Source organism: Domibacillus indicus (genome assembly GCF_000970685.1).
In the GTDB taxonomy this organism is placed as follows: domain Bacteria; phylum Bacillota; class Bacilli; order Bacillales; family Domibacillaceae; genus Domibacillus; species Domibacillus indicus.
The window spans coordinates 1-113,720 of record NZ_LAJB01000011.1 but is presented as its reverse complement, the minus strand read 5'-3'; the positions used below and the strand labels follow the sequence as shown (position 1 = coordinate 113,720).

Below are 113,720 nucleotides of genomic sequence, written 5' to 3'. Positions count from 1 at the left end.
GAAAAGCCATTTGGATCATTCAGCAGGCCTGTTTCAGGCTGAATATGATAGGTTTGCCGCCATGGGCAGGCCTTTACTTGATTTGTCAGTTTCTTTAAGTCTTCCTTTGTTGCATCTTCAATTCGTGTGTATCGTTCCGCTGTTGTCCACTGCAACAAAATCACTCCTCTATTAAAATAAAATGGAGGATTTCTCCTCCATTTTTAACGTTTTAAGCCGCTTCTTGAACAGCCTGTTTTTTTTCCGTTCGTTTCCCAAGCACAATCGTAACAGCAAAAGCAACGACAATGGCAATGACCATACCGATAACATATTGGGCGAGCCCTTCATGCTGAACGGAAATAATGCCCGGAAGCCCCGCAGCACCCAGTGCGATTGCTTTCACTTTGAAGAATGTTACAAAAGCAGTTGCTACGGCGGAACCGATAATGGCGCCGATAAATGGATAACGAAGCTTCAGGTTAACACCAAACAGGGCAGGCTCCGTAATGCCGAGCAGGGCAGAAACACCGGCAGCAGAAGCTGTCCCTTTCAGCTTTTTGTTTTTTGTCATCATAAAGACGGCAAGTGTGGCAGCCCCCTGAGCTACATTGGACATCGTAGCGACAACAAAGATAAACGATCCCCCTGTTTTTGCGATATCTGCAAGCAGCTGTGTTTCTACCGCAATAAAGCTGTGATGCATGCCGGTAATAACAATTGGGGCATACAGAAGGCCAAACAAAGCGCCTCCGATAAAACCAGTTGTATCATACATCCAAATTAAACCATCTGACAAAAGGTTGCCGGCTGAACGAGTAATAGGGCCGACTAACGTAAACGTTAAAATGCCGGTAATAAAAATAGTTAAAAGCGGTGTCAGTAAATTATCAAAAATAGATGGAATCACTTTCCGAAGAAATGTTTCTACTTTAGCCAGAATAAATGACGCGGCCAGTACAGGCAGAACAGTTCCCTGGTAACCAACTTTTTCGATTTCAAAACCGAAAATGGACCAGACAGGAATGTCGCCGCTGATAACGGCATCTCCAAGGTTATAAGCATTAAGAAGGTCCGGGTGAACCATCAGCATACCGAGTGTTGCCCCCAAATAGGGATTGCCTCCAAATCGCTGGGTAGCAGAAAAGCCGATTAAAATAGGCAGGAAAACAAAGGCGGCATTGGCAAAGGTATTAATAAGAGCGGCAAGATCCGCCATGTTTGGATAGGCTTCAATCAAAGATTTTCCATCAATAAACAATCCCTGGGCTGTCAGCAGATTATTGAGGCCCATCAGCAAACCGCCGGCAACAATCGCTGGAATAATTGGAACGAAAATATCAGACAGCATTTTGACAAGCTGCTGGAGCGGATTCATCTTTTTGGCACCTGCACTTTTTACGTCTGCTGTCGACATTCCCTCTGTACCGGTCATTTTTGAAAATTCCTGATACACTTTATTGACAGTGCCGGAGCCAAAAATAATTTGGAACTGGCCGCCGGTTGAGAATGTGCCTTTGACGCTCTCCATTGAATCAAGCTTTTCCTGGTTAACAAGAGACTCATCATGCAGAGCGAGGCGCAGGCGGGTAGCACAATGTGCAGCGGCAGCGATATTTTCCTTGCCGCCGATGGCTTCAAGCGTATCCCGGGCGATTTCATTGTAATTCACACTATTTCCTCCTTTGTGGGCGAAGCGTATTAGTCCCTAAAAAATAATTAACAAATAGATAGGAACCGGTTCCAAAAAAACCGAAAAATATAACCGATTTTAGGAACCGGTTCCAATTTGATTTTTAAAAAATGAAAACGGTTTTGGGAACCGATTTCAAATAGATTATAAATTATGCATTGTACGAATGTCAACACTTTCTCGCAAAATAAGATCAAAACGGGAATAAGCCAGCTTTGGTACTTCTTCTCCCTTTACAAGTTTAGCTATGTGATCAGCCGCCGTTTGTCCTGCTTCTTTAAAATGTATATGGACCGTCGTCAAAGAAGGGTTTGTCATTGCAGTAACCTCATAGCCGCCAAAGCCAGTAATGGAAAGGTCTCTTGGTACTTGAAGCTGCTTTTGGTAGGCTGCTTTCATAGCGCCGAGTGCAATATTGTCTGTGGCGCATACAATAGCCGATGGAGAAAAATCATCTAAAATCCGGCATGCCTGCTCAGCAGCATCACTCATGCTGAAGGTTGTTTCAAAAAAGCGGGCTTCCACATCTGCGGCGTGTTCACCAACTGCCTGGGCAAATCCTTTTTTGCGGTTTACACCTACAGCCACATCATATTCACCAACACCAAGAAAAGCGATTTTTTTGTGTCCCCGCTGTGCAATATATTTGCCTATCGCATAACCGGCCGTTTCATCATCATGCACAAGGCTGTAAACACTTTCGTGCTGCTGGCCGACAAGCAGTACCGGAACATCAATTTCCTCAAATGCTTTTAAATGAGCATTGGTTACTTCCGTGGCAAGCAAAATAATGCCGGCCACTTTTTGTTTGGCGAGGGTATAAATATTTTCAATTTCACGTTTTAAATCCTGACCGGTATTTGATACAAGCATATGATAATTTAATTCTCGCAGACGCTCATCAATTCCCATAAGCGTACGGGATGTGGCATAAGAATCCAGACGGGGAATAATGGTGCCGATAATATTTGTTTTTTTTGCTTTTAAGCTCTGTGCAAAGGCATTTGGGGCATACCCGGTCTCTTGGACTACCAATTCAATTTTTTTCTTTGTTTCTTCGCTTACTGAACCGCCATTTAAATAGCGTGATACCGTGCTTTTTGCCACGCCCGCGATCTTTGCAATATCTGCAATAGTTTTCACGGTTGTTCACTCCATTTCTTTTATATTTCTACTATACAACAAGATAATATCCACTGTTTATTTTGATGAAAAACCAGGCCGCCAGAAACAATATTAACAATCTATTTTTTTATATGAGTTGAAAGATGCTTTTTGCACTGGCCGTTGATGTGTGTAACATCATTTGTTCAGCCTATATAGGCAAACACCCGCTGTTTTGAAAATTGAAGAGATATAAATGAGTATACAATGTTTACTCGTAATATAGTAGAGGGGATAGGTTGATGCAGAGTGGCGTGCATGGCAAGAGAGAATTTCCAAGATCAAGGAGGCAGCTGTAAATGAAGAAAGCGATTGAGAAAGCACAGAAAGCAGTTTTTGAAGCGGCCGGACAGGCGGCAGAAAGCCATTATCGGCCTGGCTATCACATTATGGCGCCAGCCCGCTGGATCAATGATCCAAACGGGCTGATTCAGTGGAAGGGGGAGTATCACGTATTTTATCAGCATCATCCATACGATGTAAAACCAGGAGCGATTCATTGGGGCCACATAAAAAGCAAAGACCTGGTCCACTGGGAGCATTTGCCGATTGCTCTTGCACCCGGTGCAGCATATGACAAAGACGGCTGCTTTTCTGGCAGTGCAGTCGATGATAACGGGGTATTGACGCTTGTTTACACAGGCCATGCAGAGAGCGGAGATGAAATAAAAGAAGTGCAGTGTATTGCGGTAAGCACAGACGGTGTCCATTTTGAAAAGCATCCGCAAAATCCTGTTATTAGTGAACCGCCGGAAGGAGCCGGTGCCGATTTTCGAGATCCAAAAGTGTGGAATCATAATGGCGGGTGGTACATGGTTGTCGGCAGTCAGAAAAATAAGCAGGGGAATGTTCACTTGTATGAATCTGATAATTTATTATCGTGGAAGGATCGTGGAGCGATTGTAAAAAGTGAAGGCAAGCTCGGTTTTATGCTGGAATGCCCGGATTTTTTTGAATTGGAGGGCCGTCATATACTTGTTTTCTCTCCTCAAGGAATGGAGCCGTCGGGTGATGACTTTCAAAATCTGTACCAGACGGGGGTGCTTATTGGTGAATTCGATTATGAGACGGCTTCATTTAAATACGGGGATTTTCAAGAACTTGATAAAGGCTTTGACTTTTATGCAGCCCAGACATTCAAAGATTACCAGGGCCGGCGAATTTTATTCGGCTGGATGAATATGTGGGAAGCAAAGATGCCGGAACAGGCGCATGGCTGGGCAGGAGCCCTTACTCTTCCGCGTGAGCTTGCTTTCAGTGAATCCGGAAAATTGATTATGCGGCCGGTTAAAGAATTGGAAAAGCTCCGCGGTCAAAAAACAATCGCCGGCCCGATGAGTATTTCGGGGATTCAGAAATTGCATTTAGCGGGTGATAAACTTGAGATTGTTGCGGAATTTGAAGCGCGCAATGCCTCGTCATTTGGCTTACATGTCCGCTGTTCAGAAGACGGAAGAGAAAAAACAGTTATCCGTTATGAAGCTGCCAGCCGAAGGGTAGTTTTCGACCGCAGCCAGTCAGGAGAAGGAGAAGGGGGCGTTCGTAAAGCAAAAGTTAACGAATCAGCTGTCATCAGACTGCATCTTTTTATTGACCGCTCGTCCATTGAATTATTTGTCAACAATGGTGAAGTGGTGATGACCGGCCGTATTTATCCGAAAGAGCAAAGCAGGCGTATTGAATTGTTTGCCGATGACGGTGAAGTGAGGCTTATTTCATTTACTGCCTGGAAGTTAAAGGACATTTGGAAAGCTGAATAGCAGCCAGCCTTAAACAAGCTTGAGGCTGAATGAAGCTGTATAAATAATTGGGAAATAGAAAACTAAATAAAATATTTTCATTCCCGTCTTTTTTAAGGACGGTTTTTTTAATTGACTTTTTACAAACAATTAAATAAAATGTTTGTTAATAATTAGATTAAAAAAGGTTGTGTTTAGTAAATGAGTTTATCGGAAGATTTTTGGAATGCTTCGATTGCTGAATTGAAAAAAGGATACATTGAAGAAGAGCGTTCTTTTAATTGCCTGCTATGCGGGATAGAGCTTGAAAAAGGAGTTATTTATCCCTTTAAAGAGACGCTGTATGAAGCGGAGCGCTACATGAAAATTCATATTGAAGAAAAGCATGGCTCGGTATTTAAAGCTGTTATGGAAATGGACAAAAAACTGACAGGGCTGACAGACCATCAAAATAAGCTGCTGCGCCTTTTTTATGAAGGGAAAAGCGATAAAGAGGTTCAGGAAGAAATGGGGGTTGGCAGTTCTTCAACAATTCGGAACCATCGTTTTGTGTTAAAAGAAAAAGAACGGCAGGCGAAAATGTTTTTAACCATAATGGAATTATTAAAAGAAAAAGATAAGCATGCTCCCGCGCTGGTTCCGCCGCATAAGCAGGCGAAAATGATCGACAGCCGCTACAATATCACCAAAGAAGAACAAGAGAAAATAATAAAAAAGTTTATGCCTGAAGGCGTCCTGCTGGCATTCCCGCCCAGAGAAAAGCAAAGATTGATTATTATGCGGGAAGTCGCGAAAAAATTTAATCCAGGACAAATTTATAACGAAAAACAAGCAAATGAGCTCCTGTTAACGGTCTTTGATGATTACGCAAAAGTCAGAAGGTATTTAATTGAGTACGGATTTTTAAACCGCACGCCTGATGGAAGCGAATACTGTATCAGTGAATAAGGGAGGAATAAAAATGGACCGAAAAAAAGAGCTGAAGCGGCAATTCAAAGAAACAAAGTCGGAAGCAGGAATTTATCAAATTAAAAACACAGTAAACGGAAAAGTGTTTATAGGCAGCACACGTAATATAAAAACGTTAAAAGGGCGTAAATTTGAACTTCAAGCAGGAACAAGCACCTATAAAGCTCTTCAGGATGAATGGAATGAATTTGGAAAGGAAGCGTTTCAGTTTGAGATTCTTGAAATCCTGAAAAAGCCGGAAACAGGCTTTTTTGATGAAAAAAGGGCTCTTGAGAAGCTCGAAGAAAAATGGTTGGAAAAAGCACAGCCATACGGGGAAAAAGGCTATCATCGGAAAAAATAAATGATAAAACAGCCGGCTCCTCGCAGGAGCCGGCTGATTTCAATTTGTAGACAAAGTTATTTACTTCATAATTGAACAAATGATTTTTACATATTGTTTCTTAAAAAGCACATGAGAACAGTACTTAGCCAGGGTGAGTGAAACGGCATTCGCAGACCTTCGCGTTCCACGGGCACACGCTGAGTTCTTTTCCGCCTGCCGTCTCCACCGATCTCAGCTGTCCTGCTAGTCCCATTGGAGTCTGTGCCCCGCGCCTGCCGTCTTTGTGGGGAGGAAAACAGCAAAATTTGTTTTTCTTCCTTCTTCATAAGGAACAAAGCGCCATTAATCGTTCATCGTCTCTTCTTTCCTGAAAAAGAACGGGCGAAGCCGCCAGCCCGCAGCCTACTATGCTGCTTTTAGTGACGGGTGTTTGTCCGGGGCACACATTTTCAGCTTCCTGCATATATTTTGAAGAAGAGGTGGTGAAAATGAAGGGTCCGAAAAATCCCATTGAAATGGAAAAGCAGGAATGGCGTAAGCAGCAGGGACAGAAGCGGTTTAAAACATGGCTCACTGTTTGTTCCCCTATCTTTCTTTTGCTGGTGTGGCAGTTCTTATCACAAAGCGGGCTGATTGATGCGCGGTTTTTTCCGCCTCCTACAGCCATTATCTCTACATTTATTGATTTAATCACGAGCGGTGAATTGTTCTACCACATAAATATTTCCTTATTTCGAATCTTCGCAGGATTCTTACTCGGTGTTATTCCCGGAGTTATCCTCGGTCTATGTATGGGTCTATATGCGCCGATCAGACATTTCCTTTCTCCTCTTATTATGGCGCTCATGCCCATTCCCACACTTGCATTGCTGCCGATTATTTTAATTATTTTTGGAATTGGGGAAGTATCAAAAGTCGTAACTATTGCGGGAAGCGTCTTTTTCCCAGTCGTTATCAATACAGTCGCCGGTGTTATTTCAATTGAGTCTATTTATCTGGACGTGGCGAAAAACTATGAGGCGGGAAAAAAAGACTTCTTTTTAAAAATTGCGCTGCCCGGTGCACTTCCCTTTATGCTGGAAGGAATTCAGATGGGCCAGGCCATTGCCCTTCTTACAATTGTCGCTGCTGAAATGATGGGAGCAAAATCAGGAATCGGCTACTTGATTTGGACATCCTACGGCGCATTTTTATTAAAAGAAATGTTTGTCGGGCTGATTCTTATTTCATTTTTCGGGTACATTTTTTCCCTGCTGCTGAGAGGCCTGCAGCGAAAATTACTTCCATGGAGGTGACAGCATGAACTCACATTCGAAAATATTGATCCGGAATTTAACAAAAGTGTTTTATAAAAAACGCAATAGTGTAACAGCGCTTGAAAAGATCTCACTCGATATTGCAGAGGGAGAGTTTGTTTGCCTCGTTGGCCCGAGCGGGTGTGGGAAAACGACACTTCTTCGCATACTAGCTGGACTTGAAAAGCAGAGCTCGGGCCATTTTGAAATAAAAAAAAGCGACCAAAACCGTCCGAGCCAGTCAATGGTTTTCCAGGAACGTGGCGTCCTGCCATGGCTGACAGTGGAAGAAAATGTAGCGTTCGGCCTTACTATGCGCCATTTGCCAAAAGCATACGTGAATGAACGAACTGCCTACTTTCTAAATAAAGTGGGGCTTTCTAAATTCGCCAAAATGTATCCGAAAGAGCTGTCCGGCGGGATGAAGCAGCGGGTCAGCATTGCGCGGGCCTTTGCAAATGACCCGGAAATTCTGCTTATGGATGAGCCGTTTGGCGCTTTAGATGAACAGAACCGGTATATTTTGCAGGAAGAGCTGTTAGCCATTTGGTCTGAAACGAAGAAAACCGTTTTGTTTATTACCCATAGTATAGATGAAGCACTGTATTTAAGTGACCGGATACTGCTGATGAGTGCACAGCCCGGCAAAATAGTGCAGGAGATAAATGTTGATCTGCCGCGCCCGAGAAAATTGGAAGATGTCCGCTCCAGCCCTGAAATGGCCGACAGGTTTTTGAAGATATGGGGGCATTTGCAGGAAGAGGTGCAGGGATCAAGAAAGTAAAGGAGGAAGCCCGATGAAAAAGTGGCTGGGAATGTTAGGAATGCTGGTTTTGCTGGCAGGCTGCGCAGAGGAGGAAAAGGTAGAGGTCAACAACGATGTAAGCAAAGAAAACCCGTCCGGTGACCTGGCTCCTTTAAGCAAAGAGACGAAAGTGATTATCGCAGAAGACGGTTCTGCGTCAGGCGCCGGCTTTTACATTGCCAATGAAAAAGGATATTTTGATGACTACAATATTGAAGTAGAGTTTGCGACATTTGCAAACAGTGATGATATGCTGCCGGCTCTTGCGTCCGGTGAAGTGGATATTGCGGGAGGTATTTCCTCTGCATCCTTTTTTAATGCGATTGCCCAGGGGATTGATGTGAAAATTATTGCAGATAAAGGGCACAACGTGAAAGGAAAATCGTATTTTACTTTTGTAATCGGGGCAGATAAACAAAATGAAATTAAGGAGTACAGTGACTTAAAAGGCAGAAAAATTGCGGTTTCCACGGAGCACGCAGTAGATGATTATATTTTTCAGCTGATGCTGAAAGAAGCGGGTTTAAAGGAAAGTGACGTTGAGTTTGTATTGATGCCGGATTTTGGCAATATGCTGGCCGCGATTCAAAACGGCTCAATTGATGCGGCTCTGCAAATTGAACCGCTTATCACTCAGGGAGTGTCAGAAGGCATTCATGTCCGTTTTGGCGATGCAACGGATTTTGCACCCGAAGCACAAATTGCCATGGTGCTTGGCTCACCGCAATTTATCGATGAAGAACAGGACGTATCCCTGCGGTTTATGGCAGCTTATTTAAAAGGAGTCCGCGATTACAACGATGCCTTTAAAAAGGGCGAGGATAAAGCGGAAATCATTGAAATTATGACAGAGTACACCGCTTTAAAAGAAGCGGATGTATGGAAAGAAGTATTTGTTACAGGACTTGACCCGAACGGAAAAATGTTTACAGAGGACATTCGCAGCCAATATGAAATGTATAAAAGAAATGGGGCAATCCGGGGAGAACTGGATTTCGATAAAGCTATTAACACGGAAGTAACAGAAAAAGCTGTTGAAATAATTGGAGAGTATAAGTAATGAAGTATTGGTATTCTAAAAGAACTGGTTAATAGGTATGTAAAATAAGAAAGAAGCGGATGGTTTAACAAATTATTTGTTAAACCATCCGCTTTTTTAGGAAAAAAGTATTGAATTTAAAGGAAAACAGGAATATAATAACTTTCATAACAAAATCATGTAATGTTTACTTACATTATTAGGCGGTGATGAAAATGAGCATGTTCGGATGGCTGGATATAAAAGAAGGGCTTCCGCTCTGGTGGTCATACCGGTTAAACCGGAGTACAAAAGAATCCGTAGAAGAAGTGTTTGAAGGTATCGCCCGTACAAGAATGATGCTGTTAACCGAATGGGCAGAAGAACAATGGTATTTTCTTGGAAAGATGGCACAGGAATGGCCCCATATTTCACCGCGGGAGTGCGATGCTTATTTACTGAAAAAGCTGCAAAAAAACCGCTACGCAACGGAGCTGTTTATTTTAAATGAAGCCGGTTCTGTTGATTGTTCGACTTTTTCCGGGCGCAGAGGGCAGCAGTCGGATTCAGGCATTTGTAAAGCAGCGAATGAAGCGTTTCGCGGACAAAAACCGTTTCTTCTGGGCCCTTATATAGATCCGGATACAGGAAAAATCGGATCGAAATCCTCTCATTTTCATGATGAAGTCACATTGTTTTTTTTACAGCCGGTTACAGAGAAAGGGCAAGTAAAGCAATTAATCGCGGCCCGCATTCCAAACGATGTACTGGGTGATTTGATTCAGCGTGAAGCGGGCCACATTTATCCCGATTCCGGCGATAATTATTTATTTATGGCCAAATCTAACTTTAATTCCTCTATTATCCCCGGCACGGCTTTGTCACGCAGCCGCTTTGAAGACCGGACATTTACGCACGGAGAAAATTTAAAAGATGGCATACATACAAAGCAATGGGGAACTGTTCGTATTCAAAATCATACCGAATTTGAAATTCGGTTTACAGACCCTGCCACAAATGAACTTCATCCGGGTGTAGCCAATACCATACGGAATGGGAGTAATTTATTTGTTGAATTTCCCGGTTACTCCGATTACCGGCATATTCCTGTTATTGGTAAAGGGGTGACATTTCAAATGCCCGGCTCCCCGGACGTCTGGGGAATGATGTGTGAAGGGGATTTAGAAGAAGTTTACCGTACACGGTCGATTGGCTGGCGTCTCATCAAGCAATTTATGTTATTTTTATTTGCCGGCATTCTTCTTCAGCAGTCATTAAGAATGACACCTTTTATACCGGTGTGGGCAGACGTCTTAATCGGACTTGCATACGGGGCCGGAGTTTCGGCTGTTTTCTATAAAAGAAGCCTGCAGCCCATCATTGAAAGACTTCGAAAAATGACCGATATTACGCGGGCTATCGCAGAAGGCGGCGGAGATTTAACAAGCCGGCTTGATTCAAAGCTGTTGTTTCATGATGAAACAGGTGCACTTGGCCGCTGGGTAAACAATTTGATCGACAGCCAGGACGAGCTGATGAGGAAAGTAAAAGCAGCAGCGCTCGATGTGGAGGAAACCAATCAATCTCTTCGTGAAAAAGCGGGATTTGCTGAAGAGGACTCTCTTCTTGTTATTGAACAAATGGGTGAAATGCTTGAAGCCATTCAGCAGCAGGTTCGGGAAGTAAAGCAGGCAATGGGGCAGGTTGACCAGGTGAGCATTACGCTGTCACAGCTTGAGCAGCAGTCCCAGGACCAGCTTGCACATGCACAGCACGAAGTAGCTGGAATTAATAATAAGATGGATGTGATTGTCGGCAAAGTCAATGAAGCAATGTTCATCACTAATCAGTTTAAAAAGTTATCAGGCAGCATCGGCAGTATTGTCGGCACAATTAATGAAATTGCTTACCAGACAAACCTGCTGGCGCTGAATGCTGCAATTGAAGCGGCACGTGCGGGCAAATATGGAAAAGGATTTGGAGTGGTTGCTCTTGAAATCCGTAAACTTGCTGACCAAACAACCAGCGCAACCAAAGAAATAAGTAACACACTTGACCAAATTGAACAAAGCTCCGCGCAGGTTCGTTCAGCGATTGGTGACAGCAGTGAAGAAGTAGCGAGCGGAGTTGATGTGGTCCACAATGTTCAAAATGTGCTTCTTTCTATGGTGCAGAGCTCGGACTCACAGCCGGATGTCACGGACCAGATGAAAGATATCATCGGGAACATCGCGGTAATCAACGAGCAAAATGCCCGGACGGTGGAGCAGGTGGATGAATCAACCGGGAAAATGGCCGAGCTCATTAAAGAGGTACGTTTTGACTCGGAACAAAGCTCTCTGGTAGTGGAAGTCCTCAGAAGAACAATTGATAAATTTACATTGTCAAAAGGATAATAAAAAAGGGCGCCTCATTATTCGGAGGCGCCCTTCAGTTTTCAAAAGCGCGGGGATAATTAGATTATGTTAAAATGAAAAAACAGAATTTAGATTTGATGAAAAGCAGGCAGGATGCCTCCATATATATAAGCTTTAAAAAGGAAGAGGTGGGGAAATGGAAAACCGGTTTGAAAAGCAGCAAAATTTCTATCCGATTGGTATAGAGGGCCAAAGAAAGCTTGCGAATTCCACTGCAGCCATTATTGGCTGCGGCGCGCTCGGCTCTGCAGCAGCAGACACATTGGCGCGCGCGGGCATAGGGAAGCTTTTGCTTGTTGACCGTGACTATGTAGAATTATCGAATTTGCACCGGCAGCCTCTTTATACAGAAGAAGACGCCAGGGAGATGGTCCCCAAGGTTGAAGCGGCGAAAAAGCGGCTGAAGTCGGTTAACAGCCGTCTGGAGATTGAAACGTGGATGGATCATGCGGATGCCGCGTTAATTGAGCAGCTTGCCCAAAAAAGCGATCTCCTTCTTGATGGCACGGATAATTTTGAAACGCGGCTCGTCATAAATGATGCCAGCATGAAGCATCAAACTCCCTGGATCTATGGAGCCTGTGTCGGCTCAACGAGTATGGTAATGCCGTTTTTGCCAGAAGAAGGCCCCTGCTTCCGCTGTCTTCTTCCCGTTATCCCCTCATCTGCTGAAACGTGTGACACGGCAGGAGTGATTGCGCCGGCTGTGCATCTAACCGCGGCTTTCCAGTGTGCGGAAGCAATGAAATGGCTGACAGGCAATGAGAAGGCGGTGCGGACGGAAATGCTTCGGGTCGATTCATGGACAAATGAGCAGCATTCTTTCGGCATCCGAAAGATGAAGCGTCCGGATTGCCCGGCTTGCGGTGCAAAGCGGACCTATCCTGCCTTGAATCAATCAGAAGAGACAAAGGCGGCGCTTCTGTGCGGCCGTGATACGATTCAGCTGACTCCCGGTTCAGGCCGGAAATTGACGCTTGACGATGGGGAAAAAATTGCCCGTAAATTGGAGCTGCCGCAAAAGCGGACGCCTTATTTTCTGCAAATCCTGACAGAGGAAAGCCGGATTGTTCTTTTTAAAAATGGCCGTTTGTTTTTTCATGGCCTTCAGGATGTGAAACAGGCAATGAAACTATATAATCAGCTGTTTGGCTGATAGGAGGGAAAGCATGTCAGTTGATTTTTCAAATGAAACCCGGTTTTCCGCGGCTGTACTGACCGTGAGTGATACACGGACTCCCGAGACAGACAAAAGCGGCCTGCACATTCAGGCGCTGCTTCAAGAAAGCGGACATCGCATTTCTGGATATAAGATTGTACCGGATGAAAAGAAGGCAATTCGTGAAGCCATTCAAAATTGGCTGCAGAAAGAAACAATGGACATAATCATCGCAACCGGGGGCACGGGAATTGCGCCGCGTGATGTGACCGTTGAAGCGGTAAAACCATTTTTGCAAAAAGAAATACCGGGATTTGGAGAGTTTTTCCGCTATTTAAGCTTAACGGAAGACATCGGCACCCGGGCTATGCTGTCGAGAGCTGTGGCTGGAACAGCGGGCAGCGGAAAACTGCTTTTCGCGCTGCCTGGATCAAAAGGCGCTGTTCATCTCGCTATGCGAAAATTAATTTTACCGGAGGCCGCGCACTTGCTTCATGAAGCCAGAAAATGAAAAACATAAGGCTGATAGGATGCTCATAGGATTAACATCACTTTAATGCCGTAGCCCGGTGTATTTTCGGGTAATGAAAAGCAGAAAGCCTCACTTAAGACTGGCCGCGTTCATAATCGCCGTTTTTTCCGCCCGATTTTTTCTGTAAATAAGTCGGCCCGATCACCATTTCTTTGCCGGAGGCTTTACACATATCGTAAATGGTCAATGCGGCGGCTGAAGCGGCGGTTAATGCCTCCATTTCTACGCCCGTTACACCTTTGGTTTTTGCTTCCGCTTTGATCAAAATAACATAGCGGTCTGCCTTCTCGTCCACATCCCATTCAAAAAGAATGTTAACACCGGTGAGCGGGATCGGATGGCACATGGGGATAATTGAAGACGTTTGTTTGGCGGCCATGATGCCGGCTACCTGGGCAACAGCGAAAACATCCCCTTTTTTATTGGTTCCATTTGAGATCTGAGTATAGATCGATTGATTAACCTGGATAGAAGAGCGGGCAGCAGCCAGGCGGACGGTTTCCGCTTTTTCAGAAACATCAACCATTTTAGCGCGTCCCTGCTCGTTAAAATGCGTAAGTTCAGACATATTGGTCATCCTTTCAATTCATAGATGACTTCAGTATAGCATGGGAAAAAGAAAGGAAGGGAATCAGGATGGTTGAAAAAAGAAAGCCAGTGCCGGTAAAAGAAGCAATAGAGAGAGTGATGAAACGGGTGACACAGCTGGAAAAGGAAACTGTGCCGCTTCATGAAGCGTACGGGCGGATTTTAGCAGAGCCTGTGCGCGCGAGCCACCATGTTCCCCCGTTTGATCGTTCTCCTTACGACGGCTTTGCTGTCCGTTCAGCAGATACACAGGGTGCTTCTGGAGAAACACGCGTGGCTTTTCGTGTTATTGATCATATTGGAGCCGGTGCTGTATCGAAATGCACAGTTGGCGAGCAGGAAGCGGTCCGGATTATGACCGGCGCGCCGCTGCCGGCTGGAGCCGATGCTGTGGTAATGCTGGAGCAGGCTGTTATTGATGAAGATGCCTTTACAATCCGTAAGCCCTTTGGACCGCTTGAAAATGTTTCGTTAAAGGGAGAAGATGCGCGGGAAGGGGAAATCATTGCAGAAGCGGGAACGTTTATAAATCCGGGAGTTGTAGCGGTGCTCGCCACTTTTGGATATGCAAAAGTAACTGTGTCAAAAAAACCGGTCGTAGGCCTGCTTGCGACCGGAACTGAACTCGTTGAAGCCGGTGAGCCGCTTCAGCCCGGGAAAATACGCAATTCAAATGGTCCGATGATTGCAGCACAGCTGGCACGAATGGGAATTGGCTGCCGCCTGCTTGGCTCGCTGCCGGATGATGAAGACGCCTGCTTTGAGCTTGTCAAAAAAGCGGCGGCTGAATGTGATGTCGTGATAACAACCGGCGGTGTCTCGGTTGGAGACTTTGATTTTCTGCCCGCTGTGTATAAACGGCTCGAAGCGGATGTTTTGTTTAACAAAGTCCAGATGCGCCCTGGCAGCGTAACAACAGTGGCACATACAGACAACACTTTTTTGTTCGGGCTATCCGGAAATCCATCTGCCTGCTTTGTTGGTTTTGAACTATTTACACGTCCGGCTATTCTGGCAATGATGGGCAATAGGAAGCCGTTTCTGCCATATGAAAAAGCGGTGCTTGATGATGATTATACAAAGCCGAATCCATTTAACCGGTTTATTAGAGCGGTGTATGAGTCAACGCCGGCGGGAGCGCGTGTCCGTCCGGCTGGTTTTAATAAATCGAATTCGGTTACTTCAATAGCGAGAGGAAATGCATTTATTGTGCTGCCGGGCGGCACACGCGGCTTTCAAAAAGGCGACGAGGTTGATGTGCTGATTATCGGTTCTGAGGAAGGAGTGTCATCATGGGAGCTGAATTAAAACCATTTCATGTAACAGAGGAGCCGCTTGAGTCGGCTGTATATATGGACTATGTCACACATCCGGGAGCGGGAGCAGTCACTCTGTTTGCGGGGACAGTCCGTGAATGGACAAATAGGAAACGGACCATGTATTTAAAGTATGAAGCATATGTGCCGATGGCTGAAAAAAAGTTGGCGCAGCTTGGAGAAGAAATAACAAAAAAATGGCCGGGCTCGCGTGTCGCGATTGTCCATCGAATTGGTGAACTGTCTATCTCGGATATTGCGGTCGTGATTGCGGTATCATCTCCGCATAGAAAAGCGGCTTATGAAGCAAATGAATATGCGATTGAGCAAATAAAAAAAGTCGTGCCGATTTGGAAAAAGGAAATATGGGAAGATGGAGAAGAGTGGATTGGCGGCCAATCGTACAAACCAGAGCAAGGGAGTGGACAGGAATGATTCACCTTTATTATTTTGCCGGGTTAAAAGAAACGGCGGGGAAAGCCGAAGAAAGCCTGCCGTGGGAGGCTGGTACAGCGGCTGACGTACTGCAATGGGCGAAAAACACATATCCTGCGTTTGACTTTTCTGCCGTACAGATGGCGGTTAATGAAGAATATGTGCTTGAGACAGAACCGATAAAACCGGGTGACCATATTGCTTTTATTCCCCCGGTCAGCGGAGGATGACTAAAACTATTTGAAAAGGACTGAGCGCTTTGAACATAACCGATACTCTTCAGCGTCCATTGCGTGATCTGCGAATTTCCGTAACAGACAGATGCAACTTTCGCTGTACGTACTGTATGCCGAAAGAAATTTTTGGGGATGACTACGCGTTTATGCCAAAAAGCGAGCTGCTTTCATTCGAAGAAATAACTCGTCTTGCAAAGCTGTTTGTGGCATTTGGGGTAAAAAAAATTCGTTTGACCGGTGGAGAACCGCTTCTTCGGCGAGATCTGCCTGATCTGATTCGGATGCTGACGGCAATTGATGGTTTGGAGGATATTGGACTTACAACAAACGGGCTGCTTTTAAAGCAGTATGGAAATGCATTATATGAAGCGGGGCTGCGCCGGCTGAATGTGAGCCTGGATTCATTATCCAAAGAAACGTTTGGGAAAATGAACGGCCGCGGGCTTGGCCCGGAACGGATACTTGAAAATATTGACTATGCGAAGTCGATCGGCTTTCAAGTAAAAGTAAACATGGTGGTTCAAAAGGGAGTCAATGACCATGAAGTAGTCCCGATGGCCGCTTATTTTAAAGAACGGGGTATTACACTCCGATTTATTGAATTTATGGATGTCGGTACGGACAACGGCTGGAGCTTTAAACAGGTTGTCACGAAAAAGGAAATACTGGGTCTTCTTCAGGAAACTGAAGAACTTGAGCCGGCTGAAGCCCGGTATTTTGGAGAAGTGGCTGGCCGCTACCGCTATAAAAATGCTGATGCGGAAATTGGTTTTATCACTTCCGTTTCAGAATCCTTCTGTTCCTCCTGCACGCGGGCCAGAGTTTCATCAGAAGGGAAATTTTACACGTGCCTGTTTGCGACAGAAGGGTTTGATTTAAGAAGCATTCTCCGCTCCGGCGCGTCGGACGGAGAGCTGGCCCGGGCTGTCAGAGAAGTATGGGAAAGACGAAGCGATCGTTATTCAGACGAACGAACAGAGCAAACCGCGAAAAGCCGCAAAAAAATCGGTATGTCGTATATTGGCGGCTAATCTTGTATCAGGTCTCTATCTGAGGCCTGATACTTTTGTTTTCTTAGTTTATCGATTATACTTTCTTTGTGAATGCGTTTTCTTTAAGAGGAGGAATAAAATGAATTATCGTGAACTTGGCAATACGGGACTGAAAATTAGTGAGATCAGCTTTGGTACATGGGCTATTGGCGGCTCCTGGGGAGAAACAGCCGATGAAGAATCATTAAAAGCACTGGATTATGCAATTGGCCAGGGTGTGAATTTTTTTGACACAGCCGATGTTTACGGAGATGGGCACAGTGAGCAGCTGCTGGCAAAAGCAACAAAAGGAAAAGAAGATGAAGTTTACATAGCTACCAAGTTTTGCCGGCAGGGTGATATTGAGGCGCCGGAAACATATTCGTATGAACAAGTAAACAATTACTGCGAAGCCAGCTTAAAGCGGCTGGAGCGTGAACGAATTGATTTGTATCAAATTCACTGTCCGGCCACGCAGATTTTAAAAGACGGCGAAGTGTTTCACGTGCTTGACCGCCTGCAAAATGAAGGGAAAATTCGCCATTACGGGGTCAGTGTGGAAAGCGTGGAAGAAGGGCTGATCTGCCTGGAGCATTCCAATGTAAAAAGCCTGCAGGTGATTTTCAATATATTCCGCCAGAAGCCGGCGGAGGAGCTTTTTCGAAGAGCGAAGGAGCAGGGGGTTGGAATTATTGTCCGGCTTCCGCTTGCAAGCGGCCTGCTGACCGGCAAATTCAAGAAAACGGACACCTTTGCAGAAGATGACCACCGCAACTTTAATAATGACGGCAATGCTTTTAATGTTGGTGAGACTTTTGCCGGCCTGGGCTTTCAAAAAGGAGTCGAGCTTGCGGATGAGTTAAAATGGGTTGCCGAGGGGCGCGGCTCCATGGCGGAAGCGTCGCTGCGCTGGATTTTAGATCATCCGGAAGTAACCTGTATCATTCCTGGCTTTAAGAATACAAAACAGGTTGAACAAAACTTAAATGCACTTAATACACCTTCTTTTACAGAAGATGAACAAAAGCGCATTCAATCATTTTACGAAAAGAACGTTAAGCAGCATATCCGCGGTGTTTATTAAAGGGAGCCGGCCCTCTGGTGCATTGAAGCGCTGGGGAGCCGGCCCTTTTTTTGATATGATGGTGTTATACATATAATGATGGGAGAGATTCGATGCACAACGAATACTTAACGTTTGCGATTGAGCTTGGCAGGGAAGCAGGTGCTTTTTTGCTGCCGTATGCTGGAAAAGCAGGAAACCAGACAATGAAGGCAGCGAAGGATTTTGTCACAGAGATGGATGTGAAGGTAGAAGCGCTCATTATTGAACGTATTCAGGTCAAGTATCCAAAGCATCGTATTTTCAGCGAAGAAGCGGGCACAATTGAAGCAGACAGTGACTATGAATGGGTTATTGATCCGATTGACGGCACGATTAATTACAGCATCGGCGTGCCGCAATACGGCGTTTCCATCGCGCTTACATACAAAGGAGAGCCGGTTGTGGGAGTTATTGATCTGCCTGGATTAAATGAAACATACTGGGCGTCAAAGGAAGGCGGCTCCTTCAGGAATGGCGAGCCGGTTCATGTCCGGGATGTTCCTTTATCCGAATCCTTTATTTCGCACAGCGATTTTGCCAAAGATGGCAATAAAGAAGCGAATGCACAGCGGCTGGAGCTGCTGGCGAAAATCGTTAATGATGTATACCGGGTCCGGATTATTGGAACAGCGGCTGTTACGCTGGCTTATATTGCAGCCGGAAAATGGGATGCGGCGCTTTACATGAACCCGGCCTTTTACGATATCGCTGCAGGGCAGCTTCTCGTTACTGAAGCAGGCGGGGTAATGGCCGAGGCGGGACCGTATATGATGTTTGGGCAAAAGCAGGCAGCGGATGGGCTTTCGGCTCTGCTCGATGAAACGCTATGAAACTGATTGCCATCGATATGGACGGAACGCTTCTAAACAGCAAGAACAAAATTTCCCCTGAGAATATACAGGTATCAAATCGGGTTCACAAGTCGTCTTGTTTGATTCAAGAAATCATTTTTGAAATAATGAGCAGGAAATGATTTGGAAAGAGGTGCTCATTTACAATGAAGGTTTTAGTAGTCGGAGCGAACGGACAAATCGGACAAAAACTTATTGAGCTTTTGCAGGAGAGCGACAAACATGAAGCGCGTGCTATGGTGCGGAAGCAAGAGCAGGCAGAGGCATTTAAAGAGAGAGGCGTTGAAACGGTAATTGCCAATCTTGAGGGGAGTGTTGATGAACTGGCAGGTGCGGTGCGCGGCTGTGATGCCGTTGTTTTTACTGCCGGCTCCGGAGGCCACACCGGTCTGGACAAAACGCTTCTCATTGACCTGGATGGAGCCGTGAAAACGGTAGAAGCTGCAGAAAAAGTCGGCGTAAAACGGTTTATCATGGTCAGCGCACTGCAGGCGAACAACCGTGAAAACTGGAGCGATCAAATTCGCCCTTATTATGCGGCAAAGCATTATGCGGACCGGGCTGTTGAACAAAGCTCTTTAATCTATACCATTGTCCGGCCGGGCGGATTAGTAAATGAGCCGGGAACCGGAAAAGTAAAAGCGGGTGAGCAGCTTGAACGCGGATCAATCCCACGCGAGGATGTTGCTTCGGTTATTTTCCGCGTGCTGGGAGAAGCCCATACCTTTAACCGTTCATTTGATCTGGTGTCCGGGGAACAATCTATTGGCGAAGCGTTGAAAAGTATTTAATATGAAAACATCCTTTCCATTGGCGGAAAGGATGTTTTGTATGCTTAATGAATGTTCTTTAAATCAATTCGTTCAATAAATTCAACAAATGCTTTGACGATGTTTAGCTGAAGCGACTCTTCGTGAAAAAACATCCAGCTTTTCCGGATAATTGGCTTGCCGGTTTTATCTGTTAATTCAATTTTATGAAGCCCCTCCAAGTCCTCTAAAATCATGCTTGGCAGGATCGCATACCCAAGTCCGTTCGCCACCATGTTTTTACAGGTTCCGGCTTTATCGACATCGATACTGATGAGCGGGGGTTTTGCATAATTTTCGGCCCACCAGTGATCCACCACCATTTTTAAGTTCTGATCAGTGCGGTAATCAATCCGCGGCATGTCAGGCAAATGAGTCAAGTCAATCTCCTGCTTTGAGGCGATGCAGATCGTTTCCTCGAAAAGAAGCCTTTTCTGGTCTTTCCAGCCGTAATCTCCTTTTACAAATCCGACATGAACATCCTGGTTATAAATTAAATGTGTAATGTGGCTGCTCCATTCGGTTGTTACTTTAAATTCAACGTTCGGATATTCTTCCTTAAAAAGCTTTAAAATACCGGGAAGCTTATAATCGGTAAAAAAAGTAGAAACGCCGAGCCGGAGTGTTCCAGTCATGGTATTTTCCATATTTAAAACGTTTTCCTTAATTCGCTGCATTCGGTGAATCATATCATCAGCACATCTGGCCAGGTATTCTCCCTGAGGGGTAAACTGGATGCCCCGTCTGCCCCGTGTAACAATTTGAACCCCGAACTCTTCTTCCATTTGCTTTAACCGGTTTGTTAAAGCTGGCTGTGAAATATACAAAACCTGAGCGGCATGAGTAATATTTTTGTGTTCGTAAAGCGTTTGCAAAACAAGCCAGTTTTTTTTGTCCAAGTGCTAACCTTCCCTTCAGGTATAATGAAAATTTATCGTTAATCATATTAAAACAATATTTTATTTATCTCTTATTATATATTATAGTAAGTTGTACAGGAAACAGAAAGAAGGAATACAAATGAAAGAAACAAAATGGCTGTTTATTGCAATAAGTGCAATCGGCGGCTTGCTGCTTTCCTTAACAGGCCTGTCTATCGGGTGGATGCTCGGAACGCTGCTGGCCGCTATGCTTTTGTCTTTTGCAAAGCCGGGTTTTGTAGGGGAGAAAGGAATCCCGAAATACTGGCTCTACACTGGGCAAAGCATTCTGGGTATTGAACTCGGACAAAAAATAAACTTATCGGTTCTTGCCGTTTTTCAAAAAGATTGGGCAGTTATTATCATTATGCTGCTTCTGTCGATCGTTTTTTCACTTGTCTCTGGTTTCATTTTATGGAAGTTTAGCCAAACGGATATGCTGACAAGCTTTTTCAGCACAGCGCCGGGCGGCCTGTCCGCTATGCCGGGTATTGCTGAAGAAGTCGGTGCCAATACAGCAGTTGTCAGCATTTTGCAGACGATGCGTGTATTTCTTGTTATTTTTATTATTCCGATTGTGGTTTCTGCTCTTGTTTTTCATCCATCGGCTGTTCCTGCAGAGCAGGCTGCCGCGACGGCATTCGAATGGAGCGGGCTTATATGGACCGCCGTTCTTTCTGTTACGGCATATGCCGGTTATCATGTCGGAAAGAAATTGAAGTTTCCAGCACCATGGCTGCTTGGCAGTATGCTGTTAACGGCCATTGTACAGTCAGGAACTTCGGCCGCTGCCGGTTATGATGTCACACCGTACTGGCCGCATGAAGTGATGATCCTTTCCCAGGTTGTGATTGCTGCATCAATCGGTTCCCGGTTCCGTAAAGAAATGTTTACCGGGCTGAAAAAAACAATTTTAATTGCGTTTATTAGCACCGCATTATTTATTGCAGCGATGTTTGCCTGCGCCTTTATTGTCTCGAAAGCAACAGGAATTGCTTTTATGACAGCAGCGCTTGCTTTTGCGCCGGGAGGAGTAGCGGAAATGGCCACTACTGCAGTTGTTCTTCAAGCAGATGCAACATTTGTGGTAGCTGTTCAAGTATTGCGGATCATCGTGGTCATTTTAGTAATGCCGCCAATTTTTAGATTGCTGCATGCATGGGAGGCAAGAAAAGAAGTTCATTCTCATGCATCTGTTTAAACATGGCGAATTAGCTTTTATGTAAAGAAAAATCAGTCTCGCAAATGATAAAATGCGTGTCTACACTCCCAAACTACTCTGTCTGCTTTAGCGGGCAGAGTTTTTTGATAAGAAGCGTTTAAATCATTTTTCTGGTGGGAAACTAACTCCTTGTTGATGAAAGGAAGGGAGTTTTATGGCTGTTCTTAGCTTCTTTTTTGCGATTGGCTTTGCGGTCATTCATTTTTCGGCAAAGTATATGAAATTTATTAAGCGTGTTCCGCGGAGCCGTTTTTTTTCGTTTGCAGGCGGCGCAGCTGTTTCGTATGTATTTGTCCATCTTCTGCCGGAGCTGCATACTCATCAGGAAGTGTTAGAAAAAACAAAAAGCAACTTACTGCAATTTATTGAAAACCATGCTTATTTTGTGGCGCTGTTGGGGATTTCCTTTTTTTACGGACTTGAAAATGCGGTAACAAGAAAAACAAAAGAAAGACGGACGCACGCGGGCTCCGGTATTTTTTGGATTCATATCGGCGTTTTTTTCTTTTACAATATGCTGATCGGTTATTTGCTTATACAGGAAAAATTCAATCATGCAAGAGAGATGGTATTTTATTTTTTGGCTCTTTCTGTGCACTTTTTAACGATAGATCAAAGCATGAGGGAGACACACCAGCAGACTTATGACAAATATGGACGCTGGATTCTCGCAGTTGCGGTGCTGATCGGCTGGGGCGTAGGCCTCTTTACACAGCTCCAGGAAATGCTCGTTTCCGCCCTGGTAGCTTTTTTATCCGGGGCGCTTATCTTAAATGTGTTAAAAGAAGAACTTCCTGAAGAGCGGGACAGCAGCTTTGCTGCTTTTGCAGCGGGAACGGCTGCGTACTCCATTTTACTTTTAAACGTATAAAAAACTTCAGGACGCTGCCTCCTGAAGTTCTTTATTTGCCGCTGTGAGAAATAATGGAAATTACGTTTGAAGAACGGTATAAAGAGAAAAGAAGAGGGAAGAGTAAAAAAAAAGAAAAGTGGGATGAATATGCCGAGTATTGTATCCGTTAGTACCTTTCACCCTCCGAATATCATTAAACAGAATCAAACGGCTGAGTTTGCCAGGGAATTATTTAAAGACCATTTTCGGGATATTGAGCGGCTTTTAGCTGTTTTTCAAAATGGACAGATTCAAAAGCGTCATTTTGCTATGCCGTTAGAGTGGTTCGAAAGAGACCACAGCCTGCAGGAACGGAATGATTTGTATATAGAGAAGGCTGTTGAATATGGAGTGGAAGCTGTCAAAAGATGCCTTGAAGACGAGCGCTTTTTAAACCAGCCGCAGCCAGCAGGTGAAATTGACGCCATTTTTTTTATTTCAAGCTCGGGTATGGCGACACCGAGTATTGAAGCGAGAATTATGAATCGTCTCCCCTTTTCCGACTATACAAAACGGATTCCGGTTTGGGGGCTCGGGTGCGCCGGAGGGGCTGCTGGCATCAGCAGGGCTTATGAGTATTGCCTGGCGTTTCCGAAAGCGAAAGTCCTGGTTTTATCGGTTGAATTATGCAGCTTAACATTTCAGCGCAATGACCGATCTAAAAGCAATTTAGTGGGAACTTCTTTATTTGCCGATGGAGCTGCCTGTGTGTTAATGGCTGGTGACCAGGCAGAAGCGGATACAAAAAAACTTGTCCCCTCCGTTTTAAAAGCGGAATCAAAGCTGCTTCCAAATTCAGAAGAGGTAATGGGCTGGGATATAAAAAACAATGGTCTTCATGTTGTTTTTTCTCGCGATATTCCTATGATTATTCGTGACTGGCTTGGTGATTTCGTAAATGACTTTTTAGCTGAGCAGCAGCTTTCTATGAAAGACGTTGCTCATTTTGTCGCCCACCCGGGGGGCAAAAAAGTACTGGATGCTTATGAGGATACGCTTCAGCTTCCGGGCGAAAAAACGGCACATTCCCGTGCTATTCTGTCCGCATTTGGCAATATGTCTTCGCCGACCGTTTTGTATGTGCTTGAACGGTTTATGCGTGATGAAGTAAAAAACGGGGATTATGGCTTAATGGCAGCACTGGGGCCGGGTTTTTCGGGAGAACTTGTGCTGCTGCAATGGAGGGAAGAAGGATGAACTCCATTTTTTTGATGTTTATTTCATTTTTATGTGCCCAGCGGCTTTTGGAATTAGTAATCGCCAGGCGGAATGAAAAGTGGATGATCAGCCAGGGAGGATATGAAGCGGGAGCGCGCCATTACCCCTTTATGGTCGCTCTTCATGTTAGTTTTTTTGCCAGCCTAATAGCGGAAGTGGTTTTGCTGGGAAAATCAATCAGTCTGGCGTGGCCTGTATGGCTTGTTTTGTTTTTGCTGGCTCAGCTTGGAAGGGTATGGACGCTTCGTTCGCTTGGCCCTTTTTGGAACACAAAGATTATAGTGCTCCCGGGGGCGAAGATAGTAAAAAAGGGACCGTACCGGTGGGTTCGCCATCCCAATTATATTATTGTTACGATGGAATTAATCATTATTCCGCTTTTATTCCAGGCGTATTATACAGCGCTGATTTTTACTTTTCTTAATGCCTTAATGCTTGCTGTGCGAATTGGAGCAGAAGAACAAGCACTTATAGAGGCTACTGATTTTAAAAAAGGATAAATGCGGGGCCTGTTAATCGGCCCCGGCACCACCGCCGCCATCCCCGCCGCTTCCACCGCCGCCATCCCCGCCGCTTCCGCCGCTGTCGCTTGAAAAGCTGTGGCTTCCCCAATTATTTTTGGAGGAAGAAGAATATCGGGGAGGTGCGCTCCACCTCCAAGTGCGCGCGACATAGCGGATCGGCTCCTGGTCCGTTAGTATCAAATAAGCAAGAGGAGCTGTAGCAGCCATCGCCGGTGCGGTGGTTGTTTTTGCGTCGGGACGTTCGGCTTTCAGTAAAAGAGAGCGGATCATCCATTTTTCTAAATCCCTTTCTGATGCTAATTCCTGTTTTTTGAAGTTTTTAATAGCTGATTTGATGGCGGCAGCTTCACTGGAAAGCAAAAAGCGCGGCATCAAAGTATAAAGCAGTGCATTCAGCAAAATAAATACAAAAAGCCAGTCTGCTGTATTCATATCATACAGCATCGTCACGGCAAAGAGAGAGACGATGTAAAAAAGAAAGGCGGGCCAGCGTTTTTTTGGCTTGCGCCAGATGGCAAGCAGAAGAACAGCGCTTATCGTGCCGTAAACGATGCTTGTTGAAACGGCAAGGGAGTCGGCTTTATATGCGTATAAAATAAAAGTAAACACGCTAAACAGCATCAATTTTTTCAAAAGAGAAGGAATAAAAGCGCTGAAAAAGCCTTGGTTTTTCATTTCTTCCATAGCGCATTCTACCCACTCCTGCTGCCGCTCCTGATAATAACGCACTTTGCTGTGAAAATTGCGGCCAGTCTTTGATTCTTTCTCGCGCTTTGTTGAACCGGCCAGACTCTGGATCGTAAACACAGACTGGTTTTTAAAAAGCAGCTCGATCAGTTTTTGATCGCATGAAGCGGCTGTCTCGCGGCTGTTTAACCTGAAACGAAGTGTTTCATCCGGTGCATCAGGGTCTTTTTTAAATCGCCCGCCTGACTGAATAGTCTGTACAGAAGCTATTCCTTTCTCTACAAGTGAATAGAGGCCCGCTAAAAAAGCGTATTCATCTGCTTTTCCATTCCGGTCAATCATATACAAATAAAGAGGGTCATGATCCAGCAGAGAAGAAAAGGTGCCCGGGCTCCGGCCCCGGAAGCGAAGCAAAAAAACAGCGAGAATGCCCGCGATTGAAGTGGCTGACAGTACTTTTAAAATGGTTGTCAGCTGCTGCTTTTGGTCCTCTTTTTTGTAAAAAGCCTGCGCTAACATGTTTTCTTCTTCTACTGTTTCCGTCAAAGTGGCCGGAGCGGCTGACTTTTCTGTCATTTTCATGATGGAAGACGGAAAGAGAACGCGCACTTCTGTTAAAGAATAAAGCGGGGATTCCGGTGTTTCAAAACGCACTACTTCCTCGCCTTTTTCTTCGACTGATCCAAACCGGTCATGCATAAATGCGTAATATTGAGAAGGCTGGATTGGCTCAGGAAAAACAACATCAATGGTAACATTTTGAATCGTCTCATCATGATTTTCATCTGTGCCGAAAAAAGGAATCGTCAAATCGCTGTAAGTATCGTAAGAACGGACAGCGTTAAGAAGTTCATATGTAAACAAAACCGACCTTGTTTCGTTCTCGGAAGGAAGATCAACGCGGTATGTACTCCCGTCCTGTGTGGCTGTCAATGGCTGTAGATCTTCTTGTTGAACAAAGCCGGGTTCTGCCGATGCATTTTTTAGTTCATATGCTGTAAAGTTCTGTATGCCCTCGTGCCCATCTGTGTGGATAGAGCGTATAACGTGATTGTATTTTCCATCAAATGTATAATGAAAAATTTCATTTATAACAACGTTGCCACTGGGCTTAATCCAGGTGCGAATCTGTGCTTCGTCGATATGATAGGACCTGGCCATAACGGGCGTGGCAAATACAAAAAGAAAAAGAAAGAAAAATATCAATTGTTTTTTCATTGCTGCAGCCTCCTTTCTTTTTCGTACGGATGAGAAAAAGAAAAGATTCAGAAAAAAGGAAAATAATACAAAAGACCCGCCGCTTATCGAATAGCAGCGAGTCTTTCGTAAACCTGGGACAAAGTGGTTACACCTATTTTTTGCAGCTTTTCCACATATACAGCCCAGAGAGCTGCGGTAAGCCGTGCATCGCCAAGTGCGTGGTGGCGCCCGGTAATGGGAATCTGGTTATGTTCACAGCAGTCCTCAAGGCGGACATAGGGATTGTCCGGTTCAGCAATTCTATACATAAATGACGTATCGATCAGTCGGTGTGAAAATGAAGTGCGGAAATATTTCCGGCTTGCATAAGTCATAAATGCTTTTTCGTGGCTGGCATGATGAGCGACGAGCGGGGAAGCGCCGCTGAATTTAAAAAATTGCTCCAGTGCTTCAGCGGGCTCCGGGGCATTTAGCAGCTCTGATTCCTCCAGGCCGGTCAGCTCTTTCACAGGAGCCGGTATGTCCCTCGTGAAGCGGACAAGTGAATAAAATTCATCTTCAACTTGATGCCCTGTTGCCTTAACAGCGCCAATCGATAAAATCTGATCTCCTTTTTCGGGATGGAATCCTGTTGTTTCAAGATCGAACACAATCACCTGCAGTTCGTCAAGCGGAATCGAGGTAGTTTGTTTTGTTTTCAAGTCCCTTTGAAGGCTGCGCATAAATGCCATGTCCTGACGGCCGCCCTGAAGCCCCGTGAAGCGATTGCCGCTCAAATTTTTCATAAAATCATTAAAACCCATTATGCATCATCCTTTTACTATAAATCGCTGTACATAATGATGAAGAGATTCCGCCATTTTTAAAATATGGCGCAGTTCCCGCTTGCGCACCGGTCCGAGTGAATCGATATTTACATAATGAGAGCTGTCATAATCCGGTGCGTTTTTTAATGCCCGGAGCCTGAAGTCAAGCAGTGTCCGGAACGCTTCTTCGTATTCTTCCATACGGCTTCTATAAATCGGCAGGCGCTTTAATGCTTTCATGCGTGTTAATGTTGACGAAGGCTCAATCCCTTCTTTCATCGCCAGCACCCGGATAGCATTAACGTATGGGAGAAAAGCGGACTGTTTTAAATTCAGTGATCCTGCGTGAGGGCCATTCTGTTCGGTGAAAATCTGGCCGAACAAGCCCACGGACTTTTTCATAAATTGAATGTTTTCAAAAAAACGTTTTAATTTATGCGGGTCCTGTTTAAAAGCGGAGGTTATCTGCTTTTTAAAAGCAGGAACAGAGTCCTTTTCGCCACATAGCACACGGGCATCGCAAATCATATGAAGAGAGCGGATTGTGTCAAGTGTGTCTGTCTCGATCCATAAAGCGATCTGCTCTGCCCAGCTTTTTGCCGAGCGGCACCAGACAGGGTTGGAGCTCATAACCTTTCCTTCGCAATACGGATAGCCCGCTTCATGTAAGCCGTCTGAAAATGTTTTGCCCAGCCCGAGAAAATAGCTGGCTGCTTCATCTGTGTCCTGTTCAAACACGATGCCGTGATCCTGGTCGCTGATTGTTCCCTGTTCAAAGCGTCCGGCGCTGCCGAGTAAAAACAAAGAATAGGGGCAGGGAGGAGAACCGTACTGATTTACATGAACTTGAAGAGAGATAGTAAACACCTGCTTCATGATACCGTCATGAAAGGCATTCAACTGCTGAGTTGAGTGGAGGTGCCGGTCGATGGTTTTGTTTTTTTCATGGCGGATATCCGCATAGGTCTGCTCTTGTGTTGTCATCGGTATTCACACTTCCTTTTTAAACTAATAATACGCAAAGCGAAGGCGCTTTGCGTATTATTAAAATTATTTTCCTGCTGCTTTTGAGCGGCTGTGAGTATCTGTAAATACTTCTGGATAACCGTACGTGCCGTGTTCGCTGATATCAAGACCCATAATCTCTTCTTCTTCAGAAACACGAAGCCCGCCAAGAAGCTTTTTGATGACGAACAGAATGGCGAATGATATGATGAACGCAAAGGCGCCGCTGACGAATACGCCCATTGCCTGAACACCGAGCTGTCCGAACCCGCCGCCGTAGAAAAGTCCAGGCTGTCCGACTGATGCGAGCTCAGGTGTTGCGAAGAATCCGGTAGACAACGTGCCCCAGATACCAGGAATGCCGTGAACAGAAAGGGCGAAGATAGGATCGTCAATCCCCATTTTTTCCATCCATTTTGCGCCGTAGAATACAAGAACCCCGGCGATTAAGCCAATGACAACAGCTGCCCACGTATCAACAAAAGCACAAGAAGCAGTAATCGCTACAAGTCCGGCCAGTGCACCGTTTAAAATAGTCGGAATATCTGATTTGCCAAGAACAACCCATGAGATGATTAAGGCGGCAACAGCACCGGCGCCAGCTGCCAGCTGTGTATTTAAGGCAACAAATCCGAAGAATCCTTCATCGACAGCTACAGTGCTTCCTGCGTTAAACCCGAACCAGCCTACCCAGAGAATCAATACGCCAAGAGATGTGAAAACCTGGTTGTGGCCGTGGATGGCATTAGCGGAGCCGTCTTTATTGAAGCGGCCGATACGGGGTTTGAGCAAAATTGTTGCGGCAAGAGCAGCCATCGCACCAGTTAAATGAACAACGGTGGAACCTGCAAAGTCCTGTTTGCCATGTTCTGCAAGCCAGCCGCCGCCCCAGATCCAGTGTGCCACAACCGGGTAAACAATGGCTGAGAAAAGAATGGTAAACAAAACGTATACAGATAACTTTGCACGTTCCGCGAAGCCGCCCAGGGCGATTGTAATCGCGATCCCTGCGAACGCCAGCTGGAATACGAAGAATACAGTAGAAGAAAGTCCTAAATCCAGGTTAGCGCCAGAGTAGAAAAAGTTCGACATCCCAACGAAAAAGTTTGGGTTATCACCAAAAATGAAAGCAAATCCGACAGCCCAGAAAACGAGAGAAGCAAGCCCGAAGGTGAAAGCTGTTTTCCCGGCGATATGGCCGGCGTTTTTCATGCGTGTTGATCCAGCCTCAAGCATAATAAATCCGGCAATCATGAAAATAACTAAAATAGCACTAACCATGACCCAGAGGCTGTTCATCAAATACAACATATCTTCCATGTGTAAACCCTCCCGAATGTTATTTTTGATAACTTTTAATGTTATGTTTTATAACATGTACTTATATTATGCGGAAAAATAAGATTCGTCAATAGCTTTTTATGGATTTTTTAAATTTATGTAATAAAAAATGACACAAGGAGAATCGGATAATTTATCAAGAAAATTCTATGACGTACGGTATATAAACAATTAAGATGTTTAGTCCTGTATCTAAAGACTTATCATGTTGAGTAACATTTTTTCATAGGAATAAAGATAAAGAGAGGTTCAGGGAATAGAAAAAAAGGATATAATTGGATTGGATATGATACACTGGAAAAAAGGGGGCAGGGATATGGGCTGGTTTGGCGGAAGCTATCAAGAATATGACTTCAATATGTTTTCAGGAAGCCATTTTACTGTAGTGGCACTTGTTTTCGCAGCGATTATTGGATTATATGCCTCTCGCCGCCATTTGGGCAGATATATTGGAAGAAAAGCTGAAATTGGCACAGCTTTTTTCTTACTGCTTATCGAAGCTTTTTATCATGTCTGGATGATGACAACCGACAGCTGGAAGATCAAGCATGCAATTCCTCTTGAGCTGTGCAGCATCAGCTTATTTTTAGCTGTGCTTCTTTTGCTGACCCAAAAGAAAATGATTTATGAAATTTTAGTATTTACCGGGCTGCTTGGCGCATCACAAGCATTGCTGACGCCATATTTAAATTTTGATTTCCCGCATTTTCGCTTTTTTCACTTTTTTATTGTACATGCGTTTTTAATGCTGGTTCCTCTTTATTTTACCTGGGTAAAAGGATTCAGGCCGACTCTTGTTTCTGTTGCAAAAACAATGGTCTTTTTAAATCTATTGATCCCGTTTATAATGGGGATCAATAAATGGACAGGCGGAAATTATCTTTATTTAAGCCATAAACCGAACAGCGCCAGCCTGCTTGATGTACTGGGGCCGTATCCGTGGTACATTCTGTCTCTTGAAGGGATGGCACTTATACTAAGTTTGTTTATCTGGCTGCTGCTTGGAGAAAAGGAAGCCAGGCCGTTAATAGAAAAGCCATTTCGGCGCCGGGCATAAGGGAGCGGAATCGCTATGATCCGCTTCTTTCATGTTGTTGAAAAAAGAGATTGTTAGTCGAAATAATGTAATAAGAGTACAGCCATTCTCCGAACAATAGAAGTGGAATAAGCTTTTCTTTCGCTGTTTCCGATCACACATTTCTTTTAAAAGCAGCGTAATGGGCTGCGGGCTGGCGGCTGCGCTTTCCGGCAGGGCGAACGCTGAACCAGCCACCGCTTCGCGCTGTCTGTTTCGTCCTGCAGGAGTCTTCGCGCCGGCCCTCCGCTCATTCCGTTTCAGGAAAAAACAGCTATAAATGAATAATAGAGTTCTCTTTCTTTGACGGAAGATGAAAAACAAATTCTGCTGTTTTTCCTCCGCGCCTGCCGCCATTTCTTTCCTGGATCAAGCGCTGTTATTCTGCGCTTTTTAAAAAAGGATTGTACTATCGTTTGTTTCGCTTCATAAATGACCGATTTATGAATTTTTTGTCCGAAATTCTTTCGAAACGAATGAAACGCTGTTGACAAGTTTGTTTTTTAACAATATGAAAAGAGCGGAATCGCTATGATCCGCTCTTTTCTTTTGCCCGTACAGATCTTTGGTTTGCAAGGAAGAAAAAAACACCAACTAAAACAAGGATACCTCCCGCGGCCTGCCAGCCGGTCAGACGCTCTCCCAATAATAGAACAGCCAAAAGAGTGGCGCCGACCGGCTCGCCGAGAATGCTCATTGAAATGGTCGTCGCATTCACGTAGTTCATCAGCCAATTGTTAATGACATGGGAAATTGTCGGCACGATAGCAAGCAGCAGAAAAATCCCCCATTCGTGAGCGCTGTAGCCAGTCATCTCAACGGTCGCTGCCAGGTTATACAGGAATAGAAAAAGTGCCGCAAATGCAAAAACACAAAAGCTGTAAATCCAATGTGAAACTTTTCGGACAGCCTGCTGGCCGATCAGTAAATACCCAACCACGGCAATAACACTCAAAAAGGAAAGAAGGTCACCGAGGAGCGCTTCTTTGTCCGAACCAAAATCTCCCCAGCCAATCATGACTCCGCCGATAATGGCAATCCCCATTGTGATCAGGGCAGCCGGTGCTGTTCGCTCTTTAAACAGCAAAAAGCCGCCTGCGAGCGAGACGAGCGGCTGCAAAGCCAGAATAATGGTTGAGCTGGCCACGGTCGTCAGCTTCAGCGATCCAAACCAGAGAACGAAATGAAAGGAAAGGAACAGTCCGGAAAAAACCAAAAAAACCCAATCCCTTTTTTTAATATACTTGAATTCTCTTTTCTTCTTCCAAACAATTGGTGTCAAAAAAAGGCTGGCAAGCAGCATTCGGTACATGCTGAGAATAGAAGCGGGCGCATCTGACCATTTCACAAAGATGGCTGAGAAAGAAATAGCGACGATGGAAATGAACAAAGGCAGCCCGATAGAACGTTTTTCCATTATTTTTCGAACAATTCAATCCATTCGCCGTCCGGTCCGTAAAAGAAAATATACCGGGAGCCGTTCGGGAGGGTTGTAATCGACTCATCGACAAATGGTACCTTGTGTTCTTTTATGCGCGCAATTTCTTCTTCAATATTATCGACAGTAAAAGCGATATGGTGCACTTTTCCTTCCGCTGGCAAGGCCGGATTGTATCCTTCAATTAATTCAATCAACGTTTCATCTGTCTGCCGGAACCCGAGAAAAGCAATTTTCAGGTTTGGATCGGGATGGCCCTGTTTTTCAAGTAAATCGAGCCCAATAACCTTGGTGTAAAAATCAATTGCTGCATCCAGGCTTTTCACCTGAATACCTACATGCTCAAGCTTTGAAATCGTCATATGTATTCCTCCTTTTCCTTTATTATCGCCGCACCTTGACAAAGTTGCCAGCAAAAATAATGATAAAAGAGATTATCCTCGAAACAGAAGGAAGGGTTTTGATTGATCTACATATTGGTTGGAGCAGGGGGAATGGCGGGTGCGCTTTTACGGTACATTGTTTCTATTGCAATAGCCGCCTGGTGGGACGGCTCATTTCCACTCGCAACTCTTGCGGTAAACTATATTGGCTGCTTTTTTCTGCCGCTTTTAACCCTGCGATTAAAAAGCAGGCTTTCTGTGCCGGTGCAAAAAGCAGTAACAACAGGTATCATTGGTTCATTTACTACATTTTCTACCTTCAGCGTTGAAACGGTCTCACTATGGGAAACCGGCCAGGCTGCGGCGGCTCTCGGCTATGTACTGTTAAGTATTGTGGGAGGCCTTTTTTTTACCCGCCTTGGTTTTAAGAAAGGAGAACGGTTATCAATATGATCTTTGCAGCAATCGGCGGTTTTTTTGGCGCTATCACCCGTTTTTGGATAAGCGGCCTGTTCAATAAAGCTGCTTTTCCATTTGGCACTCTTTTTGTTAACCTTGCCGGTGCTTTTTTGCTTGGGCTTTTGATTGAAAGGGGGATAAGAGAAAGCAGCCTTTTATTATGGGGTACCGGCTTTCTTGGTGCGTTTACGACTTTTTCCACCTGGATGTTTGAAATACACGAAATGAGTGCAAAAAAGGCGGCTTTTTATGCTGTTCTTACATGTCTGCCAGGCTTTTTCGGTGCGTGGCTTGGTATGCGAGTCGTTTAAAAGGAAATGTCTGTCGAGGCTGTGCTATACTTTCAGCGTGAATAATTTACTGATGAAAGGAAGCGGGAGAATGCAATTTGTTACACTGAATAATGGGCTGAAAATGCCTCAGCTTGGCTTTGGCGTCTGGCAGGTTGAAGACGAGCAGGCAACACCGGCTGTGCTGAAAGCAATTGAAGCAGGATATCGCTCAATCGACACAGCGGCCGTTTACGGCAATGAGCGCGGAGTCGGAGAAGCTATTAAACAGTGCGGTGTACCGCGCGAAGAGCTTTTTATTACAACGAAAGTATGGAACTCTGATCAAGGATATGAGTCAACGCTGAAAGCATTTGATGAAAGTATCGAAAAGCTCGGGCTTGATTACGTGGACCTCTACTTGATTCACTGGCCAATGCCGGCAGAAAATACGTATGTTGAAACATACAAAGCACTTGAAAAGCTGTATGCAGATGGACGCGTAAAAGCAATTGGTGTTTGTAACTTTGATATTGAGCATTTGCAGCGCTTACTGGATGAATGTGAAGTGAAGCCGGTCGTGAATCAAGTCGAATGCCATCCGCATCTTGTTCAAAAAGAGTTAAAGGCATTCTGTAAAGAAAACGATATTTATGTAGAGGCATGGAGCCCGCTTATGCAGGGCGGCGTTGTCCTTGAAAATGATACGGTCAAGGGAATTGCCGGTAAGCACGGCAAAACGCCGGCACAGGTCATTTTACGCTGGCATCTTCAAAATGACTCTATTGTTATTCCAAAATCAGTTACACCTTCCCGCATCGAGGAAAACTTTAACGTTTTTGATTTTGAATTAACGCAGGAAGATATGGACCAAATTACATCGCTTGATAAAGGCGAACGAACAGGTCCGGTTCCAGCTGAATTCAACCGGAAGTAAACGAAAGCTGCCGCAGGGAAAACCTGCGGCGCTTTTTTATAGGCAGGCTCAGACACTTCCGCGTTCAATCAGCTGAAACGGTACTTCTTTGTGGGAGACTTTGGATGAAAGAACTTGTTCAAAGGCAATTGTTCCGAGCTGCTGCAATGGCAGTTCAACAGTAGACAGGCTAAGCGCCGCTGAAATGGGGTGGTTGTCGAAGCCGATCAGAGATACATCTCCTGGTATAGAAAACCCAAGCCGGCGGCACTCAAGCAGAAAACCGGCAGCGACAAAATCATTGGTGATAATCATTGAATCGGGACGGTCTGAAAGCGCCGCCCACTTTCCCGCAATCCGAGTTCCATCCTCAACCGTTAACGCCTGATCAAAAACCCAGTGGCAGGGTGCTTTGCCAAACTGTTGTTCATAGGCTTTTTTTCTGGCGTTACTGCTTTTTCCTTCCTTTCTTAACACGCTGTATCCAATCCTTGTTTTTCCTTTTTCCTTTAAAAAAGACAAAGTAGATTGAAAAGCTTCATATTGATTTACAAAAACAGAGGATAACGAAGAACCGGCCAGCGCTTCGCATAAAACAATCCGCCCGCACCCGCTGTAATCTTCTATAAGTTCAAGGGGGCACTCGCGCGATATAACAATCAGCCCGTCCACCTGCTTCAGCTTCAACATATTCAGCGCTTCTATCTCCTGGATAACGTTGTAATTCGTTTGCATAATCAGCAATTTATAACCGCGCTTTTCGGCTGCTTCCGCAATACCGCTTAAAATCATTCCGAAATAGGGGTGGCTGACAAACGGTAAAATCACGCCAATCGTTTCGGTTTTGCCACGGGCGAGGTGAACGGCATTGATATTTTTTTCGTAATGAAGCTGCTCAGCCGCTTCTAAAACAGCCTGCCTTTTTTCTTTGCTTACATACGGATAGTCATTCATGACTCTCGAAACGGTTGCAGCTGACACACCGGCAAGCCTGGCAATATCGTGAATGTTTCCCATTTATAGTGCTCCTTTAAAAAAATGCTTGTTCTGAAACGCATTTCATACTTTACATTGTAAAAAATGAGAAAAGAGGTGGCAACTATGTGGGGGATTCTCTTTATATTCTTTTTGTGCATTACAGAGCTTTTAATAGCAGCCGCAGCAATAGAGGCGAAGGGTAAACATAGCCGCCCGAAGTAATACCGTTTTGCCCGGGCAGGTATAGGGAATAGAAAAAATACTCGGAAAATTCGGCTGATTCAAGCCGAATTTTTCTTGCAAAATAAACATTCATCATTTATAATTAGTAATTATAAAATTAGTAATTAGTTAAGGGGTGATAAAATGAATCATTATGATTCCTCGAAATATCGTACTCCCGATGGATATACAGCAGATATTGCGGTATTTACGATTCTTTCGGATAAAAAAGAAGAAAAAGCCCCCCCGGAAATGAAGCTGCACATGATGCTAATTCAGCGTGCTGCAAAAGATAGCGAAGGGAATCCCAATTTTGAAGCGGAAAAATGGGCGATTCCCGGGGGGTTTATTCAGCCGGATGAAATGGGAATCGACGCAGCAGCCAGGGAGCTGGCTGAAGAAACTGGTGTGGAAGGGCTTCATATTCGCCACTTCGGTGTTTACGACAAGCCAGGCCGTGATCCGAGGGGCTGGATTATCTCCAATGCTTTTTATGCAATTGTACCGGAAGATTTTCTTTTGGATCGAACGGCTTCTGATGATGCGGCAGATGTACAGCTGTTTGCGATTGACGAGGTATTAAAGCTGGATCTCGCATTCGACCATCGGCAAATTGTAGGAGATGCTTTAAAGCTCATCCAGGCAGATATGCTTCGTACAACATTAGCCAGGAATTTTCTGCCGGATGAATTTACTCTTTCGGAGCTGCAGAGAGTGCTTCTAACGGTTACAGACGATACAAAAATTGCTTCCGACCCGGTATTTTTTTCCCGGACTCCAAAGCTTCCTTTTTTGGAGCTTGTACTGGACGAAGCCGGGCAGCCCAAAAAAACAACACGCCACTCATACCGGCCGTCCCGATTGTACAAATTTAATGATATTGAAGTAATTGAATCTATTTACGGATAAGAAAGGCGGAGGTTCGATGAAAGCATTGCTGAATATAGACTATACGTATGATTTTGTTGCGGATGATGGGAAATTAACATGCGGAAAGCCGGGTCAGGATCTTGAAGATGAAATAATCCAGCTGACAAAGCAGTTTATTGAAAATGATGATTATGTTGTTTTCGCAATAGATGTTCATGATGAAAGGGATCCGTATCATCCAGAAACAAGACTTTTTCCGCCGCACAATATTCGCGGCACAAAAGGACGCGATTTATATGGAAGGCTTCAGGAAGTTTATGAACAAAATAAAGACCGGGACAATGTTTACTTTATGGATAAAACGCGATATTCAGCATTTGCCGGCACGGATCTTGACATGAAATTAAAGGCGCGCGGCATCACCGAAGTGCATCTTGTCGGTGTCTGCACGGATATCTGTATTTTGCATACGGCAGTAGATGCGTACAATAAAGGCTATACTATTGTTGTGCATGAAAAGGCAGTTGCGTCATTTAACCAGGCAGGCCATGAATGGGCACTTGGCCATTTTACTGATACGCTTGGCGCGAAAAAGGGGGAATGAAAAATGGCAAAGCATCAGGATGACAGCTTTATGCTGCACACGGACTTATACCAGATAAACATGGCGGAAACCTACTGGCGGGATGGTATTCACGACCGCAATGCAGTGTTTGATTTGTACTTCCGCCGTCTTCCATTTGGAAACGGCTATGGCATTTTCGCGGGGCTGGAGCGGATTATTTCTTTCATTGAAGCGTTTGGCTTTACGGACAGCGACATTGACTACCTTCGTGAATTGGGATATGAAGAAGATTATTTGGCGTTTTTAAAGAATATGACGTTTACAGGCACTATCCGTTCCATGCGGGAAGGGGAAATCGTATTTGGAAACGAGCCGATTTTGCGTGTGGAAGCGCCGCTGGCTCAGGCGCAGCTGCTTGAAACGCTCCTATTGAATGTAATTAATTACCAAACGTTAATAGCCACAAAAGCCGCGCGGATGATGCAGGTGGTCGGAGAGGGAACAGCGCTTGAGTTTGGAACAAGGAGGGCCCAGGAAACAGAGGCAGCTGTCTGGGGAGCGCGCGCTGCATACTTGACCGGATTTGCGGGTACCAGTAACGTCCGGGCAGGAAAACTATTCGGCATCCCGGTATCCGGCACGCATGCACACGCAATGGTACAGGCGTATCAGGATGAATACGTGGCGTTTACAAAATACGCCCAAACGCATAAAGACTGTGTATTTCTTGTGGATACATACGATACGCTCCGTTCTGGTGTTCCAAATGCAATACGGGTTGCCAGAGAGTTCGGTGACAAAATTAATTTTATCGGTATCCGTCTTGACAGCGGAGACCTTGCTTATTTATCTAAAAAAGCACGGACAATGCTGGATGAAGCCGGCTTCCCCGATGCGCAAATTATTGCATCCAATGACCTTGACGAAGAAACCATTATGAGCTTAAACGCACAGGGAGCCAAAATTACAGTTTGGGGAATTGGCACAAAGCTCATTACCGCCTTTGATCAGCCGGCACTTGGAGCAGTATTTAAGCTCGTTGCCATTGAAAATGAGCAGGGAGAAATGGTGGATACTATTAAAATTTCCGGAAACCCGGAAAAGGTGACGACTCCCGGGAAAAAGAAAATTTACCGTATTATGAACAATGCAAACGGCAAATCAGAGGGAGACTATATTGCCCTGGAAGAAGAAAATCCTCAGGCGCAGGAAAAGCTGAAAATGTTTCATCCTGTTCACACATATATCAGCAAGTTTGTAACGGACTTTACCGCTCTTGATCTTCACAGGGATATTTTTATCGATGGAAAGCTGGTTTACAGCAAACCGCCGCTTGAACAGATAAGAAACCATGTTAAAGAAGGTTTATCTGTTTTATGGGATGAATACAAACGGACAGTTAACCCGGAACAGTATCCAGTGGATTTAAGCCCGGCCTGCTGGGAAAACAAAATGAAGAAAATTGAAGAAATGCTGCCGCCTTCAGCACGGTAAGTAAAAGCCTGGCTATTGAGCAGTGTGAGGCTCCCTGGCCAGGTTTTCATCCTTGTATTAAATCAAGTGGTCTGTTTTTGTTTTTGTACTGCTGACGGAGAAGCTATACAATCAGCTGCACGGCTGGCAATGATATAACCCTTATTCCTATTTTTAGTGTATAATGAAATATATTACATATGAATTTGATATTTTACTTGTTAAATAGCCTGGAGAGATTACTATATGTTAAAAAGCTATTGGCAGTTAGGCGTTTATTTTGCACTTTATATAGGGAGTCATATTTACCTTACTTATCAAATGGCAGACGGGGAATACACGTTTTTTTCCGCGCTAGCCCAATTTTATGGACCGGGGCTGCTGTCGCTTCTATCAATTATTTTGGTTCTTGCGTTAGCTCAAAGAAAAACAAAATCAGCCCGCCGATTTATTTTATTCTTACTGGCTGTTTCGTTAAGCCTGTTTGCTTCACAAAAATCCGGAGAAGGCGATCCTATTGCGGCAGTCATTTTCATGATTGCTTTTCAATTAGCTGCGCTATATTTCCTGCTTTTTGTTCAATCGATTTTACTAAAAAAACAGCTTAAGCTTCATTCCTTATCCTCCTGGTTAAATGCTTATAAGTACGCAACATTTCTTTTTATTGCCCTTAATATAGCCTGCTATTTTACATTATGGCTGCCAAAGTACATTATGGGCAGCGGCATGCTTGTTCATTTCAGCTTTTCAGTCATTTCTGCATTGGGAATTATTGGCTGGCAATACGCAAAAAAAGAAAATGTGGAACATCAAGGCTTTTTAAAATGGATGATGATAGTTCCAGCTATCGCCTTTATTCCTTTTATTTTTCTTTATGCGCTTCCTTATGTAATATCGGGCGCTGGTCTGGGCCGGTTTGATCGTGTTGCAGTGCTTTCACTGTTTGCGCTTCCTTATGGATACACACGTTTGTTGGTAAGCCGGCAGCTGTTTGATTTTGATTTTGTTATTGGCCGCTTTCTTTACTATAGTATTTTATCAATTATTCCTGCTTTTCTTCTTGCCGCTGTTCTTGAGATAACCGGTCGATTTACAGCTTCTTTTGCCGCTGCTCTTTTGATTCTTGCTCTTACTTTTTTACTAAAAGAGCAGTTCGATTTTTCAATAAGAAGCAGCTTGTTTCAAGACCGGAATAATCTGGTGCAGGGAATCGAATTGCTGGCCGGCAGATTTTCGGCTGTAATGAACACAAGCGAGCTCGAAAAAATGTTCATTTTGGAGGTAATGCAGTCACTCAAGCCTTCCACTGTTTTTATAGCTGAACGAAAAGAAGAAAAGTGGTCTGTTCGGCAGCAGAAAGGAAAGGGTCCTTCTTTGCTGTCTGACGAGCAAAAAATGCTTATGAACAGAGACCGTGACCAGGCATTGCTGTTTAATAAGCAGTGGCTGGGAATACAGCTGTTTGAACGGCCGGGCAGTAAGATATATATATGGCTTGGTCCGAAAAAAAACGGGCTGAAATGGAATATCAGCGAGAAAGCCTGGCTGCTTGCGGCTCTTCCGTATGTACGGCTTGTAGCTGACAATTTGCAGGTAGTAGAGCGGAAAATAGAGGAGCTGGAGATGCAGGCAATAAATCATTCTCCTGGAACGCTTCGTCTTCTTTTAGCCATTTCCGAAAAAGAAAGAAGACGCCTGGCCTCTGATTTGCATAATTCCGTGCTGCAGGAGCAATTTATCGTACAGCGGAAGCTGGAACGGCTTTTCCGGTCTGAAAATCTTGAAACTCAGCTTAAACAAGAGGTGAAAAATATCCAGAGTGACATAAAACAAATAACCCGGCATATTCAGGAAACATGTCATGAACTGAGACCCGCTTTTTTTGAGGAAGAAGGGCTGCAGAGGATCTTGCAGGAACTGTTTTCGAAATTTAAACTTTCCTCAGATATTGATTTGCAATATGATATTGATTTGCCGGCCAGTACTGAAATTAACCATGATAAAGAACTGGCTGTTTACCGGATTGTACAGGAGCTTTTAGTTAATGCCCAAAAGCATTCACAGGCATCGCGCTTGTCCATTTCAATTTGGCAGGAAGACGAAACACTCTTTTTAGATTACCTGGATAACGGAGTTGGATTTGACAGCAGCCAGGCAGATGAAAAAAAGAATCAGATGGGACTATTAGGCATAAAGGAAAGGACCGCTATGCTTTCTGGATATGTTGAGTGGGTCACGCCACCGCAAAGAGGGGTGCAAGTGAAAATAACGGTGCCGGAATGGAGTGGCTGACCGGTTGTTTAGCTGCTTTTAAAATCAAGCAGCTTTGTGGATATATACAGGTTAACAAAAGAACAAATGAAATTGGTTTGGAAGCAATGATCCTCATTTTCACTGGCCTGTAAAAAAAAAGAAAGCCAGCATACCGGGAGAAAAAGGCACGCTGGCGGCTCGATCATTTATGAAACAGGCCGGGATTGAAGTGAAAAGCGAAGTGTAATAGTTGTTCCTTTGCCTGCTGCGCTTTTTATAGCAATTTTTCCTTTATGCTGCTTTAAAATGCGCTTAATGACCATAAATCCAAGCCCTGTTCCATCTTTTTTAGTTGTATAAAAAGGAGTGCCCAGCTGCTGGATTTGTTCTGCGGTCATACCAGCTCCGGTATCGGAAATATGAAGCACCGCTTCTCTGTCCTCGTTCGCTGAAGCGGAGACCGACAAAATTCCGCCGTCTGGCATGGCTTCCATTCCATTTTTAAAAAGATTAATAAAAACCTGCTTCAGCTGATTTTCATCTCCGTGTATGAAAAGCGGAGAGGAAGTGAAGTCGGCTGTAACTTGAATATTGTGCATGCTTGCCTGCGGCTGCGAAAGAGCAACAGTATCACGCAAAATCTGTATAATGTTTTGCCAGCTGAAAGAAGTGGCCTGCGGCTTTGCTAAAACTAAAAATTCACTGACAATTAAATTAATGCGATCAATTTCTTCCAGCACAAGATTGTAATGCTCCTGCTGGTGAAAGGACGGCTCCAGCAGCTGGATAAATCCGCGGATAGTAGTCAAAGGATTTCGAATTTCATGAGCGGCACTGGCAGCCATTTGCCCGACTGCAGCCAGTTTTTCAGTATTTAAAAGCAACTGCTCCGTTTCTTTTCGGCGGGTAATATTACGAAGCTGGGCAAACGCGCCAGCTAATGTGCCGCTTTCATCGAAAATAGGCAGGGCATCAAGTAAATAAGTAGCTGTCCGGCTGCTTTCACTGCGAATGGTTGTTTCGATATCCAAACGAGGCGTGCCGCTTTTCAAAGCTTGATCCATGTAAGAGCCGACGCATGGAAAATCCTGAACGCTTTTTTTCAGGAGGTCTGCTCTGGGCTGCTTCAGCATCCGTTCTAATGCCCTGTTTGTATTTATAATGCGTCCAGTACTGTCAGAAACCACCATTCCACTTGTTGTAGTATCCATGATCAAATCGTTTAATAAACGCAGCTGTTCGTTTTGTTTCATTAAACGAAGTTCCCGCTCAATCGATTCCTTCATGATGATAAGCAGTGTCTTTAAAAGGGGATGGGCAAAATCGACGCCAGTCATGAGAGAAAGAGTGCCTATTACCTTTTGCTCCTGTGTATCCGCAATGGGTATGCTGTAACAGGCTGAGTTATGCAGGGAATAATGAAAATGCTGCGATCCGACGACACTTACCGGTTCGTTATACTGGAGTGCCAGACAGGGGGAGTTAATTCCATGAGATTCAACAGTCATTTGCACACCGTTGCGAATTCCCATTTCCGTAACCAGTTTTTTAACGGAGTTATCACCGATCATATGAAGAATATACCCGTGTTCATCGGTTGCCGCCGCCATAACCGGGCTGTTCTGGAAGGCGGAGCCGAACTTATCAAAGAAATGGGTGACAGCCTTAATAAAATCTGATTTCTTTGATTGTTTTTCAGCCAGTGCCTGCTCGTCTAATGTGTATTTTAAAGAAGGAACGCTGTCCGGAGCAAGTCCCTGTTCTTCGCATTCCTTTTTCAATGTATCAAAACAAATCATCTGTAATCTCCTCGTTCATAGGCTTTTTTCTCCAAATTATTTCCCTTTATCCCATTAATCATCCGCAAGCGGAACCATTTGCTTAAAGCTTGCTGTATGCTTCCTCATTACAGATGATAAAGAGCCGGGCATTACTCGGAATAGGATCGTCTAATTTTTTTATAATGGAAAAATCATGGTGGTTGGCGACGAGGAGAATCCCTTTTTCATCAAGCGCCCGTTTTGCATCACGGTATGTCCGCCAGCCGGATTTGTTTTCAATATGGTAGAGATCATACCCATCGTGGCACGTCAGCTGCCTGATAATCTCACTTGAGCCGTTAAATAAAACAGAACGGGCAGCCAGGTGGGCAGCTGTATCATTCGGTGTTATAAATTCTTCTACATTGGCATGCGAAAAGGCATTTAAATGGGCAGAATCAGCTACCTCACAAATTGTATAAACATTCTGGCCGTGTTTGTGGGCAGAAGCTTCAATGCCTGACGCAATCAAGAGAGTCAGACCATCAGCGGCTGATGCATTTACGGCATTCTCAGGGGAGAAAATCATAATTGACTTTGCTTTTAAAAAATTTGCTTGCATTAAGAGTTTCTCAGAAGCAGGAGCCCCTTTTACAAATTCAACCCGTTCGTGCAAAAAAGGATTTTTTTCTGCTGTTTCATCAATAATAACTGCATGCACCTCAGGAAATGTTTCCAGCAGCTCTGTTAATGCAATGCGTGCACGGTTTGTCCAATTAATTAAAATAATATGCTGCTCACGCGTCACCATCAGCTTTCCTTCCTCCTTCAGCCGTTTCCTTATACTTAATGAATCGATAATCTTGCCAATGAACACAGTCATCAGGCCTATTCCAAAAATGAACAGAAGCATCGCGAACAGCTTGCCTGGCATAGTGACCGGCGACACATCTCCATAGCCGACTGTAACAACGGTGGTCATTGTCCACCATAGCCCTTCAAACGGCGAGGTAAATGTTTCGGGTTCGATATAGTGTACAAAAAAACTGCTAAATGAAACAAGAAAACATGTAGCGAAAAACAGCGTCCAATTATTTAAATGGATCGCTTTAAAAAACAGTCTGCGAAAAAAAATCATCAAGCAGCACCTCCTGCATCTAAATATTGCATGAAAAAATCAAAACGGTGGCGCCGGCTGCAGCTAACAGCCGGCAGAGCACTTAGGATGGTCCCTGTAAGTCTTGTTTCTGCGCAAGTTCGCGATAGACAGCATGGGAGCGAAGCAGTTCTGCATGTTTGCCCATTCCAGTCACCCTGCCGTGTTCGAGAATCACAATTTGGTCCGCATGCACGACTGTAGAGAGCCGGTGAGCAATCACGAGTGTTGTCCGGCCGTGCATCAATCCATTTAACGCTTCCTGTACCAGCGCTTCCGATGTGCTGTCGAGGCTGGAGGTTGCCTCATCAAGCAATAAAATATCTGGATTGCGCAGGATAGCGCGGGCAATCGCAATCCGCTGCCGCTGTCCGCCCGAAAGCTTCACGCCGCGCTCACCGACTTTTGTGTCAAATTGTTCGGGCAGCTGTTCAATAAATGAAAAAGCATTTGCTTGAACAGCGGCTGCCCGGATTTCCTCATCACTTATTTCGCGATTTGTTCCATACGTTATATTATCACGAATAGAGCCAGACATTACTGGACTTTCCTGAGCAACATAGCCAATCCGCTGGCGCCAGTCATACAATTGAAATTGTGCAATCGGATCAGCCCCAAGTAAAATGGTTCCTTCAGCCGGCAGGTAGAAGCGTTCTAAAAGTGAGAACAGTGTGGTTTTGCCGCTGCCGCTCGGACCGACAATGGCTGTTGTAGTGCCTTCCGGAACAGAGAATGAGATGTCTTGCAAAATCGGTTTGTCTGTTTCGTATTGAAAAGACACGCGCTCAAAGCGAATTGCACGCCGGCCAGCCGAAAGAGGTAATCCATCCGGCTTTTCCGTCTTTGTCTGCAGGATGCTTTGAATTCGCTCGGTGGCACCGGCTGCTTTTTGAAAAGCTGTAAAAAAAGATGCCATTTGGCTGACCGGGATCACAATCTGGAACATGTAGATAATGATCGATGTAAGTGAACCGGCAGACAAGGCGCCGGATGCAACTCGGACACCGCCGTAGCCGATTAAAACAACAAGCACCGCCATCATAATCAGTGACATAAAAGGGGAAATGATTGCCTGGATTCTGGCTTCTTTTAATCCAAACAGCAGCAGGCGGCGAATGCCGGATCGGCCATTTTCATATTCGGCTTCACTTGCTGTGTATGATTTAACGAGCCGAATATCTGACAGTACCCGGCTTAGTGTTCCAGTAAAGGATGCCATTTCATTTTGTGTTTCTTTGGAAATACCGTACATTTTCCGGCCGAGCGGCATCAAAATCAGCATGGCGGCCGGAACGGATAACAGCATGACAACTGTCATCTGCCAGTCAATATATAGCAGAATAATGACGGATCCAGTGATGGAGATGATCCCCGTAGCAAATGTAACGAGATGATCCGTAATCAGCATTTTGACCGTATTGGTATCCTGTGTTACACGGCTCATCGTATTTCCAGATTCATTCTGATCATAGTACGACACAGGCAGGTTAAGCACGTGTTTCCAGAGCTTTTCACGAAGGGAGGCGGTCATTTGTTCTCCTGCCGACCGCATGAAGTAAAAGGAAAAGCCGCCGGCAATCACTTGAACAAGAAAAGCTGCCGCAAGAAGAATCAGCACCGTACGGCTTATCGCATCGATCGCAAGCTGATCGACAAGGTTTCCTGTAAATAAAGGAACAAATAAACTGGCAGCCGTTTCGAATAAACTGAGCGCCAGAGCGATCATGAGCAGCTTTTTTGGCGGGCGCAGCTCCTTTAATAGACGAAGAAATTGAGATGATTTAATGGGTGTTTCCATTTCAAAGCCTCCAAAAATTAGATATGGTTACTTATTTCGCTAAAATCCGGCGTAACTCCTTTAAATTCGATCAATGGATTGATTTACTTTCTCTAGAACATTGGGTATTTTTAACGTAAAGAAATGAAGCAGGGGGATGAGGCAAATGCTATTTCAAAAAGGAAAATTAAAGATAAGGGTGTTGGAAGAGAGTGATGGACAAAAGCTTGTTAAGTGGCTTTCAGATCCTGTTGTTCTCCAATTTTATGAAGGCCGGGATAATGCGTTTGACCTGGAAAAAGTACAAAAAGAATTTTACAACAAAGAAGAAGGCGTCACCAGAGGGATTATTGAGTTTGATAAAAAAGAAATCGGTTACATCCAGTACTATCCATTAGGAAAGAAAGAAAAAGAACAGTACGGATATGAAGAAGAAGACATTATTTATGGCACAGACCAGCTGATTGGAGAAGTGGATTACTGGAATAAAGGCATAGGAAAAGTGCTTATTAAAGCAGTAGTAGAACATCTTATTAAAGCAAAACAGGCACAAAAAGTAGTGATGGACCCGCAGGAGTGGAATATCCGGGCGATCCGCTGTTACGAAAAGTGCGGGTTTGAAAAAGTAAAGCTGCTTCCTGAGCATGAGTGGCATGAAGGGCAATACCGCAATTGCTGGCTGATGGAATACAACCAAAAAGCTGTCTCTGTTTAAAGAGACAGCTTTTTGGTTATTTTTTTGATTCACGCACTTCTTTTTGCAGGCGTTTAAATCTTCGCACATCTGCCGGCCGGAGCGGGATAGGCTCTTTCCGGAGCATTTTGATAAGAGCTGCCATGATAAAAAGCATTAAGATAGTAAAAGGCAGAGCTGAAACGAGCGACGCGGTTTGCAGCGCTTCAAGGCCGCCTGCTGCAAGAAGCACTGCTGCAATAGCAGACATTAAAAAGCCCCAGACTACTTTTGCCGCCAGTGGAGGCGTCAGGCTTCCATGTGTTGTCATACTGGCCAAAATGTATGTTGCTGAATCAGCCGAGGTGACAAGAAAAGTGAAAATAAGCAGGATGGATAAAACTGATAAAATCCCTGTCATAGGCAAATGCTGATAAAGCTCGAATAAAGCAACGGTCAGGTCAGCATTTACTGCTTCCGCAATTCCTGCATTGCTGTTTAAGTCTGCATAAAGAGCTGTTCCGCCAAAAGCGGCAATCCAGATACAGGCAATAAGCGGGGGAACAACCAGGACAGCGAAAATAAATTCCCGAATCGTGCGCCCTCGTGAAACGCGGGCGACAAACGCACCGACAAATGGCGACCAGGCAATAGCCCACGCCCAGTAAAAAATAGTCCAGTCCCGTACCCACGTACCGCCTTGATAAGGAGTTAACCGCAAACTATATTCAACAAAATTCGTAATATAGTCTCCAACCGCAAGCGTAAAAGTGTTGAAAATAAAAACAGTCGGGCCGGCAATCATTACGACCGCCAGGAGCAGCAAACAAAGGCCAAGGTTAATGTTGCTAAGCCAGCGGATGCCTTTATCAAGACCGGTTGTTGATGAAAGCATATAAGCGGCAAACATGATCAAAATGATCACAAGCTGAACGCCAAAGGAATTTGGAAGGTCAAAGACGGATTTTAAACCGCCATTCATCTGGAGAACTCCAAGACCAAGTGACGTTGCAATTCCCATAACTGTTGCAATAACAGCGAAGGAATCAATCGTCGTTTTCACAACGGGCTTTTTTCCTACAATTGATTCAAGTGAGGTAGAAACAAGTCCATCCCGTCCTTTTTTAAACTGGAGAAAAGCAATCGCCAGTCCGACAACAGCGAAAACGGACCATTGGCTGATGCCCCAGTGAAAAAATGAGTATCCCATCGCAATACGGGCCGCCTGTTCTGTCTGGCCTTCCATATTGGAGAAAGGGGTTGTGAAAAAGTGGCTCATTGGTTCTGCAACTCCCCAGAAGACAAGCCCGGCACCAAAACCGGCTGAAAACAGCATGCCAATCCAAGTGAAAAATGGGTAATCAGGTGTGGAATCATCCGCGCCTAAACGAATTTTTCCATATTTACTAATAGCGAGTGCAATTAAAAAAACAATGATAACAAAAACGGCAAGCAGATAAAACCATCCGAAATTTGTTGTCGTAAATAGAAAAAGGGTACCGGCTGCATCACCAAACCGGCCAGGCATAATGGCGCCGATCACCACCAGCAGCAGAATGACCGCCGCTGAAATGATAAAAACAGGATTCTTTAATCTTCCAGTGTCCATACATTCCTCCTTGTAGAATAAAAATTTTGGGCAATATAGTTTACCCTGTCAGAATTAGTTTAAACCAACAATATGCGAATATCAAAAGAGCCCTTTCATAATGGTACAATAAATGCATAAAAAGAAAGAATGGAGTTCTTAGTATGCTTAAAGCAATTAATATTTTTCTGGCGAGATGGATGCCTCTTTTAACTCCCCTTAGTGTTCTTTCAGGAGTTTTACTGGCAGAATTCATTCATTCCTGGATCTTTATAGTGCCATGGCTTTTTGCGTTTATGACGTTTGTCGGCAGCTTAAATTCAAATTTCGGCATGCTGCGTCATACGATGTCACACCCATTTCCCATTTTTTTAGCTCTCGCCATTCTTCATCTCATAACACCTGTTTTTGCCTGGACAGTCGGCCACCTCATGTTTCCGGACGATCCGCTTACAGTCACCGGATTTACATTGGCTCTTGTTATTCCAACCGGCATTACAAGTGTAGTATGGGTAACGATGTATAAAGGAAGCGTACCGCTTGCACTTGTCATTATTTTAATTGATACCATGCTTTCACCGCTTATTGTTCCCTTCAGCATGTCGGTGTTAGCAGGCAGCAGGGTGGAAATGGACGTGCTGGCGATGGTGAGCGGGTTATTCTGGATGATTGTTCTTCCATCGCTTCTTGGCATGATAGCCAACGAGTGGCTGAAAGAAGAAAAAGCAAGCAGGCTCAGTCAAACGCTATCACCCTTTTCCAGGGTGTCACTTCCGATTGTGATTGCTGTTAACAGTGGAGTGGCTGCTCCTTACTTGCGAGATATTGATGCCAGGCTTATTCAAATTTTATTGACTATATTATTTGTTGTATTATGCGGTTATATGCTCTCATGGGGATTAGCCATTGTATTCAGGCAGACGAGAGAAAACATTATTACGCTTATTTACACAGGCGGGATGCGGAATATCAGTGCGGGAGCCGTTATCGCCGTCAACTTCTTTCCGCCTCAAACAGCAGTCCCGGTCGTAGTTTGTATGCTGTTTCAGCAAATGCTGGCCGCCTTTCATGGATTCCTGCTGAGAAAAGCATATCCGAGGGAGGTGCGGGCATGAAAAAAGGCAGATGGAGCTTAAGGGCCATTATCATTGCGTTTGTATGTGCTGTTGTTGCTTTCTCGCTCCTTATTACTGATATTTTAATTACAAAAACAGTAACGGATTCTGTTGAGGAAGGACAGATAGAAAAAGCACAAAATGCCTCACGGATTATGGCGCGCACACCTCTTGTGGCAGAAGCGCTCACAGGCAGGCGGGACGAAGCCGACATCCAATTATTCGCAGACGACATCAGGGAAGCAACCGGTGTTCAATTTGTGGTCGTCATGGATATGAACGGCATCCGTAAATCACATCCGGATCCAGGCGAAATCGGCAAGCCATTTGCCGGAGGGGACGAGCAGTATGTGCTGAACGGGGAAGAATACATTTCAACAGCTGAAGGGACATTGGGGCCGTCTATCCGCTCTTTTACTCCCGTTCTTGGTGAAGATGGAGAGCAGATCGGTGCTGTGGCCGTTGGTATTTCAACAGAAAGTGTTCAAAAAGCAGCTGCCAGCAGCCGGAATGATATTTATATTGGAACGCTTGCGGGAATTGCCGCAGGAATTATTGGTGCTATTCTGCTGGCGCGGTACATAAAAAGGGTGCTTCTTGGACTTGAACCATTTGCCATTGCCCGGCTGCTGAAGGAGCGCAGTGCAATGCTTCAATCTGTTCATGAAGGAATTATTGCGGTAGATCGGGATTCAACGATTACTTTAATGAATAAAGCGGCTAAATCTTTATTTCAGAAAGAAGAGGACGGTCCTGTTCCACTGGGTTCCCTGCAAAGAGCTATGGAAACAGAGCGGGAAAAAATTGATGAAGAGCAGCGGATAAACGGTGTTGAACTGCTCGTTAACAGTGTACCCATTCACGTTGGAGGCACGGTTGTCGGTGCGATTGCAACGTATCGTGATAAAACGGAAGTAAAGCAGCTGGCTGAACAATTGACCGGTGTGCGGCTTTATGCAGATGCACTTCGAGCACAGACGCATGAATTTATGAATAAGCTTCATGTTATTCTTGGAATGGTCCAAATGAAGTCTTATGAGGAGCTGGCTTCTTTTATTCGAGAAACTGTTGATTTTAAAAGCAATGAAATTCAATTAATGACTGAAAAAATAAAAGATCCGGTGCTTGCCGGCTTTCTCGTTGGAAAGCTAAGCTATGCGCGTGAAGCCGGAGTCAATCTTTTTTTAAGAAGTGATTACCCCATTCCGCCGCCGGAAGACCCGTCGCTGACGCATGATTTAATTACCGTCGTCGGCAACTTAATTGATAATGCAATTGATGCAGTAGAAAACAGCTCTAAAAAAACCATTAACGTTTCGTTTAGCTATGGAGACGATATTTTAACAATAGAAGTCGCTGATTCTGGCCCGGGTGTCCCGAAATCAAAGCAGCAGCACTTGTTTGAAAAAGGATATTCTACAAAAGGAACTGGCCGCGGCATTGGGCTTGCTCTCGTAAAGGGCACTCTTGAACAGCGGGCTGGAGAGTTTGACTTCTTATCGGAACCAGGTAAAGGAATGACATTTACCGTTTATATACCATTTCAAGAAAAAGGGGAAAAGACCTGAAAATGATACGTGTTTTAGTAGTAGAAGATGAAGCGAGAGTTGCTGCTCTTCATAAAGCTTACATTGAAAAAGCAGGGGGGTTCTCGCTTGCAGGCATTGCAGGAAGCGTAACAGAAGCTATTGCCGTTATTGAAGAAAGAGAAGTCGACCTCATACTGCTTGACATTTTTATGCCGGGACCGCATGGGCTGGAGCTGCTTACTTATTTGAGAGAACAGAAAAAAGAAATAGACGTAATTGTCATCTCTGCTGCTTCGGATATGGAACGGGTACAAAAAGCTCTTCGGTACGGTGCAGTTGATTATTTGATCAAACCGTTTGAGTTCGACCGGTTTCAAGAAGCACTTAAACAATACCGCGAGAGGCAAACGTTTATGAAGGAACCGCGGCAGATCAGCCAAAAGGAACTGGATGAGCAGCTTCTTGGAAAAGAAAAAAAATCTGCGCCTGAAGCTATTCCGAAAGGATTAACCAGAGCTACACTTAATCAAATATGGGGGGTCATCCAGGAAATGGAGGAGGCGTTCTCGACAGAGGACATTGTAAAGCAAGTAGGCATTTCCGGTGTATCGGCACGCAAATATTTAAAATTTTTAGCAGATATTGAAGTACTGGAAGTAAAAGTCGTATATGGAACAGTCGGGCGCCCGGTATACCAGCATACCCGCAATTTATCAAAGGAATATCGAATGAAGCCTTTTTTGTAAGCAGTTTGGAACTGCTTACTTTTTTTAATTAAAAAAGAATTTAAAAATTCAAATAAACTATGATAACGCTTTAATTGTCGATAAGATAAAGCAAGAAACGAATAGGAGGTTATGAAAATGGGAGCAGAAAGAAAATTGGAAACGTTTCCTATAAATGAAAAAACTCCATCTTTTTTTGCTAAATTAAAAGAAATAACAGTAGGACCGATACCGCTGCCGCTTTATATTGTGCTTGCTGCTGTTATTTATGCAGCGTCCGTTTTCAATCAGCTGCCGCCTGATATGATCGGCGGGTTTGCCGTTATTATGGTTATGGGTATGCTGCTTGGAGATTTGGGAATGAAAATTCCTATCCTCAAAGATATTGGCGGTCCCGCGATTTTGGCGCTTCTTGTTCCGTCGGTCCTGGTTTTCTTTGACCTGATTAATCCAAGTGCTGCTGAAGCTGTTACAACCTTAATGAAAACATCAAACTTTCTCTACTTATATATTTCCGTTCTCGTTGCGGGAAGTATTCTCGGGATGAATCGAAAAGTGCTTATTCAAGGGTTTACCCGAATGTTTGTCCCGCTTGTAGCAGGTACTCTGGCTTCTGTTGCGGCTGGGATTTCCGTCGGCTTATTATTTGGATATGAAGTGAAGCACACATTCTTTTACATTATCGTGCCGATTATTGGCGGCGGTATTGGTGAAGGGATTTTACCTTTATCCCTTGCCTACGCACAAATTTCCGGCGGAGCAGCGGAAACCTTTGTATCTCAAATGATTCCGGCAGCGGTTATCGGAAACATCGTCGCTGTTGTATGTGCGGGCTTAATGATGCGTCTGGGAGAGAAAAAGCCCGAGCTGACAGGCAACGGTGTACTGGTTAAGTCAAAAGAAGGCGACCAGATTTCATCAGAAACCACGATTAATAAGCCTGTTGACTTTTCCTTGATGGGCGCCGGCTTATTGATTGCCTGCAGCTTCTTTATTTTTGGAAGCTTCGCCCATTTGTTCCTTGGTATCCCGGGTCCTGTATTAATGATCGTCGGCGCGACGCTCGTCAAAGTACTTCGGGCAATGCCGGCACGAATGGAGCAGGGCGCCTATCATTTGTACAAGTTTGTTTCAACAAGCTTAACATGGCCGCTTATGGTAGGACTCGGCATGCTTTATATTCCGCTTGAAGATGTTGTGAAAATTGTAACTCCAGCTTACGTAATTGTTTGTATCTCAGTCGTTATGGCGATGGTAGGTACGGGTTATTTTGTCGGAAAATTCATGAAGATGCACCCGATTGATGCTGCTATTGTAACCGGCTGCCACAGCGGCCTGGGCGGAACAGGCGATGTAGCCATTCTTTCCGCTTCAAACCGGATGTCCCTTATGCCTTTTGCGCAGGTGGCTACACGCCTTGGCGGAGCTTCAACCGTTATACTGGCAACATTGCTTATGAAGCTTTTCAGTTAATAAAAAATGCCTATCCAATGAACTTGGACGGGCATTTTTTATTTCTTTTTATTTTCCTGCCGTTCACGATGGGCTGCTGCTAAATGCTCGGCGTCACCTTTCATCAGGAAAAATGTAATAATACCGGAGAAAACCGCAGCTCCCGCCGAAATAAGCAGGCGGATATCACGCTCAATCATTGAGTAATCCTTGTTCAGCATCCATGTTGCAATAGAAAATACAATAGCCATAACCGGGATAACGAAAATAAACCGCTTGATCATTCTGCTGATTCCTTTCACTATTATTTAATTTAGTGTAGCATACTTCTCTTTAAATAATGTTTTCAATTTTTTGCTTTGCCAGGTGAAGGAGACGGGCTATTATTTCGGGATGCGAAATTTTTTGGTATAATGATACAGCAGATTTAAAAGAAATCAGGTGTGAAAATGAAAGAAAAAGAAAAAACGGCCTTTTGGTCTATTATCTTCGCGGTATTTTTCGGCAATTTCTTAGCTGTGATGAATACATCGACTGTTAATGTGGCTGTTCCGGTGTTTATGGACGAATTCGGAGCGGACTTGCCGGAAGCACAGTGGACGGTCACTGGTTTTATGCTGGCGGCGGGAGCAGTAGCCCCGGCAGCGGGCTGGCTTGGAGCGCGTTTTGGTTTTAAGCGGGTGTATCTCTCAGCTTTAGTAGGGTTTTTTATTTGTTCATTCATTAGTATATTTGCCTGGAACATCGAGAGCCTGATTATTTTGCGTGTTTTACAGGGACTGTTTAGCGGGATGATTATGCCATCAACCATGACACTTGTGTATAAGACCATTGAGCGGGAGAAGCAGGCGTACGGCATCAGCTTATGGAGTTTATCAGCAGTGCTGGCTCCTGCACTCGGTCCTGTTCTGGCCGGCTTTTTTATTGATGCCGCCGGCTGGCCGGCATTGTTTTATTTGAATCTTCCTATCGCCGCTGCTGCAATCGGAGCAGGGGTACTATTTATTCCAGGAACGGATGCCGGTGCGAAAATGCCCTTTGACCTGCCGGGACTTATTTTATCTTTCAGCGGCAGTATTTTGCTGCTGACGGCTTTCGCTGAAGCGGAATCCTGGGGATTTACCGATATAAAAACGCTGTCGGTGGCAGGGCTGGCAGTGATTTTGCTTATTTTGTTTGTCCGGCGGGAAATACGCGTTCAATTTCCGCTTCTTAATTTTGAAGTATTGGCGCATCGCCGTTATGCGTTCAGTCTTCTGCTTAACGCGGTTATGTCAATTGGTTTGTATGCCGGTGCATTTTTAGTGCCTATTTTTTTACAAAGCTCTCTCGGCTTTGGAGCGCTTGAAACCGGATTGATTATGATGCCGGGAGCTCTTGTTATGGCTCTGTTTACGCCGGTGACAGGGAAGCTGTACGAAAAAACAGGCCCTGCGCCGCTTATCTTTGCGGGACTGGTTGTGATGATAGCCGGCACTTACATGATGGGGAATTTAAGCATTGAAACGACAATGCTGTATGTGGTGATTTGGACATCGGTCCGTTATCTTGGAATCGCGCTTTGCAACATGCCGATCACGAACGCAGGCATGTCAGCTGTCCCAGTCGAGATTGCCGGCTATGCATCGGCACTGAATAACTGGGCGCGGCAGTCGATTTCCTCCCTGTCAATTGCTTTGTTTTCCGCATTAATGGCGTTCCGTTCTTCTGTTTATACTGCGCAGGGAACAGGCCTTCATGCTTCTTCCGCTGCTGCGGCAGGAGATGTGTTTTTATATTCTCTTTTCCCGCTTATTATTGCTTTGCCGCTTGTGTTTTTATTAAAAGAAAAAAAGAAAGCTGTGCAGGCGTAGCCTGCAAGACTGGAGAGCCGTTTCCCTGAGGGAAGCCGGTTCTTTTTTTGTTGAAAAGCCTTCAAATAAATAGTAATATATCGGCATACGATATATCAGTCGGCGATATAACAGAGAGGTGGACAATGACTAAAAAGCCGGAAGATTTTTTGCCGCTTTCGCAGGCAACCTATTACATTTTGCTCGCATTGCAAAAGTGCCGTCACGGCTACGCTATCATGCAGGATGTTGAGAAAATCAGCAAAGGAAATGTGGCATTGGGGCCGGGGACTCTTTATGGGGCATTGAGCAAGCTTCAAAAGCAGGGCGTCATCGAACAGGCGGAGGCAGATGAAGAAGACCGCCGAAAGTATTACATACTGACGAGCCTGGGAGAAGAAATTGTTAAACAGGAATATAACCGGCTTTTGTCGCTTGTTATGCATACGCAGGAATTAATGGAGGAAGAAGGTGAAATCAAATGGAAGTGAAAAAAGTAAGTTGAAAAACAGCATAGTGGGCTGCGGGCTGGCAGCTTCGCTTTTCTGCAGGGCGAACGCTGAACCAGCCACCGATTCGTGCTGCCTGTTTCAGCTTGTCCGCTCGTCCTGCGGGAGTCTTCGCCGCCATCCCTCCGCCCATTCCGTTTCAGGAAAAAACGGCTATAAATGAACAATAGAGCTCTCTTCCTTTTAACAGGAGAAGAAAAACAAATCCTGCCGTTTTTTCTCCCCGTAAATGCCGTTTCACTTACCCGGGCTAAGCCCTGTTCTCATATGTTTTTTGAGAAACAATATGTAAAATCATTTGTTCAACTATGAAGTAAATGACATTGTCCACAAGCTGGCGGCCAATGAAGGCCGCTGTTTCTATTAATGAAAGTACTGATAGTAGACTTTCTTGCTTTCTTCAACGGAGGAGGAGCCCTGGATAAATACACGCCCATCCTTAAATGCGGTTACTGTGTAAGGTGCATGGTGAAACGAAAGCAAAAATCCGTTTTGATGGGTAATAACGGCCGTTTTTTTTATGTAATCAGCCAATTCATGTAAATCCCGTTTTAAAATGCCGGCGGGACGAATTTGTACAGTGTCCCGCCCGCACAGCACCGCAAACTTTGTAGTGTGTTCGTAAGATAAAAACGGATAAACAGGCCGAGAGCCGCAGGAAGGGCAATCCTGTTTTTTTATACGCTGTACATCTACAGAAGAAAATTGGTTTTTCCATAAGTCAAATGAAAAAACAGTCCCGCGCAATGCTTCCGTGCTGCCTGTCAGCCATTTTAGCGCTTCAGCTGTTTGCAGAGAAGCCGTCATTTGAACAGCAGGGGAAATGATACCGGCAGTGTCGCAGGTTGCCCCCGCTCCCGGTATTGTATCCATCAGGCAATGAAGGCAGGGCGTTTGATCCGGCACAATAAGCATGGATAAGCCGCCCGAGGCAACACAGGCTCCGTATACCCATGGCACCCGGTATTTTTGCGCGGCATCATTAATGATAAAACGAATATCAAAATTGTCTGTGCCATCGATGATTAAATCGATTTTTTCATACGATAAGATGCGTTTCAAAAAGGAAGCATCTACATCTTCGAGCAAGGCAGCAAGCCGGGTGCTCGAATTGACAGCAGCCAGTCTTTTTCTGGCTGCTTCTGCTTTCGGCAGCCGGTCTGCCGCATCCTGCTCTGTATATAAATTCTGCCGCTGTAAATTGGAAAAATCCACGTAATCCCGGTCCACAATGGTTACCCGCCCCATACCGGCACGGACAATCATTTCCGCGTTTGCGGCACCGAGTGCACCGGCGCCGATAATCAGTACATGCTTGCTCTGCAGGGCATCCTGTCCATTTCGGCCAATCCCGGGGAAAAGGATTTGTCTTGAATACCGCTCGGTCAAAGGATGCTCATTCCTTCCAGCGGGCTTGATGCATTGGCGTGAAGCTTTTTAGGGATGCGTCCCGCTTCGAAGCCGCCCCGTCCGGCCAGCACAGCATACTTCATCGCTTCAGCCATTTTAACCGGATCATCAGCCCCGGACACCGCTGTATTCAGCAATACTCCGTCCGCACCGAGTTCCATTGCTCTGGCCGCATCCGACGGCACCCCGATGCCGGCATCGACGATAACCGGTATATTGGCCTGTTCGATAATGTAATGAATGTTTAATGGGTTGACAATGCCAAGTCCGGTTCCGATTGGAGAGGCTCCCGGCATAATCGCATGACAGCCAAGATCTTCAAGGCGTTTGGCCAGGAGAACATCGTCAGACGTGTAAGGCAGGACGATAAAGCCTTCCTCCAAAAGCATTTCAGACGCTCGCAGCGTTTCAACCGGATCAGGCAGCAATGTTTTATCGCAGCCGATCACTTCTACTTTGATCATGTCACATAAGCCGGACGCTTTCGCGAGTCTGGCAATCCGTACCGCTTCTTCCGCTGTTTTCGCCCCGGCTGTATTTGGCAGCAGTGTATACTTCTTCACGTCAATTTTCTCTAGAAAATTAGGCTGATTCGGTTCGAAAATGTTCATCCGCCGTACGGCAAACGTTAAGATTTCGGTTTCTGAAGCTTCGACTGCCGCTTTTTGTGTATCAAAATTAGGAAATTTCCCTGTACCCAGCAATAAACGTGAATCGAATGAATAAGGTCCAATCGTTAACATATTATCCGCCTCCTACAAATTGTACAATTTCTACACGGTCGCCATTTGACAATTTGGCACCGTCCCGCTCGGCTTTATCTAAAATTGACTGGTTCAGCTCTACAATAGCCAGCTCTTTATTTAACTGAAAATGTTCCAACAGATCACGAACCGTGATGACGCTTTCCGGCAGTTGTACTTCACGTCCATTCACAATCATCTTCATACAAGCGATTCCTCCTTTTTTGTTAAGAAGCGTCCCGGTGAAAATGGTGCAAGCCTTGCGGCGGTTTCGGGGCATCCATTCAAATACTTTTCCATTAACAGGCCTGTAAGGGGACTGAGCAAAATACCGTTTCGATAATGGCCGGTACATATGCAAAGACCCTCGATAAATGGATCAAAACCGATGACAGGAAGGTGATCGGCTGCCTGAGGGCGGACGCCTGACCATGTTCGTTCAATGATTCCTCCATCTAAGACAGGAAGAAGGCGCGCAGCCCGGTTTAACAGAGATCGGATTCCTCCGGCGGTCACAGCCGGATCAAATGAATACGGTGTTGAGGTAGCACCAATCAGCATTTCATTATTTCGTTTAGGAACGATGTAGCAGCCGTCGACTGCAAACACGGTTTTTGCGGGAGCTTGATCCGCCAGCTTTACCGAAACACATTCTCCTTTAACCGGAATCACGGGCGGCGCAAAGCTTGTTTCAGTAAAGAGGGCTGCACTCCATGCGCCGGCAGCATTAATAATCCGTTCGCCGTAAAAAGGTCCCAGTTTTGATGTTACGCCTATGGCTTGTCCATTTTGAATAAGCAGGTTCTGGACCGGGGTATGCTCATATACATGAACTCCGGCATTGACAGCCGCTTTTAAAAAAGCTTTAGCGAGCAGAGGGGCTTTCACTTGAGTATCCTTTTCTAAATAAATGGCGCCTGCTGTGTGAGCTGTCATTTCTGGTTCCACTTCCGGCACTTCCTCTGGCTCAAGCCATACAACAGATGGGTCTTTATCCAACAAAAACTCGTACTGTCTGCTAAGGGCGGAGCGGTCCTCGTCCGTGGCAGCCACTTTCAGCAAGCCCGCTTTACGCAGTTCAATATCAACTCCTGATTCCTCGAGAAGCTCATCACGCAAAACGGGGAATAGATCCCGGCTCTCCAGAGCAATCTCCATCAGCGGGTTTTCCCGCTCAAATTCATTTTGCGCCCCGAGCATCCCGCCGGCCGCCATTGATGCTTTTCCTGCTTTCTCAGAATCAAACAGCGCGACAGCGGCACCTGATTTTGCCAGCCGGTAAGCAATAGAGCAACCAATAACGCCTCCGCCGACCAGTAAATAATCGTACGTATTCATATATCTGGCTTCACACCTTTCATTTAAAAAAAGCTGAAATCATCGCAGCACCAGAAGCGCCTGCCTGCCGAACGGAAGGAATGTTTCCGTAATGAATGCCGCCAATGGCTATAACAGGAATGGAAACAGCCGCCGCTGCTTCACGGAGAGCATCCAGGCCGCGCCCGGGAAGGCCCTTTTTAGAGGGAGTGGCAAACACATGGCCAAAATAAAGATAATCGGCTCCGTCTTTTTCCGCTCTTTGAGCAGAATCGGCCGAATGAACCGAGCGGCCGGCAAGTTTATCCGGGAAAGCTTCTTTAAAATGAGCAAGCCGCTTATCGAATTCGGTGAAGTGGACACCGCGTACGGGCAGAAAGGAGGCCAGATCGGGTGCTGAGTGAAGAATTAATTTCTCGGGCGTAACTCCCCTGGAAAGTAAGCTTTCGACTTTACTGCCAAGCTCCCTGTCGGAAAGCTGTTTTTCACGAATACAAACAGCGTCCACGACGGGGAGGGCAGATAATATTTTTTCCTGGATGCAATCCGGCAGACCGAAGCCATTGGTAACAGCATGAATCATCCAGTTCACCCCTTTCAAAAAAACGCAAAATAAAAGCGCTGCCTTCCCGAAAGGAAAGCAGCGCTGTATAAACATAGATTTGATGAAACAAACGTCTCTGCCACTTCCCTACGCCAGTATAAACTGGATCAGGTTCCAGGAATCCCAAAGTCAATCACTTTGATCTCAGCCCTTTTAAAGGGCACCTCCAGTGGATGAATATTCAGTTTTTTTAAGCCTATCACAAAAAAAATCGGATGTCACGGTAATTTTTCATCTGGCGAGTATGCCCGCTGAAAACATTGTCTTTTTTTCTTGTAAGTATTTGTCGGCAAAAATGTTTCATAATCTTGGCATGCGGGGAATAAAATAAAGGTAACAAGGAAAAAGGGGAAAACACCATGCATACGTCAGAAAATGAACAAATGATTTGGATTGAAAAGCTTATGGCACAAGGAATTTTTAAGTACGGAGACCGCCAGCTCTATGAGTTGTCAACGGAAGAACTCATTCATTTAAGCGGCGAATATGAAGCAGTAAATAATTAAAAAAGGACCGTCCGGGCACTTTTAATGTGCCTGGGCGGTTTTATTTTTAAGCTTGCAATAAATTCCGGGGCTGCGGTGTTCTGCATAAAAGATAATAGGAACAGCAGCGGCGAGCAGCACAAGAATAAACCCGATAACACCGGCCCAGTGAAAATGCGTCCAAAACCAGCCGCCAAATGAGCCGACAAGACTGGAGCCCAGGTAATAAAGCAGCATATATAAGGACGAAGCCTGCGTTTTGTTAAAGCCTGCGTATTCTCCAACCCATGTGCTGGCAATCGAGTGGGAGGCGAAAAAGCCAAATGTAAAAACAGCGAGGCCGATAATTTTCACAAAAAGAAGGGGGAAGAGTGTCAGCAGCGCACCCGCCGCCATAATGCCAATCGACCATTTAAGCATCAGCGGATTTCCGTATATATCTGCTTTTTTGCCCATGTATATTGCGCTGAAGGTTCCCATTAAAAAAACAATAAAAATAAGGCCGATAAGCGTCTGGCTTAATGAATAGGGCGGAGCCTCAAGTAAAAAGCCAATATAGTTATACAAAGTGACAAAGCTGCCCATTAATAAAAAGCCGAGTGAAATAACAGCCAGCAGCGGACGGTTAAATAAGTGGATTCGATACGAAAACATCATTTCTTTAAAAGAAGGCTGTTTCTTTACGGAGTGACGCGGGGCGGGCAGAGAAAATAAAAAGACAATGCTGGCCGCCAGCGCAACGATCCCAATAATCAGCAGGGCAGTCCGCCAATTAAACAAGTCTGTCAGGAGGCCTGTTAATACACGGCCTGACATGCCGCCAATTGTTGTGCCGCCAATATAGAGGCCCATTGCGGAGCCGACTACCTTTGGATTGAATTCTTCAGACACATAGGCCATTGCAATAGCAGGAACGCCGGCTAAAAAAACGCCAAGCAGCGCCCGAAATGCCAGCAGTGTCCAAAAATCTGGGCTGAGCGAGGTTAAAACACCAATAATGGATGCGGCAAACATGGAGACTGCCATCAATTTTTTCTTGCCATAAGTGTCAGCCAGAGCACCTGCTGCAATCATGGAAACCGCCAGAATACCTGTGGATAACGACAAAGCCAGGCTGGCAGACGAAGCGGATACACCAAACTGTTCGGAAAACAGGGGCATAAGCGGCTGTGTAGTATACAATGTCGCAAACGTGACAAATCCGCCTAGAAACAGCGCAAAGCTGGCTTTTTTTTGTTCAGCAGTACCTTTTTCAATAAATGACATATCCATCCATCCTTCTTGCTAAATCTTATTATTCACTATACGCTCCCATAAATGATAAATCCAATTTATAATTAACATGATTATTATGCGTTTTAGTTATGGAGGGAACCGGATGGAATGGTATCAAATTGAAAATGCTGCTGCTGTAGCGCAAACGAAAAATTTTACGAAAGCTGCAAAAAAACAGGCTGTTTCCCAGCCCGCACTGAGCCGTTCCATCATAAAACTGGAAGAAGAGCTTGGAGCACCGCTCTTTTTGCGAGGAAAAAAAGAGATTCAGCTTACACAGGCAGGGGAGATTTTTATTGAAAGAGCACAACAGGTGCTTCAGTTAATGAAAGAAGCAAAAGAAGAGATTCAAGAAATCGCCTCGCCGGATAAAGGGAGGGTATCTATCGCTTTTTTGCCAACATTTGGACCTCATGTGCTGCCTAATTTAATCGCGGAGTACAAGCGGCTTTACCCGAATGTGGCATTCGAGCTGTTCCAGGGAGCCGGTGAAGTAAATATGAAAAAGGTACAGGAAGGGCAGGCGGATTTGTGCATTACTGGTCCTCCCTACAAACGTTCTGATATTAAATGGACGATTGTCAGGGAAGAACAGCTGTATATTACAGTCCCAATCGGGCACCGGTTTGCCGGACGGGACAGTATGCCTTTTCGGGAAGCCGCGGCAGAACCCTTTGTTACGTTTAAAAAGGGCTTCGGGCTCCGGTTCATATTCGATTTGTTATGTGAAAAGTTAGAGGTTGAGCCAGATATAACATTTGAAGGGGAGGAAGTCTCGACCATTGCCGGATTTGTTACAGCGGGACATGGAATTTCCGTCCTGCCCCGAAAACCGGAGATCGCTCATGATCCGCTTGTTTTTATTGCTATAAATGACTACCACCTCACAAGAAAAGTAGCAATTGGTACAAAGAAGCAAGGAACGCTTTCACCGGCGGCCCGCCAATTTAAGAAATTTGCGGAAAAATATCTGCAGCAAAATCAGGATTGACAGGTATGAAAATGAAAAAGACAGGGTAATAAGAAAGAATGAACGAAACGCAAAGGGAGGAATGTCTGGGTGCATACACTCTGGGCTGGCAGCTATGCAAAAAAGGAAGAACCGGGTATTTATAAGGTGATCGTTGACACGGAAGCTGAAACGATTATGGTAAGGGAACGGTACAGCGGTGTTGAAAATCCATCGTTTTTGGCAGAGGCAGATGGATTTTTGTACGCAGCCTCCGAATCAATGGACGGCAAAGCGGCTCTTTTACGCATTGAATCGGGAGGGCTTCAGCTGAAAGGAACAGCCGATTCAGGGGAAATGGCGCCCTGCCACATTTACGCGGAGGGTACATACGCATGGACAGCGAATTATGGAGGGTCTGTGACTAAATATGAGAGAAATGGTGAGTCTTTAACAAAAATTGCTTTTTCGAAGCATGAAGGAAGCGGCCCAAATGAAGAGCGGCAGGATGCGCCGCACGTTCACTCTGTTACTCCTTTTCCAGACGGAGGGCATTTGCTCGTTTGCGACCTCGGTACTGATACACTCGCTGTTTATGATAAAAACAACATGGAGAAAGTAAAAGAAGTGCAAACAGCACCTGGAGCAGGACCGCGGATGTCACTTTTTCATCCTGATAAGCCCATTGTTTATGTGATAAACGAGCTTGATTCCACTGTTTCTGTTTACAAAACCGGAGATAACGGCACCATCACACATCTCGACACACTGGCCGGGCTGCCGCCGGGTTATAATGATGAACATACAGGGGCGGATTTGCAGTTTGATCCTGATAGGAGGTTTTTATATGCGTCCATTCGCGGATGGGACGGCCTGGCGGTTTTTGATGTTGAACCGGATGGAAGCCTTGCCCGTCCCCGCCATGTAAAGCTGGACGGGAAAACACCGCGGAGCTTTTACGCACTAAAAACCGAGCCGTATTTAATTATCGCTTTTCAAGATTCAAATGAAATTTGTTTGTTTAAAATCGAAGAAAATGGACTGCCTGTTTTTACAGGACAGCGGGTATCTGTAAGCAAACCAGTTTGTTTAATTAAGAAAGGAGATAAATAAATGAATCTATCACTGAAGGGAAAAACGGCACTTATTACAGGAGGCGGTTCAGGGATTGGCCGGGCTGCCGTCATAAAAATGGCCGAGGCAGGGGCGAACATAATTTTGTTGGATCGAAGCCCTGAAGATTCCGATGAGCTCGTTCAAAAAATCGGGAAAGACCAGGCATTGCACGTAACTGCAGATGTATCAAACGCTGAGCAGATGGAAAAAGCCATTCAAGAAGGTGCTGAGAAATTTGGCAAAATTGATATTGTCTTTGCGAATGCCGGCCAGAACGGGACGTTTACGCCACTTGAGCACTTAGATCCGGAAGACTGGAATTCTGTTATGACAACTAACTTAACAGGCACTTTCTTAACTTTGAAGTATACAATTCCGTATTTGAAAAAACAGGGCGGAAGCATTATTATCACTTCATCCATTAACGGAACACGCACGTTTAAAAATTTTGGCTTTTCCGCGTATGCCACAACAAAAGCAGGACAGGTCGGCCTTGGCAAAATGGCTGCAGTGGAGCTGGCCCAGTTTAAAATCCGGGTTAATATTGTCTGCCCGGGTGCGATCGAAACCAACATAGATGAAAGTACGAATAGAGAAGAAGACAAGCTAAAAGAGATCACGATTCCTATTGAGTATCCAGAAGGAAATCAGCCCCTTGCCGGCGGTTCAGGACAGCCGGAGCAGGTAGCAGATCTCGTTCATTACCTGGCGAGCGACGCAGCCAGCCATGTAACCGGCTCTGTAGTTTACGTGGACGGTGTAGAATCGCTTCTTTAACAGAAAATCTGAGCAGGTGTCTAGGAAAAGGAAGGCAAATCGCCTTCCTTTTCTTTGTGGTTCAATTTTCCTAATTAGGGAATTTGTCGAAACTTTTCTTTCTTTTCCTCCGTATGGAAGGGTAGAAACTGAAAAAGGAGAGAGAAATGCACATGAAAAAACTAGCACAGCTAACAGCAGCAGGTGTCCTGACAATGGGCCTGGCAGCATGCGGACAAACAGCGGAACCAACACCGGAAACGACTGAGGAACAGACAAGCGATATGACGCTTGAAGAAGTATTTGACAGGTCAATGGAAGTATCCAGCGAAACGAAAAGCTTAAGTGCGAAAATTGATATGAATCAATCAATGAATCAGCCTTCACAGGACCTGGCGATGGAAACGGCATCTGTTATGGATATGGATATTACAATGGATCCTCTTGCGATTCATCAAAAAGGAACCACAACAATGAAAATGGAGGGATCTGAAGAAGAGCAGGCCATGAATACAGAAATGTATATGACGGAACAGGGCTTTTTTATGAACGATGAAACCACGGGACAATGGGTTAAGCTTCCATCTGAAATGTATGAGCAAATAGCCCAAATGAGTGAGCAGCAGTCTGATCCGTCCCAGCAGCTAAAACAGCTTGAGGCATTTAAGGATGATTTTACATTTGAACAGACTGACAGTGAGTATGTATTAAAGCTGTCAGCATCCGGTAAAAAATTCAATGCACTAATCGAGGATCAGATGGCCCAGTTTATGCCCGAGCTTGGGGGAGAAGAAAGCCAGGCAGCGCTCGACGAAATGATGAAAGCAATGAATATTGAAAAAGTGGATTACACAATCAATATCGATAAAGAATCATTCCAAACAACCGCTGTTGATATGATGATGGATATGACGATGGAAATAGAAGGCGAAAAGATGGAAATGAACCAGGTTATGAATGCCGATTACAGCAACTATAATGGCGTCGAGACAATCACTGTGCCAGAAGAGGTAGTAAGCGGCGCGCAGGAAATGCAGCTTTAAAGCAGGTTCACAAGCGTACAGGCCAAAACAGCCAGCCCCGTATAAAAGCGGGGTTTTTTCTTTTGTTTGGAGGGAAAAATAAAGAAAAAGAAAGAAGCGATTGTATGAGAATTCCAGAAGAGCTGGCAGAGTTCGGAAAAAAACGTATCGCCCCATTCCCTGTAGAAGGATTTGTGTACGGAAGCGGTCCGCAGTATCCTGAACTGCTGCTTGTCGGTGAAGCGCCTGGCGAAACAGAAATTGGGAACGGCATTCCATTCAGCGGCCGGGCGGGAAAAGAATTAATGAAGTTTTTGGAGATAGCAGGCGTGACAAGAGAAGAGGTTTACATTACAAGTGCCGTCCGGAGCCGTCCTTATAAGTGGGGAGAGAAAAACGGGCCGGATGGCACAAAAATAAAAAGAAAATATAACCGGGCGCCGACAAGCCGTGAAATACTGGCGCATGCGCCGCTGCTTGATTACGAAATTGAGCATGTCCACGCCCCTATTATTGTGGCGCTGGGAAACATCGGCTTAAAAAGGCTTGTTGGAAACGACAAGAAAGTGTCCGAGTGCCATGGCGAGCTGCTTATGCAGCCGGTCTTAAGGCTCAATGGCGAGCAGTATGAATGGACGGAGAAGGAATACCGGATTTTTCCTACCTTTCATCCAGCCGCCATCTTTTATAATCGAAGCGTGCTTGAGCTGATTCATTCGGATATGGAAAAGCTGCGCATACTACGCAGGAATCTTTCGGTGAACCACCAGGCCAATCAGTACAAAGATCATTAAAGAAGAAAGAGCAGCCCGGCTGGCGATATCTCCGTAATCGGCCAGAAGCAGAGTAATTGTCCCGTAGATAAGCGGTCCGGCAATGGCCGATAATTTGCCGGAAAAAGCAAATAAGCCAAAAAATTGGCCGCGCTTATTCTCAGGGGAAAGCTCAATAATAAAAACACGCGACGTCACCCAGACAGCACCGAGCGCGACGCCAAATAAGCTGCCGGTTATCCAGAACATTGGCTGGTTCAAAGCAAACGTACCGAGGAGAAGCGCGAAAAATAAAATAAGTCCAACATAAAACACCGCCCGTCTGGCTCCAAATGCCCGGGTAACATAACCGAAAACAAAAGAACCGATAATACTCGAGACCGTCGACACAAGATACAGCAAAATAAATTCGCCGGATGTAAAGCCAACAATCGCTTTAGCGTAAACAGCCATCATCGCAATCGCAGTGGCTATCGCGTCATTTATAAAAAAATACACAATCATAAATAAAAAGATCGGCCGGTACTGCTTCATATCCTTAAAGGTCTCCCAAATATCACGATAACCGGAGAAAAATGGGCGTTTTTCCTGTACGGGGCCTGGTGTTTCTTTATAGAAAAACAGGAGAGGCAGTGTGAAAATAAAAAATAAAACGGCTGTCGGCAGGAAAGCGTCGGCATAATTGCCATCGCTGACAAGCGGGTAAACGGTCAAGCCGACAAGCGTGCCCATATACCCGACCGCCACTCCGAACCCGGAAAGAACAGACATTGTTTCTTTCGTTCCAATATCCGGCAGCATCGCATCGTAAAAAATTAAGCTTGATTGATAAAAGAACTTGGCGGCAACAAACAGGACCACTACAAAAGCAAAAGATGCCGGCAGTCCGCTGAATTGGCCAAAGTTCTGCGGAGCAACGATACCCATGAGCGCAGTGAGAACGATGGCAGCCAGCGCAAAGGCGGCAACATATCGTTTTTTGCGTCCGCTCCGGTCAATCCATACACCAAATAAAGGAGAAAAAACGACAAGAAAAAAGCTTGAAGCGGCATTGGCATACGACAGAAATGTACTGGCCAGCTGATCGAGCCGCTCACTGCCGCCGGCTATTTCCTGTACATAAAAGGGAAAGAAAATCGTCGTCATATTCGACGAAAATATTGTATTTGCAAAATCATACAATGCCCAGGACAAAACAGGCAGCGTAAAAAACAATTTCCATCCGTGTTTTTTTGACATAAAGCACCTCCGTTCTATAACAATTCGCATTCCCTGCCTTCTCTTCCTGCTCTTTACAATAATTTAACATTGACATGCCATCCTTTTTGCAGGTAATAAATTTTTTGCTATCCTTTAAGATAAGTAAGGAAACTTTTTTTGTTTTGCGTTAAAATGAAACGGAATACTCTACATAAAGTGAGGGAAACCAATTGGGAAAAACATTTATTTTTGGCCACAAAAATCCGGATACAGATACAATCTGCTCGGCAATTGTATATGCAGATCTGAAAACAAAGCTTGGTTTTGAAGTGGAGGCCGTTCGTCTTGGTGATGTAAACGGCGAAACAGAATTCGCGTTAAAAACATTTAATGCAGAAGCTCCGCGCTTAATTGAAAAAGCGTCACCGGAAGTTGATACAGTTATTTTAGTAGATCACAATGAGCGCCAGCAAAGCGTTGACGATATTGAAGATATGCGTGTTTTAGAAGTTATTGATCATCACCGCATCGCTAACTTTGAAACAGCAGATCCGCTTTATTACCGTGCGGAGCCGGTGGGCTGCACAACGACAATTTTAAACAAGCTTTACAAAGAACATGGTGTAGAAATCGAAAAAAATATTGCCGGCCTTATGCTCTCAGCCATCATTTCAGATTCCCTGCTGTTTAAATCACCGACATGCACGGAGGAAGATATAAAAGCGGCGAAAGAATTAGCCCAAATTGCCGGCGTTGATGCCGACGAATACGGTCTTGAAATGCTAAAAGCCGGTGCGGATTTAAGCGGTAAATCAGCAGCGGAACTAATTGGCATTGATTCAAAAGTATTCCCGATGGGCAGCAAAAAAGTCGAAATCGCGCAAATCAATGCCATTGATCCGGCAGACGTTTTAGCGTTGAAAGCAGAGCTTGAAGAAGCGGTAACGGATGCGATCGTAGAAAAAACGCTTGATCTGTTCCTTGTTGTAGTAACAGACATCTTAAACAGCGATTCAGTTGGACTGGCCATTGGTGCGGAAACATCAGCTGTTGAAGAAGCATTCAACGTAAAACTTGAAGACAACCAGGCGCTGCTAAAAGGCGTTGTTTCGCGAAAAAAACAAATCGTTCCTGTTCTAACAGAAATCCTGCAGAACCGTTAAACAAAAAAGCTGCCTCTCCGGAAGAGGCAGCTTTCATTTTTGTTGAAATAAGAGCTGCCTGTATTTTCCCTGAATTAATCCAGCTTATTTGTAAACGTTTGTGCCTCCAGCATGATGATGTATTGGCTGCTCTGTCTTTCAACATTGTGAAAAGCTGTCTCTTCATTGTCAAGAGACAGCTTTTTTATTAGTTCATGACCCATTTGTCTTTTAAAAACAGCAGGCGGCCGATGATCAAAAATGCAATCACACAAAGAAGGTTGGTACCGATCATTAATAATAAATGTTCATAATTAATGATTCCGACAGTCAGCTCTTTTAAAACACTGAATAAATTTAAAATCGGAACAGCAAAATGCTGTACTGTTAATTCATTTACACCGAGGCTGGAAACGATCATCATGGGAAACATACTAATCATCATAACAGGCGTACTGTAGCTTTGAGATTCCTTAATGGTTTTCCCGGCAATGCTTGTCAGCATGAGAAGGGCGGCGTTAAACATAGAATATACAATGGTAACCAGTAAAGCAAAGCCGATAATTTCAATAAATTGATTGCCAAAATCAACTGCAGCTCTTAAATTCTCGGTTAGAAAAGCAATTTCCAGCGAAACAACAAGCAGTGTGACGAAACCGGTCAATACACCAATAGTGGAAATGACGAGCCATTTGGCGATAAGCAAGGTTGTGCGGTTCACTGGTGTCATCAGCAGAGCTTCCATCGTTTTACGCTCTTTTTCTCCAGCGAATAAATCAGAAGCAGCTGGTCCAGCACCAACGCCGATTGCCAGGGCCATAATAAGCGGAATCAGCATTGCCAGTAAATTAATCGTGCCATCTTCAGAAGAAATTTCTTTTTGCTCTACTGTAAATGGCTGAATAAGTGAAGCGTCGACTCCTTCCGTTTGAAGCCGTTCCTGCACAATGTTTTTTTCAAGTGCAGAAAAAGCAGCGGCTGCCGCATTGATTACATAAGCCGAGTTCTCGCTGTAAGAGTTTCCGATAATCGAAACGGAAGCGGGAGTACCATTTTCGATATTTTTCATAAACGATCCATCTGTAACAAGTGCAGCATGCGCCTCCCCATCTGCGACCAGCTGTTCAGGATTTTCCGAGGTCTGGATTTCAATATTCGGGTAAGTATCAAAAATTTGTTCCGATTCTGCTTTAAATGACTCATCAACGGCTAAAGTGTAGGTGCTGTCACTTCCATCCGAAACAAGCTTTTCATAGAACAGTGTAAGGCCGGTCATCATGATAATAGGCAAAAATACGCTGAGTAACAGTGTGCGCCGGTCCCTGAAACAATCCTTCAATTCTTTTAAATAAATATTAAGAAGCATGATACGTTCCTCCCCTTACTAGCTTCGACATGAAGATGTAATTTAAGTCCCGGCTTCCTTCGAGGGTGTAAAGTGTTTCTAAATCCTCGTGGCAGACGAGCTCTCCTTTATGCATCATTGCAACAGAGTCACAAAGCATGGCGACCTCTTCCATGATATGGCTTGAGAATACGATTGTTTTTCCTTCGCGCTTCAGCTGGTGAACGAGCTGGCGGAAGACATTAGAAGAGGTGATATCAAGGCCGGTTGTCGGCTCGTCGAATAAAATAATATCAGGATTATGAATCAGGGTCCGTGCAATCGCGACTTTTTGGCGCATTCCTTTTGAAAAGCCGCCGACTTTCCGGTCCAGGTAATCACGCATGCCGAATTTTAGAGCAAGGTCATCTATGCGGACTTTTGTTTTATGCTTGCTTAAGCCGTATAAAGAAGCAAAGTACAGCAGGTTTTCCCGCGCTGTGAGCCGGTCGTACAGCCCGGTCTCCCCGCCGAAAAGAACACCTATTCGTTTTTTGATTTCGTCCGGCTTGTGCACTGTATCGAAGCCGGCTACCTCAATAGAACCCTCTGTCGGTGTTAAAAGTGTGGCGATAGAGCGAAGCAATGTTGTTTTTCCGGCTCCGTTTTCGCCAAGCAGGCCGACCACCTGGCCTTCTTTTACAGTAAAAGATATGTGCTTAAGAGCAGTTACTGACTTCTTTTTATCCTGAAACTTTTTCGTGACACCATCAATGTAAATCATCTATTGTCCCTCCCGGTCTGTTTTGTTTCTTGAAATTATCATACAAAAAAGAAAAGAATGAATCTTCCCTTCTGTCGCGAATTGTCCGTTTTCTGTCGCGAAAAGAACCATGCTATACATAAAAATGGTAAACTAAAAACAATACGGGATGGAGAGGGAAGAGTATGAAAATTGGACTGGTAGATGACCGGGCAATTGACCTGGACAAGCTGCAGGCGATCGTTACCGCTATTCCGGATACGGAAATCGTCTTTTCGACGCTGTCTGCCGAAGAAGCATATGAACAAATAAAAAAAGAAACCATTGATCTGCTTATTGCGGATATTGAAATGCCGAATTTATCCGGCTATGAGCTGGCGGATATTATCCATTCACATGCGCTCAGCATAGCGGTTATCTTTGTAACGGGAACAAGCGGCTATGCAGTTCACGCGTTTGAGCTGAATGTCCATGATTACATTATGAAGCCCTACACAAAAGAACGGCTGACACAGTCGATAGAAAGGCTGATTGAGAAATCGCGGTCAGCCGAAATGACCGGCCGGCTTTATTTAAAACAAAAAAATGATATTCATATTGTTCAGAAAAAAGAAATTATATTGATTGAGCGGTCGGGCCGTTCAACAACGATCTACACAAAATCAGGCCCGATTAAAACCTATATGACGTTAAATGAACTGGAAGGAGAATTGCGGGAACGTGATTTTATCCGGTCGCACCGTTCGTTTATCATTAATATTCACTACGTAAAAAACTTTTCACTTTATGCGAAAAACTCGTACACCGTCACATTTGAAGGGATAAACGAAAAAGCAATTATTACAAAAGAGAAAGTAGATTTCCTGCAAAAAAATTATTTTTAACCAGGAGGCATATAAATGTCAGGGGTGTTTTTACTTTTATTTGCGGCTGCTGCAGCTGCCTCTTTTTATTTTTATAAACAAATGAACAAGTTTAAGGACCAGGCTGGCCGGCTTCAAACGGAGCTCGAAGAAATGAATCAAACGTTTTTAAAAGTGCGCAGTGAGCGGCATGATTTTTTAAAACACATTTCCGCGGTTCAATATATGATGGAGAAGGGGCAGACCGAAGAAGCCATAAGCTATATGGACGGCCTGGTAGGCGGCTATGAAGAAACCAATTTGTCAATCAAAGGGGAAACGGGAGCAGTCGCAGGGCTTCTGCATCACATGTATAAGCGCGCCCGGAAAGCGGGAATTAACATAGTATATGATTTTGAAATTCCGCTATCTTCTTTGCCTGTGCCGGATCAAGACATTATTGGCCTGGCTGGCAATTTGCTGGCTAACAGTATTGAAGCATGTGAAGAGTGGCAGAAAGAAAGAAGCCGGCCGGCTTCAATTACATTGCAATTTTCAAAGAGAAGCGGCCTTTTTTTGCTTTCCTGTACAAATGAATCGCTGCCTATTCCTGTACATATCCTAGACCGTCTGTTTGTTAAGGCCGGTGTTTCAACAAAAAGCGGTGAACATACCGGCACAGGCACAAAAATCATTCAAGACTGTGTAAAAGCCCACCATGGGTTTTTAGACTTTATTCATAAAGAAGAAACATTTTCATTGAAAGTGAAAATTCCTTCTATTACAAAATAATTGGATGATTGAAAAGGATCATAATTCAGAAAAGAACAACTTTTTTACTTTTGTTGAATAATAATTAAAAGTCTGATATCCTATTAAACACCTTTTATTTAAAAGGGTTTAATCATTCTGAAAATTTTCTAAAGATAATTTTCGGCAGGAAGGATACAGAAAAATGGATAAAAAAGCAATTGTTGATAGTGTTCCTCAGCGCGGCTTTTTTGGTCATCCGAAAGGGCTTTTTACGCTGTTTTTTACGGAGTTCTGGGAAAGATTCTCTTACTATGGCATGCGGGCAATTCTTCTTTACTATATGTATTATGAAGTGTCAAAAGGAGGACTTGGCTTAAGTGAAGCGACGGCTGCTTCCATTATGGCGATTTACGGTTCTCTTGTGTATATGTCCGGCATTATTGGCGGGTGGATTGCCGACCGCTTAATTGGCACATCAAAAACCGTTTTTTATGGCGGCGTGTTAATCATGATTGGCCATATTGTGCTGGCATTGCCGTTTGGCGCAGCAGGGCTGTTTAGCTCGATGGCATTTATCGTAATCGGAACGGGTCTTTTAAAACCGAATGTTTCCAGCATAGTCGGAGATTTATATGCAGAAACAGACGGCCGCCGCGATTCAGGCTTCAGTATCTTTTATATGGGCATCAATATGGGAGCGCTTATTGCTCCGTTTATCGTTGGCACAATCGGACAGGAATACAACTTCCACCTTGGGTTTAGTATTGCCGCATTCGGAATGCTTCTTGGATTGGCTGTTTATCTGGCTACAAGAAAGAAAAATCTTGGCCTTGCAGGCTCATATGTGCCAAATCCGCTATCACTGGAAGAAAGAAAAAAAGTATTTACACAAATCGGCCTTGGTGCTGTGGCCATTGCAATCCTTGTGGCCGCGGGACTTGTAACCGGCATCCTGACACTGGGTGTTTTCACCATGACTATCAGTGTGCTCGGTATTATAATCCCGGCTGCCTACTTTTTCTTTATGTACCGCAGCCCCAAAACTTCGAGTGTCGAAAAATCACGTCTGCTTGCGTATATTCCGCTTTTTATCGCGGCTGTAATGTTCTGGGCAATCCAGGAGCAGGGAGCCATTATTCTGGCGCAGTATGCTGATAAGCGGACAGAGCTTGCTTTTATGGGATTCGAGCTTCAATCTTCCTGGTTCCAATCGCTTAATCCATTGTTTGTCGTTTTGCTGGCACCGGTTTTTGCGTGGTTCTGGGTAAAGATCGGCAGCCGCCAGCCATCGACTCCTGTCAAATTTTCACTCGGCTTGTTTTTTGCCGGCCTGTCATTTTTAGTAATGATTATTCCTGCAGTTGGGGGAACTGCACTTGTAAGTCCTGTGTGGCTGGTACTCAGCTTTTTCCTCGTTGTTCTTGGGGAGCTTTGCCTTTCACCAGTTGGGTTATCTGTGACAACAAAGCTTGCCCCGGCTGCGTTCAGTGCGCAGACAATGAGCCTCTGGTTTTTAACAAATGCCTCTGCACAGGCAATTAATGCGCAGCTCGTCCGTTTTTACAGCCAGGATACCGAAATTATCTATTTTGGCGTCATTGGTGCTGTCTCAATCCTGCTTGGCCTCGGGCTGCTTATTATTTCGCCAAAAATCCGCAAATTTATGAGCGGTGTTAATTAAACAAAAGCGTCTCTCTCCGGAGGGGCGCTTCTTTTATAGAAACAGAATTGATATAATAAAAAGAAATGGAAAATAAGGGTGTGAATATGTGAGCGAAGAAAAACTGGAAGCAGTAAAGCCTGAGCCAATTCAAAAGCAGCACAGGAAAATTGGCATAAAGCAATTACTGAAGCGAACAATGTTTCTTTTTAGCGGAGCTATTTTAATGGCCGTCGGCATCGAAATTTTTCTTGTACCGAATTTAATTATGGATGGCGGCATCGTTGGTATTTCTATTATTTTATCTAATCTGACAGGCGTTAAGCTTGGACTTTTCTTATTCTTACTAAACATTCCTTTCTTTTTCCTCGGCTACAAGCAAATCGGAAAGACGTTTGCCATTTCAACGGTATTCGGCATCACGGTTTTGTCTGTTGCCTCGACGCTTTTACACCCCGTTGCCGCTTTCACCAGTGATATTATCCTTGCTGCCGTATTTGGCGGAATCGCGCTCGGAGCAGGAGTAGGCCTTGTTATCCGTTACGGGGGCTCCCTTGATGGAACAGAAATACTGGCTATTTTAATCAACAAAAAGCTGCCGTTTTCGGTTGGAGAAATTGTTATGTTTTTCAACATTTTTATTTTCTTGTGGGGCGGCTTTGTATTTGGCTGGGACCGGGCAATGTACTCCGTGCTGGCTTATTTTGTGGCTTTTAAAACCATCGATGTGGTCATTCAGGGCCTTGATGAGTCCAAGTCGGCCTGGATTATCAGTGACCAGTACCAGGAAATCGGGGAAGCGATTATTGCCCGCCTTGGGCGCGGTGTTACCTATTTAAATGGAGAAGGAGCTTATACGGGAGAAAATAAAAAAGTTATTTTTTGTGTGATCAACCGTCTGGAAGAAGCAAAGCTGAAGTCCATTGTGGAAGACATGGACGAAGGAGCGTTTTTGGCAGTCGCGGATATTGCGGAAGTGCGCGGCGGCCGCTTTAAGAAAAGAGATATTCACTAAATAAATGTTCCGGTTTATACATCGGGGCATTTTTCTTTTAAAAATATCTTGAATTCGAAATAAAATTCGTGTATATTAACGTTATCAAGTTACTTTTTGTAAACACGGGAGGAATAAAATATGACAGTATTAACATTGGACAAAGTACACAGCGGAATTGCTTTTCAGGTGAAACATATGATGGTTTCCAAAACAAAAGGAGAGTTCACGAGCTTTGATGTAAAAATTGATGGCGACGTAAACAATCTAGAAGCGGCAAAATGGACGGTAACGATCGATGCGGCTTCCATCGATACAAACAATGAGGATCGCGATAATCATCTTCGCTCCGGCGATTTCTTTGATGCAGAAACTCATCCGCACATCACGTTTGTCAGCGATTCTGTTAAAAAAATCTCAGACGGTGAATATGAAGTAACAGGCCAATTAACGCTTAAAGGCGTAACGAATACAGAAACATTTAACGTGGAGTTTAACGGAACATCCAAAAGCCCGATGGACGGCAGCACAATCGCCGGCTTCGATGCGGAAGGAAAAGTAAACCGCGAAGCATACGGCTTAACTTGGAATGCGCCTCTTGAAACAGGCGGGGTACTTGTTGGGAAAGATGTAAAATTCAGCGCGAACTTTGAGTTTGTGGTTGGGGAATAATATTGGAGGCTGTCTTTAAATAAAGGCAGCCTTTTTCTGTTTTTAAAATGTGAAAGCTTCAAAGCCCAATGGCTTTGAAGCTTTCTTTTATAAACCGGAGAAATACAAAGAAAGATAGAAGCAAAATTCTGCAATATAGTTTAGTTGAAAAATTGTTTAATAAATGAGGAATAGTCTATCTGATGTAAATCCGCTATAATGTGACAGAAAAGAAAATGATGTCGAATAAACAGATTTGGAGGAATGAGTGTGACCAGAGACAGCATTATCCGGTTCGACCGGGTAACAAAAGCTTATGGACCGAATGAGCGTGTGTTAAATGAAGTCAGTTTCGATATGGAAAGAGGAAAATTTTATACCCTTCTCGGTCCGTCGGGATGCGGAAAAACAACCATACTGCGGATTATCGCTGGATTTATAGAGCCCACTTCGGGGGATGTGTTTTTTAATGGGGAGCGGATAAATCACGTGCCGGCTAATAAACGGCAGGTAAACACAGTCTTCCAGGATTATGCCTTATTTCCTCATTTAAATGTTTATGAAAATATCGCGTTTGGGCTGCGCATTAAAAAAATGAGAAAAGCAGAAATTGATGCAAAAGTAAAAGAAGCGTTGAAATTTGTGAATCTGCCGGGGTATGAAAGCAGGGAGCTGTCGGAAATGTCCGGCGGCCAAAAGCAGCGTGTCGCTATCGCCCGTGCCATTGTCAATGAACCGCAGGTTATCTTACTGGATGAGCCATTATCAGCGCTTGATTTAAAGCTGCGTACAGAAATGCAGTATGAATTGCGGGAGCTTCAGCAGCGCCTCGGCATTACGTTTATCTTTGTTACACACGATCAGGAAGAGGCACTGGCAATGAGTGACGAAATCATTGTGTTAAACGAAGGGATAATCCAGCAGAGCGGGACGCCGACTGACATTTATGATGAGCCAATCAACCGGTTTGTCGCGGATTTCATCGGAGAGTCAAATATTATTGACGGGGTGATGTTTCAGGATTTTGAAGTGGAATTTGCCGGCCGCCGTTTTGAATGCGTCGATAAAGGGCTGCGTCCAAACGAGCCGGTTGAGGTCATCATCCGTCCGGAAGACCTGGCTGTAACGGCCGCCGAGTCAGGTAAAATTCAAGCAAAAGTAGATTCCCAGCTGTTCCGGGGTGTTCATTACGAAATTTGCTGCTATGACGCAGATGGAAACGAGTGGCTCGTCCACTCAACAAAAAAAGCAGTTGTCGGAGATACGGTCGGTCTTGATTTTGAACCGGAAGCCATTCATGTTATGCGCCTGAATGAGACGCAGGAAGAGTTTAACAGGCGCCTCGAAAGCTACAGTGCGGGAGGCGGGCAGAATGCAGGCAAATAATCGCACGTTTTACTGGATTCCTTACGTATTATGGATTGCCCTATTTGTCGTTGCGCCTCTTTTGCTTATTGTTTACTATTCGTTTTTCGACCTGAATGGCAATTTTACTTTTGCCAACTATCAAAACTTTTTTACGCCTGTGTATTTAACGATGGCACTCAGCTCATTCTGGTATGCGTTCCTTATCACGTTTTTTTGCTTGATTATTGCGTATCCGGCTGCTTACTTTATTACCCATTCAAAATATAAGCAGCTTTTGCTGCTGTTAATTATCTTGCCGTCCTGGGTGAACCTGCTGCTAAAAGCATATGCATTTCTCGGTATTTTCAGTACATACGGTGCCGCGAACAGCCTTCTGGAAACAGTTGGCATAGGAGCGAGGCAAATTTTGTTTACCGATTTCAGCTTTGTTTTTGTATCGGTTTACATATTTATTCCTTTTATGATTCTGCCTATTTTTAATGCACTTGATAAGCTGAATCCAGCTCTTATTTATGCATCGCGCGATCTTGGCGCATCTTTCTGGGCAACATTCCTTAAAGTGATTTTCCCGCTGACATCATCAGGTGTAAAAGCGGGAGTGCAGGCTGTCTTTATTCCCGCCCTGTCCTTATTCATGATGACAAGGCTGATTGCGGGCAACCGGGTCATTACGCTGGGAACAGCAATTGAACAGCATTTCCTTGTTACACAGGATTGGGGAATGGGTGCAACCATTGCGGTCTTTTTAATTTTAATTATGATTGTGATGATGATTGTGACCGGCACGCGGAAGAAAGGAGTGCTGTAGGATGGCGAGGTTTTGGCCGCGCGCGTATTTGATTTTTGTTTTTATTTTGTTATATGCGCCTATTTTTTATTTAATGTTTTATTCCTTCAACAGCGGCGGCACAATGAGCAGCTTTGAAGGCTTTACGCTGGATTGGTACAAAGAATTGTTTGCTGATACACGCCTGCTCATTATTGTTTTAAATACCGTGGTTATTGCGCTTTTCTCCGCGGCAGTTTCCACTATTATCGGCGTGCTCGGCGCCCTTGCAATTATTTATGCGCGGAAACGGATTTATCAAAACGCGCTTATTTCATTAAATAATGTATTGATTGTCAGCCCGGATGTTATTATCGGTGCATCGTTTCTTATTCTTTTTACAATAATCGGCGTTAAGCTCGGGTTTGCTTCGGTTCTTTTGGCGCATATTGCTTTTTCCGTGCCTATTGTGGTTATTATGGTGCTGCCGAAGCTGGAGGAAATGAGCAGTACGTTAATCGATGCGGCACGCGATTTGGGCGCGAGCCGGCTGGACATTTTAACAAAAGTGATTCTGCCGTATATTACCCCCGGAATTTTTGCAGGGTTTTTTATGGCGCTGACCTATTCACTTGATGACTTTGCGGTTACCTTTTTTGTAACCGGCAATGGATTTACCACTCTGTCCGTTGAAATTTATTCATTGGCGCGCAGAGGCATTTCCCTTAATGTTAACGCGTTGTCTACGCTTTTATTTTTGTTTACCATCTTTCTCGTCATTGGCTATTACTTTATTCAGAAACGCAATGAAAAATCAGCTGTGGGGGTGCGGAAGTGAAGAAATTAATGCAGGCACTCATTGCCGTACTTCTTGTGGCATTTGGCCTTCTGTATGCCGTTGATCACTTAAATGCATCCAGCGGACAGACAGCAGGGAATACACTCACCGTTTACAATTGGGGAGATTACATTGATGCAGAGCTGATTGACCGTTTCGAAGAAGAAACCGGCATCAAAGTTATTTATGAAACGTTTGACTCAAATGAAGCAATGATGACCAAAATTGAACAGGGCGGCACAACCTATGATGTAGCGGTGCCGTCTGAATATATGATTGAAAAAATGCGTGAGCAGGACCTCCTTTATCCGATTGATCATTCCCGGCTGCCGAATTTAATGTATATCGATGAGCGGTTTATGGATCTGCCATTTGACCCGGGCAATCGCTATTCTATTCCTTATTTCTGGGGAACGGTTGGGATTTTATACAACACTGATAAAGTAAAAAGTGAAATTACTGCCTGGAATGATTTGTGGAAGCCTGAATTTCGCAATGATATTTTAATGATTGACGGGGCCCGCGAAGTAATCGGAATGGGCCTGAACAGCCTTGGTTATTCATTGAATGATACAAACGAAAAACATCTGCAGGAAGCGAAAGCCAAACTCGATACACTGACACCGAATATTAAAGCGATTGTTGGAGACGAAATTCGCATGCTGATGGAAAATGATGAAGCGGCTATCGGGCTTGTCTGGTCCGGCACAGCATCAGAATTAATGTGGAAAAAAGATAATCTGGAGTACGTTGTTCCGGAAGAAGGATCGAATCTCTGGTTTGACAATATGGTCATTCCCAAAACGGCAAAAAATATTGAAGCAGCCTACTCTTTCATCAACTTTATGCTTGATCCTGAAGTAGCTGCGCAAAATACAGAGTATGTCGGCTACTCAACGCCGAATAAAAAAGCACTCGAGCTTATGCCGGAAGACATCGTGAAGGACGAGCGCTTTTATCCGTCTGCTGACATGACAGCGCGTCTGGAGGTATATGAAAACCTTGGTCCGGAAATGCTTGCCCACTACAATGAACTGTTTTTAAAATTTAAAATGCACCGCAAATGAATTGGCCGGCAGCGCGCATTCTAAAAAAGAAAGCGGCTATGCCATATAAAAATTGAAACTTTTTAAAAGGAAAGCCGTAATTACTAATATGATTCGTAAAAAAGGAGATGGGACGATGTTTGGAAAAGTAGCAGCAGATGTATTAGGGTTAAGTGATGTTGGAGCGGTGATTAAGCCGGCAGATTACGATAAAGTAGATGCAGACGATTATATTATGCATGAAGACAACGAGAAAATTTATTTTCTCATCAAGTCAAAAGCAGACGAATACTGCTTTACCAATTTAGGGCTTGTTCATGTAGACGGGGCCAATGCGGTCAGCAAAAAGCGGATGCTCCGCCGCTATAACTATTCCACAAACCGTGTCTCAAATGTGTATCTTGAAACGGCCGGGACAGTTGATCTTGATGTGGAAATTAAGTTTTCTCTTGGCAATGAAACCTATTCGATTGATGTACACAAAAAACATTTGGAAGAATTAAAAGATCTATACAAAGCTCTTTTGAAAATTGCGGATATGCAGCGAGAGAATGAAATGTATCTTGGTTATGCCCAGCAGAGCCTGGATATGTCGGCCAATTCAATTAAAAACATTACGAAAACACAAATTGATCTGGCAGCTGAGTTTGAAAAGGTGAACGCGTATGCCTTTGACTGGCTGAAAAAAACGAGTGAAGAATACCGTGTAAAAGACTTTGGTGCCGTATTTGAAAAGTATATTAACAATTAACCTGAATAGTAAAAAGCAGCCCCGGCTTCTGCCGGGGCTGCTTTCTTTGGGCTGTCCAGAGAAGCCCGCTTTTTAATATTCAACGGTAAGCGATTTAAGCTCTTCAAGCTCACATGGAAGAATGGTATAGCCAAGCTGTTCCACTTTTTCCTTCATGCTGCTTGAGCAGTCGGAGCCGGAAATGAGAAAAAGCCGGTCGCGCTGTACTTTTTCATGAAAGGATGACAGCATTCCGAATAAAGCAGCTGTTTTTTCTTCAGACAGCGACTGGGTGAATGACGAGGTGGATTCCGTTACCGGTACAATCCATAATTCACATGCATCCTCTGATTGAAGAAGCTGTTCAAACACGTCTGCTTTTTCAAGCGGTGTCCGCATTGTATCGTCACGAAGTTCGTAAATTTCTTTATCGTTTAGTGATGCTTCTTCAAAGGGACGGCTGTTTTTTCTATCAAAAATTTTAATGTCCAATTTGGACGGCTGAAATTGCTTTTCCATAAATGGTTCTCTCCTCTTACCTTAAAAACAGGCAGCTATTCTTTCATAATAACTACCCGATTTTGAAAAAAATAAACCTATTCAATAAGAGAAAGAACATCTTTAAGACGGCTTAATTTGTGAATTGGATTTGCGCCTTCAACCACTTTTCCTTCGCCATGATCGATCCAGGCGGATTCAATGCCTGTCCGGGTTGCTCCTAAAATATCCGTGCCTTGATTATCTCCAACCATTAACACTTCTTCAGGATGCAAATCCATCAGCCGCAAAGCATGGTCAAAAATGGCTTTTTCAGGCTTTCCAAAGCCAAAATGCCCGGAAATCAATATATGTTCAAAATACGGGACAAGCTCGGGTGTCATGGTTAATTTTTCGAGCTGAAGGGAAGGGGCGCCATTTGTTAAAAGCAAAAGACGGATCCCTTTATCCCGCAGGGTATTCAGCACATCATATGTCTCCTCATAAACAAAAGGGGACTTGCGGCGGACAGCCCGGAACTGTTCGCGGGCCCATTCTGCTTCAGAAGAAGGAATTCCTGCCGCCGATAAGCCATTTTCCCATGCTTTCAACTGATAATCTGCAATCTGGTCACCCATTGACCGAAACCCATTATGATGGACGTCGCCAAAGTTTCCCCATAATCCTTCAAAAGGGTTAATGCCAATCGAAAGAGTGATCGGATAAAAATCATATGTTTTATACTGGGCATGTGCAGCGGCGCGGACGTGCTTTTCAATATCGGCTGCTCTTTTGTTATGCTTTTCTGCTAATTCTTTGCAGGTAACATCAAAAGCCGTTTGAATGCTTTTTTTGTCATCCAGTAATGTATCATCGAGGTCAAAAAAGATTGCTTTTTTCAAAATAGAGATCTCCTTCTTTTTCACATAGTCTGACTATAACAGGATGTACCTTTAACTTTCTATTCATTTCGACAAAAAGTTCAAAAATCCTGCTTTTCGTTTTGGTAAAAGTAAAAAAGAAGGCGGTGAATAGTCGGGAACATGATGAACAGGAAGACGATCCATCTTTGCAGACAAATCCTCATATAATTTCATTAACTGCTCCTGCCGCTTTTCGATAGCCGAAATCCGTTCTTCCATTAAAGAAAAATAGGCGTTTTGTCCAATCAAATGGGCTGCTTGTCCAGGCGGAAGATCTTCAGCGGCGGCAGTCTCAATCATCTGGCGCAGCGTAGCAAGTTCTTTTTCACTAAACTGTCTTGCGTTGCGCTTTCCCGTTTCAAACCGAAATCCTGCTCCTTCAAGTGCCATGATGTACTTGCTTAACGTTGATGGACTAATACCCAGGGCGGCTGCTGCTTCTTTCGCTGTATACATAGTAACCCTCCTTTTTTCTTTAATAATTAATACATTCAAGCCAGTCTGCTTTTTTCCTTTCACTGTTTTTAGCGAAAAAGGGCAGATTGCCATGTTCTTTTCGGCAAAATTCGGGTATACAAAAGCTAGGTGAGGAAGCATGAAATTAGTCAGCTGGACGTATACAAAACGTTATAACATTAAGGCAGTTTATGATCAGTTCCCGCATTCAAATGTTATTTTTCGGCTGATCCATACGTATTATTTTATTTACATTGTGAATTGGTCCGAAAAAGACCCGCCCGTTGGCAAAAACGATTTAGAGCAAATGGAGCTGATACTAAATGATGAATTGGGCACCGGCCAGTTTTACCGGAACCGCCGGTCGAGAAAACAAGGAGGGCCAATCGGCATGAAAAAAGCCATGATTATTGCAAATCCCTCTTCTGGAAAAGAAAAAGCGGGGGAGTATGTCAGCCAAATTACAGAACAGCTTGAGAGGCTCGGATACAATGTAAAAGCGCGTTTCACAGAAGGAGAAGGGGACGCGGAGCGCTTTGCGAAGGAAGCGTGCAGCCTGAAGTTTGATACTGTAATTGCTATGGGCGGGGACGGGACAATGAACGAAACGGTTAATGGCCTTGCTGAACAGCCGCATCGTCCTGTGCTCGGTGTTATTCCGCTTGGCACTGTTAATGACTTTGCGCGTGCATTAAATATTCCGCTTGAGCCGGAAGAGGCCATCGCTTCATTGGGAGGAAAGACGAGACCCGCTGATATTGGAAAGATTAATGATTCTTATTTTCTAAATATTTTGGCTGTTGGCGGGATTGCCGAGGCGACGGGAGAAGTAACATCTAAACAAAAAACAACACTCGGGGCGTTTGCTTACGTGGTAGAAGGGTTAAAAACACTGACAGAAAAAACACCGTTTTCGCTGACCGTTGAAGCGGATAATGAAGCAGTATATAAAGAGGAGGCACTTCTTTTTTTAGCAGCCCTGACCAATTCCGTTGGAGGATTTGAAAAGCTGGCGCCGGATGCGAAAGCGGCAGATGGGTTATTTCACTGTTTTATTGTAAAGGATGTAGCTCTGCCTAAATTGCTGCGGATTGGTACAAACCTGCTGAGGGGTGAGTTTCAGGAAGATCCGGACGTATTGTACTTTCGAACAAAAAAAGCAACTGTCCGCTCTTCGATGAACCTGACCGCGAATGTAGACGGCGACCTGGGCGATCCGGTTCCATTCCAGCTTGAGGTGCTTAAAGGGCATATTAACGTATTTACCTCGCAAAACAGCTGATAGCAGCTGTTTTTTTGTAGAAGCAAAAATTTTATGAATTTATCTGGCGAAAGTGAAACTTTCCTTTAAAATGCTCGTACATAGAGTGAGGTGAAAAACAAATGAGTTTTTGGAGGCGGCTTTTTGGCGGGACCGAAGAAAATGTGCCGGAAGCGGAAGAACGAACACTGCTTACACTGCGTGTAGGGGATTTTGTTACGTATGATCTGGTGGATTACGAAGTAACAGGAAAAATTCATTACAATGACAGCGGCTACACGTGGGATGCGTATCAGCTGGCGGCAGATGGGAAAACACACTGGTTAAGTGTAGAGCTGGATGATGAGCTTGAAGTGGGGATGTATGAAACCATTCGCCTGCCGGGTCTTGAGCCAGGGACGAAAAAAGTATCTCATGAAGGGCGCACGTATTATCTGGAAGAACAGGGGCGCGCTTATGTAAAAGGTGAAGGCCGAAGCGAGAATGTCCATGGCAAAAATGTGGATTACTATGATTACACCGATGACTCGGAGGAACACTTCTTATCTGTGGAAGTGTGGGGCGGCGATGTTGAAGTCAGCTATGGGTATGAAATTGAGGAATACGAAGTGACTATTTTAGCGGGAAGCTAACAACATTGGAGGAGAAAAAAATGTTTCAATTTTTTAAGCGTGTAAGAACATATGTAGGTTCGGAATTAAATGCAGCACTTGACAAAGCGGAAGATCCGGTAAAAATGCTCGACCAGTTCATGCGGGAGATGTCCGCTGATATCCGCGATGCGGAAACAGCTGTGGCAAAGCAGATTGCAAATGAAAAAATGCTGAAAAAGAAGTACGAAGATGCGAACAGCATGGTTGAAAAGCGCCAGCAGCAGGCGGTCGACGCGATTGAAGCGGAAAATGAAGACCTGGCCCGCCGTGCGCTTGAGGATAAGAATAATTACGCCAAGCAGGCGGAATCCATGAAAGAAGCCCATGCACAGGCCGCAGCGGATGCAGCAGCCCTTCGTGAAAAGCTGTCAGAAATGAAGCGGGAATACGAAGAAATGCAGCTGAAAAAAGATTCATTAAAAGCCCGGGCAGAATCAGCAAAAACAAGAACGAAAATGAACCGGGCTATGTCATCGGTTGGCAGTGATGAATCGAAACGCGGCTTTGAACGCATGGAAGAAAAAGTAATGCAGTATGAAGCAGAAGCCGAAACATCCGAAGACTTACGTGCCGGTTCAAGAAGCCTGGACGATGAATTAGCTGCCTTAAAGAAAAACAGCGCAGTGGATGACGAACTGGCCGCATTGAAGCAAAAGCTCGGAAAAGAATAAGGAACCGCGGCCCGCCCGGTGCGGCGGGCCGTTTCTGTTCATTTGGAGTGTTTTCATAATGAAAAAAAAGAAATGGCTGACAATGACGATAGCGGCAGTCTTGTTTTTGGCTGCCTGCGGCTTGCAGGAAGCGGACGATTATATTGATGAAAATTATACATTTATTGATGCTGTCCAGAGCAGTACAAATGCCAGTGACCGGGCTATGGTTTACCGGACTGATCAAAGCCTTGCAGATACAGCAGCTGAACTTATTGATGTGCAGGAGCCTGAACAGGTTGGGGAAGCAGTAGATGGACGGCAGGTGCTTGTTTATGATGATGAATTTATTATCTTAACGGAAGATCCGGACAATCCCGGCTCGACCCTTGTAGAAGTAGCCGAGGACGAATTTGTCCGCACACATTACAATCCTGGCTTTTTTACCGGAATGTTTCTTGGCTCTATGTTAAATGGCCGCTTCGGCTCAAACTGGGAGCGGACACAGGCTAATAAATGCAGAAACAATAATGATGATTGTTATTCCGGCGGCGGCTATTATGGAACTGGAACTTTTTCATCAGGCTCTTACGGCCGGGGTGCAACATTCCGCGGCGGCGGGCCAGGAGAAGGAAAATAATAAGACGAAATGAGGGAATGCAGCGGTGAATCCATTTTTGCTTACTCTTTTATATTGGGCTGCAGCGATTGTGGTCGTTATAGCAGGACTGGTTATTTTTGAATTAATGACGAGAAAGTATAAAGACTGGGATGAGATCAAAGGAAATAATGCGGCAGTTGCACTGTCAATCGGCGGAAAAATAATCGGTATTTGTGTTATTATGACATTTTCTATTTTCCATAATGATTCGATTAGTGAGACGATTATATGGGGATTGTTCGGCATGGTTCTTCAGCTTCTTGCGTATCTGCTGTTTGAACTGCTTACAAGAGGCTTTTCTGTTGAAGAGCAGCTGAAAAAAGGAAACCTGGCTGTCGGTATTGTCTCTTTTTCTGTATCCGTCGGTCTGGCGTTTGTTATTGGCGCCTCAATTACATAAGGCGGTGTTAGAATGACTGAACAGGAATCTCTTCGGCAAAGCCGGGCGATTTATTATGCATCAGGTATTGTTTCCATATGCGGAATTATATTTGAAGTGCTGTTCGGTGCACTCGGGTCATACATTTTAGGAGATGGGGTAAAGCAATATACGCTGACCATCTCTCTTTTTTTAACCGGAATGGGCATCGGCGCATACATAAGTGAAAAAATGACACGAAATTTGATCGCTTCGTTCATTTGGATTGAATATGGAATTGGGCTGGCAGGCGGTTTTTCCGCCATGCTGCTCTTTGGGGTGACGGCATACCTGCCGGAAGGCACAGATGCATTGTTTTTATATGGAGTTACGCTGCTCGTTGGAACGTTAACAGGGGTCGAGCTTCCCATCTTAATCCGGAAAGCGAATGAAATCGGGGTCACGCTTGAAAAAAGTGCGGCAAAGGTTTTGTTCTCCGATTATGCCGGCGGTCTGATTGGCGGATTATTGTTTTTGTTTCTTCTTCGGCCATACTTTGGGCTCGTTAAAACATCGTTCCTTGTCGCGCTGATCAATGTAGCGGTAGCTCTCTGGATTGTATTCCGGTTTCGCCATGAGTTAAAGCGTTTCTGGGTTCATGCTCTGAGCGGCATAATATTTTTAATCATTTTGGTCAGCGGTGCTTTATTTGGAGAAGAAGCGGCTTTTCATTTTGAACAAAAGCTGTATAAAGACCCGGTTGTTTTTTCTGAGCAAACTGCATATCAGCAGATTATTTTAACAAGGGAGCAGGGAGATACAAGACTTTATTTGGATGGACAGCTGCAATTCAGCTCTTCCGATGAATACCGCTATCACGAAATTCTTGTTCATCCCGTAATGGCTGCAGCCGCACGCCGCGATCGCATTCTCGTGTTGGGCGGCGGGGACGGCCTTGCTGTTCGTGAATTGGTAAAGTACAACGATCTGAAAGATGTAACGCTGGTAGATCTTGATCCGGCTATGACTCAAACAGCTCGAACGAACCATTTGCTGACAGACTTAAACGAGGGGGCACTGGATGATCCACGCGTGAAAATTGTAAATGAAGATGCTTTTCAATTTTTGGAAAAGGCGGAGGGCTTTTATGATGTGGTGATCATTGATCTGCCTGATCCAAATAATGAATCGTTAAACAAGCTTTATACCCAGGAGTTTTATTCTCTCGTCCGCAATCACCTGCATCCGGACGGAGCCATGATTGTACAGGCAACAAGTCCGGTATTCGCTCCGAAAGTGTACTGGACCATTGACCGGACTGTACAGGCAGCCGGTTTGCAGACAGAAAACCTTCATGCTGATATTCCGAGCTTTGGCGGCTGGGGATACGTACTGGCATCGCGGAATGAAATCAAGGTAGAAGAGTTGAAGCTTTTAAAGGATACAAAGTATTTAACGAGCGATATGCTGCCGGCGCTTGCGAAATTCGGAAAAGACGAAGACGCGGTGATGGAAGACGGAACAACACTTGAACCGAACACGCTAATTCGTCCCAATTTGATCGAAGTATACGAAAAGTCGTGGCGTTATTACTAAACTGCTTAACGACATAAGCCGCCTTTGAAAAAGAGGCGGCTTATTTTGCGAACAGTACAATAATATTATTTTTCAGCTGCCATAAGCTGTTCGTTTAGTTCTCTCAGCTCGTTCTCCAGTTGAACAAGCATTTCTTCTGCTTTAGATGTTCCATGTCCAGTAGACTCTAATTTTTCGATGTCTCCCTGTATACGCATATAATCCATCTTTAATTCTCGGATTTTATATTCAATTTGTGACTTGTTCATGCGATTACCGCCTTTTTTATTTTATTTTATCAAATAAAAAAGCCGCCTGCATCCGGCAGGCGGCTTTTAATTATTAGCGGGAAAGCAAAAATTCAATGGCGAGGTTTAGGAAAAACACCGTATGGACCGCTGCGAAAATAAGTCCCTGTTTGTTTAGACGCTGCATTAATACATGATCCATATCAATCACCTCATAGATTAGTTTGTAAATATACTATAGCATATGTTCACAAAATGTTCAAAAAGAATTTACGGAATTGTAACAAAAAAGAAGCAGAGAAAGTCTGCTTCTTTAAAGAATAGGAGATAAGAGGCGAGAGATAGACTCTTTGAATTTTATCCACTTGGATCGCTGCTGGTAAAGAGTGGGCGTCAGTTCATAAGAAACCGTCATATCATGGCGGAAAATTTTTGCAAGCCGGCTGCCTGTTTCATAATCGTATAGAAAAGCATTCACTTCAAAATTTAACCGGAAGCTCCGCACATCAATATTCGCGGTTCCTACTGAGCTTAATTTTTCATCTGCCACAATCGTTTTAGCGTGAATGAATCCGTCATTGTAAATATAAATTTTTGCTCCTGCCTTCATTAATTCACCTGCATAGGAGTAGGTGGCCCAGTAAACAAATGGATGGTCAGGCTTATTGGGAATCATAATTTTTACATCAATCCCTGACAAAGCCGCTACGCGAAGTGCGTCTAAAATACTTGCATCCGGAATAAAATATGGTGTCTGAATATAAATGGACTTCTGGGCAGTCATAATAAGCTTAATATAGCCGCTTTTGATTTGTTCCCATTCAGAATCCGGCCCGCTTGTAACAATCTGCATCGCTGCATCGCCTGTATGTTGTGGAACAGGGAATAACCGCTCTTCATACATAAAGTCATGCCGTTTTGATGCCTGGTTCCAATCTAAGATAAAGCGAGTTTGCAGGGCATGGACAGCACTTCCTTCAACGCGGAGATGCGTATCACGCCAGTAGCCAAAAGAAGGGTCCTTTCCCAGGTACTCGTCTCCAACATTAAAGCCGCCCACATAGCCTGCCTGCCCATCAATTACAACAATTTTCCGGTGATTCCGGTAATTAAGGCGCAAATTAATAAACGGGATGCGGGAGGGGAAAAAGGTTTCCACCACACCGCCTGCTTCTATAAGCTTTCGAAAATGCTTGCGACGAAGCGTTCTGGAGCCCATATCATCGTACAGGAGACAGACCTCTACGCCTGCAAGAGCTTTTTCAGTTAGGAGTGCAATAAGCTTTTTTCCAAGTTCGTCGTTGCGAAAAATATAGTACTGAATATGAATATGATTTTTGGCATTGCGTATGTCGGCCATAAGCGCATCGAATTTTTCGGCACCGTCTGTATAAATATATATATTATTGTCTTCGGACAAAACAGCATCGTTATGGCTGAGCAGCATATACACCAGCTTTTCATTTTGTTTCGTGTGTGGATTCGCAAATGGATAAATGCCGCTTTTAATTGCTCTTTTTTGATGCTCGATTTGTTCTTCAATTCCGACTTTCTTCTTATCCTCCCAATCAAAAAGCCGCTGTCTGCTTAAGTTTTGCCCGAAAACAAGATAAAGCACAAAGCCGAGAAAGGGGATGAAAAAAAGAACCATCAGCCATGCCCAGGTGGCCCCCGGGTCACGCCGTTCAAGAAAAATAATGATAGCTGCCAGTATAAGATTCAGGGCAAAGAACAAATAAGCCGCCCATGGAAAAAAATATAATTCAATTAACACATTCATCACCGATCCATTCTAAAAAATGATCATCTTTACTATACACGAAAAACTCTTAATGATCTGGATTGAAAACGGTAAAATGGGGAAAATAAAAAAGGATGACAAAAAAATGAAACACTTTTTTATAAATAACGTATAAAAACTAAAAACAAAAAGGATGGATCACAATGAAAAATACGGAGCGGACAAGGCAGATTGTGGACAACATCACCAGGCTGGGCGTAAAAGCCACTGTAACGAAATCAAGAGCAGTATTATGGAACGCGCTGCAGGGCAGCGGAAAAACGAAAAGTCAGCTGAAAGTGGTGACTTCCTGCCATTCTGGATAAGGAAGGAGGCGTATAACGATGCATTTTAAAAAAGGGCTTCTCTTATATAATGAGCAAGCAGGCAAAGGAACAGTGCCAATTACGGAACAAATCATTCCTGTGTTAAAAGAAGCAGTCGAATACGTAGAGGAACAGCTTATTTCCGTACCGGGAGAAGGAGAAAAAATTTGCATCGAACAGGGACACAATTATGATGTTATTATTCTCTATGGCGGCGATGGAACCATTCATGAATGTGTAAATGGCATTGCCCGGTTAAAAAACAGGCCGGTTGTCGCTGTGCTGCCTGGCGGAACATGCAATGATTTCAGCCGGGCGATTGGTGTGCCTGAAGAAATTGATGCAGCCTGCCGTCTGCTGAATACAGGAATAATTCGTGAGGTAGACCTTGGTTTTATGAATGACCGCTATTTTGTGAATTTTTGGGGAATCGGCATGATTACCCAAACATCGGACAATATTGATGAAAGCAAAAAAAAGCTTATGGGAAAAATAAGCTACTATTTAAGTGCCCTGGAGAGTATTCGCAATCCTTCTTTTTTTCATTATATGATTGAAGCGGACGGTATGAAACTTGAAGGAGATGCCGTAATGGCAATAGCGTTAAATGGGAATCATATCGGTACTGTTAATTTGCCTTTTAAAGCAAGCCATGAAGACGGCTATCTGGATCTTATTCTTGTAAAAGAATCAGGATTCCCACTTATTAAAGAAGTGATTCAGACTGAAAAAATAAAAGCAACTGGTGAACATGCGGTTAACCTTGAACATTACCGGGTACAGTCTTTTACTATTGCAACAGACAGGCCGATGCGAATTGATATGGATGGGGAAGTATATACAGTTACACCCTCTGTCTGCCGGGTGAAGAAAAAACATCTCCGCTTTGTTTGTTCCATATAAAAGCGCCCGGATCCATAGGACCAGGACGCTTTTAACAGGAGAAGGAGAAGCCTGCTGCAGAAAGAAACGGTATTAAACGGAACGGCTGCGAAACTTTTTAATAAACCAAATAACCGCAGCGATAAAAAGAATAGCTAAAATTGCATACACAATATTTGAATAGACGTCCATATATTCAACAACTGTATGCCATGAATCAGAAAAAGCCGCTCCCAGGTTAACAAGAATGGTATTCCAAATTAATGTTCCAGCCGTTGTAAACAAGAGGAACAGAAAAAAGTTCATATTGGACATGCCTGCTGGAATAGAAATGAGGCTCCGGATTAAAGGGACCATCCGGCATAAAAAAACCGTCCATACTCCATACTTATCAAACCAGGCATCTGCCCGATGAAGATCTTCCTTTTTTAGGCGAAGAAATTTCCCATACCGTTCAATAATTTTTTCTAAATTTTCCACATCCATTAATAGTCCAATAGCATATAAAATGACAGCACCGATAACCGAACCGGCTGTTGAAGCTAAAATGACGCCTGTAACCGTTAAATCTGTCTGTCCGGTCATAACGCCGCCAAATGTGAGAATGACTTCGGACGGAATCGGAGGAAAGAGGTTTTCAAGCGCAATTAAGAAAAAAACTCCCCAGAGTCCGTATTGCTCCATCATTGAAATAATCCAGTTTTCCATTACATTCCCTTTCTTTGAAGAAAATTTTTCGCTTCGGTTGACATTATAGCATGGACAAGCAAAAGCGCACCAATAAAAAGAGAAACCCCGCTTTAAAGCGGGACAGAAGAAGAGGTATTTCCAAAAATGGACGTTAAAGTCCTTGTAAGTGTATGTTCTTTCTCAAGGCTGTATTGGTCAAGCCGCTTTTTCCATTTGCTTCGCTCGATATCACTGTCAATAATAGCGGTAATTTGCTGTTCAACAGGAATATGATCGGTCAGCTCATAAATCAACTCGCGTTTTTTTAAATAATCTGCATTAAATTCCTCTTGCCCGGGAAGTGCACCTGAGATAAAGACAGGAAGCTCTTTCTCAAGCACTTCGCTGACCGTAATGCCGCCTGGTTTTGTAATAATGGCGGATGCTTCTTCGTAAAATCGGTTCATTTCCTCGCGGCTGCTCATATAAGGAAGGGCTTTAATCCGTGGATTCCCCATTTCTTCAATTTGCATTCTTAATTTTTCATTATGGCCGCACAGCACCTTATATGTGTAAGAAAGAGCATGAGTATTTAGGTGCTGAAGCAGCTTCTCTAATTGTCCAAGACCGCTGTTGCCGCCTGCCACGAGGATAGACCTGTGTTTTGTAAGGGCATGATCTACTCCAAAAGAAGGATGGACGGGAATGCCGGTTACATATACTTGTCCTGCCGGAACGCCAAGACGCATCAGCCATTTTTTCGCTTCTAAATGAGGAACAAAATGATAATCAATGCAGCGTTTCCCCCATACATCACTAACAAAAAAGTCCGTGTAAACATTGATAACTGGCACGGTTACTTTTTTCTGGCGTTTTAAATGGTTTAACAGCTTTGATGGATAGCTGTGTGTACATATTATATAGTCCGGCTGCTCTTTTTCGATCAGCCGCGCAAGACGGAACTCAAAATATTTGTCCCATACATGAAGCGGCATTTGCTCATTTCTCCTGCCATCTGCTGTATAAATGAAGGACTTGTAAAATTTGCTGTAGGATTCCGGCTTTTTACTTATCCATTGCATATACATTTTTGAAACCACTGATTCAACAGACTCATGACAGTAGCTTAAAATATCAACAGTCTGAATGTGGGCATCCGGACGGATCATACTAATATGTTCGATGATGGCTTCCGCGGCTTTATGATGGCCTGATGACAGGCGAAATAAAGGAAGCACAATAATTTTCATATCAATTTGACTCCTTTAACGGCGGGTATTTGACGATTTTTTTAATTTAAATAAAAAATGGGCAACAAATAAAAGAAAAAAGAATGCGCCGGCAGCAGCCAGGTATTCCGGCTCAATTCGTATATAAGAACTAATTAAAAAACCAGCTGACATATAAATGAATACCCATATAAAAGCCCCTAAAACGGAAAGGGCGAGAAAGCCGGGTATTGAAAATTTTGCAATGCCAGCAAAGTAAGGATTAAATTGACGGATGCCCGGAACAAAAAAGCCAGCTAAAAGTGCACGGGATAAGTCCCAATGCAAAATGGTTTTCCGCAGTCTTTTTTTCGTAACACCCAGGTATTTGCCGTATCGGTCCAGCAGAGGCTGTCCAATCATGCGGCCAAGCGTATAGCTGATGATCATTCCGACAATTGTGCCTGCCACCAGTGAGAAAAGAGCGCCTGTAAACGAAATTGACCCGTTTTTTGCAAGCATTCCGACATATACATACAGGCTTTCTTCAGGGGCTGGAATGCCCACAATTCCAAAAACGCCGGCCACAAATAAAATGGCATATCCGTACTTTGATAAATAAGCAATAACTAATGATTCCATTCGAATTTTCACTCCAAAACAAACCGGGCTGGCAGGTTAGTTATTTCTGAGCAGCGTGCCTACTGTGACAAATGAAAAAGCTGAGGACACCTGATCTGATAAAAACAGGTGAAGCGCATCGATCATGACAAGTGGTGCTTTTTCATAAGCGCCGGCTGTTTCTCCGCTGTCATGAAGTGTAATGATGGCGCCGTTTGACCTTGCCATCCGTAATTTCTCGGCCAGCTTTGGGGATGTCATGCTTTTTTTCCAGTCACCAGGAATAGAAGTCCACATAACAGTTTGAAACGAAGCGGCTTTGGAAAAAGTAAACGGGTTGAAATGACCCCAGGGCGGCCGATAAAAAGTGACAGAGTTCCCGGTAATGGAGCGTACGCTGTCCGCCGCTTCGCTGAGCTGCTTTTCTAAAGCGGCAGGTGTCAAAAGCCAGTTTGAACGATGCTGTTGATTGTGAATACCGATTTCATGTCCTTCCATTTCTATTCTACGGATCAAGGAAGGATAAAGTTTCGCTTTTTCTCCAACCACAAAAAAGGTCGCTTTTACATTATATTGCTTTAAGGTATCTAATAGAAGAGGTGTATAGATAGGGTGGGGCCCATCATCAAATGTTAGGGCAATTTCCGGACGCCCGGGTCCGCGCTTTTTTATGTTTTTCTCAAATGTCCGCGCATATACAGTTGGCAGCACAGTCCAGGAAGCTGCAAGCAGCAGGCCGGCCGCTAAAACTTTTTTCATATTAATAAACTCCATTCCGAAATAGTATGTCCAGTCCAATTATAAAGGTGTTCTAACAAAAACAAAACCCGCTTTTCAGCGGGTTTTGTTTAGGCGTTATAAGGTTCTGCGATTACAACAGATGCTGAATCTGAATCATTTTCCTGCCGGGCTGCATCCTGTTCAGGAGCCCGTTGGATTTCGACGTGCCTGATTTGCTGGTCTTCCATCTGCAGGACTGTAAACAAGAACCCGTTATGCTCAATTGATTCACCGGGCTGGATATCGTAATTCTCTGTTAAAATCCAGCCGCCAAGTGTGTCAACATCTTCATCATTCATGTCGATATTAAGCAGCTGGGCCGTTTCTGCAATAGGCATTTTACTGCTGGCAATATAATGAGTATCACCAATTTGCTGAATGAGGGGCGGTTCTGCAATATCAAATTCGTCATACAGCTCACCAACAATTACTTCAACTATATCTTCCGCTGTAACAATACCGGCAGTACCGCCATATTCATTAATGAGCATAACCATTTGCGTACGGTCGGACTGCATTTTTGCCAGCAATTCGTGTACGGGTGTCGAATCAATCATACGGGTAATCGGCCGGACGAAATGCTTGATGCTTTTTGAACCTACAACAGGGTCCGTTACATATTCAGCAATAACTTCCTTAAAATTAACAAAGCCGATAATCCGGTCTTTGTCTCCGTCTGCCACAGGATAACGGGTATATTTCGTTTCCCGGAACAGGGCTATACAATCACGCACAGTGTCTTCCTGTTCAAAATAAACCATTTCTGTACGGGGAACCATCACTTCTGTTGCGGTTCGATTATCAAGCAGTGACAGGTGATTCTCATACTCATCGCCGCTTAGTTCGGCGAGCAGAGCCGAAGAACGTCCTCTCGAGGGGGGTTCTCCTGTTTCATTTGATTCTTTTTTTCGTTTTACATAACGAATGGCTGTAAATGATAACGCTAAAAGGATAACAGCAATAAGCCCAATCCATATGTCCAATCGGGTTTCTCCTTCCGCCTGGGCGAAAGAAGAAGTCACCTCCTATTAAATATGATGATCAAAGATGAAAAACCGGCAGTATATAACGAATTGGTTACCGTCAATGTCCCATTTGATCACCCTCTTTCCATCTGTCTTTTTAGGGAACTTTACTATAACAGGCATACTCACCGCTGAGCGAAATAGCGGGAACATCCTATACGGGTTAAGTAATTTTATTATAATAAAGTCAGATTATTCGGTCAAACAACGGGTTTTTATAAAAGCTGTGTCAGGAACCAGGAAGCAATCGTAAAATACGTAATTAGCGAAAAAATATCGTTGATCGTTGTAATCAGCGGTCCCGAAGCAACAGCAGGATCAACGTTTAATTTATATAAAAGAAGCGGAATAACAGTGCCGGCAAGCGTACCGATAATAAGTGTCAGCAAAAGAGACGCTCCCACAACAAATCCTAAAACACCGCTGCCCTGCCAGAAAAAGGCGATGAAAAAAATCAGAATCCCGCAAACAGCGCCAATAATGAGCCCAACCCCAAATTCACGCAGAATAAGCGACATAACAGTCCGCATATCAATATCACGTGAGGCAAGTCCGCGTACGACAACGGCCAGTGACTGTGTACCCGTATTTCCGGTCATGCCTGAAATCATCGGCATAAAATAGGTGAGTGCTACTACTTGCTGAAGTGTATTTTCAAAGCCGGAAATAATGCTGCCGGATACAAGACCGATAAATAACAGCAGCACGAGCCAGGGAAGGCGCCTGAAAGCTGCGACGCCTGCTTTCGTATCAAAATCAATTGCTTTACCAGAAGCGGACAGCTTCTCAATGTCTTCATTTGCTTCCTGTATCACAACATCAATAATATCGTCAAAAGTAACAATTCCCACTAAAACTCCCCGGTCATCAACAACAGGAATCGCTAAGAAGTCATATCGTTCAATGAGGCGGGCGATTTCTTCCTGGTCGGTATATACATCAACGGAAATCACCCGTCCATACATAATATCTGCAATTTTCTCATGGGTATCTGCCAGGAGCATATCCCGATAAGAAACAACGCCTACGAGTTTCTTATCATCATTAATAACGTATAAATAATTGATGGTTTCAGCAAATTCAGCAAACGATTTTAATTTTTCAACCGCTTCCCGAACTGTATAAGAGTGTTTGATCCAGACGAAGCGGTTTGTCATAAGCCGCCCGGCCGTTTCTGCAGGGTAGCTCATCATATTTTCAATGATTGTAGATTCCTCTTTTTTCATACCGGATAAAAATTGTTTAATGTTTTCCGGCGACATATCATCAAGAAGAGAGGCTAAATCATCGTTGTCCATATCATCGAGCACCTTGCGGGATCTTTCTTTCCCAACTTTTTTTAAAACGGTCAGCTGCTCGTCACTTTCAAGCTCCTGAATCATATCGGTCAAAATCGGAATGGTTAAATGAAGCAGAAACCGCGTCTGGTGCTTTTCCGGCAAATTACGGTAAATAGCCGCCATATCATAGGGATGAAGTTCATCAACCAATTGCTGCAAATCCGTTTTTTTTCCTTCTTTTAAATGCTTGATGACAAGCAGGGTCAGCTGGTCTTCGGTTAAATTCGAAATCACAGGCATCCCCTCCTTTAAAATAAAATCCTGGCTGCTCCTTTAGTATAAAACGAAACGAATTAAAAAGTGTCACAGATTATGTGAAATTCATCATAAATTTACATACGCATGCGGGTGAATTTTGATAAAATAACAGTATAGCAAAAAAAAAAGGTTTCAGCTATGTACTTTGTCACGATGTGGAGGTTGCGCGATTGAAAAATCCCGGAAACATGAAAGAGCTCATTTATATACATTTACATCCGATTAATCAATATGTCATTTCGTATGGAATAGAATTCCAGGAATTTATGAGGTCTCTTCCGGAAGTGCCGCCCCATCTGCTTTTATTGAAGCATAAATTCGAAGGCAGCGACTTTAATATGCATACCCGTTTTGATTATATTGAAGCGGGGGATTTTCCTCATCTTCTCAAGGAAGATGTTGGGGAGTACGGTGACTTTTGCTGGATTGATTTTGAAGATACAGATGGATTAAACGAAATGGAAGGGTGGGAAGTTGCCGAGATTTTATATCTGGCGCATAGTAAAGAACACTTACGTACTCCTTTTTATAGTAAGCTGAATAACCGTTACGCTTACTTATCACATGATGATGAATGGTTTAATAAAACCTACTACCGCCACATTCCGGATTTTTACAGCATGCTTGGTACTCTTATTGCGCTGAAGCTTGGCTTATTCCGAAGCGAACGCTCATTTTTTGCTTTGAAAAAAGGGTCCGCATTTCCGCCAATCCCGCCAGAAATGGTGGCAAGGCTCAGCGGCGGAATGAAAGAAGGAGTCGCCATTTCTTTGTCAAAAGCTGAACAGAGCCGTTTTAAAGTTGAAGTTCCCATGTGGGTGGTCGGTGACCACATCAGTATGGATGATGTTTTTGACGATTATATGGCAAGCTTCCGGAAGCAGCCGGATGCCCAGCTGGTATTTGATAAAAAAACTCACGAGTGGAGTATTTTTTCTTAATGGACAGATTCTCACAAAGAGAATCTGTTTTTTGTATAGCAGCTGAGTTCTATTTATTAACCTGTCAAAAACGGAGGTGCTGCACTGTCACTTGCAGTGCTGGAAGTATCTTGAGGAGGAAGGGAAAGCAGTAGTCACTCTTAACCGCCATAGAAGTAAGAATGAAATCGGCCATAACGCCATGACAGGTGCCGTTTCAACGGTAAAGGTTCCGCAGATAAAAGCGCACGGCCGAATATTGTTATTATTTTGAAAGGGTCACATATAAATAAATTGAGCATGAAGTCGGATGGAAAGATTCTGTTTATTGAAAGAAAGCATGGTAGAATAAAAGCGACCGACTTTTTTTGGAGGATGAATGATGAAAACAAAACTTGGATTGCTTTACGGAGGAAAATCAGCCGAGCATAACGTATCACTGCAGACGGCAAAAGCTGTAACCGCAGCGATTAATTTAAATAAATTTGATGTATACCCTGTTTATATTTCAATAGACGGCACGTGGACAGAAGGCGAAAAGCTGACGGCGCCTGCAGAAACAGTGGAGGAGCTGAAGCTGGCTGGGAACGGCGGCACTGAGCATGTACTTTCTATGCTTGCGCAAAAAAAGTATGATGTTGTTTTTCCGCTTTTACATGGACCTAATGGAGAGGACGGCACAGTGCAGGGGCTTCTTGAAGTCTTAAACGTACCTTATGTAGGAAATGGTGTACTTGCTTCTTCGGCGGGAATGGATAAAGTTATCATGAAAAATGTATTCGCACAGGCAGGCCTGAAACAGGTAGGCTATACACATATGACACAGACAAAATGGGAACAGAATAAAGATGAAGCATGCAGCCGGATTGAAAAGGAAATCGGCTGGCCATGCTTTGTGAAGCCGGCCAATCTGGGGTCAAGTGTCGGAATCAGCAAGTGCCAAAATCAGGATCAGCTTGCAGCCGCGATGGAAGAGGCGTTTCAATTCGACCGGAAAGTCATTGTTGAAGAAGGTGTAACAGCCCGTGAAATTGAGGTTGGCATTTTAGGGAATGATGATCCAAAGTGCTCTGTAATTGGTGAAATTGTGCCGAAGAAGGATTTCTACGACTATAAAGCAAAATACGAAGATGGCGATACGGCCTTGATTATTCCGGCGGAAATCACGGAAGCGCAGCAAAAGGAAATGAAAGAGCTGGCGATTCGGGCTTATCAGTCACTTGATTGCTCGGGTCTTGTACGGGCTGACTTTTTTCTGACAGAAAACGGCGAATTTCTTATCAATGAAGTAAATACAATGCCTGGATTTACGCCATTCAGCATGTTCCCACTTCTTTGGAAAGAAGCGGGAATCGATTATCCAGAGTTAATTGAGAAAATGATCGAGCTTGGCATTGAACGCCATACAGAAAAACAATCAATTAAATATACGGTTTAAAGGTGGACGCTCATGATTCGGAAAACAATCGAGCAAGTAGCAAATATGATCAATATTGAAAATGACGTGACAAGATGGCACCATTTGCTTATTGAAGGCGTGTCAATTGATTCACGAAAAGTGCAGAAAGGCTGCTTGTTTATCCCGTTTGCTGGAGAAAACACAGATGGACATCAATATGTCCGCCAGGCAATCGAAAACGGCGCAGGTGCTGCTCTCTGGCAAAAAGATATATCCGGCGCGCCGGAAGATTTGCCGGTACTGATTGTTGAAAACACTCTTTTAGCACTACAGCAGCTGGCTAAAGCGTACCGGGATTCACTGGATATCAAAGTAGTCGGCATTACAGGCAGCAATGGAAAAACAACAGTAAAAGACATGACAGCTTCTGTTTTTGCCGAAAAATACCGTGTGCAAAAAACAGAAGGCAACTTTAATAACCATATCGGGCTGCCCCTGACCATGCTCTCTTTACGTGAAGATACGGAAATCGCGGTTTTAGAAATGGGAATGAGCGGCCGCGGAGAAATTGAGCTGCTTTCAAAGCTTGCTTCACCAGATGCGGCTATCATTACCAATATCGGGGAATCCCACCTGAAGGATTTAGGTTCCCGGGAAGCAATTGCTGAAGCGAAAATGGAAATAACCTCAGGATTGTCAGAGGAAGGAACCCTTCTTTATTTAGGAGATGAACCGCTGCTCACAGAGAGAATAAGCGACGAAGTTCCCTTTCAAACGAAGACATTCGGCTTAAACGAAGCAAATGACCTTTATCCTGTTTCTGTTGAGCAGACAGAAACCGGCAGCATATTTTCAATTAATCAGGCAGCAGATGTGAAATTTGAACTGCCGGTTCTTGGGCGTCACAATGTAACAAACGCGCTTGCAGCGGTTTCGGCAGCTTCTTTATTTGATGTATCTTATGAATCAGCGGCAGAAGGATTAAGAAAAGTTCAATTAACGAAAATGAGGATGGAATGGGTAGAAGGCAAAAATGGCATCAGAATTATTAATGATGCTTACAATGCAAGCCCAACCTCTGTAAAAGCAGCCGTTGCGCTCCTCGCCGATCTGGCGTCATCTTCCCAAAAAATTGTTGTTCTTGGCGACATGCTCGAGCTGGGGCTTGATGAGGAGCTGTTTCATTACCAGACAGGCCAGGCTGTTGACCCGGAAAAGATTGATTATGTCTTTACGTACGGGCCGCTCGGGCAGTTTATCGCTTCCGGTGCAAAAAGCGCTTTTGGCCCGGAGCGGGTTTTTGCCTTCCAGGATAAGAATGAGCTGATCAAGTCGCTGAAAAACATATTAAAAGGCGGAGAACTTATTCTGGTAAAAGCATCAAGAGGAATGAAAATGGAAGAAGTAGTCGAAAGCCTTACACTTTAAAAGGCGGTGGAACATCATGATTGGTTGCCTTTGTATCCATGGATTTACTGGTTCACCGTATGAAGTGCAGCCGCTCGCAGCTTATTTGCGGGAACATACGGACTGGAAAATCGCCGTGCCTGTTTTGCCCGGGCACGGTGAAACACTGTCACTGAAAAAGATCGCCTGCGCCGAATGGCTTGACTGCGCTGAAGCAGCATTATTGCAGCTGCTTGATGAGTGCGAAAAGGTATATATTATCGGGTTTTCAATGGGCGGGCTGATTGCTGCTTATTTGACAGCCCGCCACCCTGTTCAAAAACTGGTTATGCTGAGCGCAGCAGCAAAGTATATTAATCCTGTTCAGGTAAAAAAAGATGTAAAAACGATGTTTGAGGATCTTCGCCAGAAAAAACTGCACGAAAATGAATTGTTTTTGCGATACCGGGAAAAGCTGTTGAGGACTCCGCCGGGAGCAGCGAGGCAGTTCCAAAAGGTGGTAGGGCTCGCGCGCCCTGCCCTGAAAAAAATAAACATTCCGGTTTTTATTGCACAGGGCACAGAAGACGGCATTGTTCCTGTGAAAAGTGCGGCTTACATTTACCGGCGCCTGTCATCGGCGGAACGGCATTTATACTATTCACCGGGTGCAAAGCATTTAATTTGCCATACAGGAAATACAGAAGAGCTTTTCAAGAAAGTCTTTACATTTCTATCCGAATAAAGTAAAGTTATACAAATGCGCATTGAAAATTTGGACGTGAAATGATAAGATAAAAAAGACATGTTGCTCTTCGCATAAATGTAGAAGGGTATTTTTTTGTGCGGATGGCACTTTAACATAGAAGGAGAAGAAACTATTGACGAAATTTAAAGATTTAAATTTAAGCGAAGCAACGCTGAAAGCAATTGACAAAATGGGGTTTGAGGAAGCGACGCCGATTCAGTCTGAAACAATTCCATTAGGTTTAACAGGAAAGGATATTATTGGACAGGCACAAACAGGGACGGGGAAAACCACAGCGTTTGGCATTCCAATGGTAGAGAAGATTAATACAAAAAATGACTCCATTCAAGGATTAATTATCGCACCGACACGTGAGCTTGCGATTCAAGTATCCGAGGAACTTTATAGAATTGGCAGCGGCAAACGTGTCCGCGTGCTGGCTGTTTATGGCGGACAGGATATTCAACGCCAAATTCGTGCGTTGAAACAGCGCCCGCATATTATCGTTGGAACTCCGGGACGTATTCTTGACCATATTAACCGCCGTACATTGAAGCTTGAAAATCTTGAAACGCTTGTTCTTGATGAAGCAGATGAAATGCTGAACATGGGCTTTATCCAGGATATTGAATCAATTCTTTCGAATGTACCGGAAGAGCGCCAGACACTTCTGTTTTCTGCAACAATGCCGGGACCGATCCGCGCGATTGCAGAGCGCTTTATGAAAAATCCAGAAATGATTAAAGTAAAAGCGAAAGAAATGACTGTGTCAAATATTGACCAATATTATGTTAAAGTGCCGCAGCGTGAAAAGTTTGATGTGCTGGCGCGTCTTATGGATGTTCACTCGCCTGAGCTGGCAATCATCTTTGGACGGACGAAACGCCGTGTAGATGAACTGGCAAACGCTCTTAGCCTGCGTGGCTACCAGGCGGAAGGCATTCATGGAGACTTGACCCAGGCGAAGCGTTTAACGGTTTTAAATCGTTTTAAAGCCGGTAAAATTGACGTTTTAGTAGCAACAGACGTAGCAGCGCGCGGTCTTGATATTTCCGGTGTCACACATGTTTATAACTACGACATTCCGCAGGATCCGGAAAGCTATGTCCACCGTATCGGCCGTACAGGCCGCGCCGGTAAAGAAGGAATGGCTGTTACATTTGTGGATCCGCGTGAAATGAGCTATCTTCGCGAGGTGGAGCGTACAACGAAAAAACGCATGACCCCAATGGAAGCTCCATCGTGGGACGATGCATTAAGCGGCTTGCAGCAGGCGGCTGTGACAGAGCTTGAAGAAGCAATCGCAAAAAATGAATGGGCGGAATACCGTTCTTTCGCAAAAGATATACTTGATCAATACAATCCGGAAGACGTTGTGGCGGCAGCATTAAAGCTGATCACAAAAGAGCCGGATCGTACACCGGTCCACATCACAAATGAGGCCGCTCTTCCGCAAAAACGCGATAAATTCCGCAGCAAAAATTCAGGCGGTTATCGCAAATCAGGAGGCGGACGCCAGGGAGGCGGACGCTCTTATGGAAACCGCGACCGTAAAGGCGGTTCAGGAAGCGGACGCCGCAAGTATTCATCTAATTAATTAAACAAAAGCCGTTCCGGAAATTCCGGAACGGCTTTTTTAGAGAGGATGGCTCGTGTGATTACAGGCATTGGCATGGATATTGTGGAAATTGACCGAATCCAAAAATTAATTGAACGGCAGCCTAAATTTTTAGAACGGGTGCTGACGCCCGCAGAACTGCTTCTTTATCATGAAAAAAGCGGCTCGCGCAGGTGGGAATACGCAGCGGGAAGATTCGCGGTAAAAGAAGCTTTTTCAAAAGCGAACGGAACGGGTATTGGAGAAGCCTTATCGTTTCAGGATATTGAAGTAGGCGCCGATGAAAAAGGCAGGCCCTTTTTAATTCGGCCTCGTCAAAACGGGGTTCATGTGACAATTACCCATACGAAGAACTATGCAGCAGCAGTTGTAGTCATCGAATCATAATCGTACAGGCCCCCTCATATAGTGCTAATGAGGAAGGGGTGCGGACATGAAAAAATGGTTGGGATTGCTGCTGGTTGTGTTTTTATTGTCTGCGTGCGGAGCGCCGTCAAAAGAAGATATCATAGAAGACATTTCGGAGAAAGCCAAAAATGCCGCCGGCTACAAAGCAAAAGCGATTTTAGAGGTACAAGCAGGGAAAGAAAAACAGAGCTATAACGTCGATATCTGGAATCAGCGCCACACGAATTACCGTGTTCACCTTTCATCGGTGACAAACAAGCACAGCCAGACGATTGTCAAAAATAAATCGGGGATTTATGTAATGACTCCGTCACTTGGAAAAAGCTTTAAGTATGAAAACAACTGGCCGGAAAACAGCAGCCAGTCTTACTTATTTGAATCACTGGCAGCTGATATTCAAGCGGATGGAGAAGCAATATTTAAGGAAACAAAGAAATATTATGTGTTTGAAACGAAAACAAGGTACACAAACAGCCAGATGCTTCCCCGCCAGGAAATTTCATTTCATAAAAAAGACCTGACTCCTGCGCTTGTAAAAGTAATGGATAAAAAGAAAAAGGTAGTCATTACCGTTGTTTTTAAAAAGATGGATTTAAATCCGACGTTTGCGAAAGGCGATTTTAATGAAAAGAAGACACCAGCTAAAGAAACGGCTGGCGAGGCCCCATCAGAGTTTACTGTTCTCTACCCGACAGCGGCCGGGGGAGCAGAGTTAACGGATGAAAGCCGGATCGGCAGCCGGGTGGTTCTGACCTATGAAGGAGAAAAACCATTTACACTTATTGAGCAGCCTGCTTCGTCCAGCGAAGAAGAAATCGTTGAGGCATCCGGCGATTTATCCGATATGGGATTTGCGGCTGGAGAAGCAGGGGATGGTTCACTGAACTGGATGTATAACGGGGTAGAATTTATGCTGGCGTCCGACCAGTTGACACAGGGGGAAATGGAACGGATTGCGGCTTCCATGTCTCCTGAAGCTATTAAGTAAGACGGCGGGTACAGTTTACCGCCGCTTTTTTTTTGTTTAGAATAAGAAACAACGGAGTAAAGCGCGGCGTCGTACCGCTATGCCTTCATTGCTGCATCGTGCGGATACCGAGCTGACAATAAAGAAATTGGGAAGTGACATTCATGGAATTCTACCGCGATACATGGGCGGAAATTAATCTTGATGCAATAAAATGGAATGTTCAAAAAACACTTGAACAGCTGGATGATTCGATGTTTTTATTTGCGGTTGTAAAAGCAAATGCATACGGCCATGGAGATGTGCAGGTGGCCCGGGAGGCTCTTCAGGCGGGAGCAAAGGGGCTGGCTGTTGCTTTTTTGGATGAAGCCTTAAAGCTGAGGGCGGCAGGAATTGATGCTCCTATTCTTGTCCTGGGGGCAAGCCGGCCGGAAAATGCCTGTCTGGCGGCGGAAAAGGGAATTTCTCTTACCGTTCATAATGAGGAATGGCTGAAGCAGGCGGATATTAAAGAAGGGCCGCCATTGAATATACATATAAAATGCGATACAGGAATGGGGCGTATCGGCCTTAAAACAGAGAAGGAGCTTCAGCGGGTAATCGGCCAGATCAATCAGTCTGATTATCTTAATTTTGAAGGGATCTTTACTCATTTTGCAACGGCAGATGAACTGGACACCGCTTATACAGAAAAGCAGCTCGAACGTTTTCGGCAGCTGGTCAATTCGCTTGCGGCAAAGCCCCGGTTTGTTCATTGCTCAAACAGCGCAGCCGCACTGCGCTTAAAAGGAACGGAATATAACGCGGTGCGTCTTGGTATTTCCATGTATGGATTAACCCCTTCAACCGAAATGTTACCGCTGCTGCCATTTGAACTGAAGCCGGCTTTTTCTCTGCATACAAAACTGGTTCACGTGAAGCTTCTGGAGCCGGGTGAGAAAGTAAGCTATGGAGCTGTATATGAAGCGAAGGAAAAGCAGTGGATCGGTACGCTCCCAGTTGGATATGCGGATGGGTGGATTCGGAAGCTGAGCGGGCAGGAAGTGCTTATTGACGGAAAGCGGGCACCGATTGTAGGGCGGATTTGCATGGATCAATGTATGGTTCGCCTGCCGGATGAATACAAAACGGGAACAAAGGTAACACTTATTGGAAAACAGCAAGAAGAAGAAGTGACAATGGAGGAAATTGCCCAAAAAAGAGAAACGATTAATTATGAGGTTCCATGTGTTATTACTTCGCGTGTGCCAAGAGTTTATATGAAAAATGGGGAAATAGTTTCGATTGCTAATCCACTGCTATAAGCAGTATGGGAGACAAATCTCCTGTTATGTAACATTTTTCGAAAATGTTCTTTCAAACAAATCGGGTGAATGGTATGATAATTAAGACAGTAGTAACCAAAGAGATGTGTGCAGTGATTGGTGGAGGTGTAGTTCTTGTCTGAATCCAGTACAACGACAGATGTGTTAGTAAACTTGCCAAAGCAGTTCGTCATAGAACTTGACTGTTTTGCGGAGCAGGAAGAAATCAGCCGCAGTGAATTTATTTACCGTGCGACGAAAATGTATTTGCGGGAGCGGAAAAAGCGCCATATTCAAGAATCAATGCGCCGTGGCTACATGGAAATGGCCAAGATCAATCTTGCTATTGCCTCAGAAGCAATGCAAGCTGAATTTGAGGCAGGGAACACAGTCGAACGTTTAGTAAGTGGAGGATAAACCGTGTGATCGTAAAACGTGGTGACGTATATTTTGCAGACCTGTCCCCTGTTGTCGGCTCCGAACAAGGCGGCGTCCGGCCTGTTCTTGTCGTTCAAAACGACATCGGGAATCGGTTCAGTCCCACTATTATCGTCGCAGCCATTACAGCTCAAATCCAAAAAGCCAAACTGCCAACGCATGTAGAAATTAACGCAGAGCGCTATGGATTTGAAAGAGACTCCGTTATTTTACTCGAACAAATCCGAACCATCGATAAGCAGCGCCTGACAGATAAGATCACGCAGCTTGACGAGGGAATGATGGAGAAAGTGGACGACGCTTTGCAAATCAGCTTAGGTCTTATACAATTTTAATGAGTGCACCTCCGTATAATCGGCAGGTGCTTTTTTCTTTCAGACCATAATTTTTCACGGCAGGCAAGTGATACTGCTTTTTAATTATCTCAATAACCTTTATAATAAAAACAATGAACGTTTTTGACGAAAACCGCAGATACGGAGCGGGACGATGATTGGAGAGAACTGAATGCGAAAAAAGATTTTTCAATATGTACAGTCTCATAGCGATGAAATTTTAAGGGAATGGATTGAATTAATGCGTGGTGAAGCTGATGAGCGTGCTATCCAGGCCATGTCAGACCATATGTTTGTAAAAACAAGCTCGGAATTTGTTCAGTTGGTCATGTCAAACTTTTCAGATTCAGAACAGAAATTTAACGAGCGCGCGATCGATTTTTCAGAGAAAATTGTTCGTCTTGGCTGGCCTCTGACAATGATCACAGAAGGGCTTCGCGTTTTCGGGAAAATTGTCGAGCGGGGCATGCAGCAGACAGGTGCAATTGATCAGTACAGCTACATTGATTTCACCACAGAAATTAACAACTGGATGTTCCCGATGTACAGAACGATCACGGAAGCCTATACAACTTCATGGGAACGGACTATTTCTCTTCAAAAAATCGCTCTTCAGGAATTGTCTGCACCGCTTATTCCTGTTTTTGATAAAATTTCTGTTATGCCGCTTGTTGGTACAATTGATACTGAACGAGCAAGGCAAATTATGGAAAATTTACTTGAAGGTGTTGTGAACCACCGTGCGGAAGTAGTTTTAATTGACATTACCGGGGTTCCGGTTGTTGATACAATGGTTGCACATCACATTATTCAGGCTGCGGAAGCGGTACGTCTTGTCGGTGCAAAATGCACGATTGTCGGTATTCGTCCGGAAATTGCCCAGACAATCGTAAACCTGGGCATTAACCTTGAGGACGTAACAACAACAAGCACAATGAAAAAAGGTGTAGAGCAGGCATTAGCGGCGACGTCAAGACAAATTGTGGAGGTACAAGAATGAATATGCGGATTCCAATATTAAAACTACATGATTGTTTGCTTATCTCAATACAATGGGAGCTTGATGACCAGACGGCGCTTCAATTTCAAGAGGATCTTCTCCATAAAATCCATGAAACAAGCGCGAGAGGAGTGGTTATTGATTTCACTTCTATCGACTTTATCGATTCATTTATTGCTAAAGTATTAGGGGACGTAATCAGTATGTCTAAATTGATGGGTGCCAAGGTAGTGATTACTGGTATTCAGCCTGCTGTTGCGATTACCCTTATAGAACTTGGTATCCGGTTGGAGGAAGTGATGACCGCACTGGATCTCGAAAAAGGTTTGGAGAAACTTCAACGGGAACTGGGGGACTGACAAGATGGACTCTAGTGTGAAGATTATAAATGAATGGGATATCGTAGCGGCGAGACAGCTTGGCCGGAATGTGGCAAAAGAGCTTGGATTTGGCACAGTGGACCAGGCCCGTATCACGACTGCGATCAGTGAGCTAGCCCGTAATATCTACTTGTACGCGGGCCAGGGAGAAATCACGATTGAAAAAGTGGAGAATGGAGCAAAAAAAGGAATGACCATTATTTCCCGTGATCAAGGACCGGGCATTCCGGATCTTCGAAAAGTCATGGAAGATGGTTTTTCTACTTCAGGTGGACTTGGAGCTGGACTTCCCGGGGTGAAAAGACTGATGGATGAGTTTTCAATTGAATCTGAACCTGGCAAGGGAACGCTTATTCAGTCGGTGAAGTGGCTCCGGTAGGAGGATAAAGATGAATTTCAGAGACACCATGCTCGATGAATACAAAGAAATTTTGAAAACCTATATCAATGACCAGACTGAACAAGCATTGTATATGAGCCAAAAGTTCAGCAAGAAGTCAATCGAATATAAAATTTCGCCGGAAGAAATGATCAGTCTCCATAAAACATCTATCATGGAGATTGAGCCGGACCTCCCAGAATCGCTTCTTCTGTCGCTTGATATTTTGCTTGAAGTAATGATGAGTTATGGATTAGCTTATCGGGAGCACCAGAGCCTCCGCACGATTCAGCGTGAGCTGATCAATGAAATAGAAGTGGCGGCGAGCATGCAGCAGACTCTTCTTGGAACACAGATTCCCAAAATCCCTTCAATGGACATAGGAGCAATCAGTGTGCCGGCCAAGCAAATGAGCGGTGATTACTACCACTTCGTTTCGCATGAAAATGGAGCAATCAGTGTAGCCATTGCAGATATTATCGGCAAGGGGATCCCGGCCGCTCTCTGTATGTCGATGATCAAATATTCGATGGACAGTATGCCGGAAGACAGCCAGGCACCTGGAGACGTACTGGAACGGCTTAATCGTGTTGTGGAACAGAATGTCGACCCAACCATGTTCATTACCATGTTTAGCGGCTTATATAATCCGGAAACACATCTTTTTTCTTATTCATCCGCCGGTCATGAGCCAGGTTTCTTCTATCATGCTGAAACAGGGGAATTTGAGGAATTACAGGCAAAAGGACTGCTGCTCGGAGTTGATAAAAGAGCAAAATACAGGGAATATGAACGGAAATTAAAAATAGGCGATATTATTCTGCTTATGTCAGATGGTGTGACAGAATGTCGGACAGAAGAGGGATTTTTGGAAGTAGAAACACTTATCGGCTATATCAAAAAATACATACATCTTGGTGCCCAAGATATTGCGGATAAAGTGTACAAAGAATTGGAATACTTACAGGACTTCCAGCTTCGAGATGACTTTACGCTCATTATTTTAAAAAGAACTTCCTAACCTGGTTTAATTGGTACAGAAGAAGGGTAAAAGTAAGATATTGAATTAGTGAAGCGATTAATATGCTAAAGGTGGTTTGTTTGAGATGAATATTTCGATTGATGTACAGGAACAGGAGCAACAGACAACGATTAAAATTTCAGGTGAAATTGATGCCTACACCGCTCCGAAATTGCGTGAAACGGCATTTCCTTATACAGAAAAAAAAGAAACGAATCTTGTGATTGACCTGTCTGAAGTATCGTATATGGACAGCACGGGTCTCGGTGTATTTGTAGGGCTTTTCAAAAGCTTAAACGCAAATGACGGGACAATGAAGCTGGTTGGGTTATCCGACCGCTTGAAGCGTCTTTTCGATATTACAGGCCTTGCAGACATCATGAACATTAACTCTGGATCAGAAGGTGGCGTGTAAGAATGAAGTATGCTGATTACATCGAGATGAAAATCCCGGCCAAGCCTGAATTTGTCGGTATTACAAGACTGACGCTGTCCGGTATTGCGAGCCGCATGGGTTTTTCTTATGATACGATTGAGGATCTGAAAATTGCAACGAGTGAAGCGATCACCAACGCGGTTCAGCATGCCTACAAAGGAGAAGAAGGGGAAGTGCTGATTGGTTTCAGCCTTCATCAAGACCATCTTGAGGTCGTTGTATCGGACAACGGCAACAGCTTTGATTTTGAAGAAACAAAAGAAGCTCTGGGTCCTTACACAGAAAAATCCGTCGAATTCCTTCGTGAAGGAGGGCTGGGCCTTTATTTGATTGAAACATTGATGGACGAAGTGAAAGTGCATCAAAATAAAGGGATCACTCTGTTTATGACAAAGTATCTCGAAGGAGAGCAGGTGGAGAGGGATGCAGAAACCATCTCGACCTAATGAGGCTGCAAAGCTTCAAGCGATCAAATGGATCAAAGCGTTTCAGGAAACCGGTGATAGAGAAGCGCAGGACAAGCTGGTCGATCACTATCATGGGCTTGTAGAATCCATCGCCCGAAAGTACTCAAAAGGCCGTTCGCACCATGAAGATATCGTACAGGTAGGGATGATGGGCTTGCTGGGCGCTATCCGGAGATATGATGATTCTTTCGGTAAAAGCTTTGAAGCATTTGCGATTCCGACGATTGTCGGCGAGATTAAACGATTTCTTCGTGACAAAACATGGAGTGTGCACGTCCCGAGGCGCATAAAAGAACTTGGACCGAAAATTAAAGCTGCAAATGAAGAATTAACCACTTCACTTCAGCGTTCTCCCCTTGTACATGAAATTGCCCAATATCTTGATATTTCTGAAGAAGAAGTACTTGAAGCAATGGAGATGGGCAAAAGCTACCAGGCGCTTTCCGTAGACCACTCCATCGAGGCCGACTCGGATGGAAGTACGGTAACGCTTTTAGACATCGTAGGTAACCGCGAACAGGGATACGAACGCGTGGACCAGCGTCTTGTTCTCGAGAAAGTGCTTCATGTTTTATCTGACCGTGAAAAACAAATCATCCAATTTACGTATCTTGAAAACTTAAGCCAGAAAGATGCGGGAGACAAGCTTGGTATTTCACAAATGCACGTCTCAAGGCTGCAGCGAAGAGCAATCAAAAAATTAAAAGAAGCGATTCATGCAGAGGCGTATTCAACGGAGCATCTTTCTTAATGGAGAGAATACAAAACGAACAGCTGGAATTAATTGCAGGCACGCATTCAAAGGGCGGAAATTCTTTTTGTGGTGATACATACTACTTTATGCAGGAAGAAAATTCATTTATTTGTTTGCTTGCAGATGGACTTGGAAGCGGCCGCCATGCTTACGAATCATCTCAGGCGGCAGCGGAGATTGTAAAGCGGGAATGGCAGGCGGAGACAATCGAAGGCATGATGGATTTAATCAACAAAGCAATGTTTCAAAAGAGGGGTGCGGCGGTTGCCCTGTTTAAAATTGATTTTGAAACACGTAGATTTGAGTATACGTGCGTGGGCAATATCCGCTTTTATTTATACGGTCCGGATGGGAAACTTACTTATCCCCTGCCAGTTACCGGCTATTTATCCGGACGGCCGCAGCGATATAGAATGGAACGATTTATATACGAACCAGGAAGTAAATTTCTTGTTCACTCGGACGGAGTAAACTTGCTCAATACAAAAGAGCTTATGCGTTACCGAAACACGGAACAAATTGCAGCCAAACTGGATGCGGTTGCTTTAAAATCAAATGACGATGCAACATTTTTAGTTGGAAACCTGCTGTGAATCAGCGGGTTTTTTCTTTTTTTGCTACAATATACGTATTCGAATGAAGGAAGCGGAGGCACGAACATGAAGGAACAATTAATCAAAGCAACAGCAGCGGACACAAACAGTGATATGAAACAAGTACAGGCTGTTATACAGTTGACAGAAGAAGGGAATACTATTCCTTTTATTGCCCGCTACCGCAAAGAAATGACTGGTTCTTTAGATGAAGTCGAAATACGGACGATTTTAGAGAGGTATACATACCGTACAAATGTAGAGCAGCGTAAAGAAGAAGTCAGCCGCTCTATTACAGAACAAGAAAAGATGACACCTGAACTTGAAGCGGCCATTCAAGCAGCTCAAACACTGCAGGCGGTAGAAGATTTATATCGGCCATTTAAACAGAAAAAACGAACGAAAGCGTCGGTGGCCAAAGAAAAAGGACTTGAGCCGCTGGCAAAGTGGCTGTTGTCATGTCCAGGACAGGCTGATATTGAGCAGGAAGCAAAGAAATATATTAATGATCAGGTGAAAACCATAGAAGAAGCGGTTCAAGGTGCATCTGACATTATTGCCGAGACCATTGCCGATGACGCAGCTGTCCGGCAGCGTATCCGGCTTGATATGACGAAATACGGAACTCTAAAAACCGATTTAAAGGGTGACGATGAAAAAGAAGTATTCAAAATGTATTATGATTATGAGGAGCCGGTGAATAAAATGGCCCCTCATAGAACGCTGGCTGTCAACCGCGGAGAAAGCGAAGGAGTTTTAAAAGTAACCATCATATTCGATGAGGAACGGGTTATTCGCTACTTAACAAAAAAGTTTATTGAAAACGAGCAAAGCGCGGCGGCGCCAATCATTCTAGATGCTGCCCGGGACGCTTACAAACGGCTTATTCGTCCTTCAGTAGAACGTGAAGTTCGAAATGAATTAACAGAGAAAGCCGAAGAGCGCGCGATTCACATTTTCTCTGAAAACTTAAAAAACCTGCTTCTTCAGGCGCCATTAAAAGGGAAGATCGTGCTGGCAGTTGATCCGGCATACCGGACAGGCTGTAAGATGGCGGTGGTGAATGAAACAGGGAAGGTACTGGCAATTAAGGTGATGTATCCGCACACGGGGGAAGGAAAACGAAAAGAAGCAAAGAAATTGTTTAAGCAGATGGCGGATGAGTTTGAAGCGGATATTATCGCAATTGGAAATGGTACAGCCTCACGAGAGACGGAGCAGTTTGTTGTTGAAATGCTGCCGGAACTCAAGAGGAAGGTCTCCTACATTATTGTGAATGAGGCGGGAGCCAGTGTGTATTCAGCTTCAGATATCGCGCGCGAAGAGTTTCCCCACCTTCAAGTAGAAGAGCGAAGTGCAGTATCCATCGGCCGCCGCATTCAAGACCCGCTTGCGGAATTGGTGAAAATTGACCCTCAGTCCATAGGAGTCGGCCAGTATCAGCATGATGTTTCCCAAAAGAAGCTGTCCAGCTCTCTTGCGTTTGTCGTTGAAACAGCAGTGAATCAGGTTGGGGTAGATGTAAATACCGCTTCGCCATCACTCCTTGAGCATGTAGCCGGTTTAAATAAAACAGTCGCCAGGAACATTGTTCAATTTCGTGAGGAGAATGGGAAATTTCTAAAACGGTCCGTTATCAAAAAAGTGCCGAGGCTCGGCGGGAAAACATTCGAACAATGTATCGGCTTTCTTCGCATTACAGACGGTGAAGAGCCTCTCGATCGAACGTCAATTCATCCCGAAAATTATAAAGAGGTAACAGCTTTGCTGGCATCTTTAGGGTTTAAAAAAACAGATCTTGGCTCTGAAAAGCTTGCTGAAGCTCTTGAGTCCCTGAATATAGAGCAAATGGCCAAAACACTCGATATAGGAGTGCCGACCCTGAAAGATATTGTTGATTCTCTTCAAAGACCAGGCCGTGATCCGCGTGATGAAATGCCAGCACCGCTTTTGAAAACAGATGTCCTTAAAATGGAGGACCTGCAAAGAGGTATGGAGATGCAGGGCACTGTTCGAAACATAACCGATTTCGGAGCATTTGTTGACATTGGTGTAAAACAGGATGGGCTGGTTCATATTTCAAAACTCAAAAAAGGGTTTGTGAAAAACCCATTTGATGTTGTATCTGTTGGCGACATTGTAACTGTCTGGGTAGAGTCGGTAGAAGCGGATAAAGGCAGGATTTCTCTAACGATGGTTAAAGACGGGGCGAAATGATATTCACCGATGAGATGATTCAAAAGCTGACGGAGGAACTGTCACTGCAATTTTTTGGACGGCCTTTTCTGCATAAAGCATATATAAATAAGCGGCTTCGCACAACGGGAGGCCGCTATATGCTCCACTCTCACAATATTGAAGTAAATGAAAAATATATTGAAGCATACGGAGAAGAAGAGTTAACTGGCATTTTAAAACATGAATTATGCCATTACCATTTGCATTTACAGGGAAAAGGGTACAAGCATGGAGATGAAGATTTCAAAATGCTGTTAAAAAAAACCGGCGCACCCCGCCACTGTCAGACGCTTCCTGGACGAAGAACACAGCAGAGGACAGTTGTTCATTATGAATGTTCTTCATGCGGCTTAAAATACAAAAGGTATCGGCGCATAAATACAGCAAAATATGTATGCGGCGCCTGCCGGGGTATTTTGAGAGAAATGATAAAATAACCTATTGACAATGGCTGTCTCAATTGATATTTTAATTGAGCAGCTTTTTTTATCAAAACTCTTTGTGAGAAAAACAACAAAGGATTTTGACAGAAAACAGCACCGCCTGTCTTTGTTTTTAAAAATTTATCAAGAAGTTTTTCGAAAAAAATTATTGACTATAATGAGGTTAATCATTTATAATACTAAGTGTCGATAAGATGACATTGTTATTCCGCAGTAGCTCAGTGGTAGAGCAATCGGCTGTTAACCGATCGGTCGCAAGTTCGAGTCTTGCCTGCGGAGCCATCTGGGGAAGTACTCAAGAGGCTGAAGAGGCGCCCCTGCTAAGGGTGTAGGTCGGGTAACCGGCGCGAGGGTTCAAATCCCTCCTTCTCCGCCAGATTTAATTTTCGGCCCCTTGGTCAAGCGGTTAAGACACCGCCCTTTCACGGCGGTAACACGGGTTCGAATCCCGTAGGGGTCATCGTCGGGAAGCCGGCTTCACCGGTTTCCCTTCTTTATTGTTATTTTATTAAAATGGTCCGGTAGTTCAGCTGGTTAGAATGCCTGCCTGTCACGCAGGAGGTCGCGGGTTCGAGTCCCGTCCGGACCGCCATTTTCTTAAAACACATTGGGCTATAGCCAAGCGGTAAGGCAACGGACTTTGACTCCGTCACGCGAAGGTTCGAATCCTTCTAGCCCAGCCATTTTGAGCCATTAGCTCAGTCGGTAGAGCATCTGACTTTTAATCAGAGGGTCGAAGGTTCGAGTCCTTCATGGCTCACCATTTATTAGGAACACAAAAAGTGTTGACAATATGAGAGTGTTCGTATAAAATTATTATTTGTTGGCGAACGGCAATTTGGTGTGCGGAACGCTTTTATGCGGTCGTGGCGGAATGGCAGACGCGCTAGGTTGAGGGCCTAGTGGGGGCAACCCCGTGGAGGTTCAAGTCCTCTCGGCCGCACCAATAAAATAAGCGCCCGTAGCTCAATTGGATAGAGTACTTGACTACGAATCAAGCGGTTAGAGGTTCGAGTCCTCTCGGGCGCGCCATCATATAATTCAAACAGGGTTCTTAAAAGATTCTTTTAAATGCCGGTGCATTATGGACCAGTATAGAAGCCGGAACATTCTGTTCAAGTCCGGGAAGTAGCTCAGCTTGGTAGAGCACTTGGTTTGGGACCAAGGGGTCGCAGGTTCGAATCCTGTCTTCCCGATCTTTATAACCTATGCGGGTGTAGTTTAATGGTAAAACCTCAGCCTTCCAAGCTGATGTCGTGGGTTCGATTCCCATCACCCGCTCCAACTAATTGAACATTGAAAACTGAACAAAATCAATAAAAACGTCAACGTTTTATTTTTTTACTTCTATTTGAAATACACCCCGTACTTCAAGTAGAAACAAATGAGCAAGTCAAACACTTTTTGGAGAGTTTGATCCTGGCTCAGGACGAACGCTGGCGGCGTGCCTAATACATGCAAGTCGAGCGGACAGATGGGAGCTTGCTCCCTGATGTCAGCGGCGGACGGG

119 protein-coding genes, 10 tRNA genes, 1 rRNA gene and 1 riboswitch (1 of these 131 running past the window's edge) are annotated in these 113,720 nt (G+C 44.4%); of the genes, 93 read left to right on the top strand and 37 right to left on the bottom strand.

From position 1 onward, the window contains the following. The 3 genes from VP98_RS13330 to VP98_RS13320 all read right to left on the bottom strand — a co-directional run. Window positions 1-155 carry the start of a glycoside hydrolase family 32 protein gene (locus VP98_RS13330; protein WP_046175880.1) on the bottom strand. It extends 1,318 nt beyond the left edge of the window, so the window shows 155 of its 1,473 coding nt (coding positions 1-155); the start codon lies at window positions 153-155; the stop codon falls past the left edge of the window. 56 nt (window positions 156-211) lie between these two features. After that, on the bottom strand, window positions 212-1,651 hold the full coding sequence (locus tag VP98_RS13325) for a sucrose-specific PTS transporter subunit IIBC (RefSeq protein ID WP_046175879.1): 1,440 nt from the start codon (window positions 1,649-1,651) through the stop codon (window positions 212-214). Window positions 1,652-1,816: 165 nt separating this feature from the next. Further along, window positions 1,817-2,815, bottom strand: a complete 999-nt coding sequence (locus VP98_RS13320) for a LacI family DNA-binding transcriptional regulator (RefSeq protein ID WP_046175878.1) — start codon at window positions 2,813-2,815, stop codon at window positions 1,817-1,819. Window positions 2,816-3,135: 320 nt separating this feature from the next. Between VP98_RS13320 and VP98_RS13315 the strand changes: the two genes are divergently transcribed. The 9 genes from VP98_RS13315 (at window position 3,136) to VP98_RS13275 (ending at window position 13,074) form a co-directional block, all read left to right on the top strand. Further along, window positions 3,136-4,596: a glycoside hydrolase family 32 protein gene (locus tag VP98_RS13315; protein WP_046175877.1), complete on the top strand. Its 1,461-nt coding sequence runs from the start codon at window positions 3,136-3,138 to the stop codon at window positions 4,594-4,596. 180 nt (window positions 4,597-4,776) lie between these two features. After that, entirely contained in the window at window positions 4,777-5,523 is a 747-nt protein-coding gene (locus VP98_RS13310) for a DUF2087 domain-containing protein (RefSeq protein WP_046175876.1), read from the top strand. Between the two features lie 13 nt (window positions 5,524-5,536). Beyond that, a complete protein-coding gene (locus tag VP98_RS13305; protein ID WP_046175875.1) occupies window positions 5,537-5,887 on the top strand; it encodes a GIY-YIG nuclease family protein in 351 nt (116 codons plus the stop codon). Between the two features lie 470 nt (window positions 5,888-6,357). After that, on the top strand, window positions 6,358-7,164 hold the full coding sequence (locus tag VP98_RS13300) for an ABC transporter permease (RefSeq protein WP_046175874.1): 807 nt from the start codon (window positions 6,358-6,360) through the stop codon (window positions 7,162-7,164). Between the two features lie 4 nt (window positions 7,165-7,168). Further along, window positions 7,169-7,948: an ABC transporter ATP-binding protein gene (locus tag VP98_RS13295; RefSeq protein ID WP_046175873.1), complete on the top strand. Its 780-nt coding sequence runs from the start codon at window positions 7,169-7,171 to the stop codon at window positions 7,946-7,948. A 13-nt stretch (window positions 7,949-7,961) separates the two neighbouring features. Then, window positions 7,962-9,029 carry an ABC transporter substrate-binding protein gene (locus tag VP98_RS13290; RefSeq protein WP_046175872.1) on the top strand — a complete coding sequence of 356 codons (1,068 nt, stop codon included), beginning with the start codon at window positions 7,962-7,964 and terminating at the stop codon, window positions 9,027-9,029. A gap of 194 nt (window positions 9,030-9,223) precedes the next feature. Continuing rightward, window positions 9,224-11,383 (top strand): methyl-accepting chemotaxis protein, encoded by a 2,160-nt coding sequence (locus tag VP98_RS13285; protein WP_046175871.1) that lies wholly within the window; start codon window positions 9,224-9,226, stop codon window positions 11,381-11,383. Between the two features lie 157 nt (window positions 11,384-11,540). Beyond that, window positions 11,541-12,560, top strand: a complete 1,020-nt coding sequence (locus VP98_RS13280; protein ID WP_046175870.1) for a ThiF family adenylyltransferase — start codon at window positions 11,541-11,543, stop codon at window positions 12,558-12,560. A 13-nt stretch (window positions 12,561-12,573) separates the two neighbouring features. Further along, window positions 12,574-13,074, top strand: coding sequence for a MogA/MoaB family molybdenum cofactor biosynthesis protein (locus tag VP98_RS13275; protein WP_046175869.1), 501 nt, complete (start codon window positions 12,574-12,576; stop codon window positions 13,072-13,074). Between the two features lie 94 nt (window positions 13,075-13,168). On the opposite strand, the gene moaC is transcribed toward VP98_RS13275, so the two are convergent. Further along, window positions 13,169-13,663, bottom strand: coding sequence for a cyclic pyranopterin monophosphate synthase MoaC (moaC, locus tag VP98_RS13270; protein ID WP_046175868.1), 495 nt, complete (start codon window positions 13,661-13,663; stop codon window positions 13,169-13,171). Window positions 13,664-13,731: 68 nt separating this feature from the next. Between moaC and VP98_RS13265 the strand changes: the two genes are divergently transcribed. From VP98_RS13265 to VP98_RS13235, 8 genes are all read left to right on the top strand, one after another. Further along, a complete protein-coding gene (locus VP98_RS13265) occupies window positions 13,732-14,991 on the top strand; it encodes a molybdopterin molybdotransferase MoeA (RefSeq protein ID WP_046175867.1) in 1,260 nt (419 codons plus the stop codon). Beyond that, window positions 14,976-15,434: a molybdenum cofactor biosynthesis protein MoaE gene (locus VP98_RS13260; RefSeq protein ID WP_046175866.1), complete on the top strand. Its 459-nt coding sequence runs from the start codon at window positions 14,976-14,978 to the stop codon at window positions 15,432-15,434. Before VP98_RS13265 ends, VP98_RS13260 begins: the two co-directional genes overlap by 16 nt. Continuing rightward, complete coding sequence (gene moaD, locus VP98_RS13255) at window positions 15,431-15,664, top strand: molybdopterin converting factor subunit 1 (protein WP_046175865.1); 234 nt, start codon at window positions 15,431-15,433, stop codon at window positions 15,662-15,664. Before VP98_RS13260 ends, moaD begins: the two co-directional genes overlap by 4 nt. A 20-nt stretch (window positions 15,665-15,684) precedes the next feature. Further along, a complete protein-coding gene (gene moaA / locus VP98_RS13250) occupies window positions 15,685-16,701 on the top strand; it encodes a GTP 3',8-cyclase MoaA (RefSeq protein ID WP_046175864.1) in 1,017 nt (338 codons plus the stop codon). Between the two features lie 100 nt (window positions 16,702-16,801). Then, complete coding sequence (locus VP98_RS13245) at window positions 16,802-17,785, top strand: aldo/keto reductase (RefSeq protein WP_046175863.1); 984 nt, start codon at window positions 16,802-16,804, stop codon at window positions 17,783-17,785. Window positions 17,786-17,877: 92 nt separating this feature from the next. Continuing rightward, on the top strand, window positions 17,878-18,636 hold the full coding sequence (locus VP98_RS13240) for an inositol monophosphatase family protein (RefSeq protein WP_046175862.1): 759 nt from the start codon (window positions 17,878-17,880) through the stop codon (window positions 18,634-18,636). Then, window positions 18,633-18,779, top strand: coding sequence for an HAD family hydrolase (locus VP98_RS19450; RefSeq protein WP_156151392.1), 147 nt, complete (start codon window positions 18,633-18,635; stop codon window positions 18,777-18,779). Before VP98_RS13240 ends, VP98_RS19450 begins: the two co-directional genes overlap by 4 nt. Window positions 18,780-18,803: 24 nt before the next feature. Continuing rightward, complete coding sequence (locus VP98_RS13235; protein ID WP_046175861.1) at window positions 18,804-19,448, top strand: SDR family oxidoreductase; 645 nt, start codon at window positions 18,804-18,806, stop codon at window positions 19,446-19,448. Between the two features lie 44 nt (window positions 19,449-19,492). On the opposite strand, the gene VP98_RS13230 is transcribed toward VP98_RS13235, so the two are convergent. Further along, window positions 19,493-20,365 (bottom strand): LysR family transcriptional regulator, encoded by an 873-nt coding sequence (locus tag VP98_RS13230; RefSeq protein WP_046175860.1) that lies wholly within the window; start codon window positions 20,363-20,365, stop codon window positions 19,493-19,495. A 121-nt stretch (window positions 20,366-20,486) separates the two neighbouring features. On the opposite strand from VP98_RS13230, the gene VP98_RS13225 reads away from it, so the two are divergent. The 4 genes from VP98_RS13225 (at window position 20,487) to VP98_RS13210 (ending at window position 24,218) form a co-directional block, all read left to right on the top strand. Beyond that, window positions 20,487-21,587 (top strand): AbrB family transcriptional regulator, encoded by a 1,101-nt coding sequence (locus VP98_RS13225; RefSeq protein ID WP_046175859.1) that lies wholly within the window; start codon window positions 20,487-20,489, stop codon window positions 21,585-21,587. Window positions 21,588-21,762: 175 nt separating this feature from the next. Beyond that, complete coding sequence (locus tag VP98_RS13220; protein ID WP_046175858.1) at window positions 21,763-22,479, top strand: hypothetical protein; 717 nt, start codon at window positions 21,763-21,765, stop codon at window positions 22,477-22,479. Window positions 22,480-22,608: 129 nt separating this feature from the next. Then, window positions 22,609-23,697, top strand: coding sequence for a type III polyketide synthase (locus VP98_RS13215; protein WP_046175936.1), 1,089 nt, complete (start codon window positions 22,609-22,611; stop codon window positions 23,695-23,697). Then, complete coding sequence (locus VP98_RS13210; RefSeq protein ID WP_046175857.1) at window positions 23,694-24,218, top strand: isoprenylcysteine carboxyl methyltransferase family protein; 525 nt, start codon at window positions 23,694-23,696, stop codon at window positions 24,216-24,218. Before VP98_RS13215 ends, VP98_RS13210 begins: the two co-directional genes overlap by 4 nt. A 12-nt stretch (window positions 24,219-24,230) precedes the next feature. Here VP98_RS13210 and VP98_RS13205 read toward each other — a convergent pair whose 3' ends face one another. The 4 genes from VP98_RS13205 to VP98_RS13190 form a co-directional block, all read right to left on the bottom strand. Further along, a complete protein-coding gene (locus VP98_RS13205) occupies window positions 24,231-26,147 on the bottom strand; it encodes a DUF2207 domain-containing protein (RefSeq protein WP_046175856.1) in 1,917 nt (638 codons plus the stop codon). Window positions 26,148-26,230: 83 nt separating this feature from the next. After that, window positions 26,231-26,932 (bottom strand): exonuclease domain-containing protein, encoded by a 702-nt coding sequence (locus VP98_RS13200; protein ID WP_046175855.1) that lies wholly within the window; start codon window positions 26,930-26,932, stop codon window positions 26,231-26,233. 6 nt (window positions 26,933-26,938) lie between these two features. Further along, window positions 26,939-27,919 (bottom strand): DUF294 nucleotidyltransferase-like domain-containing protein, encoded by a 981-nt coding sequence (locus VP98_RS13195; protein ID WP_046175854.1) that lies wholly within the window; start codon window positions 27,917-27,919, stop codon window positions 26,939-26,941. A gap of 66 nt (window positions 27,920-27,985) precedes the next feature. After that, window positions 27,986-29,260, bottom strand: a complete 1,275-nt coding sequence (locus tag VP98_RS13190) for an ammonium transporter (protein ID WP_046175853.1) — start codon at window positions 29,258-29,260, stop codon at window positions 27,986-27,988. Window positions 29,261-29,597: 337 nt separating this feature from the next. On the opposite strand from VP98_RS13190, the gene VP98_RS13185 reads away from it, so the two are divergent. Further along, complete coding sequence (locus VP98_RS13185) at window positions 29,598-30,338, top strand: YwaF family protein (protein WP_046175852.1); 741 nt, start codon at window positions 29,598-29,600, stop codon at window positions 30,336-30,338. Window positions 30,339-30,885: 547 nt separating this feature from the next. Here the strand turns inward: VP98_RS13185 and VP98_RS13175 are convergent. Together VP98_RS13175 and VP98_RS13170 are read right to left on the bottom strand one after the other, a co-directional pair. Beyond that, window positions 30,886-31,773 carry a DMT family transporter gene (locus VP98_RS13175; protein ID WP_046175850.1) on the bottom strand — a complete coding sequence of 296 codons (888 nt, stop codon included), beginning with the start codon at window positions 31,771-31,773 and terminating at the stop codon, window positions 30,886-30,888. Further along, window positions 31,773-32,156, bottom strand: coding sequence for a VOC family protein (locus tag VP98_RS13170; RefSeq protein WP_046175849.1), 384 nt, complete (start codon window positions 32,154-32,156; stop codon window positions 31,773-31,775). The genes VP98_RS13175 and VP98_RS13170 overlap by 1 nt, the downstream gene beginning before the upstream one ends. A gap of 102 nt (window positions 32,157-32,258) precedes the next feature. Between VP98_RS13170 and crcB the strand changes: the two genes are divergently transcribed. From crcB to VP98_RS13155, 3 genes are all read left to right on the top strand, one after another. Beyond that, a complete protein-coding gene (gene crcB, locus VP98_RS13165; RefSeq protein ID WP_046175848.1) occupies window positions 32,259-32,630 on the top strand; it encodes a fluoride efflux transporter CrcB in 372 nt (123 codons plus the stop codon). Beyond that, a complete protein-coding gene (locus tag VP98_RS13160; protein ID WP_046175847.1) occupies window positions 32,627-32,947 on the top strand; it encodes a fluoride efflux transporter FluC in 321 nt (106 codons plus the stop codon). Before crcB ends, VP98_RS13160 begins: the two co-directional genes overlap by 4 nt. A 70-nt stretch (window positions 32,948-33,017) precedes the next feature. Further along, window positions 33,018-33,842 carry an aldo/keto reductase gene (locus VP98_RS13155; RefSeq protein WP_046175846.1) on the top strand — a complete coding sequence of 275 codons (825 nt, stop codon included), beginning with the start codon at window positions 33,018-33,020 and terminating at the stop codon, window positions 33,840-33,842. Window positions 33,843-33,890: 48 nt separating this feature from the next. Here the strand turns inward: VP98_RS13155 and VP98_RS13150 are convergent, their stop codons facing one another. Continuing rightward, window positions 33,891-34,838 carry a LacI family DNA-binding transcriptional regulator gene (locus VP98_RS13150; protein WP_046175845.1) on the bottom strand — a complete coding sequence of 316 codons (948 nt, stop codon included), beginning with the start codon at window positions 34,836-34,838 and terminating at the stop codon, window positions 33,891-33,893. Between the two features lie 327 nt (window positions 34,839-35,165). On the opposite strand from VP98_RS13150, the gene VP98_RS13145 reads away from it, so the two are divergent. The 4 genes from VP98_RS13145 (at window position 35,166) to VP98_RS13130 (ending at window position 40,221) form a co-directional block, all read left to right on the top strand. Further along, window positions 35,166-35,930, top strand: a complete 765-nt coding sequence (locus tag VP98_RS13145; protein ID WP_046175844.1) for an NUDIX domain-containing protein — start codon at window positions 35,166-35,168, stop codon at window positions 35,928-35,930. 16 nt (window positions 35,931-35,946) lie between these two features. After that, window positions 35,947-36,495 carry a cysteine hydrolase family protein gene (locus tag VP98_RS13140; protein ID WP_046175843.1) on the top strand — a complete coding sequence of 183 codons (549 nt, stop codon included), beginning with the start codon at window positions 35,947-35,949 and terminating at the stop codon, window positions 36,493-36,495. 3 nt (window positions 36,496-36,498) lie between these two features. Then, entirely contained in the window at window positions 36,499-37,950 is a 1,452-nt protein-coding gene (locus VP98_RS13135) for a nicotinate phosphoribosyltransferase (protein ID WP_046175842.1), read from the top strand. Between the two features lie 225 nt (window positions 37,951-38,175). After that, on the top strand, window positions 38,176-40,221 hold the full coding sequence (locus VP98_RS13130; protein ID WP_046175841.1) for a sensor histidine kinase: 2,046 nt from the start codon (window positions 38,176-38,178) through the stop codon (window positions 40,219-40,221). Between the two features lie 167 nt (window positions 40,222-40,388). On the opposite strand, the gene VP98_RS18335 is transcribed toward VP98_RS13130, so the two are convergent. From VP98_RS18335 to VP98_RS13115, 3 genes are all read right to left on the bottom strand, one after another. Beyond that, the gene (locus VP98_RS18335; RefSeq protein WP_052712241.1) at window positions 40,389-41,981 is read right to left on the bottom strand and encodes an ATP-binding protein; all 1,593 of its coding nucleotides are present in this window, start codon (window positions 41,979-41,981) and stop codon (window positions 40,389-40,391) included. 82 nt (window positions 41,982-42,063) lie between these two features. Further along, on the bottom strand, window positions 42,064-43,080 hold the full coding sequence (locus VP98_RS13120; RefSeq protein ID WP_046175840.1) for a potassium channel protein: 1,017 nt from the start codon (window positions 43,078-43,080) through the stop codon (window positions 42,064-42,066). Between the two features lie 82 nt (window positions 43,081-43,162). After that, window positions 43,163-44,896, bottom strand: a complete 1,734-nt coding sequence (locus VP98_RS13115; protein ID WP_046175839.1) for an ABC transporter ATP-binding protein — start codon at window positions 44,894-44,896, stop codon at window positions 43,163-43,165. 145 nt (window positions 44,897-45,041) lie between these two features. Here VP98_RS13115 and VP98_RS13110 point away from each other — a divergent pair, with 145 nt between their 5' ends. After that, window positions 45,042-45,590 (top strand): GNAT family N-acetyltransferase, encoded by a 549-nt coding sequence (locus tag VP98_RS13110; protein ID WP_046175838.1) that lies wholly within the window; start codon window positions 45,042-45,044, stop codon window positions 45,588-45,590. 16 nt (window positions 45,591-45,606) lie between these two features. On the opposite strand, the gene VP98_RS13105 is transcribed toward VP98_RS13110, so the two are convergent. Then, entirely contained in the window at window positions 45,607-47,157 is a 1,551-nt protein-coding gene (locus VP98_RS13105) for a BCCT family transporter (RefSeq protein ID WP_046175837.1), read from the bottom strand. 143 nt (window positions 47,158-47,300) lie between these two features. Here VP98_RS13105 and VP98_RS13100 point away from each other — a divergent pair, with 143 nt between their 5' ends. The 4 genes from VP98_RS13100 to VP98_RS13085 all read left to right on the top strand — a co-directional run bounded on the left by VP98_RS13100 (window position 47,301) and on the right by VP98_RS13085 (window position 51,978). Then, window positions 47,301-48,251, top strand: a complete 951-nt coding sequence (locus VP98_RS13100) for a bile acid:sodium symporter family protein (RefSeq protein WP_046175836.1) — start codon at window positions 47,301-47,303, stop codon at window positions 48,249-48,251. Then, window positions 48,248-49,819, top strand: coding sequence for a DcuS/MalK family sensor histidine kinase (gene dcuS / locus VP98_RS13095; protein WP_046175835.1), 1,572 nt, complete (start codon window positions 48,248-48,250; stop codon window positions 49,817-49,819). The genes VP98_RS13100 and dcuS overlap by 4 nt, the downstream gene beginning before the upstream one ends. Before the next feature lie 2 nt (window positions 49,820-49,821). Next, on the top strand, window positions 49,822-50,526 hold the full coding sequence (locus VP98_RS13090; protein WP_046175834.1) for a response regulator: 705 nt from the start codon (window positions 49,822-49,824) through the stop codon (window positions 50,524-50,526). A gap of 117 nt (window positions 50,527-50,643) precedes the next feature. Continuing rightward, window positions 50,644-51,978, top strand: a complete 1,335-nt coding sequence (locus tag VP98_RS13085; RefSeq protein WP_046175833.1) for a 2-hydroxycarboxylate transporter family protein — start codon at window positions 50,644-50,646, stop codon at window positions 51,976-51,978. A gap of 38 nt (window positions 51,979-52,016) precedes the next feature. On the opposite strand, the gene VP98_RS13080 is transcribed toward VP98_RS13085, so the two are convergent. Beyond that, window positions 52,017-52,241 (bottom strand): hypothetical protein, encoded by a 225-nt coding sequence (locus VP98_RS13080; RefSeq protein WP_046175832.1) that lies wholly within the window; start codon window positions 52,239-52,241, stop codon window positions 52,017-52,019. 165 nt (window positions 52,242-52,406) lie between these two features. Between VP98_RS13080 and VP98_RS13075 the strand changes: the two genes are divergently transcribed. The 3 genes from VP98_RS13075 (at window position 52,407) to VP98_RS13065 (ending at window position 54,461) form a co-directional block, all read left to right on the top strand. Further along, the gene (locus tag VP98_RS13075; RefSeq protein WP_046175831.1) at window positions 52,407-53,810 is read left to right on the top strand and encodes a DHA2 family efflux MFS transporter permease subunit; all 1,404 of its coding nucleotides are present in this window, start codon (window positions 52,407-52,409) and stop codon (window positions 53,808-53,810) included. A gap of 125 nt (window positions 53,811-53,935) precedes the next feature. Next, a complete protein-coding gene (locus tag VP98_RS13070) occupies window positions 53,936-54,280 on the top strand; it encodes a PadR family transcriptional regulator (protein ID WP_046175830.1) in 345 nt (114 codons plus the stop codon). Next, entirely contained in the window at window positions 54,261-54,461 is a 201-nt protein-coding gene (locus tag VP98_RS13065; RefSeq protein ID WP_046175829.1) for a hypothetical protein, read from the top strand. The genes VP98_RS13070 and VP98_RS13065 overlap by 20 nt, the downstream gene beginning before the upstream one ends. A 200-nt stretch (window positions 54,462-54,661) precedes the next feature. Here the strand turns inward: VP98_RS13065 and VP98_RS13060 are convergent, their stop codons facing one another. Genes VP98_RS13060 through VP98_RS13040 form a run of 5 tightly spaced genes read right to left on the bottom strand, consistent with a single transcriptional unit; the run spans window position 54,662 to window position 58,351 of the window. After that, the gene (locus VP98_RS13060; protein ID WP_046175828.1) at window positions 54,662-55,687 is read right to left on the bottom strand and encodes a ThiF family adenylyltransferase; all 1,026 of its coding nucleotides are present in this window, start codon (window positions 55,685-55,687) and stop codon (window positions 54,662-54,664) included. Beyond that, window positions 55,684-56,451, bottom strand: coding sequence for a thiazole synthase (locus tag VP98_RS13055; protein WP_046175827.1), 768 nt, complete (start codon window positions 56,449-56,451; stop codon window positions 55,684-55,686). The genes VP98_RS13060 and VP98_RS13055 overlap by 4 nt, the downstream gene beginning before the upstream one ends. A 1-nt stretch (window position 56,452) precedes the next feature. After that, entirely contained in the window at window positions 56,453-56,656 is a 204-nt protein-coding gene (gene thiS, locus VP98_RS13050) for a sulfur carrier protein ThiS (RefSeq protein ID WP_046175826.1), read from the bottom strand. Further along, a complete protein-coding gene (thiO, locus tag VP98_RS13045; RefSeq protein WP_046175825.1) occupies window positions 56,653-57,789 on the bottom strand; it encodes a glycine oxidase ThiO in 1,137 nt (378 codons plus the stop codon). Before thiO ends, thiS begins: the two co-directional genes overlap by 4 nt. A gap of 19 nt (window positions 57,790-57,808) precedes the next feature. Continuing rightward, a complete protein-coding gene (locus VP98_RS13040; protein ID WP_197076596.1) occupies window positions 57,809-58,351 on the bottom strand; it encodes a thiamine phosphate synthase in 543 nt (180 codons plus the stop codon). Between the two features lie 88 nt (window positions 58,352-58,439). Beyond that, a riboswitch (TPP riboswitch) is annotated at window positions 58,440-58,550 on the bottom strand. A 181-nt stretch (window positions 58,551-58,731) separates the two neighbouring features. Here VP98_RS13040 and VP98_RS18595 point away from each other — a divergent pair. Then, on the top strand, window positions 58,732-58,878 hold the full coding sequence (locus tag VP98_RS18595; protein ID WP_082087930.1) for a Fur-regulated basic protein FbpA: 147 nt from the start codon (window positions 58,732-58,734) through the stop codon (window positions 58,876-58,878). Between the two features lie 21 nt (window positions 58,879-58,899). On the opposite strand, the gene VP98_RS13035 is transcribed toward VP98_RS18595, so the two are convergent. After that, window positions 58,900-60,123: an MFS transporter gene (locus VP98_RS13035; RefSeq protein ID WP_046175933.1), complete on the bottom strand. Its 1,224-nt coding sequence runs from the start codon at window positions 60,121-60,123 to the stop codon at window positions 58,900-58,902. 112 nt (window positions 60,124-60,235) lie between these two features. Between VP98_RS13035 and VP98_RS13030 the strand changes: the two genes are divergently transcribed. The 5 genes from VP98_RS13030 to VP98_RS13010 all read left to right on the top strand — a co-directional run bounded on the left by VP98_RS13030 (window position 60,236) and on the right by VP98_RS13010 (window position 64,769). Then, on the top strand, window positions 60,236-61,123 hold the full coding sequence (locus VP98_RS13030; RefSeq protein WP_046175824.1) for a LysR family transcriptional regulator: 888 nt from the start codon (window positions 60,236-60,238) through the stop codon (window positions 61,121-61,123). A gap of 69 nt (window positions 61,124-61,192) precedes the next feature. Continuing rightward, the gene (locus VP98_RS13025; RefSeq protein WP_046175823.1) at window positions 61,193-62,194 is read left to right on the top strand and encodes a lactonase family protein; all 1,002 of its coding nucleotides are present in this window, start codon (window positions 61,193-61,195) and stop codon (window positions 62,192-62,194) included. Beyond that, window positions 62,195-62,974, top strand: a complete 780-nt coding sequence (locus VP98_RS13020; RefSeq protein ID WP_046175822.1) for an SDR family oxidoreductase — start codon at window positions 62,195-62,197, stop codon at window positions 62,972-62,974. A 152-nt stretch (window positions 62,975-63,126) separates the two neighbouring features. Continuing rightward, a complete protein-coding gene (locus VP98_RS13015; RefSeq protein WP_046175932.1) occupies window positions 63,127-63,996 on the top strand; it encodes a DUF6612 family protein in 870 nt (289 codons plus the stop codon). A 104-nt stretch (window positions 63,997-64,100) separates the two neighbouring features. After that, window positions 64,101-64,769 (top strand): uracil-DNA glycosylase, encoded by a 669-nt coding sequence (locus VP98_RS13010; RefSeq protein ID WP_046175931.1) that lies wholly within the window; start codon window positions 64,101-64,103, stop codon window positions 64,767-64,769. On the opposite strand, the gene VP98_RS13005 is transcribed toward VP98_RS13010, so the two are convergent. Further along, entirely contained in the window at window positions 64,716-65,987 is a 1,272-nt protein-coding gene (locus tag VP98_RS13005) for an MFS transporter (RefSeq protein WP_197076595.1), read from the bottom strand. The two genes, VP98_RS13010 and VP98_RS13005, sit on opposite strands and share 54 nt — an antisense overlap. 191 nt (window positions 65,988-66,178) lie before the next feature. On the opposite strand from VP98_RS13005, the gene VP98_RS13000 reads away from it, so the two are divergent. Beyond that, entirely contained in the window at window positions 66,179-67,111 is a 933-nt protein-coding gene (locus tag VP98_RS13000) for a manganese-dependent inorganic pyrophosphatase (protein WP_046175820.1), read from the top strand. A gap of 187 nt (window positions 67,112-67,298) precedes the next feature. Here the strand turns inward: VP98_RS13000 and VP98_RS12995 are convergent, their stop codons facing one another. Continuing rightward, window positions 67,299-68,456 carry an ABC transporter permease gene (locus tag VP98_RS12995; RefSeq protein ID WP_046175819.1) on the bottom strand — a complete coding sequence of 386 codons (1,158 nt, stop codon included), beginning with the start codon at window positions 68,454-68,456 and terminating at the stop codon, window positions 67,299-67,301. Then, on the bottom strand, window positions 68,446-69,198 hold the full coding sequence (locus tag VP98_RS12990; protein WP_046175818.1) for an ATP-binding cassette domain-containing protein: 753 nt from the start codon (window positions 69,196-69,198) through the stop codon (window positions 68,446-68,448). The genes VP98_RS12995 and VP98_RS12990 overlap by 11 nt, the downstream gene beginning before the upstream one ends. Before the next feature lie 164 nt (window positions 69,199-69,362). On the opposite strand from VP98_RS12990, the gene VP98_RS12985 reads away from it, so the two are divergent. From VP98_RS12985 to VP98_RS12940, 10 genes are all read left to right on the top strand, one after another. Then, on the top strand, window positions 69,363-70,061 hold the full coding sequence (locus VP98_RS12985) for a LytR/AlgR family response regulator transcription factor (RefSeq protein WP_046175817.1): 699 nt from the start codon (window positions 69,363-69,365) through the stop codon (window positions 70,059-70,061). 15 nt (window positions 70,062-70,076) lie between these two features. Continuing rightward, window positions 70,077-70,811 (top strand): sensor histidine kinase, encoded by a 735-nt coding sequence (locus VP98_RS18330; RefSeq protein ID WP_052712238.1) that lies wholly within the window; start codon window positions 70,077-70,079, stop codon window positions 70,809-70,811. A gap of 163 nt (window positions 70,812-70,974) precedes the next feature. Next, a complete protein-coding gene (locus VP98_RS12975) occupies window positions 70,975-72,453 on the top strand; it encodes a peptide MFS transporter (protein ID WP_046175816.1) in 1,479 nt (492 codons plus the stop codon). Between the two features lie 127 nt (window positions 72,454-72,580). Beyond that, the gene (locus VP98_RS12970) at window positions 72,581-73,447 is read left to right on the top strand and encodes a YitT family protein (RefSeq protein ID WP_407919218.1); all 867 of its coding nucleotides are present in this window, start codon (window positions 72,581-72,583) and stop codon (window positions 73,445-73,447) included. A 120-nt stretch (window positions 73,448-73,567) separates the two neighbouring features. After that, entirely contained in the window at window positions 73,568-74,098 is a 531-nt protein-coding gene (locus tag VP98_RS12965; RefSeq protein ID WP_046175815.1) for a YceI family protein, read from the top strand. A gap of 249 nt (window positions 74,099-74,347) precedes the next feature. Further along, a complete protein-coding gene (locus VP98_RS12960) occupies window positions 74,348-75,463 on the top strand; it encodes an ABC transporter ATP-binding protein (protein WP_046175814.1) in 1,116 nt (371 codons plus the stop codon). Beyond that, a complete protein-coding gene (locus VP98_RS12955) occupies window positions 75,450-76,253 on the top strand; it encodes an ABC transporter permease (RefSeq protein ID WP_046175813.1) in 804 nt (267 codons plus the stop codon). Before VP98_RS12960 ends, VP98_RS12955 begins: the two co-directional genes overlap by 14 nt. A 1-nt stretch (window position 76,254) precedes the next feature. Further along, window positions 76,255-77,049: an ABC transporter permease gene (locus tag VP98_RS12950; protein WP_046175812.1), complete on the top strand. Its 795-nt coding sequence runs from the start codon at window positions 76,255-76,257 to the stop codon at window positions 77,047-77,049. Further along, complete coding sequence (locus VP98_RS12945; protein WP_046175811.1) at window positions 77,046-78,116, top strand: ABC transporter substrate-binding protein; 1,071 nt, start codon at window positions 77,046-77,048, stop codon at window positions 78,114-78,116. The genes VP98_RS12950 and VP98_RS12945 overlap by 4 nt, the downstream gene beginning before the upstream one ends. 115 nt (window positions 78,117-78,231) lie before the next feature. Next, window positions 78,232-78,846: a PH domain-containing protein gene (locus VP98_RS12940; RefSeq protein WP_046175810.1), complete on the top strand. Its 615-nt coding sequence runs from the start codon at window positions 78,232-78,234 to the stop codon at window positions 78,844-78,846. Window positions 78,847-78,918: 72 nt separating this feature from the next. Here VP98_RS12940 and VP98_RS12935 read toward each other — a convergent pair whose 3' ends face one another. The 3 genes from VP98_RS12935 to VP98_RS18325 form a co-directional block, all read right to left on the bottom strand. Next, window positions 78,919-79,344, bottom strand: a complete 426-nt coding sequence (locus VP98_RS12935) for a hypothetical protein (RefSeq protein WP_046175809.1) — start codon at window positions 79,342-79,344, stop codon at window positions 78,919-78,921. A 77-nt stretch (window positions 79,345-79,421) separates the two neighbouring features. After that, window positions 79,422-80,204: an HAD family hydrolase gene (locus VP98_RS12930; protein WP_046175808.1), complete on the bottom strand. Its 783-nt coding sequence runs from the start codon at window positions 80,202-80,204 to the stop codon at window positions 79,422-79,424. A 63-nt stretch (window positions 80,205-80,267) separates the two neighbouring features. Beyond that, complete coding sequence (locus tag VP98_RS18325; RefSeq protein WP_156151391.1) at window positions 80,268-80,681, bottom strand: MerR family transcriptional regulator; 414 nt, start codon at window positions 80,679-80,681, stop codon at window positions 80,268-80,270. 139 nt (window positions 80,682-80,820) lie between these two features. Between VP98_RS18325 and VP98_RS12920 the strand changes: the two genes are divergently transcribed. The 6 genes from VP98_RS12920 to VP98_RS12895 all read left to right on the top strand — a co-directional run bounded on the left by VP98_RS12920 (window position 80,821) and on the right by VP98_RS12895 (window position 85,860). Further along, window positions 80,821-81,963, top strand: coding sequence for a YegS/Rv2252/BmrU family lipid kinase (locus VP98_RS12920; RefSeq protein ID WP_331428707.1), 1,143 nt, complete (start codon window positions 80,821-80,823; stop codon window positions 81,961-81,963). Window positions 81,964-82,064: 101 nt separating this feature from the next. Continuing rightward, complete coding sequence (locus tag VP98_RS12915; protein WP_046175807.1) at window positions 82,065-82,574, top strand: DUF4178 domain-containing protein; 510 nt, start codon at window positions 82,065-82,067, stop codon at window positions 82,572-82,574. Window positions 82,575-82,594: 20 nt separating this feature from the next. Next, on the top strand, window positions 82,595-83,266 hold the full coding sequence (locus tag VP98_RS12910; RefSeq protein WP_046175806.1) for a PspA/IM30 family protein: 672 nt from the start codon (window positions 82,595-82,597) through the stop codon (window positions 83,264-83,266). A gap of 58 nt (window positions 83,267-83,324) precedes the next feature. Further along, the gene (locus VP98_RS12905; protein ID WP_052712236.1) at window positions 83,325-83,885 is read left to right on the top strand and encodes a DUF4247 domain-containing protein; all 561 of its coding nucleotides are present in this window, start codon (window positions 83,325-83,327) and stop codon (window positions 83,883-83,885) included. A 25-nt stretch (window positions 83,886-83,910) separates the two neighbouring features. Next, window positions 83,911-84,306 (top strand): DUF350 domain-containing protein, encoded by a 396-nt coding sequence (locus VP98_RS12900; RefSeq protein ID WP_046175805.1) that lies wholly within the window; start codon window positions 83,911-83,913, stop codon window positions 84,304-84,306. Between the two features lie 12 nt (window positions 84,307-84,318). Beyond that, window positions 84,319-85,860: a polyamine aminopropyltransferase gene (locus tag VP98_RS12895; RefSeq protein ID WP_046175804.1), complete on the top strand. Its 1,542-nt coding sequence runs from the start codon at window positions 84,319-84,321 to the stop codon at window positions 85,858-85,860. Between the two features lie 65 nt (window positions 85,861-85,925). Here VP98_RS12895 and VP98_RS12890 read toward each other — a convergent pair whose 3' ends face one another. Together VP98_RS12890 and cls are read right to left on the bottom strand one after the other, a co-directional pair. After that, window positions 85,926-86,108 carry an SE1832 family protein gene (locus tag VP98_RS12890; RefSeq protein WP_046175803.1) on the bottom strand — a complete coding sequence of 61 codons (183 nt, stop codon included), beginning with the start codon at window positions 86,106-86,108 and terminating at the stop codon, window positions 85,926-85,928. 292 nt (window positions 86,109-86,400) lie between these two features. Further along, complete coding sequence (cls, locus tag VP98_RS12885) at window positions 86,401-87,867, bottom strand: cardiolipin synthase (protein ID WP_046175802.1); 1,467 nt, start codon at window positions 87,865-87,867, stop codon at window positions 86,401-86,403. A gap of 164 nt (window positions 87,868-88,031) precedes the next feature. On the opposite strand from cls, the gene VP98_RS18945 reads away from it, so the two are divergent. Next, window positions 88,032-88,193: an Lmo0850 family protein gene (locus VP98_RS18945; RefSeq protein WP_156151390.1), complete on the top strand. Its 162-nt coding sequence runs from the start codon at window positions 88,032-88,034 to the stop codon at window positions 88,191-88,193. A gap of 18 nt (window positions 88,194-88,211) precedes the next feature. Beyond that, entirely contained in the window at window positions 88,212-89,096 is an 885-nt protein-coding gene (locus tag VP98_RS12880; protein WP_046175801.1) for a diacylglycerol/lipid kinase family protein, read from the top strand. 72 nt (window positions 89,097-89,168) lie between these two features. Here VP98_RS12880 and VP98_RS12875 read toward each other — a convergent pair whose 3' ends face one another. From VP98_RS12875 to mgtE, 6 genes are all read right to left on the bottom strand, one after another. Further along, a complete protein-coding gene (locus VP98_RS12875; protein WP_046175800.1) occupies window positions 89,169-89,783 on the bottom strand; it encodes a DedA family protein in 615 nt (204 codons plus the stop codon). 92 nt (window positions 89,784-89,875) lie between these two features. After that, window positions 89,876-90,994, bottom strand: a complete 1,119-nt coding sequence (locus VP98_RS12870) for an MGDG synthase family glycosyltransferase (protein ID WP_046175799.1) — start codon at window positions 90,992-90,994, stop codon at window positions 89,876-89,878. Between the two features lie 15 nt (window positions 90,995-91,009). After that, a complete protein-coding gene (locus VP98_RS12865; RefSeq protein WP_046175798.1) occupies window positions 91,010-91,594 on the bottom strand; it encodes a DedA family protein in 585 nt (194 codons plus the stop codon). Window positions 91,595-91,630: 36 nt separating this feature from the next. Then, a complete protein-coding gene (locus tag VP98_RS12860; RefSeq protein WP_046175797.1) occupies window positions 91,631-92,332 on the bottom strand; it encodes a polysaccharide deacetylase family protein in 702 nt (233 codons plus the stop codon). Window positions 92,333-92,421: 89 nt separating this feature from the next. Beyond that, the gene (locus tag VP98_RS12855; RefSeq protein ID WP_052712235.1) at window positions 92,422-93,336 is read right to left on the bottom strand and encodes a hemolysin family protein; all 915 of its coding nucleotides are present in this window, start codon (window positions 93,334-93,336) and stop codon (window positions 92,422-92,424) included. Window positions 93,337-93,593: 257 nt separating this feature from the next. Beyond that, window positions 93,594-94,952: a magnesium transporter gene (gene mgtE / locus VP98_RS12850; protein ID WP_156151389.1), complete on the bottom strand. Its 1,359-nt coding sequence runs from the start codon at window positions 94,950-94,952 to the stop codon at window positions 93,594-93,596. 194 nt (window positions 94,953-95,146) lie between these two features. Between mgtE and VP98_RS12845 the strand changes: the two genes are divergently transcribed. The 31 genes from VP98_RS12845 to VP98_RS12685 all read left to right on the top strand — a co-directional run. Beyond that, a complete protein-coding gene (locus tag VP98_RS12845) occupies window positions 95,147-95,917 on the top strand; it encodes a hypothetical protein (RefSeq protein WP_046175795.1) in 771 nt (256 codons plus the stop codon). 361 nt (window positions 95,918-96,278) lie between these two features. Beyond that, window positions 96,279-97,334, top strand: coding sequence for a D-alanine--D-alanine ligase (locus tag VP98_RS12840; RefSeq protein WP_046175794.1), 1,056 nt, complete (start codon window positions 96,279-96,281; stop codon window positions 97,332-97,334). A 12-nt stretch (window positions 97,335-97,346) separates the two neighbouring features. After that, window positions 97,347-98,723 carry a UDP-N-acetylmuramoyl-tripeptide--D-alanyl-D-alanine ligase gene (locus VP98_RS12835; protein WP_046175793.1) on the top strand — a complete coding sequence of 459 codons (1,377 nt, stop codon included), beginning with the start codon at window positions 97,347-97,349 and terminating at the stop codon, window positions 98,721-98,723. A 16-nt stretch (window positions 98,724-98,739) separates the two neighbouring features. Further along, window positions 98,740-99,426, top strand: a complete 687-nt coding sequence (locus tag VP98_RS12830; RefSeq protein WP_046175792.1) for an alpha/beta hydrolase — start codon at window positions 98,740-98,742, stop codon at window positions 99,424-99,426. A 136-nt stretch (window positions 99,427-99,562) separates the two neighbouring features. After that, complete coding sequence (locus VP98_RS12825; protein ID WP_046175791.1) at window positions 99,563-101,026, top strand: DEAD/DEAH box helicase; 1,464 nt, start codon at window positions 99,563-99,565, stop codon at window positions 101,024-101,026. Between the two features lie 57 nt (window positions 101,027-101,083). After that, complete coding sequence (gene acpS, locus VP98_RS12820) at window positions 101,084-101,434, top strand: holo-ACP synthase (protein WP_046175790.1); 351 nt, start codon at window positions 101,084-101,086, stop codon at window positions 101,432-101,434. Window positions 101,435-101,480: 46 nt separating this feature from the next. After that, complete coding sequence (locus VP98_RS12815; protein WP_046175789.1) at window positions 101,481-102,443, top strand: LolA family protein; 963 nt, start codon at window positions 101,481-101,483, stop codon at window positions 102,441-102,443. A gap of 143 nt (window positions 102,444-102,586) precedes the next feature. Then, entirely contained in the window at window positions 102,587-103,726 is a 1,140-nt protein-coding gene (gene alr, locus VP98_RS12810) for an alanine racemase (protein ID WP_046175788.1), read from the top strand. Window positions 103,727-103,861: 135 nt separating this feature from the next. Continuing rightward, a complete protein-coding gene (locus VP98_RS12805) occupies window positions 103,862-104,143 on the top strand; it encodes a hypothetical protein (protein ID WP_046175787.1) in 282 nt (93 codons plus the stop codon). Window positions 104,144-104,148: 5 nt separating this feature from the next. Further along, complete coding sequence (locus VP98_RS12800; protein WP_045852181.1) at window positions 104,149-104,499, top strand: type II toxin-antitoxin system PemK/MazF family toxin; 351 nt, start codon at window positions 104,149-104,151, stop codon at window positions 104,497-104,499. A 172-nt stretch (window positions 104,500-104,671) separates the two neighbouring features. Further along, complete coding sequence (locus VP98_RS12790) at window positions 104,672-105,499, top strand: RsbT co-antagonist protein RsbRA (RefSeq protein WP_046175785.1); 828 nt, start codon at window positions 104,672-104,674, stop codon at window positions 105,497-105,499. Next, entirely contained in the window at window positions 105,496-105,858 is a 363-nt protein-coding gene (locus VP98_RS12785) for an STAS domain-containing protein (protein WP_172645569.1), read from the top strand. Before VP98_RS12790 ends, VP98_RS12785 begins: the two co-directional genes overlap by 4 nt. 4 nt (window positions 105,859-105,862) lie before the next feature. Continuing rightward, window positions 105,863-106,258 (top strand): anti-sigma regulatory factor, encoded by a 396-nt coding sequence (locus VP98_RS12780; RefSeq protein WP_046175784.1) that lies wholly within the window; start codon window positions 105,863-105,865, stop codon window positions 106,256-106,258. 10 nt (window positions 106,259-106,268) lie between these two features. Beyond that, window positions 106,269-107,279, top strand: a complete 1,011-nt coding sequence (locus VP98_RS12775) for a PP2C family protein-serine/threonine phosphatase (protein ID WP_046175783.1) — start codon at window positions 106,269-106,271, stop codon at window positions 107,277-107,279. 85 nt (window positions 107,280-107,364) lie between these two features. Next, a complete protein-coding gene (locus tag VP98_RS12770; protein WP_046175782.1) occupies window positions 107,365-107,694 on the top strand; it encodes an anti-sigma factor antagonist in 330 nt (109 codons plus the stop codon). A 2-nt stretch (window positions 107,695-107,696) separates the two neighbouring features. Then, window positions 107,697-108,161 carry an anti-sigma B factor RsbW gene (gene rsbW / locus VP98_RS12765; protein WP_046175781.1) on the top strand — a complete coding sequence of 155 codons (465 nt, stop codon included), beginning with the start codon at window positions 107,697-107,699 and terminating at the stop codon, window positions 108,159-108,161. After that, window positions 108,139-108,933 carry an RNA polymerase sigma factor SigB gene (gene sigB / locus VP98_RS12760; RefSeq protein ID WP_046175780.1) on the top strand — a complete coding sequence of 265 codons (795 nt, stop codon included), beginning with the start codon at window positions 108,139-108,141 and terminating at the stop codon, window positions 108,931-108,933. The genes rsbW and sigB overlap by 23 nt, the downstream gene beginning before the upstream one ends. Next, entirely contained in the window at window positions 108,933-109,529 is a 597-nt protein-coding gene (locus VP98_RS12755; RefSeq protein ID WP_046175779.1) for a PP2C family serine/threonine-protein phosphatase, read from the top strand. Before sigB ends, VP98_RS12755 begins: the two co-directional genes overlap by 1 nt. Window positions 109,530-109,595: 66 nt before the next feature. Then, complete coding sequence (locus tag VP98_RS12750; protein WP_046175778.1) at window positions 109,596-111,746, top strand: Tex family protein; 2,151 nt, start codon at window positions 109,596-109,598, stop codon at window positions 111,744-111,746. Beyond that, the gene (locus tag VP98_RS12745) at window positions 111,743-112,204 is read left to right on the top strand and encodes a SprT family protein (RefSeq protein WP_046175777.1); all 462 of its coding nucleotides are present in this window, start codon (window positions 111,743-111,745) and stop codon (window positions 112,202-112,204) included. Before VP98_RS12750 ends, VP98_RS12745 begins: the two co-directional genes overlap by 4 nt. 213 nt (window positions 112,205-112,417) lie before the next feature. Then, window positions 112,418-112,492, top strand: a tRNA-Asn gene (locus tag VP98_RS12735). 3 nt (window positions 112,493-112,495) lie between these two features. Then, window positions 112,496-112,586: transfer RNA gene (locus tag VP98_RS12730), tRNA-Ser, on the top strand. Window positions 112,587-112,598: 12 nt separating this feature from the next. Further along, window positions 112,599-112,670, top strand: a tRNA-Glu gene (locus VP98_RS12725). Window positions 112,671-112,725: 55 nt separating this feature from the next. After that, window positions 112,726-112,802, top strand: a tRNA-Asp gene (locus VP98_RS12720). Window positions 112,803-112,818: 16 nt separating this feature from the next. After that, window positions 112,819-112,893 (top strand) — tRNA-Gln (locus VP98_RS12715). A 4-nt stretch (window positions 112,894-112,897) separates the two neighbouring features. Further along, window positions 112,898-112,973, top strand: a tRNA-Lys gene (locus tag VP98_RS12710). Between the two features lie 97 nt (window positions 112,974-113,070). Beyond that, window positions 113,071-113,156 (top strand) — tRNA-Leu (locus VP98_RS12705). 9 nt (window positions 113,157-113,165) lie between these two features. Beyond that, window positions 113,166-113,242: transfer RNA gene (locus VP98_RS12700), tRNA-Arg, on the top strand. A 90-nt stretch (window positions 113,243-113,332) separates the two neighbouring features. After that, a tRNA-Pro gene (locus tag VP98_RS12695) sits at window positions 113,333-113,406 on the top strand. A 14-nt stretch (window positions 113,407-113,420) separates the two neighbouring features. Beyond that, a tRNA-Gly gene (locus VP98_RS12690) sits at window positions 113,421-113,494 on the top strand. Between the two features lie 117 nt (window positions 113,495-113,611). Then, a 16S ribosomal RNA gene (locus VP98_RS12685) occupies window positions 113,612-113,720 on the top strand; the annotation flags it as partial.

Excerpts from the sequence above, each read along its gene's own strand:
- VP98_RS13315 (WP_046175877.1), top strand. The coding sequence starts at position 3,136 with ATGAAGAAAGCGATTGAGAAAGCACAGAAAGCAGTTTTTGAAGCGGCC.
- VP98_RS13310 (WP_046175876.1), top strand. The coding sequence starts at position 4,777 with ATGAGTTTATCGGAAGATTTTTGGAATGCTTCGATTGCTGAATTGAAA.
- VP98_RS13305 (WP_046175875.1), top strand. The coding sequence starts at position 5,537 with ATGGACCGAAAAAAAGAGCTGAAGCGGCAATTCAAAGAAACAAAGTCG.
- VP98_RS13300 (WP_046175874.1), top strand. The coding sequence starts at position 6,358 with ATGAAGGGTCCGAAAAATCCCATTGAAATGGAAAAGCAGGAATGGCGT.
- VP98_RS13295 (WP_046175873.1), top strand. The coding sequence starts at position 7,169 with ATGAACTCACATTCGAAAATATTGATCCGGAATTTAACAAAAGTGTTT.
- VP98_RS13290 (WP_046175872.1), top strand. The coding sequence starts at position 7,962 with ATGAAAAAGTGGCTGGGAATGTTAGGAATGCTGGTTTTGCTGGCAGGC.
- VP98_RS13285 (WP_046175871.1), top strand. The coding sequence starts at position 9,224 with ATGAGCATGTTCGGATGGCTGGATATAAAAGAAGGGCTTCCGCTCTGG.
- VP98_RS13280 (WP_046175870.1), top strand. The coding sequence starts at position 11,541 with ATGGAAAACCGGTTTGAAAAGCAGCAAAATTTCTATCCGATTGGTATA.
- VP98_RS13275 (WP_046175869.1), top strand. The coding sequence starts at position 12,574 with ATGTCAGTTGATTTTTCAAATGAAACCCGGTTTTCCGCGGCTGTACTG.
- moaC (WP_046175868.1), bottom strand. The coding sequence starts at position 13,663 with ATGTCTGAACTTACGCATTTTAACGAGCAGGGACGCGCTAAAATGGTT.
- VP98_RS13265 (WP_046175867.1), top strand. The coding sequence starts at position 13,732 with ATGGTTGAAAAAAGAAAGCCAGTGCCGGTAAAAGAAGCAATAGAGAGA.
- VP98_RS13260 (WP_046175866.1), top strand. The coding sequence starts at position 14,976 with ATGGGAGCTGAATTAAAACCATTTCATGTAACAGAGGAGCCGCTTGAG.
- moaD (WP_046175865.1), top strand. The coding sequence starts at position 15,431 with ATGATTCACCTTTATTATTTTGCCGGGTTAAAAGAAACGGCGGGGAAA.
- VP98_RS13245 (WP_046175863.1), top strand. The coding sequence starts at position 16,802 with ATGAATTATCGTGAACTTGGCAATACGGGACTGAAAATTAGTGAGATC.
- VP98_RS13240 (WP_046175862.1), top strand. The coding sequence starts at position 17,878 with ATGCACAACGAATACTTAACGTTTGCGATTGAGCTTGGCAGGGAAGCA.
- VP98_RS19450 (WP_156151392.1), top strand. The coding sequence starts at position 18,633 with ATGAAACTGATTGCCATCGATATGGACGGAACGCTTCTAAACAGCAAG.
- VP98_RS13235 (WP_046175861.1), top strand. The coding sequence starts at position 18,804 with ATGAAGGTTTTAGTAGTCGGAGCGAACGGACAAATCGGACAAAAACTT.
- VP98_RS13225 (WP_046175859.1), top strand. The coding sequence starts at position 20,487 with ATGAAAGAAACAAAATGGCTGTTTATTGCAATAAGTGCAATCGGCGGC.
- VP98_RS13220 (WP_046175858.1), top strand. The coding sequence starts at position 21,763 with ATGGCTGTTCTTAGCTTCTTTTTTGCGATTGGCTTTGCGGTCATTCAT.
- VP98_RS13215 (WP_046175936.1), top strand. The coding sequence starts at position 22,609 with ATGCCGAGTATTGTATCCGTTAGTACCTTTCACCCTCCGAATATCATT.
- VP98_RS13210 (WP_046175857.1), top strand. The coding sequence starts at position 23,694 with ATGAACTCCATTTTTTTGATGTTTATTTCATTTTTATGTGCCCAGCGG.
- VP98_RS13205 (WP_046175856.1), bottom strand. The coding sequence starts at position 26,147 with ATGAAAAAACAATTGATATTTTTCTTTCTTTTTCTTTTTGTATTTGCC.
- VP98_RS13200 (WP_046175855.1), bottom strand. The coding sequence starts at position 26,932 with ATGGGTTTTAATGATTTTATGAAAAATTTGAGCGGCAATCGCTTCACG.
- VP98_RS13195 (WP_046175854.1), bottom strand. The coding sequence starts at position 27,919 with ATGACAACACAAGAGCAGACCTATGCGGATATCCGCCATGAAAAAAAC.
- VP98_RS13190 (WP_046175853.1), bottom strand. The coding sequence starts at position 29,260 with ATGGAAGATATGTTGTATTTGATGAACAGCCTCTGGGTCATGGTTAGT.
- VP98_RS13185 (WP_046175852.1), top strand. The coding sequence starts at position 29,598 with ATGGGCTGGTTTGGCGGAAGCTATCAAGAATATGACTTCAATATGTTT.
- VP98_RS13175 (WP_046175850.1), bottom strand. The coding sequence starts at position 31,773 with ATGGAAAAACGTTCTATCGGGCTGCCTTTGTTCATTTCCATCGTCGCT.
- VP98_RS13170 (WP_046175849.1), bottom strand. The coding sequence starts at position 32,156 with ATGACGATTTCAAAGCTTGAGCATGTAGGTATTCAGGTGAAAAGCCTG.
- VP98_RS13160 (WP_046175847.1), top strand. The coding sequence starts at position 32,627 with ATGATCTTTGCAGCAATCGGCGGTTTTTTTGGCGCTATCACCCGTTTT.
- VP98_RS13155 (WP_046175846.1), top strand. The coding sequence starts at position 33,018 with ATGCAATTTGTTACACTGAATAATGGGCTGAAAATGCCTCAGCTTGGC.
- VP98_RS13150 (WP_046175845.1), bottom strand. The coding sequence starts at position 34,838 with ATGGGAAACATTCACGATATTGCCAGGCTTGCCGGTGTGTCAGCTGCA.
- VP98_RS13145 (WP_046175844.1), top strand. The coding sequence starts at position 35,166 with ATGAATCATTATGATTCCTCGAAATATCGTACTCCCGATGGATATACA.
- VP98_RS13140 (WP_046175843.1), top strand. The coding sequence starts at position 35,947 with ATGAAAGCATTGCTGAATATAGACTATACGTATGATTTTGTTGCGGAT.
- VP98_RS13135 (WP_046175842.1), top strand. The coding sequence starts at position 36,499 with ATGGCAAAGCATCAGGATGACAGCTTTATGCTGCACACGGACTTATAC.
- VP98_RS13130 (WP_046175841.1), top strand. The coding sequence starts at position 38,176 with ATGTTAAAAAGCTATTGGCAGTTAGGCGTTTATTTTGCACTTTATATA.
- VP98_RS18335 (WP_052712241.1), bottom strand. The coding sequence starts at position 41,981 with ATGATTTGTTTTGATACATTGAAAAAGGAATGCGAAGAACAGGGACTT.
- VP98_RS13120 (WP_046175840.1), bottom strand. The coding sequence starts at position 43,080 with ATGATTTTTTTTCGCAGACTGTTTTTTAAAGCGATCCATTTAAATAAT.
- VP98_RS13115 (WP_046175839.1), bottom strand. The coding sequence starts at position 44,896 with ATGGAAACACCCATTAAATCATCTCAATTTCTTCGTCTATTAAAGGAG.
- VP98_RS13110 (WP_046175838.1), top strand. The coding sequence starts at position 45,042 with ATGCTATTTCAAAAAGGAAAATTAAAGATAAGGGTGTTGGAAGAGAGT.
- VP98_RS13105 (WP_046175837.1), bottom strand. The coding sequence starts at position 47,157 with ATGGACACTGGAAGATTAAAGAATCCTGTTTTTATCATTTCAGCGGCG.
- VP98_RS13100 (WP_046175836.1), top strand. The coding sequence starts at position 47,301 with ATGCTTAAAGCAATTAATATTTTTCTGGCGAGATGGATGCCTCTTTTA.
- dcuS (WP_046175835.1), top strand. The coding sequence starts at position 48,248 with ATGAAAAAAGGCAGATGGAGCTTAAGGGCCATTATCATTGCGTTTGTA.
- VP98_RS13090 (WP_046175834.1), top strand. The coding sequence starts at position 49,822 with ATGATACGTGTTTTAGTAGTAGAAGATGAAGCGAGAGTTGCTGCTCTT.
- VP98_RS13085 (WP_046175833.1), top strand. The coding sequence starts at position 50,644 with ATGGGAGCAGAAAGAAAATTGGAAACGTTTCCTATAAATGAAAAAACT.
- VP98_RS13080 (WP_046175832.1), bottom strand. The coding sequence starts at position 52,241 with ATGATCAAGCGGTTTATTTTCGTTATCCCGGTTATGGCTATTGTATTT.
- VP98_RS13075 (WP_046175831.1), top strand. The coding sequence starts at position 52,407 with ATGAAAGAAAAAGAAAAAACGGCCTTTTGGTCTATTATCTTCGCGGTA.
- VP98_RS13070 (WP_046175830.1), top strand. The coding sequence starts at position 53,936 with ATGACTAAAAAGCCGGAAGATTTTTTGCCGCTTTCGCAGGCAACCTAT.
- VP98_RS13055 (WP_046175827.1), bottom strand. The coding sequence starts at position 56,451 with ATGTTAACGATTGGACCTTATTCATTCGATTCACGTTTATTGCTGGGT.
- thiS (WP_046175826.1), bottom strand. The coding sequence starts at position 56,656 with ATGAAGATGATTGTGAATGGACGTGAAGTACAACTGCCGGAAAGCGTC.
- thiO (WP_046175825.1), bottom strand. The coding sequence starts at position 57,789 with ATGAATACGTACGATTATTTACTGGTCGGCGGAGGCGTTATTGGTTGC.
- VP98_RS13040 (WP_197076596.1), bottom strand. The coding sequence starts at position 58,351 with ATGATTCATGCTGTTACCAATGGCTTCGGTCTGCCGGATTGCATCCAG.
- VP98_RS18595 (WP_082087930.1), top strand. The coding sequence starts at position 58,732 with ATGCATACGTCAGAAAATGAACAAATGATTTGGATTGAAAAGCTTATG.
- VP98_RS13035 (WP_046175933.1), bottom strand. The coding sequence starts at position 60,123 with ATGTCATTTATTGAAAAAGGTACTGCTGAACAAAAAAAAGCCAGCTTT.
- VP98_RS13030 (WP_046175824.1), top strand. The coding sequence starts at position 60,236 with ATGGAATGGTATCAAATTGAAAATGCTGCTGCTGTAGCGCAAACGAAA.
- VP98_RS13020 (WP_046175822.1), top strand. The coding sequence starts at position 62,195 with ATGAATCTATCACTGAAGGGAAAAACGGCACTTATTACAGGAGGCGGT.
- VP98_RS13015 (WP_046175932.1), top strand. The coding sequence starts at position 63,127 with ATGAAAAAACTAGCACAGCTAACAGCAGCAGGTGTCCTGACAATGGGC.
- VP98_RS13010 (WP_046175931.1), top strand. The coding sequence starts at position 64,101 with ATGAGAATTCCAGAAGAGCTGGCAGAGTTCGGAAAAAAACGTATCGCC.
- VP98_RS13005 (WP_197076595.1), bottom strand. The coding sequence starts at position 65,987 with ATGTCAAAAAAACACGGATGGAAATTGTTTTTTACGCTGCCTGTTTTG.
- VP98_RS12995 (WP_046175819.1), bottom strand. The coding sequence starts at position 68,456 with ATGCTTCTTAATATTTATTTAAAAGAATTGAAGGATTGTTTCAGGGAC.
- VP98_RS12990 (WP_046175818.1), bottom strand. The coding sequence starts at position 69,198 with ATGATTTACATTGATGGTGTCACGAAAAAGTTTCAGGATAAAAAGAAG.
- VP98_RS12985 (WP_046175817.1), top strand. The coding sequence starts at position 69,363 with ATGAAAATTGGACTGGTAGATGACCGGGCAATTGACCTGGACAAGCTG.
- VP98_RS18330 (WP_052712238.1), top strand. The coding sequence starts at position 70,077 with ATGTCAGGGGTGTTTTTACTTTTATTTGCGGCTGCTGCAGCTGCCTCT.
- VP98_RS12975 (WP_046175816.1), top strand. The coding sequence starts at position 70,975 with ATGGATAAAAAAGCAATTGTTGATAGTGTTCCTCAGCGCGGCTTTTTT.
- VP98_RS12965 (WP_046175815.1), top strand. The coding sequence starts at position 73,568 with ATGACAGTATTAACATTGGACAAAGTACACAGCGGAATTGCTTTTCAG.
- VP98_RS12955 (WP_046175813.1), top strand. The coding sequence starts at position 75,450 with ATGCAGGCAAATAATCGCACGTTTTACTGGATTCCTTACGTATTATGG.
- VP98_RS12950 (WP_046175812.1), top strand. The coding sequence starts at position 76,255 with ATGGCGAGGTTTTGGCCGCGCGCGTATTTGATTTTTGTTTTTATTTTG.
- VP98_RS12940 (WP_046175810.1), top strand. The coding sequence starts at position 78,232 with ATGTTTGGAAAAGTAGCAGCAGATGTATTAGGGTTAAGTGATGTTGGA.
- VP98_RS12935 (WP_046175809.1), bottom strand. The coding sequence starts at position 79,344 with ATGGAAAAGCAATTTCAGCCGTCCAAATTGGACATTAAAATTTTTGAT.
- VP98_RS18325 (WP_156151391.1), bottom strand. The coding sequence starts at position 80,681 with ATGTATACAGCGAAAGAAGCAGCAGCCGCCCTGGGTATTAGTCCATCA.
- VP98_RS12920 (WP_331428707.1), top strand. The coding sequence starts at position 80,821 with ATGAAATTAGTCAGCTGGACGTATACAAAACGTTATAACATTAAGGCA.
- VP98_RS12915 (WP_046175807.1), top strand. The coding sequence starts at position 82,065 with ATGAGTTTTTGGAGGCGGCTTTTTGGCGGGACCGAAGAAAATGTGCCG.
- VP98_RS12910 (WP_046175806.1), top strand. The coding sequence starts at position 82,595 with ATGTTTCAATTTTTTAAGCGTGTAAGAACATATGTAGGTTCGGAATTA.
- VP98_RS12905 (WP_052712236.1), top strand. The coding sequence starts at position 83,325 with ATGAAAAAAAAGAAATGGCTGACAATGACGATAGCGGCAGTCTTGTTT.
- VP98_RS12895 (WP_046175804.1), top strand. The coding sequence starts at position 84,319 with ATGACTGAACAGGAATCTCTTCGGCAAAGCCGGGCGATTTATTATGCA.
- VP98_RS12890 (WP_046175803.1), bottom strand. The coding sequence starts at position 86,108 with ATGAACAAGTCACAAATTGAATATAAAATCCGAGAATTAAAGATGGAT.
- cls (WP_046175802.1), bottom strand. The coding sequence starts at position 87,867 with ATGAATGTGTTAATTGAATTATATTTTTTTCCATGGGCGGCTTATTTG.
- VP98_RS18945 (WP_156151390.1), top strand. The coding sequence starts at position 88,032 with ATGAAAAATACGGAGCGGACAAGGCAGATTGTGGACAACATCACCAGG.
- VP98_RS12880 (WP_046175801.1), top strand. The coding sequence starts at position 88,212 with ATGCATTTTAAAAAAGGGCTTCTCTTATATAATGAGCAAGCAGGCAAA.
- VP98_RS12875 (WP_046175800.1), bottom strand. The coding sequence starts at position 89,783 with ATGGAAAACTGGATTATTTCAATGATGGAGCAATACGGACTCTGGGGA.
- VP98_RS12870 (WP_046175799.1), bottom strand. The coding sequence starts at position 90,994 with ATGAAAATTATTGTGCTTCCTTTATTTCGCCTGTCATCAGGCCATCAT.
- VP98_RS12865 (WP_046175798.1), bottom strand. The coding sequence starts at position 91,594 with ATGGAATCATTAGTTATTGCTTATTTATCAAAGTACGGATATGCCATT.
- VP98_RS12860 (WP_046175797.1), bottom strand. The coding sequence starts at position 92,332 with ATGAAAAAAGTTTTAGCGGCCGGCCTGCTGCTTGCAGCTTCCTGGACT.
- VP98_RS12840 (WP_046175794.1), top strand. The coding sequence starts at position 96,279 with ATGAAAACAAAACTTGGATTGCTTTACGGAGGAAAATCAGCCGAGCAT.
- VP98_RS12835 (WP_046175793.1), top strand. The coding sequence starts at position 97,347 with ATGATTCGGAAAACAATCGAGCAAGTAGCAAATATGATCAATATTGAA.
- VP98_RS12830 (WP_046175792.1), top strand. The coding sequence starts at position 98,740 with ATGATTGGTTGCCTTTGTATCCATGGATTTACTGGTTCACCGTATGAA.
- VP98_RS12815 (WP_046175789.1), top strand. The coding sequence starts at position 101,481 with ATGAAAAAATGGTTGGGATTGCTGCTGGTTGTGTTTTTATTGTCTGCG.
- alr (WP_046175788.1), top strand. The coding sequence starts at position 102,587 with ATGGAATTCTACCGCGATACATGGGCGGAAATTAATCTTGATGCAATA.
- VP98_RS12790 (WP_046175785.1), top strand. The coding sequence starts at position 104,672 with ATGCGAAAAAAGATTTTTCAATATGTACAGTCTCATAGCGATGAAATT.
- VP98_RS12785 (WP_172645569.1), top strand. The coding sequence starts at position 105,496 with ATGAATATGCGGATTCCAATATTAAAACTACATGATTGTTTGCTTATC.
- VP98_RS12780 (WP_046175784.1), top strand. The coding sequence starts at position 105,863 with ATGGACTCTAGTGTGAAGATTATAAATGAATGGGATATCGTAGCGGCG.
- VP98_RS12775 (WP_046175783.1), top strand. The coding sequence starts at position 106,269 with ATGAATTTCAGAGACACCATGCTCGATGAATACAAAGAAATTTTGAAA.
- VP98_RS12770 (WP_046175782.1), top strand. The coding sequence starts at position 107,365 with ATGAATATTTCGATTGATGTACAGGAACAGGAGCAACAGACAACGATT.
- rsbW (WP_046175781.1), top strand. The coding sequence starts at position 107,697 with ATGAAGTATGCTGATTACATCGAGATGAAAATCCCGGCCAAGCCTGAA.
- sigB (WP_046175780.1), top strand. The coding sequence starts at position 108,139 with ATGCAGAAACCATCTCGACCTAATGAGGCTGCAAAGCTTCAAGCGATC.
- VP98_RS12755 (WP_046175779.1), top strand. The coding sequence starts at position 108,933 with ATGGAGAGAATACAAAACGAACAGCTGGAATTAATTGCAGGCACGCAT.
- VP98_RS12750 (WP_046175778.1), top strand. The coding sequence starts at position 109,596 with ATGAAGGAACAATTAATCAAAGCAACAGCAGCGGACACAAACAGTGAT.
- VP98_RS12745 (WP_046175777.1), top strand. The coding sequence starts at position 111,743 with ATGATATTCACCGATGAGATGATTCAAAAGCTGACGGAGGAACTGTCA.